We start from the raw sequence: 101449 nt of genomic DNA, 5'->3' as shown, positions 1-101449 counted from the left end.
GAAATTTTCACAAATTTCACTATTAATAATCTATTTAATTCCATAATTTTTTTATCCTTATTTGCTTTATCAAAAAGGGGCAGATCAAGATAATTGTATGAATTTTATTGTAAGACTGTCCCGTGGACATCGATTGATACACAACCAATACTGATGTAATGGAAAGTGCGGTTCATTTTGAAACTGTTTTTGATGACCTTCTAAAGCGAGATATTATATTTAAAAGATGATAGGGGAAAAGCATATTTACAATTCTTTACATTTCTAGTGAAAGAAACTATTAGGCTTTACTACAATAAAACTTTCAATTTTTCCACCGCACTTTGGGCAAGGTTTATCTATTGCGCTATCCTGTGGCATGATTTGCATTGAACCAGATATACCTAAATGCCCAATGATATAGCCTTTTTCCGTGTGAATAATCAAATATTTTGCTCGATAAGTGAGATCGACAATTTTTACCTTTTCAAGCGTTATCAATTAAAATACATCTAATCTCAAAACCTTGTTACCTTGCATAGTTTTTTTTGATTGATTTGATAGATTTCAATCGTTAAAACCTTTTTGTATGATGTTTACGAAATTTATTTCAACCCTACTTATTTCATACATACAAGGAGTTAATAATGAGTTCTCAATGCCCTTTTTCGCATTTATCTTCTACTAACCTAACTATGGGAAATGGCGCCCCTGTGGCGGACAATCAAAACAGTTTAACTGCTGGTCCGCGTGGTCCATTACTTTCACAAGATTTATGGCTTAACGAAAAATTAGCTGATTTCGTACGCGAAGTTATTCCAGAGCGTCGTATGCACGCGAAAGGTTCTGGTGCATTTGGTACCTTTACTGTCACACACGATATTACTAAATATACTCGCGCAAAAATTTTCAGTGAAGTTGGCAAAAAAACAGAAATGTTCGCACGTTTTACCACTGTTGCAGGTGAACGTGGTGCAGCTGATGCTGAACGTGATATTCGCGGTTTCGCATTAAAATTCTATACCGAAGAAGGTAACTGGGACTTAGTGGGTAACAACACCCCAGTATTCTTCTTACGTGATCCACGTAAATTCCCAGACTTAAACAAAGCGGTAAAACGTGATCCTCGCACTAATATGCGTTCAGCAACGAACAACTGGGATTTCTGGACATTATTACCAGAAGCATTACACCAAGTAACCGTTGTAATGAGTGATCGTGGTATTCCTGCAAGCTATCGTCATATGCATGGTTATGGTTCACATACTTACAGTTTCTGGAATGAAGCTGGTGAACGTTTCTGGGTAAAATTCCATTTCCATACTCAACAAGGTATTAAAAACTTAACTGATGCAGAAGCGGCAGCAGTGATTGCAAACGACCGCGAAAGTCACCAACGTGATTTATATGAAGCAATCGAGCGTGGTGATTTCCCTAAATGGACATTATATGTACAAATTATGCCTGAAGCAGATGCGGAAAAAGTACCTTATCATCCATTCGACTTAACCAAAGTGTGGCCGAAAAAAGATTATCCATTGATTGAAGTGGGTGAATTTGAGTTAAACCGTAACCCAGAAAACTTCTTCGCTGATGTAGAACAATCTGCATTTGCACCAAGTAACTTGGTGCCGGGTATCGGTGCAAGTCCTGACAGAATGTTACAAGCTCGTTTATTCAACTATGCGGATGCACAACGTTACCGTTTAGGTGTGAACTACCGTCAAATTCCAGTAAACCGTCCACGTTGCCCTGTTCATAGCAACCAACGTGATGGCCAAGGTCGTGTAGATGGCAACTACGGTAGCCTACCGCACTACGAGCCAAACAGCTTTAGCCAATGGCAACAACAACCAGACTTTGCGGAACCACCACTTCGTATCAATGGAGATGCAGCACACTGGGATTTCCGTAATGATGATAATGATTACTTCAGCCAACCGCGTGCATTATTTAACCTAATGAATCCAGAGCAAAAACAAGCATTGTTCAACAATACTGCGGCTGCAATGGGCGATGCACCTGAGTTCATCAAATACCGTCATATTCGTAACTGTCACTGGTGTGATCCTGCATATGGTGAAGGCGTTGCAAAAGCATTGGGTTTAACCGTTGAAGATGCATTAAAAGCACGTGAAACTGACCCAGCCTTAGGTCAAGGTGGATTGTTATAATCTCTAGGCTACAGCCAAACAAAAAAACGGTAGGAATTTTCCTACCGTTTTACTTTTCAACATTTACTAACAAATAGTGGTGCCTTCTTCGGTACCAGTCACTACTTGACGTAATGCACCAGGTTTACCCATATTGAACACTCGGACCGGCATTCCATGATCGCGAGCTAAAGTAAACGCAGCTAAGTCCATCACTTGTAATTCTTTATCAATCACTTCTGCATAACTTAAATTTTTATAAAGTTTTGCATCAGGATTTTTCGCTGGATCACAATCATATACACCATCAACTTTAGTCGCTTTCAACACAACATCAGCTTCAATTTCAATACCACGCAAACAAGCAGCAGAATCAGTCGTAAAGAATGGACTTCCAGTTCCCGCAGAGAAAATGACTACGCGTTTCTCGCGTAACATTTTGATTGCTTCAGACCAGTTATAAGTATCGCAAATACCATTTAATTGGAAAGCGGACATTAATTTTGCATTCACATCAGCACGGAATAAAGAATCACGCATTGCCAAGCCATTCATCACCGTAGCAAGCATTCCCATATGGTCGCCCACCACGCGATTCATCCCTGCTTTTGCTAGTTTTGCGCCACGGAATAAGTTGCCACCACCAAGAACGACGCCGACTTCCACGCCCATCTCCACTAATTCTTTAATTTCAACAGCCATACGATCGAGAATCGCAGGATCGATACCAAAACCATCTTCTCCTTGTAATGCTTCACCGCTTAATTTCAATAAAATACGTTTATAAATTGGTTGGCTCATTGTTTTTTCCCTCTGGCTTAAAAAATTGGCTTATTCTATAAAATAACCGCTCAAGAGTGAAGAAGTTAAATATGGAAATTCTGAGTGAAAGGTGGATAATAGCGACATTTTCTTTTCAAGGAAGACAATGATGAACACGAAAAAAACAAGCCAAATTTTGCCCGCACTTTTTGCGGTGATTTGTGCCGCATTCGCGGGTTATTTTATTTTAATCGGTTCTGGAATGTTTACAGAACCAAGTGTGGCTCTCATTCTACTTGCGACAACAACTATTCTCTTATTAAGCAGCAGTAAAAAATCCTTCTATTTTATTTTGCTACCTCTTACATTACTGCATGCTTTTTATACGCCTACAGGGTTAAATTTTGGCCCTCCAAGCTACCAATATATCGCCTCGCTTTTCGCGACAGATATGTTAGAAACGAAGGAATTTCTATTGCAAATCCCAGTGAGTAGTTACTTAATTGCTTTCGCCATTCCTATTTTGATTTTTCTTCAGTACAAAAGTGCGGTGAAATTTGGCATAAAATTTTATCGTAATAAAACATTTATTGCCTTAGCGACACTGCTTTTTGCTTACAACATGCCGCTTGCTGAACCGATTAAAGAAACGGTAAGTTCCACATTAAAAATTGTGGATGAAGTACAAAAACTCAAACAAATGTCCCAATCTGATAACTGGGGAAAATCAACATTAGAAAATTCACGCTATGATGATTATGTGATTGTTCTTGGTGAAAGTGCACGGAAAGATTATCACCATGCCTACGGCTATCCAATTGAAAACACGCCGTTTATGTCTAGCACTAAAGGTACATTAATTGATGGTTTCCGTTCAGCAGGAACAAATACCGTTGCCTCACTTCGTCTAATGCTAACCCTTCCTAACAAAGAAAAATGGGAACCCAATTACAGCTTGAGTTTAGTGGATCTCATCAAATCTGCAGGCGTGAAAACTTATTGGCTTTCCAATCAAGGTATGCTCGGCGAATTTGATACGCCAGTTTCATCCCTTGCATCAAAATCTGATGAAACCTTTTTCTTGAAAAAAGGCGGGAGCTTTAATTCAACTAACTTTAGTGATTTTGATTTATTACCAAAATTCGCCCAAGTATTAGAAGATCCTGTTCAAGGAAAACGTTTTATTGTGTTGCATATTTATGGTTCACATCCAATGGCTTGCGACCGTGTCGAAGATTATCCAAAAATCTTTGATGATAAAGACCTTAATCCGAAATATGGTTATTTAAATTGCTATGTGTCGTCTATTAAGAAAACTGATGAATTTTTAAAACGTGTATATGAAGAGCTTGAAGAAAATACTAAGAAAAATCACCGCACTTTCTCAATGATTTATTTCTCAGATCACGGTTTATGCCACCAACAAGATGAAAAAAACAATATACTTTTGTTCAATCAAAACTGTTTCAGCCGAGAACATCATAATATTCCGCTATTCAAAATTTCATCAGATGACACCGAACGCAAAGAATATAAGGTGTTTAAATCAGGTTTAAACTTCTTAGAAGGGATCGCAAATTGGATAGGAATTAAAAATCCTCAATTAACACAAACAGAAGATTTATTTTCTAACGAGTCGGATAAAAATGACTTTGGATTGCAAAAACGAATTGATGAAAAATATCGTAAAGATGACGATCCTGCCATTGATATTCGACCTAAACACTAGGCTATATTGAGTGCGTTTTATTTTTATACAGAAATATCGTATAATCTCAATCTTATTATTATTTATTTTAAAGGTATTAGACGTGTCAGAGAATCAAGTAAGTAAAGTGATTGAAGCAAAAGAAATTATGACCTTATTGCCACATCGTTATCCATTTTTATTAGTGGATCGCGTGTTGGACTACAAAGAAGGTGAGTGGTTAAAAGCGATTAAAAATATTAGCGTCAATGAGCCTTGTTTCACAGGTCACTTCCCTGGCGAACCTATTTTACCGGGCGTTTTAATTTTAGAAGCTTTGGCACAAGCAATGGGCATTTTAGCCTTTAAAACTCACGAATTAAAAGGCGGTGAATTATTCTATTTCGCAGGTATTGATGAAGCGCGCTTTAAACGCCCAGTGTTACCTGGAGATCAGATGGAATTAAACGTTCAAGTGATTAAAGAACGCCGTGGCATCACTGCATTTACTGGCGTAGCAACCGTAAATGGTGAAATTGCTTGTGAAGCAAAACTAATGTGCGCTCGTCGTTAATTAAGGGGATAAATATGATCCACCCAAATGCAAAAATCCATCCTACAGCCTTAGTTGAAGAAGGCGCAGTTATTGGTGAAGGTGCTGTTATCGGACCTTTCTGTATTGTTGAAGGCACTGTTGAAATTAAGGCTCGCACTGTATTGAAATCTCACGTTGTCGTACGTGGTGATACTGTTATTGGCGAAGATAACGAAATCTATCAATTCGCTAGCATTGGTGAAGTGAACCAAGATTTAAAATATAACGGCGAAGCAACTAAAACTATTATTGGTAATAGCAACCGAATCCGTGAACACGTGACAATCCATCGTGGCACTATCCAAGGCGGTGGCGTAACCTCTATTGGCAATAACAATTTATTAATGGTGAATGTTCACGTTGCACATGATTGCCAAATTAAAAACAACTGTATTTTGGCAAACAATGCAACACTTGCAGGTCACGTAGAATTAGATGATTTCGTGATTGTTGGTGGCATGTCAGCAATTCACCAATTTGTAATCGTTGGTGCGCATGTCATGTTAGGCGGCGGTTCTATGGTAAGCCAAGATGTACCTCCTTACGTTATGGCACAAGGCAACCACGCCCGTCCATTTGGCGTAAACTTAGAAGGTTTAAAACGTCGTGGTTTTGATAAACCAACCATGCACGCAATCCGTAACGTTTATAAAATGCTCTACCGTAGCGGTAAAACACTTGAAGAAGTGTTACCAGAAATTGAGCAAATTGCGGAAACCGATTCAGCTATCAGTTTCTTTGTTGAATTTTTCAAACGTTCAACTCGCGGAATTATTCGTTAATAAAACTTCTTTATTTTCAACCGCACTTTGCACACCAAAGTGCGGTTATTTTTTAGGATAAATTTGATGAACAAAACAAATCCAACCATTGCTCTTGTTGCAGGCGAGGTATCTGGCGATATTCTCGGAGCGGGGTTAATACGCCAACTAAAAGCACATTATCCTAATGCTCGCTTTATTGGCATTGCAGGCCCAAGAATGTTGGCTGAAGGCTGTGAGACGCTCGTCGATATGGAAGAGCTTTCTGTTATGGGTTTGACTGAAATCTTGAAACATCTTCCTCGTCTGTTAAAAATTCGCAAAAATGTCATTCAAACCATGTTGCACGAAAAACCTGATGTTTACATCGGCATTGATGCGCCTGATTTTAATTTGGATGTAGAACTCAAGCTCAAAGCTAACGGAATTAAAACTATTCATTACGTGAGCCCCTCTGTATGGGCATGGCGTCAAAATCGTATCCATAAAATTGCCAAAGCAACTCATCAAGTTCTTGCCTTTTTGCCTTTTGAGAAAGCCTTTTACGATAAATTTAACGTTCCTTGCCGTTTTATTGGTCACACAATGGCAGATGCTATTCCGCTCAAACCAAACCGTGCTGAAGCCTGTCAAATGCTACAGATTGATCCCACACAACGCTATTTAGCAATCCTAGTTGGAAGTCGTGGTTCAGAAGTGGAATTTCTGGCTGAGCCTTTCTTGAAAACGGCTTTATTATTAAAAGAACAATTCCCAGATTTGCAATTCCTCGTTCCTTTGGTGAACGAAAAACGACGAATTCAATTTGAAGCTATTAAAGCTAAAATTGCGCCAAATCTAGATCTGCATTTAATTGATGGCAATGCACGACAAGCAATGATCGCCGCTGATGCAACACTTCTTGCTTCAGGAACAGCTGCGCTTGAAGCAATGCTTTGTAAATCACCCATGGTGGTTGGCTATCGAATGAAACCACTGACCTATTTCTTAGCAAAACGTTTAGTGAAAACTGATTATATTTCTTTACCAAACTTGCTTGCGAATGCAATGCTCGTTCCTGAAATGATTCAAGAAGAATGCACGCCAGAATTGCTCGCTGAAAAACTATCTGCTTATCTTTCTGATGATGAAAGTGCGGTAAAAAATCGTCATATTTTAATTCAGCACTTCACGGATTTACACCAAAAAATTCAATGCAATGCCGATAAGCAAGCGGCTCAAGCAGTCATTGATTTATTAGAAGGAACAGAAAATGTTTGAATATCCACAAAGCTATGAATTGATCGCTGGCGTTGATGAAGTTGGGCGAGGCCCTCTAGTTGGGGCTGTTGTAACGGCTGCCGTTATTTTAGATCCTCATAATCCAATTGAAGGATTAGCTGATTCTAAAAAACTTTCAGAAAAAAAACGTTTAGCCCTTGCTGAAGAAATCAAAGAAAAAGCCCTTGCTTGGGCATTAGGTCGAGCTGAAGCTAACGAAATTGACGAGATAAATATCCTGCAAGCCTCCTTATTAGCCATGACTCGAGCAGTAAAATCTTTAAAAATTCAACCGCACTTTGTGTTGGTTGATGGCAATAAGATCCCAAAAGATTTAGATATTCCAGCGCAAGCCGTCGTAAAAGGCGATAGCCTTGTGGCGGAAATCAGTGCAGCCTCTATTTTGGCGAAAGTGGCACGAGACCAAGAAATGGAAGAATTAGACAAGCAATATCCAGAATACGCTTTTGCCCAACATAAAGGCTATCCAACCAAATTACATTTGGAAAAATTAGCTGAACTTGGCGCGTTACCGCAACATCGTCGTAGCTTTGCTCCAGTGAAAAAAGCACTGGAAAATCGTTAGAATTTTAATCGCAAAATGCTTTTATTTTATTAGACAGTGAAATATTGATAAAACAAAGGGAGTATTAAAAATACTCCCTTTTCTTTAATCAACTTAACTCTATGGAATGACAGGTAATTAACCTTTCTGTACGTTATATGCTTCCAATGCACGTAAAGAATAAGTATAAGCAGCGCCTGCATTTAATGCGATAGACATTGCTAATGCTGCAGCCACTTCAGCTTCGCTTGCACCAGCTTTTACAGCTTCTTCTGCGTGTACGCTAATGCAGCTCTCGCAACGAGTTGTTACAGCAACGGCTAATGCGATAAGTTCACGAGTTTTAGCGTCAAGTACGTTACCTTCTGCCGCTGCTGCGCCTAATGCTTGGTAAGCTTGTAACATTTTTGGATATTGTTTACCTAACGCACCAAATGATTTTTTAACGTGTGATGTTTCTTCTTTCCAATCTGCAAACATAATGTTCTCCTAAATATATTGAATTAATAACCAACTGGTGTGGCAAATTATAGGCAGATTGGATTATGATACTTGCTTATTTATCTCAATTTTTATCGCTAACATCTCATTATGGATTATTTAGATAAACTCACCCATTTAGCACAAGTACGTGGGGAAATTAATATTCGCTGTGAATTTCAAGGTGAATGGCAAGTTGCCCACCAAGAAAAAGATGCGGGAAAAGGTGTATTTCATCTTATTGAACAAGGCGAATGTTGGCTTACACTCGGACAAAAGCAATTTCATTTAAAGGAAGGCGATATCTTTTTCCTTCCCCAAAATCAACCGCACTTTATGCGTCATTCATCCACCAAAACAAAGGACGCATCATTGAAAAAAAGCTGGCAAGGTGCGTTTGAATTGTATCAAGTCGGACAAGGAACGCCTGATTTAAAAATGTTCTGCGGGGCGTTTTATTATCAGCAAGATGCTATCCTCACAGCTTCTATGCCTGAATATTTGCATCTCAATTTATGTGATACACCGATTCATCCTTTGGTTCAGCTTTTTCTACAAGAAGCACAAAAAAACGATGCAGGCACAAAATCAGTCGTCGATGCACTTTCGAATGTACTTTTAATTTATATTTTACGCCATGCGATTCAAGAGAACTTAATTACAGGCGGTGTGTTACTCGCGTTGCAAGACAAGCGATTAAATGCTGTGCTAGGTGCGATATTACAACGCCCTCAAGAAGATTGGCGAATTGAACAATTAGCTGATCTTTCTGCAATGTCTCGTGCAAACTTTATTCGTGTTTTTCAACAACAACTTGGTATGTCGCCAGGGCGTTTTCTCACGAAAGTGCGGTTACAATCTGCGGCGTTTTTATTAAAACAATCACAACAATCTGTGCTTGCCATTGCTTTAGAAGTGGGGTATCAATCAGAAGCTCATTTTTGTAAAGTTTTTAAAAATTACTACCAACTTTCTCCAAGCCAATACAGAAAATCTGTCAGCCTATAAATTGGTGTGTTTTTACGCTATAATAATATGCACTTCTAAAAGGCAACCTGCGTTGCCTTTTCTTTTTAAGGAAAAGATATGTTTAACAAAATTTTTTCGTGGTTTGAAAACCGTTTAAATCCCTATCCAGAAAGCAATCCAACAACACCTAAAAAAGGTTTGTTCCGTTTTATTTGGTCTAGTATTGCAGGAATGAAAGGTTGGATTCTTTTGCTCGCGATTTTAACCGTTGGTACTGGTGTAATGGAAGCAGTATTATTCCAATTTATGGGGACACTTGTAGATTGGTTAGGTACATTTACACCTGAAAAATTATGGCAAGAAAAAGGTCATTTATTAATTGGAATGGCAGCCCTATTACTTATTAGCATCGTGTGGGGATTTTTAGCCTCCACCGTACGTTTACAAACCTTACAAGGCGTATTTCCAATGCGATTACGTTGGAATTTCCATCGTTTAATGCTTGGACAAAGTTTGAGTTTTTATCAAGACGAATTTGCAGGTAGAGTATCCGCAAAAGTGATGCAAACTGCCCTTGCTGTGCGTGACACAGTACTTACACTTGCAGATATGTTCGTTTATGTATTGGTATATTTTATTACCTCTGGCGTAGTTCTAGTGGCATTAGATTCTTGGTTCTTATTACCATTCATTACTTGGATTATACTCTTCGGTTTGATCCTACGAACCCTCATTCCTAAACTATCAAAAACTGCACAACGACAAGCTGATGCTCGTTCTTTAATGACGGGACGTATTACAGATGCTTATTCCAATATTGCTACAGTAAAATTATTTTCTCACGGCTCGCGTGAAGCCACTTATGCCAAGCGTTCGATGCAAGATTTTATGGTAACAGTACACGCTCAAATGCGTTTAGCAACATCACTGGACACGCTCACTTACGCTACAAATATTCTACTTACATTAAGCACCGCAATACTTGGCATTATTTTATGGAAAAATGGTCAAGTTGGCGTGGGGGCAATAGCAACGGCAACTGCAATGGCATTACGCGTAAACGGGCTTTCTCGTTGGATTATGTGGGAATCAGCCCGATTATTTGAGAATATCGGCACCGTAAACGACGGAATGAATACTTTAACTAAACCTCACACCATTGTAGATAAACCACAAGCATCGCCGTTACAAGTGAAACAAGGGGAAATTAAGTTTAACGATATTACCTTTGCTTATGATCCAACAAAACCATTACTCAATCATTTCAATCTCACTATCAAACCAGGGGAAAAGGTTGGGTTAATCGGTCGTTCTGGTGCAGGAAAATCTACGATTGTGAACTTATTGCTTCGCTTTTATGAAGCACAACAAGGCGAAATTACCATTGATGGACAAAATGTACTCAATGTGCAACAAGAAAGCTTACGTCGCCAAATCGGTTTAGTCACTCAAGACACTTCGTTGCTGCATCGTTCTGTACGTGACAATATTATTTATGGTCGCCCGAATGCTACTGATGAAGAAATGGTTTTAGCTGCTGAACGAGCGGAAGCCGCTGATTTCATCCCATTTCTCAGTGATGCCCAAGGTAGAAAAGGCTATGACGCCCATGTGGGAGAACGCGGGGTAAAACTTTCGGGTGGTCAGCGTCAGCGTATTGCTATTGCTCGTGTCATGTTAAAAGATGCGCCAATTCTATTGTTAGATGAAGCCACAAGTGCGCTGGATTCAGAAGTGGAAGTGGCGATACAAGAAAGTCTCGATAAGATGATGGAAAATAAAACTGTGATTGCCATTGCCCATCGTTTATCCACCATCGCAGCGATGGATCGCCTGATTGTGCTTGATAAAGGACAAATTGTTGAACAAGGTACCCATGCTGAATTACTGGAGCGCAATGGTCTGTACGCTAAACTATGGAATCATCAAAGTGGCGGATTTTTAAGTGAACATGCTGAATAATATTACTTTTCCGCTATAGATAAAATCCATATAAAAAGGCACGCATATAAAAAATATGCGTGCCTTTTATCATCATACGTTCAACTAAGCTTATAACTTACTTTTTAATACCTTAAGCGCTCTTGCTCGATGAGAAATTTTTTTCTTCTCAACTGTTTCTAATTCAGCAAATGTGCAACCTTGTTCTGGGCTAAAGAATAAACTGTCATAACCAAAACCATTTTCGCCTTTTTCTTCAAAACCAATCACACCGTGACACTCACCTTCGGCAATAATTGGCGATGGATCCGTTGGATGCTGTAAAAACACGATACAACTCACAAATTTGGCTTGGCGTTTATCTTGTGTAACATGAGCAAGCTCTGCCAATAATTTCTCACGGTTTTTAGCATCATTGCCCTCTTCTCCAGCATAACGTGCAGAATACAGACCTGGCGCGCCATTAAGTGCGGAAACCACTAAGCCAGAATCATCTGCAATAGCAGGTAAACCTGATTTTTCTGAGGCATAGCGCGCTTTTAATAACGCATTCTCAACGAAAGTTAATCCTGTTTCTTCTGGGCTTTCAATACCTAAATCTGTTTGTGCAATCACTTCAAAACCAAAATCAGATAAAACATCAGCCATTTCTTTCACTTTGCCTTTATTGCCTGTAGCAAGTACGATTTTTTGTTTCATAATCAATCCTTTTATTGATGATAAGCTGCCGTTAAATCAGCCCAGTTTTGCTCGGTAAATTGAATATTCATTCGTCCAACTTCTTTTTCAAAGGAACGTTTTAAACGATTCAGATTTTGCACTTTCCAAAAATCTCCAGATTTTTCACCGCACTTATCAAAGTCAATCAACCAACATTTTTTCCCTTGTTCAGTCTGTTGAATCAAAATATTGTGTGCATTCAAGTCCGTATGGCAAATTTGTAAATCATGTAATTTTCGAATCAAACGACCAATTTGCATCCAAGTTTCTTTTGGCAATGTTTGTGTTTGTAAAAGCGCGGTTAAATCCTGCGCATTTTCGATTTTTTCCGTCAAAATATCCGCTTGATAGCAAATACCTAACTTGCCTTTTTGAATACGTGCAGCAATCGGTTTAGGCACAGGTAAACCCGCTTCATACAAACGTTGCAACAAATGAAACTCAGAAAAGCTACGGGTAGTTTCAAGAGCAGAAAAACGATAACGATCTTTGTTCAGTTTACCCCAAAGTCCACCTCGATAATAATGACGCAACGCACAATTTACGCCAAACCAATCTTCAGTTTGCAAGAAATAAGTGATACCTCGACCTTTTGCACTTCCTATCAGTCGGCCTTGTTTTTGCCAAAATTCCGCTTGGAAAAACTCGGTTGCTTGCTCAAAAGTGCGGTCAAAATTAAAGATAAAATATTGGTTATCTTGTTGGAATTGCTGCATTGGAATGTTGTTATGAATAGAAAATGGGGTCATTCTACTTTAAAATAGGCACAAATTAAATGAGAAAGGAACGTCAATGCCACTTTTTACCGAAGCTCCAAAATCCCTTTGTATTCTCCGATTGTCAGCTGTGGGCGATGTCTGTCATGCCTTAGCTGTGGTTCAGCACATTCAGGCATGTTATCCCCAAACAGAAATTACGTGGATTGTAGGTAAAACCGAAATGGGTTTGCTTTCGGGCATTCCTCATATCACACTCATTCCTTACGATAAAAAGGCGGGATGGAAAGGCGTTTTATCACTCTGGACACAACTAAAAAATAAACATTTTGATGCGCTATTAAATATGCAAACAGCATTTCGTGCATCAATCCTTTCTTTAGGAATTAAAGCAAAATTCAAAATTGGATTTGGAGAAAAACGTTCTCGCGAAGGGCAATGGCTATTTGTAAATCGTCGTATCACTGATCCCTCATCGCCCCATGTATTAGATGGATTTATGGCTTTCGCTGAATATATTGGCGTACCGAAATCAGAACCGAAATGGGAATTAGCTATCTCAGAAGATGATTATAAATTTGCCGATCAATTTATTGATTTCTCTCGTAAAAATTTATTAATTTCCCCTTGTTCTAGTAAAGCCGAAAAAGATTGGCTAATCGAACGTTATGCAGAGGTTGCCAATATTGCCCATCAGAATAATGTCAATGTAATTTTCTGCAGTTCGCCAGCCAAACGTGAATTAGAAATAGTCGAAAAAATTACCGCACTTTGCCATTTCACGCCAACCAATATTGCAGGAAAAACAAACCTAAAACAGCTTACCGCTTTAATTTCTAAGGTTGATTTGGTGCTTTCGCCAGATTCTGGCCCTGCCCATATTGCGACAACACAAGGTACACCCGTTATTGGCTTGTATGCCTATCACAATCCTTTGCGGACTGCACCTTATAATAATTTAGATAACGTGGTATCAGTATATGAAGAAAATTCCCAAAAAGAATTTGGCAAACCGTCTTCTGAACTACCTTGGGCAACCAAACTAAAAGGGAAAAATTTAATGGCAGAGATTCAAGTCGAACCCGTCATTGAACAAATAAAAAAATTAGGATTATTCTAAAGAAAAAAGCTCAGCTAATGCTGAGCTTTTATTTATCTTGCAATCAAGTTACTAATTGCTTGGTAAATTCTCGCGGCTGAATCGCCAGACAATGCCTTGCCTTTTTCATCAGAAATGACAACGGAGCTTTGTCTACCATGATCAGATATTTGCATTTGGTAAGTGCCGTTTTCAAGTTCTGGAAGCTCAGTTCCCATGCGCAACCAATCTTCTTTTTTTAATGCTGAATATTTTAATTCACGATAACCTTTACCCGCAGTTTCAGATTTGATCGCAAAACCCACTTTAGGTAAAGCTCCACCTAATTTTTCCCATGCTTGACCAAAATTAACATTCATCGCTAATGCAGTTTGACCATTCAAATCCTGAATAATTTGCGAAGCTACCGCTCCCACAGAAGCACTAGATAAATCTTGTTGCTGTTTGTTGTAAGCAGAAGTTAATGCAGACACAATGCGGTTTAAGCGTTCAGACGTATAACGTTGCTTATCGGATACACTTGGAGTGAAAATCACGCCATCACGACGCATTTGTAAAACAGATACTGCTAGTGCACTCGCATCTTGAGCCATAACTTGTTCTACTTGATATTTAATCTCAGTGCCCGATTTATCACCAATTCTTCCTGTTGGCGCCCAGTCCGTCGTTAAAATCGCACCATTCGTCGTTGATGAAATACCGTCTTCTTTTAATAAGCGTTCAACTTGTTGAAGGTTATACACACTTGCTTGCTGTTCTGGATACACGATTAATGCACGTTCACCATCGAATTGTGTTAATGAATTTTCAATAATCGCTAATGGTGTTGATGGAGGACGAATATCAATATTTTCTCCCTTTTTCACAGCAATATTAGGCAACGCATAAGTATCGTCTGCTTTTGGTAGCATTACGCCACCACTCGCCAATGGTGAAAATCCAGGGATAGAAGCCTCTGATTTTTGGAAAGAATCATTAGCAGTCTTTAATGCTTCAGGATCAGACGAACAGCCAGCCAATACGATAACCGCTGCTAAACTCAACATTATTTTTTTCATATTTGAACCTTAACTAAATTGAAAACTTTATGAATTTTGACCGCACTTCGACAGCCTATAATGCAAAAAGTTTAGGGGTAATGACTTACCCCTGATTTTTATAATAATCCTGCGATTTTCAGTGCTTCTTCTACTTTTGGTTGAACTTCTTCGCTTAACACCGTCAATGGCAAGCGTAAATGTGCTGACTTAATTAAACCTAAACGATAAGCCGCCCATTTCACAGGAATTGGATTCGATTCAATAAAAAGATCATGGTGTAAACGCATTAAGCGAGCATTAATTTCTTCTGCTTTAGCAAAATTTCCCGCAAGCGCATAGCGACACATATCAGCCATATCTTTTGGTGCTAAGTTATTCGTTACAGAAATCACGCCTTCTGCGCCGAGTTTCATCGCATCCAAACTCGTTGCATCATCACCACTTAAAACGATGAAATCCTTGCCTGCGAGTTCTTTAATTTTAGTTACACGACTAATATCTCCAGTTGCTTCTTTAATACCAACAATGTTGTTGATTTTTGCTAAACGAGCAACAGTTTCTGGCTTCATATCGCTACCGGTACGACCTGGTACGTTATAAAGAATTTGCGGTAAATCTGTACATTCAGCAATGGCTTTAAAATGCTGGAAGATTCCTTCTTGGGTTGGTTTATTGTAGTAAGGTACAACGGATAGACAACCCGCAACGCCACTATCGCGTAATAATTTTGTCATTGTAATTGCTTCGCTGGTGGCATTGGCTCCAGCACCTGCGATAACAGGAATGCGACCTTTGGCTAACTCCACCGTTTTTTTAATTACTTTAACATTTTCTTCAATACTTAGCGTTGCAGATTCACCGGTTGTTCCGACAGAAACAATGGCATTAGTACCTGCTTTGATATGATGTTCTACCAAATTTTCTAAACACGAGAAATCAATTTCACCGTCATTGTTCATTGGTGTGACAAGAGCAACAATACTGCCTGAAAATAAAGGATTTTGTGCTGACATAGAACCTCCGTTGGTTTTTTAATTTTATTATTTGGTATGGCTCGTTATAGTCGCTAAAATGACTTGAATTTGCAAATATTTTTTCATCAAAGGAGCTTTTTATGAATCCATTATCCGTTGGTAGCCAAGCACCCATTTTTACGTTATTAAATCAGCAGGAACAACTCGTTTCTTTAAATGATTTTCGCGGTAAAAAAGTATTAGTCTATTTTTACCCGAAAGCACTTACGCCAGGCTGCACAACGCAAGCATGCGGATTGCGTGATAGTAAATCAGAATTAGATGCATTAGGTTTAGTTGTACTTGGCATTAGCCCCGATACACCGAAAAAATTAGCTCAATTTATTGAGAAAAAAGCCCTTAATTTCACACTACTTTCCGATCCTGATCACAAAATTGCAGAACAATTTGGCGTATGGGGTGAGAAAAAATTCATGGGGAAAACTTACGATGGTATTCACCGAATTAGTTTTTTAATTGATGAAAACGGAAAAATTATTCACGTATTTGATAAATTCAAAACAACAGAACATCATCAAGTTATCGTTGATTATCTTCGTTCCCTATAACCCTTCAAAAATTACCGCACTTTTCTATATAAAGTGCGGTAAAAATTCATTATTTTTTTAGTTCGATATTTACGCATTATTCCGCCTTTGCTAGAATTTATTCTTGATTGAAATTCATTCTCAATTATATTCCCAAGATATTTCTCAAATAATAAGGACAGAAAAAATGATTCAGCTTTTTGATTTTTTACAACAGTATAGTGACTACTTTATCATCGGTTTATTATTACTGATGAGCATTATTATGCTAGCCATGGTAATTGAACGTTATCTTTTCTTAAGAAAGGTAAACGTGGCGCATTATTCCACCATTCATGAATTAGATATTGATTTAAACCGTAATATGACGGTGATTTCTACTGTTGGTGCCAACGCTCCTTATGTTGGTTTGCTTGGTACGGTTATCGGGATTTTATTAACGTTCTATCAAATCGGTCATGGCGGTGGCGACATTGATCCAAGCGTAATTATGATGCATTTATCTTTGGCATTAAAAGCGACTGCATTAGGTATTCTTGTGGCTATTCCATCTATGGTGTTTTATAACGGTTTAGGTCGTAAAGTGGAAGTTAATCGTTTGAAATGGAAAGTATTAAACGAACAAAAAGATAAGGAATAGTCCGTGAAAAAATTCGATGAAATCAACATTATCCCTTTCATTGATATTATGTTGGTGTTGCTTGCTGTGGTACTTATCACTGCGTCTTTTATCTCTCAAGGTAAAATTCAAGTTAACGTACCTAAAGCCAGTACAGCCGTTGCATTTAAAGCTGATGAGCTTGCTAAATTATTGACTGTAACAGCGGATAAACAACTCTATTTCAATGATAGACCTATTACGCAAGACGCCCTAGAAGCAGAAATTGCCCAATGGAATAAAGATCAAAAAGTCACATTAAAAATTGATGCTGAAGCTTCTTTCCAAGACTTTGTTACCATTACAGATATGCTCTCTAAAAATGAGATCAAAAATGTAGCTATTGTTTCTATGAAAGATAAGGGTAAAAGTGCGGGTAAAAATCCTCAAGAATCTGCACCCGCTCAATCTGTGCCAACTACGCCTTAAGGAATAATTATGCAGCAAACAAAACGTTCGCTATTAGGTTTGCTTATTTCTTTGATCGTGCACAGCATTGTTGTAGGGTTAATCTTATGGAGTTGGAATAAGCCTAGTGATAGCGCCAATAGCGCACCAGGCGACATATCCACAAGTATTTCCATGGAAATGGTGCAAGGCATGGTGATGGAAGAACCAGCACCTGAGCCAGAAAATGTACAAAAAGAGCCAGAACCAGAAAAACAAGAGGTTGTGGAAGATCCAACGGTAAAACCTGAACCACAAAAAATCAAAGAACCGGAAAAAGAAAAGCCAAAACCAAAAGAAAAACCTAAAGAAAAGCCAAAGGATAAACCGAAAAAAGACGTTAAACCACAGGAAAAACCAATCAATAAAGATCTACCAAAAGGTGATAAAAATATTGATTCAAGTGCGAACGTGAATGCTAAAGCGACCACAACTGGCGCCACCAATAGCAATGCACAAGTAGCTGGTAGTGGAACAGACACAAGCGAAATGGCAGCCTATCGCTCCGCAATTCGTCGTGAAATTGAACGTCATAAACGTTATCCTACACGCGCAAAAATGATGCGTAAGCAAGGTAAAGTCAGCGTATCCTTCAATGTAGGTCCTGATGGCTCACTAAGTGGTGCTCGCGTTACTCAATCATCAGGTGATGAAAGCCTAGATAATGCAGCATTAGAAGCAGTTAACAGCGCAAGACCTGTCGGTGCAAGACCTTCAGGATTCCCTTCAGGGTTAAATGTGCCAATTAGTTTCACACTTCAATAAAAAAAGTGCGGTTAATTCTCTTTGAGTTTAACCGCACTTTTCTTTGGCTAGATTTAATTAAGCTACTTGATTACCTAAGGTACCATCATCAATCGCTTCTTTCGGAGTACCTACCACTTCAGCAATTTTGTCCCCGTTCTTAAAAAATACAAATCCACCATTTTCCATTTTTGTCCAATTTTCATCTTTGGTTAATGGAAAGGTTGTAATGATATTCACTTTATCGCCTTCCTTTGCATAATCACTAAAATCAATGACTCCATCATCATCAATTCTGTGCGCTTTACCAAAAGGCGCTTGTCGCATGACATAATGTAAATTCGTTGAACAATGGGCTATCATCCATTCGCCATTAGAGAGAATAAAATTGAATGTTCCGTGTTGAGCAAGCTCTTTTGTTACTTTTTGAATAGCCTCAAAAATTTCCATTTCACTCGGTTTTTTACGAAAAGTATTTTTAAGATATTCCGCCATATAACAAAAAGCAGCTTCAGAATCTGTAGAACCTATTGGCTGCAAAAAATGTTCTGTCATGTCTGGTAAGTTTTTCAAATTACCATTATGCGCAAAAACCCAGTTTTGCCCCCAGATTTCACGAATAAACGGATGAGTATTTTCAATATTCACTTCCCCCTGAGTCGCCTTACGAATATGCGCAATAACATTCAAAGACTTGATTTTATATTGCTTCACACAATCAGCGATGGGGGAAAGGCTAGCAGCTTGATTATCGCGAAAAATACGCACTCCACGCCCTTCAAAAAAAGCGATTCCAAAGCCATCTGAATGACAATCAGTTAAACCAGCACGACGACGAAAACCTTCAAAAGAAAAGACGATATCCGTCGGCGTATTACAATTCATTCCGAGTAATTGACACATAATTTAAATAAGATATAACCTCACAATATGTGAGTGATTTAACACCATTATGAAGGTAATATCAAGAGAGATTCTATAGATTTTTCATGTTATGTCGGTATTAGGTCTATCAGAAATAATGCTTTTAGTTAACACACCATTTTCTAGAAATCGTTACTGATTATTTCTAATGAGAGTTATTCAAAGAAATAGGATTTGAAAATTAAAGTAATAAATATTAATAAAAGAAATTAATCTGAGGAAATTTAAAGGGTATAGGAAAGAGAAAATGGTCCCCCCTGCCGGACTTGAACCAGCGACCAAGCGATTATGAGTCGCCTGCTCTAACCGACTGAGCTAAGGGGGGAAAGTGCGGTGATTATAGAGAAATAATCACTTGAAGTCTATAATAGAAGGGATGATTGATGAAAAATCAATCATTCCTTTTTACATTATTGAAGCACTGAAATATCAGCTACTTGTAAGAATAACCCTTGTAACGTATTTAAAATCGCTAAGCGGTTTTGGCGTAATGCTGGTTCTTCAGCATTTACCATCACGTTATCAAAGAAACTGTCTACCGGCGCGCGTAAGTTCGCTAATTTATCTAGTACTGCCGTGTAATCGCCTTGTGCGATAAGTGGTTGTACTTCAGTGCGTAATGCGAGTACCGCTTCAGCAAGGGCTTTTTCTGCTGGCTCTACGCAAGCGGTCAAATTGATCTCACCAATTGCAGCATCCGCTTTTGCTAAGATGTTGCTTACACGTTTGTTTGCTGCTGCTAACGCTTCCGCTGAATCTAAAGTACGGAAGTGTGAAACCGCACGCACGCGCGCATCAAAATCAGCAGGGCGAGTTGGACGACGCGCCAATACCGCTTGAATCACATCCACTGCAATGCCTTCATCTTGATACCATGCACGGAAACGACCAAGCATGAAGTCCACCACATTAGCAACCACGTTTTGATTCGTGAGTTTATCACCGAAAAGCGCGGCTGATTTTTTCACTAAATCTTCTAAATCAAGCGGTAAGTTTTTCTCTACGATAATACGTAACGCACCTAATGCCGCACGACGCAATGCAAATGGGTCTGCACTACCTTTAGGTGCTTGGCCGATGCCGAAGATACCCGTTAAGGTGTCAAATTTATCCGCTAAAGCAACCGCACTTGCCACCAAAGATTTAGGTAATTCATCCCCCGCAAAGCGTGGCATATATTGTTCGTTTAATGCCACTGCCACTTCTTCGTCTTCACCATCATGACGAGCATAGTGCATCCCCATTACGCCTTGTGTATCAGTGAATTCAAACACCATGTTGGTCATCAAGTCACATTTTGACAGTAAGCCAGCACGTTTTGCTTTCGCTTCGTCTGCACCGATTTGTTTTGCAATTTCGCCTGCAAGTTGCTCAATGCGGTCTGTTTTATCTTTCAATGTACCCAATTGTTGTTGGAACAATACGGTTTCTAAACGAGGTAAACGATCAACCAGTTTTTGTTTTAAGTCGGTTTTGAAGAAGAATTCCGCATCGGTTAAACGAGGGCGAACCACTTTTTCGTTCCCTTCGATAATCGCGGTTGGATCTTCTGGATTGATGTTCGATACAAAAATAAAGTGCGGTAATAATTTGCCGTCTTTGTCATAAATCGGGAAATATTTTTGGTCGCCTTTCATAGTGTAAACTAAGGCTTCCGCAGGCACGGCTAAGAAGCGCTCTTCGAATTTCGCCGCTAATACATTTGGATATTCCACCAACGAGGTCACTTCTTCAAGCAAGCTTTCTTCAATGTCAGCCACGCCACCAAGTGCGGTTGCTTTTGCTTGAGATTTTGCCAAAATTTCTGCTTTACGCTCATTGAAGTCCGCTACTACAGAACCTTTTTCACGCAATAATTGCGGATATTGGTCTGCATGTTGAATTTCAAATTCTTTCTCACCTAAGAAACGGTGACCGCGAATAGTGCGTGCACTTGCCACACCTAAAATTTCGCCTTCGATTAACTCATCACCTAACAACATAGTCACAGTATGAACCGGGCGGATAAACTGCACGGTTTTGTCAGCCCAACGCATTGGTTTTGGAATTGGCAATTTTGCTAAGGCATTTGCCACAATGTCGTTAAGTAAGTTTTTGGTCGGCTGACCTTCAATTTTCGCACGATGAACTAACCATTCACCTTTATCAGTTGCAATGCGTTCTGCTTGCTCAACGGTAATCCCACAACCACGCGCCCAGCCTTCTGCCGCTTTAGTTGGTTTGCCTTCCGCATCAAAGGCTGCAGACACTGCTGGCCCGCGTTTTTCGATTTCTTTGCTTGGCTGTTGCGTGGCTAAGTTCAACACTTTTACCGCCAAACGACGCGGCGCCGCAAACCATTCGATTTTGTCGAAAGTTAAACCTGCTTGGTTCAATTCCGCCTCAACGTTATCCGCAAAAGAGGTCGCTAATATTTTGAGAGCTTTTGGTGGCAGCTCTTCTGTGCCGATTTCTACTAGGAAGTTTTGGGTTGTCATTTTGTTTTCTCTGGTAAGGTGCAACTTGCGCACCGTTTTATTTTAATTTAATCTTTTTCAATCAGTGCTTCACATTTCACAGGGAAATTAAGTGAGTTTGCGATAAAACATGCCTGATGCGCATTTTCATGTAATGCCAATGCCTTAACGGCATCCGACTCGCTTGAAATTCTCACACGAGGTTTTAATGTTGCCGAAATAAAGCGCCCTGCATGCTCTGAACTGCCTTCATCCATAATCGCTATTGCTTCATCACGGTATTCTTGCACAATAATGTTATTAACGGCACAAAAATGTAAATACCATAATTTATGACAGGCAGAAATGGAGGCTAATAACATATCTTCTGGGTTCCAACGTGTTTTATCACCACGAAAAGCTGGATCAGCAGAACCTAAAATATTGGGTTTATTCAATGCCGAAGCAATAAAATCCCGCTCATACGCAGTATAAGAAGAAGTTCCCCGCCCTAAATTTCCAACCCACTCTACGGTAGTTTGATAAATATGTTGCTTCATTATATTTTCCGTTATCTCTTATAGCGTATGTAAATTAAGAAATTCATGTCTTATTTGATTATTTTCTTCGTTTTCACTTCTGCCAAATCTCCCCTCCCCCTCTTTGCTAAAGAGGGGATTGGTTCTTTGGAGAGTTAAATATTTATGTTCTACTTTAACGTTTTTTGAAAGCAGATAATTTAATTTCTATTGAAATTAAAATGTAAATAAGTCAGTTACTATCAATTAACTCAAGAATTCCCCTCTTTAGCAAAGAGGGGTAGGGGAGATTTGGCAGAAGTTAATCCAACCTCATACTCAATCAGCCCTCACATTCTCTAAAAACAAATAAATCTGCTTTACTACACTTTCAATTTCACGCATTACTTCATCATTGCTAAACCGCATCACCGTGAAACCAAGTGAATTTAATTCTGCATCTCGCAATGCATCTTTTTCCTGATAATCAGGTTCATAGTGCTGACTACCATCTAACTCAATAATCAGCCTTGCTTTCGCACAATAAAAATCAACGATATAACTTAAAAGTGGCTTTTGTCGATTAAATCGAAATCCTAATAATTGATCTCGATTGATACGTCGCCATAATTTTCTTTCCGCATCCGTTTGATCCACTCGCAATTTCTGCGAATTCTCTTTTAAATATTTTTCATAGGGTTGCATGAAAGCTACTTCTTCCTGTTCTCAATCCCCTCACTCAACACCTCTTGGAAACGCTCGTAATCACAAAAGCCATTTTCATCTTTCTTACAGCCTTTAAGGGTTAATGCTGTTTGGTTTGGAGGTGTCGCTAAACTTAGTGGTGTGATGTTAATCAGCTGTTCGGTAGTTTGATACACATAATCCAACTTAAATTTGAGCTTACCGCTCGGTTTATGCTTCCATACTTCAAATAGCAACTTGCCACCGATTGGGATATTTTCCAATGAATCATCTAATTCATAAGGTTCAACACCTAGTGCTGCAAGCAGAGCAACAATATTAGAATCGTGTCCAACCAATAAGTTAATTTTGTTTTCACTATTTAGCTGTTGCTGAATAAATGCTAACAACGGATATGAGGCATTTTGTGCTAACGCTTCATTGTTTTTAAATAACGTGCGGTAATATTCGTTTTTAATTTCGTTAATTGCACGCCATTTTTCTTGGCTATCCACGCGGCCGTTTGCGATTTCAGAATCAGGCTTGCCCACATAATGCGCAAGTAATAATGCACTGACAATTTTCTTTCCAGTGCTGATAGAGCCAGTAATTTTGACTGACTTGCCGTCTTTAATACTGTATTCACCGACTTTTCCACCTAAATCACACTCGCCTTTTTGCAAACAGTTTGGTGAGTTTTTGTAATCGATGATTTCACTTAATAGCGCATAATTTGGTGCTAATTTTTGCTGTAAAGCGGTTAAATCAACGTTATTTTTTGCAGATTCAATCAAGGCTTTACTTGGATTATGCGCCTGTGTATTAAAAATCGGATCTTTTTCTGAACCAATTTTACCATGATGTTGCAGTTGTACATTACAGCCCGCAAATGCACCAGAAACAATCGCCTGACCTGTTGCAATGGTGCGTTGCACACCATTCGCATAAGCGAAAATGCCTTCGCCTGATGCACAACGTTCTGTTGTTAATAACCCTTTATCCGAAAGCCACTGACCTAAATACTGTCCGAAATAGGTTTCTAGCACCGTCCCTTTTGCAGTGAGATAGCCAGATGGTACATTCCATTTTGCCCATTTATAAGGGGAATATTTCGCCATTTCTTGCGGATCTTTTTCCACTGGTGAACGCAATCCGTGTCGGCTGAAAATAAATACTTTCTCTAATTCATAATCAGAACTTGAAGAATTTTGGCTATTTTCTGTTGCCAACACGCTACTTGCTAAAGCTGAGCTAAGCAAAAGTGCGGTGAATTTTAGGGTTATTTTTTTCATATTCGAGACCTAATCATTTAATGTTGAAATTGAGCTATAAAAATTCAAGGCATATTTGGTGCCGTAAGCTAACACCATAAATACTGCAACAATATTGACTACCGCAAAAAAGATTAGTTGTTTACTGTCGCTCTCCACCCAGAGCATTTTAAATAATGCGAGCGTACCAATATTTTCATCAAGTTCACTCTCTCCGCTTAGTGTTCTTAAGGTTTTCAGCATCTCGCGTACAAAAGCAACAGTATTTATTGCCATGACGCTGAGTGCAATAAATCCTGAAGCCAAACTTAAAAACAGCACTAGCACATTACTCCACGCCCAATGTGCCCAATTCAGCTCAGAATACATAAATAACGCGAGTGATAAAAACAACACAGCGGGTGTTAAATTTCGAAAAAACATTAAATAGTCATCACCAATTCTAAATAAAAATTGTAAAAAACTGACCTTCTTCATTACTTACGAATCTCCCAACTTGTCTTGGTTTTCATTAAACGCACTTTACCATCTTTGGAGACATATCCGCTTTTTACCACATCTAAAATCGTATTTTCAGGCAAATCAGAAGCAAACACTTCAACCTGTTGCTTATCTTCCGAAAGAATGCCATAAACCGCTTGGGTTTTATTCGCAGGATCGTCTAGCTTAATATCCGCCACATCAAACACTTGTACACAGGCTTTTCTCACATAAGAATAAGACTGCCCCGCATTTGGTAAGCAACCGTGAGCATCGGTTTGACCGCCCACAGTTGGCATTTCAGCTTGTGATTGCGCATTGCTACAAGCGGTCAAAATCATCGCTGAAGTTGCAAGAGCTAACGTTTTTTTTATCACTTTAGAAAATCTCTTTTAATTTGGATTCATCTAAAATAACATCGCCATTTGGTAATAACAACGCAGGAATACCTAAATAGCCATTTGCTTTCGAGTTATCAAATTCTGCACTACTATCGCGTAAACGAGTAAATTGTTTGAGATTAGGTAATGAAGTCATAATTTCTACTTCATCGTAATCCACGCCTAAGCGATCCAACTCCGCGACAAATGGTGCGGTATCTGGGCATGTTTCTGCATAAAAAAGAATGGGTTTACTCATTTTGCTCTCCTGAAGTGCGGTCAAATTTCACCGCACTTTTGTGAATTTGTTTAAGCCTTATTTTTTACAACCAGGGAAACCTAAGGCTTCACGGCTTGCATAATAGGCTTCCGCCACCCCTTTGGTTAAGGCACGAATCCGTAAAATATAGCGTTGGCGTTCTGTTACCGAAATTGCTTTACGTGCATCTAACAAGTTAAAGCTGTGTGCTGCTTTCAAAATACGCTCATAAGCAGGCAATGGTAACGGTTTTTCTAAGGCTAATAACTCTTGTGCTTCTTTTTCATATTGATCAAAGCAGTAGAATAAGAAATCTGTGTTTGCGTGTTCAAAGTTATAGGTTGATTGCTCAACTTCATTTTGATGGAAAACATCGCCATAAGTGGTTTTGCCTAATGGGCCGTCAGACCAAACTAGGTCATACACAGAATCTACGCCTTGAATGTACATGGCCAAACGCTCTAAACCGTAAGTCACCTCGCCCGTTACAGGTTTACATTCTAAGCCACCCACTTGTTGGAAATAGGTAAACTGGGTCACTTCCATCCCGTTTAACCATACTTCCCAGCCTAAGCCCCATGCACCTAAGGTTGGGTTTTCCCAGTTATCTTCTACGAAACGGATGTCGTTTTTGGTCGGATCGAAACCAAGCATTTCAAGGGAACCTAAATAGAGTTCTTGAATGTTATCTGGAGAAGGTTTGATCACTACTTGGAATTGATAGTAATGTTGTAAACGGTTTGGGTTTTCACCGTAGCGACCATCGGTCGGGCGGCGTGAAGGTTGCACATAAGCAAATGCCATCGGCTCTGGACCTAATGCACGTAATGCGGTCATTGGGTGAGAGGTACCTGCGCCCACTTCCATATCAAAAGGTTGCACAATGGTGCAGCCTTGGTTTGCCCAATATTCTTGCAGGGCTAAAATCATACCTTGGAATGTTTTTACGTTAAATTTTGTGCTCATAATCGTTGATCTAATGTGATTAAAAATGCCCGCATTATACTTGAAAGCGCAAGGCGGATAAAGGTGAAAAAGTGCGGTCAAAAAACGAATTTTTTTACAAAATGAACAGAATTTTTAAAGTAAATGAAAATTCTCAACTAGGAAATGAATGTCTATTGTGCCAAAATAGCGCACTTTTTAAAAAGAGGAACCAACTTAATGAAAACTAACTTAATTACTACCGCACTTTTATTGAGTGCATCGGCTTTTGTACAAGCTGAAACTAAAACCGAGCTTGAGCCGATCAATGTGTATTCAGCTTACGCAACGCCAGTAAACCAAGATCAAACTGCATCATCAGTCACCGTATTAACAGAAAAAGATTTTGCAGAGCGTAATGCGACTTATGTGAGTGATGTATTGAAGACTGTGCCAGGTGTGGCAATGGGGGCTAATGGGGGGCGTGGTGCATTAACCAGCTTATTCTTACGTGGTGCAAATTCAAACCAAACAGCAGTTATTATTGATGGTGTAAAAATGAAACCAGCTAATAACTTGGGTTATGATTTTGGTGGTTTAACACTTAGCAATATTGAACGTATTGAAGTATTACGTGGGGAACAATCTGCTCTTTGGGGAAGCGATGCAATGGGTGGGGTGATCTATATCACAACCAAAAGTGGCTTATACAAAGATAAACCATTTAATGTAGATTTTGATTTTGGTACAGGTTCACATAGAACTCGTGATGCTTCGGTGACAATTTCTGGTCATAATGATGGACTCTATTATTCTTTGCACGGCGATAGCCATCGTACAAGTGGAATATCATCTCTAAGTTCAAATAAATTTAATTACACTACATTAGATGGTCAACATTTTTCAGTAGGAGATCGTTCAGAAAAAGATCGTTTTCATCGCGATAATGCTTCTTTACGTGTAGGTTATGATGATACTCATAAAGGAGTGGAATTATTAGCATCTCACTCATCACAAACCGCACATTACGACAATGATAATCGCTCAATTGCACAAGAACGAGATTATGATGATCGAGCTCGCACACGTGAAACATTATTTAAATTAAGTAGTTATCTAGGTAGTGATGAAGAACTTTTTAAACATAAGGTAAGCGTTAGTCATATTAAAACAGATAGTGACAGATTTGATTTATATCCATTTCCAAACTCAAATCCGTTTTCTGCCTATGACGCTAAAAAACTAAACACCAATTATCAATTAGATATTAATCTTGATCACAAGGGTTACATCAAGCAAGGTGTAAGTATTTTAGCAGAATATCAACGAACAACTTATGACTCAACAACATTTACGCCACGAGATAAGAAAAAGCTAACAGAAAAAAGTGTTGCAACCGAATATCGCTTATTCACTGAAGATGAGCATAGTTTCTCTGTAAGTGGTCGATTTACTGAAAACTCACAATTTGAAAATGCCTTTACAGGACGTGTAGCTGGAGCTTATCGCTTATCGCCCAATTTCCGTGCTCACGCAAGTTTTGGTTCAGCTATTCAAAATCCAAGTTTAGTTGATTACTATGGTTATAATGGAAACTATCGTGGAAATCCAAATTTAAAACCAGCAAAAAGTCTTGGTGGAGAAATTGGGTTATTGATGGAAACAGTGGATAAAGCTCATAGTCTTGATATCACTTATTTTGCTCGTAATGTGAAAAATCTGATCAATGGTTTGACAAACCCAGCTTCAAATATTGAGGGAACCTCGAAAATTAAGGGTGTAGAAATTGCGTATAGTGGCAAATTAACAAAAGATTTAACCGCTTATGCAAACTATACTTATATGCGAGCTAAAGAAAAGACTGGGGCAGATTTAATTCGTCGTCCAAAACATACAGCTAATACTGGTTTAGCTTATCAAATAACTGAGAAATTTGGCACAGATGCTAATATCAGTTATGTAGGCAAACGCATAGACAACTACTACAGGATTTACCCAGCAAAACCTACAAAAATGCCATCTTACACTTTGGTAAATTTAGGTGTGAATTATCAATTAATTCCAAATCTAAACATATATGCGAACTTGAACAACGTATTTAATAAAAAATACGAAAATGCTATCGAATATGGTCAAGACGGACGTAATGTTTACGTTGGGTTAAAAGGATCGTTCTAATTATTATCCACCTATAAGGGCGTGCTAAGCACGCCTTTTTACATTCTTGATGGCGTAGCGTATCATTATCTATATGCAAAAAACTCGTTTAATTTTAACCGCACTTTTCTTGCCCTTGACTTCGCATGCGTCGGAGAAATTTGTCTCGCTTACACTTTGTAGCGATCGTCTTTTGTCGGAAATTTCGCGTCCTGAGCAAATTGCTGCGCAGTCACCTTATTCTAAAAATCCCTTGATGATGTTGGATAAACTCAATGTGGATAAGCCAACCCTTGAGCCACAACTCACCGCATTATTGCCCTATCTCGATAAAACGTTTCTTATCAATGAAACCTTTTATCCACAACTTGTGGCAGATTTGAAAAAACTCGGGGCAAAAATTGAACCAATTAATGACACGCCACAAACGGCAGAAGAATTATTTGGGCTAATATTGCACTTGGGCAAACTCACGAGTAACGAAACGCATGCGGAATCTTTGGTTAAAAAACTTAAATTACAAGATTCTCGCCTCAATCTATCTCTCACCGACACATTAATACTTTCAGATACAGGCATTGTAGAAACTTATACGCCACAGTATCCCACTTTACTTAACTTGCTAGGCTTAACCCCGCTAAAAATACCACTTACGGCACAAAATTTTTCTCTTGAAAAAGTGTTACGAGCAGAACCAAACGTGTTAATTGAAATCAGCGATCAACAAAGTTATAACGAGCAAGCAGAATTGCTTAAACATCCGCTTTTGCAAAATCTTTTTAAAAATCGACCGCACTTTCGTATTCCAATGAAATATACTTATTGCTTTGATCACGGCGTATGGCAAGGGGCAGAGAAGATTTATCAACAGTTAAAATAATGTAGCAGACAAATCTCCCCTAACCCCTCTTTGCCAAAGAGGGGAATTTCATGATTACATTAATCAAAGATGACGTATTTACAGTCTTTATATACAAATGATTAGAATAAAATATCAGAATTATACATCCCAACACTATAATCCCCCTCTTTGGCAAAGAGGGGTTAGGGGAGATTTAATAAAATCAAATTAACAAATGATATTTGGATTACATAGGAAATTGATCATTGACCAAAACACTAAAATTAAATACCGCACTTTTCTTAGCGTTGCTGTTGATTAGCGGATTTGCAATTTATCATCAGCTCGGCGACTTTGCCCATCTCAAAAATGCAGATGGTGTGCTCACGGATATGCGCTCGCTCGTATTGCTTGATATTCGCCTACCACGCCTCGGACTAGCCATTTTAACTGGTGCAAGCCTTGCTTTAGCAGGCAATGCAATGCAGGGGATATTTCAAAATCCACTGGCTAGTCCCGGCTTATTGGGCAGTAGTGCCGGTGCAACCAGCACCAGTGTCTTTTTGCTTTACTATTTTTCCGTACCCTTAAGTCTATTGCTTATTGGCGGCGTAACTGGTGCATTATCTAGTTTTTTATTAGTTTATTTAATCGCTAAAAACCACGGTACAACAGCGATGATCTTAAGTGGTTTAGCCATCAATATGTTGCTCTCCGCTGCTGTTGCATTGCTACTTTCGAATGCAGAAAGCCCGTGGGCATTAGCTGAACTCTACCGCTGGCTACAAGGTTCTCTTGTATGGGCAAAACTTGATACACTACTTATTTCACTTCCAATCGCATTATTGGGATTGTTCTGTTTATATCGAGAACGCCGCTATATTGACTTGCTCACCTTCGGTGAAGAAACCGCGAGCACAATGGGCGTGAATCCTAAACGTAGCTTTTTCGTCACGACCTTTGGCGTGGCATTATTAGTGGGTGCAACGATTCCGCAAACAGGCACTATCGGTTTTGTTGGCTTAATCGCACCGCACTTTGCTCGCCTTCTGCTAAAAAAACGCCCTTCACAGCTTTACATCACCAGTGCATTACTTGGCGCATTATTACTACTTATTGCGGATCTTTGCGTTCAATACATTCCAATCTTCTCACATATTTATATTGGCACGCTCATCGCAATCATTGGCGCACCTTGCTTAATTTGGATTTTAATTACGGAGCAACGCAAGTTGGCAAGATAATGATTAGAATCGAAAACCTTTCTCAGCCTTATGGCTTAAACAACATCAGCTGCACACTTCCTAAAGGAAAACTGATCGGCATTATGGGCGCAAACGGTGCGGGCAAATCAACTTTGCTTAAAACGATTGCAGGAATTTTACCTATTGCAAAAGGTGAAATTTATTTTGGAAACAGCCCGTTAAGCAAAATGAGTACAGCTGAAAAAAGCCAGCAACTCGCTTATCTGGCGCAAGATACCAATATCCATTGGGATTTATCGGTTTATGATGTCATTGCTCTCGGCTTAAATTCGCCATTATCATCGGTAAAAGAGCGGTCAAATATTACGGAGATTTCACAAAAATTTTCGATAAAACATTTGCTTAATAAATCCTTTCAAAAACTGTCAGGCGGAGAAAAAGCCCGTGTGCAACTCGCTCGTTGTTGTATCAAAAATGCGCCGCTATTGCTTGCCGATGAACCTATCGCACCACTCGATCCCTATTACCAAATAGACATGATGGAACAATTAAAATCGCTCACACCACAGCATACTTGTGTTGTAGCGATCCATCATTTATCTCTTGCATACAAATACTGTGATGAAGTGATTTTGCTCGACAAGGGCAAAATCATTGCAACTGGCAAAACACAAGCGGTGCTAAATTCAGCGAATCTTGCAAAAGCCTTTGATATAAGCGTGAAATTTGATGCAGAAAGAAGAGAGATTTATGGAATAGAGAAATTGGAAAACTAATTCCAATTTCTCATTTTTCTGAAAGTAAAAGTTATTTTCGAGAAAAATCAACCGCCCTTACAAATCAACCAAGGAACTTGCTTGCCTTGTTGATTCTTGTAGTAAATTGAACTTTGAGATCGCGCGATTAAATCCACATAACTTCCTTGAATCGGATCATACGAACGATAAACCACTTCAAATTTTGTACCGCGCGCATTCAGTGTCAGTGTGTATGAATGATCAAAAGGCTCCGCCTTGCCATTATCTAGCTGGAAATAAAACCCGAAGTTATCTTTCATACGGCTTTCACGCGACAGAGGAAAATAAGTCGTTAAATGAGAAATCCCCCCAGTTTCTTTATTATTACAACGATAATGATATGGCTTGTAATTAACAGAATTATTTAACTCAGCTTGGCTAATATTATTCTTTAAAAATCGAGATTTAACCGTCTTCTTTGGCTGATGTGTTGTGGTACAAGCAAATAAACTCACAAGGACCCCTACAAACAATGCTATCTTTAATTTATTCATAAATACAAAATTCCGAAAAATAAGAAAGCGCGTATGATAACGGAAATTGGGGATTGTGCAACTAGGCTTTAAAGTTATAGAGAAGATGCATGTACATGCAATATCTCGCATATTCAAAGCTACTGAAAGGGAAATATTACGAATAAACAGAGATTGATAGGATTGAGCTGATTTACGTGGTAGATTGGTTGTTGCAATAAATCTAAAAACGTTGAAAGTTTTAACCGCACTTTTAACTGATAGGCACAAGCGAGAAGGCTTGCGCCATCCTAGGGATATTACTATTTTTCGTAATTCCACGCCTTAGAAAATGAAGCGCTTCTAGATTGAGGAGGTGATTCAGGCTGTTTAATTTTAACTTTCATTGGGAATGGAAAATCAACGCCAAGTAAAAGAGCTTCACCTTGACCAAGGACAGGTAAAAAGGATGCTGAGCGATTATCAATTGATCCAACAGCTTTTTTTACAATTTCCTGATCTTTTTCATTAGTTAATCGATGAACAATCAAAGTACCAATTTGACTTAATACATCTTCAGGGATATCTCTTGCTCTTTGTGTTGCCATAACTATATTTAACCCATATTTTCTGCCTTCTTTTGCGATATCTCCAAAAGCTGTTAGATTCATTTTGCTAATTTCATCTCCAATAGATTTATTTAAAAATTGGTGGGATTCATCGATGAAAACAAGCAATGGATTTTCATAATTAATATCACCTTTACGAGCGCAATCTAGTAATTTTCTGCCAATAGTATTGACTAGAATTTCTCTAGCATTAGCCTCAAAAGGGACAAAAGATAAATCAAGTCGGATTAGTGAACTTTGTGTATTGCTACATAGATTGTCTATTATATTAGGTATTTGCTTTAGAGAAGGTTCATAATCCAACATCCATTTTAAGTGGAGATTATTTTGCATTGCTTTAATTCGTGAAATTAGGTTTAAGCAATATCCAATATCATTATCAACTTTTTTCCCCCATTTGCTTCCATCTCCATATCCTGGATGTACACATTCTTCAATGATTTGATCAGCTAATGCTGAAAAATCCCAAGAAATCTCAGAGAAAGGCATGTTTATTGATTTTATTGCATCTTCAAAATTTTGTTTAGTTTCCTCAGCTTTTTTTAAATTTTTACCATTAATTATGGTTAAACTGTGATGTTGGTTTGAGTAAAATGACAACACCTTTAAACTACGAATTGCTTCTTCTAACTTAGGTGCTTGACTTCCTGCTGATGGTCTTAATAAAGCTCTTATATCTGAATCAGTAAACATCCAATGAGGATAAGTAACTTTATTCTGATCATTTGCACGAGGGTTTTTCCCAACATAATAACTTTCACAAGGTAAATTTTCATATTCACCAGTTGCATCCAGTAATAGTATTTTCCCTCCATGTTTTTTTACATTGTTGATAAGATTTGCCATGGTATAGCTTTTACCACCACCAGTTGAACCTAGAATGGCACAGTGGCGGGCAAACAATTTTTCTGGTGTTAAGTGAATTGTGACGGATGGATTATTGGGTATTTCAGCAATTGGAAGTTGTAATTCCTCTTCAACATTAGCTAATTTTCCTTCAGCCAGAAGAGACACTAGTTTAGGATGGGCGGAATAAATTTGAGTGCCTAATTTAGGATATTGTCTAATACCTCTATGATTAAAACCCGTTTCTACATCAACACTAATCAATAGCTGAACTAAACCAATAGGATTATTATTTGGATAATGTTCGTCTAAATTATCGACACTTAAGCGTTCACCATTTTCAAGCCATACTTTAACCATTCTGCCAAGAATAGATGTTTGTCCACAATCAATAAAAATAAATTCATTGACTTCACCAATAGGAATTCTATTTCCTAATAACCAAACTTGTTCTCCAGTTCCTGCTTTGGTTAAATTAATTTTAGCCTCAGTAGCTGATATTTCAATTAAACTTCCGATACGTCTTTTTAAATCATGTGGTGAAAACCATTCATTATTCATCTGTGTTCCCCCCTACATTAAATTTTTGGAATAATTGAAAAATTTCTTCTTCTGGAGTAGGTTTATTTCTTTCTGGTAGTTTGTTTACGAGCGTAGCAAAATCACTATCTATTAGTGAAATTCGAGAATCGCCTGATTTAACAGCTTCCATTAGTAGTCTCTTAATATCCTCATTAAAAGAGCTTTTTTCAGCAAAAAGAGAACGGGTCCCAACCATTAGTAATAGTTCTGGATTGGTACGTAATGCCATTATAATAGCATTATTAATATGCTTATCATTAAAACCAAACCCAAGACATAAAATAGCTGTTTTTGGTTTTTGTACTGCCTCTAAAAAACTTGCCATCATATCTAAATATGGGGATTCATAGGAACTTTGGTATTTTGTACTACTAGGATAAATAATTACTGGTTCACCTTTTTGAGAATCGGATATTCTTTTTTGAACACCTTGTTCTGTTTTTATCCAATCCACAGAACCATGAATTTTATAAAGATGAAAAACATTAGGAAGATAAGAGTTTGCCTTATCTGAAGTTTGAATTTTATGAACAATATCATAATGAAACCATGCCGGATTAAAACGATATGGTCTTCCATATTCAAAACCGTCAATTACAATCATTCCCGTATTAGATGCTGCTGTTTCAAATGCTAAATCATAATTAGTAGTAAATAGCTTTAAACGTTTTTGTTTAGGTTGTCTTTTTCCTAGAACTCTTAAGAGTTTTTCATGATGTTTCCAACGTTCTTCTAAACCAGTAAGCTTTCCAATAAAATTTGTTTCTTCTAAAATTTTATTCTTTGCATCTACAACAAATTTACCTAATTTTTGTAATTCATCTTCAGCCAGGGTTTGTAATGAAATAAAAGTATCGCAACGAGATAATAATAGTTCGATATTAGATTCTTTTTCTGGTTTGCCATCTTTATTAATTTTAACTGCAGCAAATTGGTCATATTTTGTAATATTTTTTATATCATCAAAGTTGAATGGATTCATATGTTGGCAGGATTCCCAAAGGTTTCCCATGCTTGGGGCAATATATTTTTCCCCTTCTTTGTTAAATGCTAATGAAGTTCCAGAACCAGCTAAAATAATAATATTCTCAGCGTCCAATATTTGATTAAATGATTGCTGTAGTAAATGTTCATAATGTTTTATTTTTTCCTGGTCTTTTATTTTACTAAAATCAATAGGTTCTTCTCCAGAAATGCTAGATGAAAAAAATTTCATATCCATTATGGCTCCTTGAAATTAATTATTTTAAATATTTATCAATATTAAATTTGGGTATTGAAAAAGTTCTATCAAAAAAAGCTATTGTAAGGTTCCTATTACTAGATTTTCTACTTCATCGCCACACCCAACCATTTCATCATCTCTCTCTCATCCCAACCTTTACGTTTGGCATAATCCTGAGCTTGGTCTTCATCGATTCGACCTAAAGTGAAATAGTTACTTGCCGGGTGGGTGAAGTACCAACCGCAGACGGAAGCCGCCGGCCACATGGCGTAGCTTTCGGTGAGTTTCATGCCAATGCGTTGTTCCACTTCTAATAAATCCCAAATTAAGGCTTTTTCGGTATGCTCTGGGCAGCTTGGATAACCCGGTGCAGGGCGGATGCCGACATAGTTTTCATTGATTAAACCTTGATTGTCAAATTCTTCTTGCGTGTAGCCCCAAATGCGGGTGCGTAGCTCAAAGTGTAGGTATTCTGCCATGGCTTCGGCGAGGCGATCGCCCACGGCTTGTAGCAAGATTGCGTTGTAATCGTCGCCGGCGGCTTTATAGCCTTCTACTAAATCCATTTCTTCAATACCGGCGCACACGGCGAACATGCCGAACCAGTCTTTTTTACCGCTTTCGCGATCGGCGATAAAGTCACTTAAGCAGAAGTTAAATGGGCTTTTGCTGTTTTTGCCACGTTCCGTTTGTTGGCGTAATCCGTAAGCGGTGCCAATGGTTTGCGTACGTTCTTCATCAGAGAATAGAACCACATCATCGCCCACACGTTCGGCTGGGAAAATGCCTAAAATGCCGCTTGGGTTGAGCTTGTGGTTTTGTTCTAATTCATCCAATACCACTTGTGCATCGTTCCACACTCTGCGTGCTTCTTCGCCGCCTTCCGGATAATCAAAGGCATCCGGATAGCCACCCATCAATCCCCAAATACGGAAGAATGGTGACCAATCGATGAATTTGCGCAGCTCGGCAATCGGCACGTTTTTAAATTCCACAATGCCGGTTTGTTTTGGTGTTGGCGGCACATAATCTGCCCATTCAGCACTAAAGCCATCAAAGCGGTTTGCTCGTGCTTCTTCAATGCTAAGCTGTTTACGCAGTGGTTTACGGTTAGAGAAAGATTGCTGAATTTTCTCGTAATCTTTCTTGAATTGTTCCCACAATGCTACACGGCCTTCTGGGTTCATTAAAGTTGCACAAACCGTTACCGCTCTTGATGCATTTGAGGTATAGAACACACCGTGTTGTTTATATTTTGGATACAGTTTAATGGCTGTATGTTCTTTGGAGGTGGTTGCGCCGCCAATTAAAACAGGCAAGTTCAGACCTAAACGCGTCATTTCACCGAGGAAGTATTCCATTTCGTCTAAAGATGGCGTAATCAAACCGCTTAAGCCGATAATATCGGCTTTTTCATCAATCGCCGTTTGAATGATTTTGTCCGCCGGCACCATGACGCCTAAGTCAATCACTTCAAAATTATTACATTGCAACACCACGCTCACGATGTTTTTACCGATGTCATGTACATCACCTTTCACAGTGGCAATCACCACTTTACCGTTACTAGAGCCTTTTTGTTTGGTGGCGTTGATAAACGGCTCTAAATACGCCACTGATTGTTTCATCACGCGTGCGGATTTCACCACTTGCGGCAGGAACATTTTGCCGTCGCCAAACAAATCGCCCACCACGTCCATACCAGCCATGAGTGGGCCTTCGATCACCTCTAACGGTGTTGGCAATTTTTGGCGGGCTTCTTCGGTGTCTTCGATGATGTGCGTAGTAATCCCTTTCACAAGGGCGTGTTTCAAGCGTTCTTCCACCGGCCACGTGCGCCATTCGGCCACAGAATCCACTGCACTTTCATCGTTGCCTTGGTTGCGATATTTTTCCGCAATATCCAGTAAACGTTCGGTGCCATCTGGCGTGCGGTTTAATACGGCATCTTCGATTACATTACGCAATTCAGGATCAAGATCATCATAAATGGCAAGTTGCCCCGCATTCACGATCCCCATATCCATGCCTTGTTTGATAGCATGATAGAGGAAGACCGCGTGAATGGCTTCACGCATTACGTTATTGCCGCGGAAGGAGAAGGACACGTTTGAAACACCGCCGGAAATCTTGGCGTGTGGCAAGCTGCGTTTAATACGACCAGTGGCGTTGATGAAATCCACGCCGTAGTTATTGTGTTCTTCAATCCCAGTACCAATCGCAAAAATGTTCGGGTCAAAAATGATGTCTTCCGGCGGGAAGCCTACTTGGTTGACTAAGATGTTATAGGCTCGAGTACAGATTTCCACTTTACGCTCTTCGGTATCAGCCTGCCCCACTTCATCAAATGCCATTACCACAACGGCAGCGCCGTATTTACGCACTAATTTAGCCTGATGGATAAATTTTTCCTCGCCTTCTTTTAAGGAAATAGAGTTCACAATCGGTTTACCTTGCACTGACTGTAAACCTGCCTCAATCACTTCCCATTTGGAGGAGTCAATCATCACTGGCACTTTGGCCGCATCGGGTTCCGTTGCCATAATGTTGAGGAAACGAGTCATACATTTTTTGCCGTCGAGCAAGGCTTCATCCATGTTCACGTCGATGACTTGTGCGCCGTTTTCTACTTGATCGATAGCAATTTCAATGGCTTCTGCAAATTTGTCTTCTTTAATTAAGCGTTTGAATTTTGCCGAACCTGTTACGTTATTGCGTTCGCCGACGTTCACGAACAGGCTTTCATCGTCAATATTGAGTGGTTCTAAACCCGATAAACGCATGGCGGTTTTGATTTGTGGCAATTTGCGTGGTGGAATATTTTCTACCGCCTCAGCAAAGGCTTTGATGTGTTCCGGTGTGGTACCACAACAACCGCCGATAATGTTCACAAAACCACTTTCTGCCCACTCTTTTAAGTGAGCTGCCATCTCTTCTGCCCCTAAATCATAACCACCAAAAGCATTTGGCAAGCCCGCATTCGGATGCACAGAAACATAGGTTTCACTGATTTTTGAAAGCTGTTCCACATATTGGCGTAGTTCTTTCGGGCCTAGCGCACAGTTCAAACCGAACGTCAGTGGTTTAGCGTGACGAAGCGAGTTGTAGAACGCTTCAGTGGTTTGCCCTGAAAGGGTACGGCCTGAAGCATCGGTAATGGTACCGGAAATCATAATCGGCAATTCTACGCCTAATTCTTCGAATACACTTTCAATGGCAAAAACAGCCGCTTTGGCGTTAAGCGTGTCGAAAATAGTTTCGATCATAATTAAATCCGCCCCACCTTCGATTAAGCCTTTTGTTGCTTGGGCATAAGCATCCACTAATTCCATAAAAGTAACATTGCGGAAACCAGGATCATTTACATCGGGTGAAATGGAAGCTGTACGGTTTGTTGGCCCTAACACGCCCGCGACAAAGCGAGGTTTTTCTGGCGTACTATATTTATCTGCAGCCAAACGAGCTAATTTTGCGCCAACAAAATTGAGTTCATAAGCGATAGATTGCAAGTCGTAATCCGCTTGAGCAATCGTAGTTGAACTAAAAGTATTGGTTTCAATAATATCTGCACCCGCTGCCAAATATTTCTCATGAATAGCGGAAATTAGCAGTGGTTGAGTCAATGTCAGTAAATCATTATTACCGCGTAAATCGACCGCACTTTCCTTAAACTTCTCGCCTCTAAAATCAGCTTCCGTCAGTTTATATTTTTGGATCATCGTCCCCATCGCACCGTCTAAAATGAGAATACGATTTTCTAGAGCTTGTTTAAGTTGAGCGGTTTTATTCACCATAATTATTTTGTTCCGTAAATCTTAAATAAATAACTACGGAATAATAGGTGTAAGGGCTAGGGGTGTCAAATGTTAGAAGGAAAGTGCGGTGGAAAATAAAGTTTTTTTATTTAAGTGTAATGGCTGCGACAAAACAGGTAATTTTACATTCTCCGCATCCGTTGCAACGTTCATTATCAATCTCTAACATGCTGGAAATCGCTTGTTGTGGGCAAGCGGTTTGGCAGTCTGGACAGGTTTGATTTTGTAGGATTAAACAGGCTGAAGAAAATTGCGGTCGAAGTAATGTATCTGCCGGAAAATTAGAATGAAGCGCGTTGGAGGAACAAACTTCGGCGCATTTTCCACATAAATCACAAGGTGCGTAGTCGATTTCAAGAATGGCTTGATTTTGTTCTAATCGAATTAATCCATTCGGGCAGGCAGCAACGCAATTGCCACAGCCATTGCAGACAGCGGTAAATAAATCTTCTCGAGCAGCAAAAGGTGGGCGGGGAAGGTGTTTTTCGCTCACAACGGCAGATTCTCCCGTAGCGAAGAGACTACGGAATAGCCCGCGACGGGAAATCTGGTTGTGGCTTAGATAAGCCTGATAATAGGCTTCGTTTTTCATTATCGATAGAATCTAACGTTTGGCACATCAATATGCAAATCAGCTTGCCACTGCTGCAAGGTTTGTGCGGTGAGTAAGGCAAGCCCTTGATAGAACGGCGTATTTTCAGCGTTCGCTAGCTGCATTAAAAAATGGTTTGCCCAAGTCAGGAAGTGCTCACGCAGAAATTCTACCACTAAGTGCGGTCGATTTTCGGCAAGATAAGCGGCCAGCATTAGCATTAATCCGATATGATCTTCCGGTTCATCTTGTTCGGCTTGAAAAGAAATTTGATGATAACGGAGAAAATCACGCAATGCCAGTAAAGAATTACCAAAAATTACACATTCAGGATCTAAATAAACAGAACCCCAAGGCGGTGCAGGCAATTCGTTTGGGCCGATAAATAGGCGTTGGTATTGATCGTTCAGATCTTGATTTAAGCCTTGCGCAATAAGTGCGGTTGTTTTTTCACGAGTTTTTTCATCCCATTCAATTTCCCATTCTTGCGCCCAAGTGGATTGCCGAAAAAAATCAAAAATACCGGCAAGACGTGAATCGCTCGGTTCATAATAAAAAGCCGCGCCGAGCAAGCGCCCGTAAAGGGAAATCTGTTGAAAGGTGTTTTGCATAAAATCTCCGAAAAAAATCACCGCACTTTGGTATTTATTAATTTAGTGGATTGGTTTCAGCGTAGGGGCGTATCGCATACGCCCATACATATAATTTACCCTGCAATGGCCATTCCATAAGTCATATGTAATCCATAAAACAACACACGACCGATGCCTTCTGCGGCTAAGGTTAAAATGACTGCGCAAGCTAATAATCCTGCATTTTTCGCACGGAATAAAAGGAAGGCAGTAATGGCTAATAAGCATAAACGAGCAGCCGTCATCATAGCGTAACCCGGCACAAGTGCGGCGGCATTTTGGATGGAACTATGAATGCCTTGCAAGCTAAAGCCTTGATATACTGCAACCACGGCTGCGAATAATACAGCAAGGGCAAAGAGGCTTGGCACGAGATTAAGTTGATAATCGCGTTGTTTGTTCGGCATTAATAATGCATAAGATAACGCCAAACCGCCTAATGCAACAGTGAGATAGAACGCCCAAGATGTTAATGGCGTGTTCCATGTTGGTACGCTGGCGATGTGATAAACCTGATTCATCACATACATAAATACCACGCCCACAAATGCGGTTAAAATTCTCCATAAATTACCAAGCGCCGACGGCATTTTACCTGTGATAGCAATTAGCCAATAGAAACCGGCAAGCGCAAAGAAAATGGCACCTGCGGCAATTTCGTTACTCATCATGGATTCGCCTACGCGATTTAATGAATTAAACGCACGAGCCGGCGTACCAAGGTGCATAATTGAGGCGATAAAACCTAAACCTAAACACGCTAACACCACAAACATGGCTTTGTGGATGTAAGCGCAGCTTTTCTCATTTTTTTCGCCAAGTAGCACAAAAGTAAAAACAAGCCACGCACCGACCGCACTTTGTGCCAAAACTGTAAAAAATACTAGTGGCAGTTCATATAATCCTGTATTCATCTTACACCTCTCTTGGGTTTCCTAAGAACCCACTTGTATCGCCACTTAAACGAGCGTGTTTATTGGGTTTTACCACTAAATTTGGTTGAGTGATATCAGCCGGTGGTAGTGGTGCGATGGAGGCTTGTGTGCCATATTTTGCTCGAAGTTCATCAATAGGAGCGAAATCCAATGCACGTAGTGGGCAGGCATCAACACAAATCGGTTTTTGACCTGATTTTACGCGAGAATAACATCCATCACATTTTGTCATATGACCTTTTTGTGCATCATATTGCGGTGCATCATAAGGACATGCCATATGGCAATAACGACAACCGATACAAATTTCTTCATTGACGATCACGAAACCATCTGCATTTTTGTGCATTGCACCAGTTGGGCAAACTTTTGTACAAGCAGGATCTGCACAATGATTACAAGAAATAGACATGTAATAAGCAAATATATTTTGATGCCAGCATCCATCTGCTTGTTGATTCCACTGACCACCTGTATATTCATAAATACGACGAAAATTGACTTCTGTGCTAAGATCTTTGTAATCCTTACAGGCTAATTCACAAGTTTTACAGCCTGTGCAGCGTTCAGAATCAAAATAAAAACCATATTGTTCCATAATTATCCCCCTACAAACGTTCCACTTGAACTAAATTAGAATGTTGCGGATTACCTTTCGCAAGCGGTGATGGGCGTTGTGTCGTAAGTACATTAATGCAACCTGAATGATCGATACGATCTTTATCTGGTGCATACCAAGCCCCCTCGCTTAATGCCACAACCCCCGGAATAATACGGGGTGTAATTTTTACATTAATACGTACTTCGCCTCGATCATTAAAGATACGAATCATATCGCCATTTTTAATATTACGAGGTTCTGCATCAATAGGATTCATCCAAACTTCTTGTGGATTAGCTGCTTTTAATACATCCACATTGCCATAAGTTGAATGGGTTCTCGCTTTATAGTGAAAACCACTTAGTTGTAACGGATATTTTTCCATTAATGGATCACCGTAATGTTCAAAACTTTGGGCGTGAATTGGTAAAGGATGAATTACTTCATCTTCTGCTAATTTCCAAGTTTTTGCTATTTCAGCTAGACGAGAAGAATAAATTTCAATTTTGCCAGATGGCGTTTTAAGTGGATGGGCTTCTGGATTATCACGGAAATCTTTGTATGCAACTTTAAAGCCATTAGGATCAACCTTTTTAAAAATACCTTGTTGTCTAAATTCTTCAAAAGTAGGTAATTCAGGTAATTTTTCTCGAGATTGCTCATAAATATGGCGTAACCATTCTTCTTGTGTTCTTCCTTCAGTAAATTTTTCTTTTACGCCCATTTTCTCAGCTAAATCACTCAACATATCGTAAATAGGTCTGCATTCAAAAGATGGTTTGATCACTTGATCTGCAAAAATGACATATGCCATATTGGATACAAAGGCATCTAAAGCGAAATCCATTTGTTCTGAAGCTGTACAATCTGGTAATAAAATATCACTGTATTTGGCAGTAGATGTCATATGATTATCAATAGTAATGATCATTTCACATTGGGTATCATCTTGTAAAATATCGTGAGTACGATTGATTTGTGCGTGTTGATTAATCAAGCAGTTACTTGCGTAATTCCAAATTACTTTAATTGGGGACGATAATTTATCAACACCACGAATACCATCTGTAAGTGCGGTCATTTCCGTGCCACGAATAATTGCATCTGTCCATAAAAACATTGGAATGCTTGCTTTCACAGGATTTTTCAGCGTTGGCATCCGCACAAATGGAATGCTATACGCACTTTCACGTGCACCAGTGTTACCACCGTGAATTCCAACATTACCCGTTAAGATTGGTAACATCGCAATGGCACGAGAGATTAATTCTCCATTACTACGACGTTGAGGCCCCCAGCCTTGGGAAATAAAGGCAGGTTTTGTACTACCAATTTCACGTGCGAGTTTAATAATTCTCTCCGCTGGAATACCCGTGATTTTAGCCGCCCATTCAGGGGTTTTAGCGATACCATCATCACCATAACCTAAAATATAGGCTTTATAATGACCATTTTTAGGGGCGTCAGCGGGTAATGTTTTTTCATCATAACCAACACAATATTTATCTAAGAAAGGTTGATCCACGAGATTTTCTTGAATCATTACATAAGCAAGAGCCGAAACGAGGGCTGCATCAGTGCCTGGACGAATTGGAATCCACTCATCTTCACGCCCTGCACCAGTATCATTATAACGAGGATCGATAATAATCATTTTGGCATTGGAACGCGCTTTGGCTTGTTCAATACAATAAGTTAAACCACCTCCACTCATACGAGTTTCTGCAGGATTATTACCGAATAACACTATTAATTTGGTGTTTTCAATATCAGCCATTCCATTTCCCAATGCCCAACCACCACCATAGGTATAATCTAAACCGACTGCAATTTGTGCGGTGCTGTAATCACCATAATGGTTTAAATATCCACCAATACAATTCATAAAACGAGCTATCATAGTGGATGCAGGTGGCCAAGATTTCGCCATTGTTCCACCTAACGTACCTGTACCATAGTTTAAATAAATTGATTCATTACCATATTTTTCGATATTGCGTTTCAATGCGTCTGCAATTTCAGTTAAAGCCTCATCCCAACTGATTCGTTTGAATTTACCTTCTCCGCGTTTACCTATACGTTTCATTGGGTATTTCAAACGGTCTGGGTTATACACCCGACGACGCATAGAACGTCCACGTAGACAAGCACGAACCTGATGATCAAGATTATATGTTTCTGTCCCCGTATTATCGGTTTCCACATAAGTGATTCGGTTATCTTTTACGTGCATTCGTAATGGACAACGGCTACCACAGTTTACTGTACAAGCACTCCAAACAATACGTTCCTGACTATTTTCATTGAGGTATTGTGTCTCTTTAGCCATTACATTGAAAGGTAAAGTAAGATTTGAAACTGCCAGTGCAGCTCCCGCAGATGACGCCTTAACAAAATCTCGGCGACTTATTTGATTAAAGTTACTCATTATATCGTTCCCCCACAGTCAGATTGAGTAATCATTGAAATGAGTTAATTAATAACATCTTTCATGTACAAAAATGTTAACTCAGATCACATAATTAAAAATAGGTATACAAAAAACAATCAAAAAATGATTAAAATCAATATGAAATAATGATAATTATTATTAAATGTTTTCTATTTGTACTAAATTAGAATGTTGCGGATTGCCTTTCGCCAGTGGGGAAGAGCGGTGCGTGGTGAGGGTATTAATACAAGCTCCATGGTCGATTTGATCCCCATTCATATTCGCTTTATGCCATGCTCCTTGTGGCATTGCTAACACACCAGGCATAATGCGAGGCGTAACTTTAGCGGCAATACGGACTTCGCCATTTTCATTAAATACACGAATCATTGCACCATCTTGGATATTTTTAGCTTGCGCATCAATCGGGTTAATCCAAATTTCTTGTCGGTTTGCGGCTTCTAAAATATCCACATTACCATAAGAAGAATGAGTACGAGCTTTGTAATGGAAACCAATCATTTGGAATGGATAATCTTTGCGTTTCGGATCATCTACACCGTTGAAACCTGCATGATAAATTGGTAATGGATGAATCACCTCATCCTCTTCCAATTCCCACGTTTGCGCAATTTGGGCTAAAGCTTCTGAGTAGATTTCAATTTTGCCAGATGGGGTTTTCAATGGATTTTTTTCAGGATCATCTCGGAAAGCTTTGTACGCAACAAAATGCCCTTTGGGATCACGTTTTTTGAAGATACCTATTTTCTTCATATTTTCATAATCAGGTAAGTCCTTATCTTTTTTCATCATTTCTGAATATAAGAACTTAATCCAATCTTCTTGTGTTTTGCCTTCTGTGAATTTGTTATACACATCTTGCCCAAGTCGTTTTGCTATCTCACTGGCGATTTCATAAATAGGCTTCCGTTCAAATTTAGCTGTAGTAGCAGGTTGCCCAAAAATTAAATACCCCATATTTCCAGCATATTCATTTGGCGTGAGATCGGCTTGTTCAGTGATCATTAAATCTGGTAATAAAATATCGGCATATTTGGCTGAATCTGTCATAAAATTTTCAACCACAACAATCATTTCACATTTGCTTTCGTCTTGTAGAATGTGATGCGTTTTATTGATGTTAGAATGTTGATTGGTAATGGTATTACCCGCATAGTTCCAAATAAACTTAATAGGTACATCCAATTTATCCTTGCCTTTAACACCATCTCGAAGTGCGGTCATTTCAGGACCTCTTTCAATGGCATCCGTCCACATAAACACAGAAATTTTAGTTTTCACTGGATTTTTTAAGGTTGGAAATTTGACATTAGTAATCTTGTAAGTGTCTTCACGTGCACCTGAATTACCGCCATGAATGCCCACATTACCCGTTAAAATAGCTAACATTGCGACCGCTCTTACCGCGAGCTCGCCATTGGATTGTCGCTGAATCCCCCACCCTTGAACAATACAACAAGGTTTTGTCATAGCAATTTCACGTGCAAGTCGAATAATCGTTTCTTCTGGAATACCAGTAATTTTGGCAGCCCAGTTTGGTGTTTTAGCGACACCATCTTCACCATAGCCGAGAATATAAGCTTTATAATGAGCATTCTTTGGTGCGCTTGGTGGCAACGTTTTTTCATCATACCCTACGCAATATTTATCTAAAAATGCTTGATCGATTAAATTTTCACTAATCATCACATATGCCATTCCCGCAACTAATGCAGCATCGGTACCAGGACGAATTGGCACCCATTCATCTTCACGCCCTGCGGCAGTATCAGTATAACGAGGATCGATTACGATCATTTTCGCTTTCGAAATTTCACGAGCTTGCTCCAGATGATATGTAATTCCCCCGCCGCTCATACGTGTTTCCATCGGATTATTACCGAAATACACGACCAGTTTGCTATTGATAATATCTGATGTTGCGTTCCCTTCATTCGAGCCGTAAGTGTAAGGCATAGCCATAGAAACTTGTGCACGACTGTAAGTGCCGTAATAGCTTAAATAACCGCCATAACAATTCATCAAACGAGCAAAGGGCGAAGTGGGAGCGGCAGAACGAAGTATATTTCCTGCACTTACACCGGAGCTATAATTAATATACACGGCTTCATTACCGTATTCCTTTACAATATGTTTAAGGTTATCTGCAATCGTGTCATAAGCCTCTTCCCAACTGATACGTTTAAATTTCCCTTCTCCTCGTTTGCCAATTCGTTTCATGGGGTATTTTAGACGGTCAGGATGATTCATAACTCTTCGAATAGAGCGTCCACGCAAACAAGCACGAACTTGGTGATTGCCATAAATATCGTCGCCGGTATTATCTGTTTCGACTTGATAGACTTCGTTATCTTTCACATGTAAACGAAGCGCACAACGACTGTGGCAGTTACCAGGACAAGTATTCCACACGACTTTTTCTGTGGATTCTACAATCGGTTTAGTTTCAGCTTTGGAAGTGAAAGGAAGGGGTAATTGAGAAACTGTAGCCAGAGCGGCACTGGTTTTAAGAAGTTGTCTGCGATTAAACGCAAAAAAGTTTGGATTATTTTTATCCATAATCATATTCTCCCGGAATAATGAAGTGATGCTTTTCAGTGTAAAGAAAAAAGGTTCTGATAGTTGTTGATAAAAATCAAAAAAATGATAAATCACCAATCTGGTCGGATCAGTATTACATTTTATTTATTTTATTTATTTTATTTATTTTATTTATTTTATTTATTTTATTTATTTATTTTATTTATTTCATATTGCTCAATTGACGAGCACCTGAAAAATCCGTTAGCATATCGCCATCCACAATTAGTTTATCTAATGTGTTAAGTTTTAACTGTTAACTAACTAGAAGGATCTTTTCATGAAGAAACTTATCGCCACTGCGGTGCTCTCCGCATGTTCCATGGCTTACGCCAATACTGACATTCCAAACTACAATACTGATTCTCATCTGTATGAATTCACGCAAACCTACGATTTAGTTGCGCCAAAAGGCTCGCAAGGACAAACCAATTTATGGGTTCCATTGCCATTTAATGGAGAATACCAACAAGTGAAATCGATTCACTTTGAAGGTAATTACATGAATGCCTATGTAACAGAAAACAATAAATACGGTGCGAAAACCTTATTTGCCACTTGGGATAAAGATGCACAAAAGCGTGATTTAAAAGTCACTATGGTCATTGAAACAAAAGACCGTGAGCCAATGGTGAAAGGTGCTTTAGAGAATTATACTCCGCCAAAAGATATTCAGTATTCGGTAGATGTACAAGAATACTTAAAAGCTACTCCACATATTAAAACTGATGGCATTGTGAAAGAATTTGCTGACAAAATCGTAGGTAAAGAAACCAATCCATTGAAAAAAGCTGAGTTGATTCACCAATGGATCGTCAACAATATGGAACGTGATAATTCTGTATTAGGTTGTGGTGACGGCGATGTAGAAAAAATTCTTACCACTGGCGTATTAAAAGGTAAATGTACCGATATTAACTCTGTATTTGTGGCGCTTGCTCGTGCGGCAGGCATCCCAGCCCGTGAAATTTTTGGTATTCGCTTAGGTGCGGCAGAGAAAATGGGTAAATATTCCAAAGGTGCTTTCGGTAGTGCGAATGAACAAGGCATCGCAAACGTAAGTGGTGGTCAGCACTGCCGTGCTGAATTCTACCTTGCAGGGTTTGGATGGGTACCAGTTGATTCCGCAGACGTTGCAAAAATGCGTTTAGCAGAGAAAAAATCTGTTGAAGATAAAGATACACAAGCCGTAGCAAAATATTTGTTTGGTAACTGGGAAGCAAACTGGGTCGGATTTAATCATGCCCGTGATTTCGATTTATATCCACAACCAGAACTGGCTCCAATCAATAACTTCGGTTATCCGTATGCTGAAGTGGGTGGCGATCCGTTAAATTCCTTTGATCCAAAAGAATTTAAATATGACTACGTCTCTAAAAAACTCTAATAAATCCTTTTGGGTTGCCATAGCCACCGCACTTAGTGCCGCGGTGGCGTCAACTTTGTGCTGCATCGCACCATTAATCTATTTAGTGTTCGGCGTATCGTCTACTTGGTTGATTGGCTTAGGCGAATATGATTATTTGCGTATTCCTATGCTTATTATTTCATTATGCGCCTTCGCCTATGGATTTTGGCTGTTGATGTTTTCCAAAAAAATCATTTGTAGCAAATATATTTCCCGTAAAAAACTTATCGTTTTATATTGGATTGTATTTATCGTGATGATTTTTTTCTTAACCTATCCAACAATTTTGCCTTGGATTTTAGAATTAGCTAATTAGGAATAAAAATGAAGAAATTATGTACCGCACTTTTGCTTTCGCTGTTTGCCATTTCTTTCGCTCATGCGAATGAAACCAAACAAATTATGCTAAAAGTAAAAGAAATGAATTGCCAGCTTTGCGCTTACTTAGTCAATAAAGAACTGCGTAATATCGATGGCGTTATTTCAACAAAAGCATCTATTAAAGATGGTTTAGTGACAGTTGTGGAAGATCCCAAAGTTACAAACCAACAATTATTCGAGGCGATTCACAAGCTGAAATATACTGCTGAAGTCGTGAATTAAACGCTAAATATCTAGCAAAAAAAGTGCGGTGAAAGTTGATCTGCCCCCAAAAAGTTAGACTGTTATTTAAAGGATTGTTTTCGGTATTGTATTGGACTCAGTCCTTTTAATTTTAGTTGGAGCCGTCGGTGATTATAGTAATCCAAATAATCTCTGACGGTATCAACTATCTCCTTTCTACTGTTAATTCCCAACCATAAAAACATTCCGTTTTTAATCGCCCAAAGAAACTTTCCATCGCAGCGTTGTCCAAGCAATTCCCTTTTCTCGACATACTTTAAATGATGCCATGTTCAGCTAAAATTCGACGATAAGCCACAATTTGATACTGCCATCCCTGGTCTGAATGTAAAATGACACCATAAGCTTTGTTTAACCCTTTGACGGCTTGCATTAACATCTCTTCTACTAGCCTCCAGTTTGGTGAATAGCTGAGATTATATGAGATTATCTCATTGTTAAATAAGTCTAAAATCGCGTTCAAGATGATTCAGGGCAATCACCCCTATCGTGCCTCGATAGGGGGTAAATTTCTTGCTTTTTCTTGACTGCACTTGAAGCCCAAGTGTCTGTATTAAGCGTTGGACTTTTTTATGATTCACGCCTGGTAAGTAGGCATGAACGCATCGGTAGCCATAATCAGGATGTTTCGCTTTAAGGTCTTTAATGGCCGCTTTAAGCGCGTTGTCTTTATCTTGCTTAATTTCAAACCGTTTCAACCACGTCCTGACTAAGGCGTTGGAAGGAATATTGTAAAAACGTGCAACTTCTTTAATACTCATTTTCCCATTCAAAATAGGTTGGAGAATCTGTGATTTAAAGTCGATTATGTAGTGTTTACCCATAAAAAATCTGCACCTTAATCAGTTGGTTGTTTAGTCCAACTTTTGGGGTGCAGATCATAACCGCCCTTTTTTATTATTTAATCACCGTAATTGACCATTTTGCATCATCAATTTGTTCGAAGTTAGTTACTTCATAACCTTCTTCAGCAGCCCAGTTAGGCAAATTCTCTGTTGCTTGTGCACAGTCAAAATTAATGGTTAATGAATCACCTTTATTTAATTTAGCCATCGCTTTTTTCCCTTCAATTAATGGGAATGGACAAAGGTGCCCTACGGTTTCTAATACAACATTCATTATATTCTCCTTGTGTTGATAAAATTAATTTCGCATATAAAGATAATGAGCAGATGCCCAAGTGCCGAGCACCATTAATGGCAGAGCAACCCAACCTTGCCAAGAGAAGAGGGCAGTTTCAACTAGACCATTACCAATAGAACAACCACCTGCAAGGCTTGCGCCAATTCCCATGAGAGCACCGCCCATCACGTTATGCACCACGTCTTGGCTTGTTGGTACACGAAGTTTGAATTCGTTACTGAATTTGGCTGCAATAAATCCACCAATTAAAATACCTAAAATTAATAGGGTTCCCCAGTTGATAAATTTGCTATCGCCAGTTGTAACATATTGTAAAGCTTGTACTGTTGGACCTGTAATACCCAAACCACCATTACGGCCAGTTTGAACACTTGTTACCCAAGCTAGAACAGCAATCACACCAATTAATGATGCGCTTACAAAAGGATGCCAGCGTTTTTCAAATAAGATATGGGCAAGCCCCGTTTTCTTTGGTTTTAATTGTGCAACATTGTGTTTACTTTTTGCTTGAGAGCGGAAGGCTAAAAATGCTGTTACCAATACCAAAATAACCACCAATACCCAAGGTGATACGCCAAAGGTGTTGTAGATGGTTTGTTGTTCTACAGTAATGCTTCGAAGAGATTTCGTAAAATCTTGCATTGGTCCTGCACGGAAAATAGCACTGAAGATCATATAGACAAAAAAGGCTATCCAACTACTCACTAAGCCTTCACCAGCTCGATATAGGCTCCCTGCAGAACAACCGCCAGCTAACACAATTCCGACACCAAACAGGAAGGCTCCAATTAGCGTCGCAATTAAGGCGAAGTTCTTCACTTTAGGGGCTAAAATACCCGCTTCTTGAAGACTTAAAACACCCGCTGCTTGAACTGCAATGATGATGAGGAAAGCAATAAACATCTTACTGTTTTTGGTGAGATAGATATCGCGGAATGCACCTGTGATACAAAATCGTCCTCTTTGCATCACAAAACCAAGCAAAATACCGCATAAAAGACCACTAATGATCATTCTTTGCTCCTTGTATTGAAAATTAATGACAAAAAATCAAACACCAATACGAGTAAAACCCGATTGTGCAAACTTCTACATGGAACAGAAGAAAAAGATCTGTAGTTGAGTGGAATGTAGAACATAGATTAAACCTTAATACTGATGTTTTGATGAAGCGATTAAAGCATAATTTGAAACTGAAGAAGTTGACTTAGATCATGATAACTTAAAAGTGAAGTCAAATTTTCTATATTTTTCTGACTATACTTTGTTATCAATATAAGTGTCGCTAAGTATAATGACACTATTGTATAGTATTCTCTGGTCCTTTAATAATTTGATATGTTTCTTAATAATTAACCCCACTCAAAAGAGCGGGGTTAATTGTTTTATATGCGCCAGAAATTTGGTTTATGCAGGAACGCGTTCTGCTACGAGCAGTTGTAGTTTTCGTAAAATAACATTTAATACTACGCCATAGGCTGGGACGAACAAGATAATTCCTATAAATAATTTAAATAGATAATCTACAAAGCCGAGTTGTGCCCAGTGTTCAGCCATGAAAGGATCTGCACTTTGGTAGAAGGCTACACTGAAGAAAACAAACGTATCTGCCATTGAGCCGAATGTCATTGAGCTAGTTGGCGCCACCCACCATGTTTTTAACTGGCGTAAGTGGTTAAATACGATCACATCAAGTAATTGTCCTACGACGTAAGCGGCAAAGCTCGCAATAGCAATACGGAATACAAATAGATCAAAATGCGTTAATGATTCGAAACCTTGGAATTTGCTTTCAGAGAATAAAACAGATATGACGTAACTTACAATCAGTGCAGGAAACATCACCACGAAGATAATTTTTCTCGCATCTTCCGCACCGAAAATGCGTACAGTTAAATCGGTAGCTAAAAAGATAAATGGGAATGTGAGCGTTCCCCAAGTGCTGTGGAAAGAAAAATCGTTTGCTGCACCAAGTGCGGTTAATTTCAGTGTAATTTCAAAAGGGATTTGAACAAAGTAATTGCTCGCTGCAATGATGAATATGTGGAAAAAGCTGAGCCAGATGATTGCACGACGTTTTTGTTGATCATTAAAGATCGGAGAGTTTAATTTCATGTTGTACCTTTTTAGTTTAAATGAATCGGGGTTAGGGAACCCGAGATTGAATATAGGGGGCTAGATGATACGCATATTTCTAATAATTGCAAGGATCGATTGCATTTGAGTTTTATTTTATGAAAATTGACGAATGATTTTACAGCCTTTATGCTATTTGCGCTTTTCATCAAATTTAAAAGGAGAGAAAATGGAGTTACACAATATTCGCGATGAATATACTAAACGAGTGCTTTCACAACATGATTGCCATGAAAATCCAATCTCGCAATTTGAACAGTGGCAGAAAGAGGCTATTCATGCTCAAGTCAATGAGCCAACTGCAATGAATATTGCGACTGTTGATGAACAAGGTCGCCCAAATAGCCGAATGGTATTGCTAAAAGAAGTCAATGAGCAAGGTTTTGTCTTTTTTACTAATTATCTTAGCCGAAAGGGCTGCTGTATTGAGCGCAATCCTTATGTCGCACTGACTTTCTTTTGGCCTGAGTTGGAGCGTCAAGTGAGAATTGAAGGTAAGGCGGTTAAAATCCCAGCAGAACAATCCGATAAATATTTTGCTACCCGCCCTTACACCAGTCGCATAGGAGCTTGGGCAAGTGAGCAAAGTGCGGTGATTTCTAATTATAAATCTTTGTTAGCAAAAGCAGCATTGGTTGCTGCTAAACATCCGTTAAACGTGCCTCGACCAGATTATTGGGGCGGCTATTTAGTTGTTCCAGAAACCGTGGAATTTTGGCAAGGTCGCCCAAGCCGTTTACATGATCGCATTCGTTATCGTAAAGTAAGTGATAATTGGATTAGAGAAAGATTGTCTCCTTAGTAAATTGAGCATAAAAATGACCGCACTTTGGTTGTATCCCCAAAGTGCGGTTAATTTTTTTACAAATTTTCGTGCTAGCGTTGTTTATTAATGAGTGCTAGTACTTGTCGTTGTACGATTTGCACGTTTACGATCGTTTTCCGTTAAAAGTTTTTTACGGATACGAATCGATTCAGGTGTTACTTCCACTAATTCATCATCATCGATAAATTCAATGGCTTGTTCAAGACTGAATTTTACAGGCGTAGTCAGCACAATCGCATCGTCTTTACCTGACGCACGCATATTAGTTAGTTTTTTACCTTGCAAGCAGTTTACTGTTAAGTCATTTGAGCGGCTATGAATGCCGATAATTTGACCTTCATAAACTTCTACGTTTGCATCAATCATTAACTTACCACGTTCTTGTAAGCCAAATAATGCGTAACCCAGTGCTTTACCTGTTGCATTAGAAATTAATACGCCGTTTTTACGTTGGCCAATATCTCCACCTTTGATTTCATCATAGTGGCTAAAGCTTGAGTAAAGTAGGCCTGTACCAGAAGTCATGGTCATAAAGTCACCACGGAAGCCAATTAATCCACGGCTAGGAATGATATATTCTAAGCGAACACGGCCTTTACCATCTGGTAACATATCACGAACTTCACCTTTACGGATACCTAATGCTTCCATCACAGAACCTTGATGTTGTTCTTCTACATCAATAGTTACTTGTTCGTATGGCTCTTGTTTTTTACCATCAATATCACGATAGATTACTTTAGGGCGAGAAACCGCAAGCTCATAACCTTCACGACGCATATTTTCGATTAACACAGAAAGATGTAATTCTCCACGACCAGAAACACGGAATTCATCTGGGTTTGGGGTTTCTTCTACGCGTAATGCCACGTTGTGAACCAATTCTTTATTTAAACGTTCAAGAATTTGACGCGATGTGACGTATTTTCCTTCTTGGCCTGCAAACGGAGAGGTATTTACACAGAAGAACATGGTTACGGTTGGTTCATCAACAGTTAATGATGGCAATGCTTCAACTGCGTTAATATCACAAATCGTATCTGAAATGTTTAATTCTCCTAAACCAGTGATCGCAACAATATCGCCTGCATAAGCAACGTCTTCTTCATAACGTTGTAAACCAAGATGACCAAGTACTTGACCGATACGACCTTGACGAGTTTTTCCTTCACTATTGATGATAGTAACAGGTTGATTTGGTTTAATCGCACCGCGCTTAATACGACCAATGCCGATGACACCTACATAGTTGTTATAGTCTAATTGTGAAATTTGCATTTGGAATGGCGCATCAAGTTCTACTTTTGGCGGCTCTACATATTTCACAATAGCTTCAAATAATGGCGTCATATCTTCTGCTAATTCTTCGTGCTCAAGACCTGCAACACCATTTAATGCTGAAGCATAAATAATAGGGAAGTCTAATTGTTCATCTGTTGCACCAAGATTGACAAATAAATCAAATACTTGATCTACAACCCAGTCAGGACGCGCACCAGGACGATCAACTTTATTGATGACCACGATTGGTTTTAATCCGTGAGCAAATGCTTTTTGAGTCACGAAACGCGTTTGTGGCATTGGGCCATCAAACGCATCAACAACTAATAGAACAGAATCTACCATAGAAAGCACACGTTCAACTTCGCCACCGAAGTCGGCGTGTCCTGGAGTATCCACGATGTTAATACGGTAGTCATTCCAGTTAATCGCGGTATTTTTTGCAAGAATGGTAATGCCACGTTCTTTTTCAAGATCATTTGAGTCCATAACGCGTTCATCTACATCGCCACGAGCAGATTCAAAAGTACCAGATTGTTGCAGAAGTTTATCTACAAGGGTGGTTTTACCATGGTCTACGTGGGCAATAATGGCGATGTTACGGAGTTTTTTAATATCGATTTCGTTTTTCATTATCTAATGCTTCGAGTAAGGTGCAATTTTGCACGGTATATGATTTTATAAAAAAGGTGCAATTTACTGCACCTAATCCTAATATAGGTTGTTGTCTTATGTTGAAGAAAACGAGGCATTATACCTCAGGTTTATTTGCGTAGTCTCATTTTCTTTGCTTTCAAAGCTTTTTTATATCATTAGGTAAACGTAATATATCCCAGATCAACCGAAAAACCAGATTTTGGTAAATTCTTGGTTTGGAATATATACCAATTTTTTTATACACTGACTCTGGCGGAATTAAAATATCTTGTGTGTAATTTTTCTTTTCTTCGGGAATAAAAGTAAATGGGTTATTCAGTGGTGATAAAGGAAAATAATTACATAGAGGACTTTCTGGCGAAATACAGTAAATATTTACACCATAATGTTTTTGTAAGAAATAAAGTGCATTTAAATCATATTCCATAGAATGGATATCATTTTGACTTTTCTTTTGTGAAAAAGAAGGTAATAATTTAATAATATTTTCTTTTTGATGATGAAATGCGTAAGGATTCCCTTTTTCTTGATAAAAATCAATGCCTGTCAAATAAAGATCTTTATAACCCATTGCAGTTGCCACTGCACACATATAAACGCCTGATGTAATCCTCTTATTCTCATATAGTTCGTGATATTGTAAATGAGCATCAAAAGCTCGTAGTTTTTTTAAATAGTTATGACCAAGATCGATTTGTGGTAGTAATTTTTCTAAACGCTGGATTTTCTTTAATTCTGAATCCCCTAAATTCAGAAAAGATGATAGAATAATATCAGCATATTCATATTCATTATTTTTAATTAATTGCATAAACGTATAGTATTGTTCAAAAATTACAGAACAATTAAAAAATACCTTTTTTATTTTCTTACCAAGAAAATAATGATCTTCAAAATAAAATTGATTGCAACGGAAAACATCATAATCTTTAGGTAATAAACTATAGTCAATTGATTTTAAACTTGTTCCATTACCTGCAATAATGACAGACTTTGATTGATTGATTGATTGATTGATTGATTGATTGATTGATTGATTGATTGGGCATATTGTACCGTTCATTGAATAAAATATAACTTATTTTTAATAGCAGCTATTATACAGGCTTTCCGTGCTTTTTACTATAACGCCACAACAAATCTAATGAAAGTCAGATTTGATTAGACTATAATGCTTATTTAATTTTTATATAGAAAGAGGATCTACTATGTCAAATGCCATTGCTTCCGTGTTTAAATTGATCGAAGAGAATGATATTAGGTTTGTATTGCTTCGTTTTACTGACATTAAAGGTAAAGAACATGGTGTTTCTATCCCAGTTAGCCTTGTTGATGAAGATATGTTTGAAGACGGCAAGATGTTTGATGGTTCCTCTGTAGAAGGATGGAAGACAATTAATAAAGCCGATATGTTGCTTATGCCAATGGCAGAAACAGCCGTGGTCGATCCATTTGCGCAAATTCCAACGCTTTCTATTCGTTGCAGTGTTTATGAACCAACGACAATGCAAAGCTATGATCGCGATCCACGCTCTATTGCAATTCGTGCAGAAAATTATATGCGTTCAACTGGTATCGCAGATCAAGCTTTTTTCGGCCCAGAGCCTGAATTCTTCTTATTTGATGATGTACGTTTTAATGTATCAATGAACAAAGCATCTTTTTCTATTGATGATATAGAAGCTGCTTGGAACACGAATAAAAAATATGAAGAAGGTAATAACGCTTATCGTCCATTGAAAAAAGGCGGATATTGTGCCGTTGCACCAATTGATACGGCACACGATATTCGTTCTGAAATGTGCTTGATTTTAGAAGAAATGGGATTAGTCATCGAAGCACATCATCATGAAGTGGCGACTGCAGGGCAGAATGAAATTGCGACTAAATTTAATACGCTAACTTTAAAAGCCGATGAAACCCAAATCTATAAATATGTTGTGCAAAATGTGGCGTTAGAGCACGGTAAAACAGCGTGTTTTATGCCAAAACCAATTACTGGAGATAATGGTTCGGGTATGCACTGTAATATGTCGTTAAGTAAAGACGGAAAAAATATTTTCCAAGGCGATAAATATGCTGGCCTTTCAGAAACCGCGCTTTATTATATCGGCGGTATTATTAAGCACGCTAAAGCATTAAATGCGTTCACTAACCCAAGTACGAACTCATATAAACGTTTAGTGCCAGGTTTTGAAGCGCCAGTATTATTGGCTTATTCCGCAAGTAACCGTTCTGCCTCAATTCGTATCCCTGCTGTAACCAATCCGAAAGCGATTCGTATTGAGGCTCGTTTCCCAGATCCATTGGCAAACCCATACCTTGCATTTGCTGCATTATTAATGGCAGGTCTTGATGGTGTAGTAAACAAAATCCACCCAGGCGATGCAATGGATAAAAATCTTTATGATCTTCCACCAGAAGAATTAAAAGATATTCCAGCGGTAGCAAGCTCACTAGAAGAAGCATTGAATTCATTAGAAAAAGACTATGAATTTTTAACCCAAGGTGGCGTATTTGCTAAAGATTTTATTGATGCGTTTATCAGCATCAAACGTAAAGAAGTGGAACGTTTAAATATGGCACCACATCCAGTTGAGTTTGAGATGTATTATGTGTAATCATTATTGATGAAATCATTTTTAAAAGTGCGGTAAAATTTACCGCACTTTTCGTTTGAAATTGTTTATAACGAGACTCGGGTAAAATGTCGAATACAAATAGAACAATTCTAGTTACTGGTGGAGCGGGTTTTATTGGTTCTGCGCTTGTCCGTTATCTTCTTGAAAAGACACATAATAAGATCGTCAATGTTGATAAGCTGACTTATGCAGGAAATTTAGCTTCACTTAAAACCGTAGAAAATCATCCACGTTATGCTTTTGTACAAGCAGATATTTGTGATACTAAAGCGTTGTCTTATATTTTTGCACAATATCAACCTGATGCCGTTATCCATCTTGCCGCTGAAAGCCACGTTGATCGTTCTATAAACGCTTCTTCGGAGTTTATACAAACTAACATTGTAGGCACTTACAGCCTACTTGAATCGACTCTAGATTACTGGCATTGTTTAGATAATCAAAAAAAATCCAGCTTCCGATTCTTACATATTTCCACCGATGAAGTTTATGGCGATTTAAAAAGTAACAAAGGTTTATTTACTGAAACATCAGCTTATAAACCTAGTAGCCCTTATTCTGCTTCAAAGGCAGCAAGCGATCATCTTGTGCAGGCTTGGTATAGAACATACGGGTTACCGACAATCATTACACATAGTTCAAATAATTATGGTCCGTATCAGTATCCTGAAAAATTAATTCCTTTAATGATTTTAAATGCGATAAAGGGAAAAACACTGCCTATTTATGGCGATGGTTTGCAAATTAGAGATTGGTTATTTGTTGAAGATCATATTACTGCATTGTATAGCGTTTTGACGAAAGGAAATATTGGGGAAACCTATAATATTGGCGGAAATAATGAAAAGTCCAACATTGAAGTGGTGCGTTCTATTTGTTCTTTACTGGAAGAATTTTTACCTAATAAACCAAAACATATTGATAAATATGAAAATTTAATTTGTTATGTGCAAGATAGACCAGGTCACGATCTTCGTTATGCGCTTGATACAAGTAAAATCAATGATGAGTTAGGCTGGGTGCCTAAAGAGACTTTTGAATCTGGATTAAGAAAAACGGTAATTTGGTATCTGAACCATCAAGAATGGTGTCAAAAAGTGAGTGAATAATGTCAAATAATTAACTATCAGAAATAAAGCTGGTATAGTTTCTAAATTTATTTTGTTTATATATGGGGGAATAATATGCAAATTACACTTTCAAATAGCTTAGCGAATGACGCTTGGGGAAAAAATGCGATTTTGAGCTTTGACTCTAATAAAGCTATGATTCATTTAAAAAATAATGGAAAAACTGACCGCACTTTAGTTCAACAAGCTGCTCGTAAATTGCGTGGGCAAGGGATTAAAGAGGTGGAATTGGTCGGTGAAGAATGGGATTTGGAATTTTGTTGGGCGTTTTATCAAGGTTTTTATACCGCAAAACAAGACTATGCGATTGAGTTTCCACATTTAGATGATGAGCCACAAGATGAATTGTTAGCGCGTATTGAATGTGGTGATTTTGTGCGTGGAATTATTAATGAACCAGCACAAAGTTTAACGCCAGTTAAATTAGCGGAGCGTGCGGCTGAATTTATCTTAAACCAAGCTGATATTTATAATAAAAAAAGTGCGGTAAGTTTTAAGATTATTTCTGGTGAGGAACTTGAGCAACAAGGTTATCATGGAATTTGGACGGTGGGTAAAGGCTCTGCTAACTTGCCCGCTATGTTGCAACTTGATTTCAATCCAACACAAGATCCGAATGCGCCAGTGTTAGCTTGTTTAGTTGGCAAGGGGATTACCTTTGACAGTGGCGGCTACAGCATTAAACCAAGTGATGGAATGAGTACAATGCGAACCGATATGGGTGGGGCTGCATTATTAACCGGGGCTTTAGGTTTCGCGATCGCTCATGGATTAAATCAACGCGTTAAACTGTATTTATGTTGTGCAGAAAATTTGGTAAGCAATAATGCATTTAAACTGGGTGATATTATTACTTATAAAAATGGCGTGACAGCAGAAGTGCTGAATACTGACGCTGAAGGGCGTTTGGTGTTAGCTGATGGATTGATTGAGGCTGATAACCAAAATCCGGACTTTATTATTGATTGTGCGACTTTAACTGGCGCAGCAAAAGTGGCTGTAGGAAATGACTATCATTCTGTATTGTCTATGGATGATGATCTCGTGAAGAATCTTTTCCAATCAGCACAAGAAGAAAATGAACCCTTCTGGCGTTTACCATTTGAAGATTTTCATCGCTCACAAATTAATTCATCCTTTGCCGATATTGCTAATATTGGTTCGGTTTCAGTTGGAGCGGGTGCAAGTACTGCAACTGCATTTTTATCATATTTTATAAAAAATTATCAGCAAAATTGGTTGCATATTGATTGTTCCGCGACTTATCGTAAATCTGGTAGTGATTTATGGGCTGTTGGGGCAACTGGGATTGGTGTGCAAACTTTAGCAAATTTAATGTTATCAAAATCATTGAAGTAAGGAGGTATGATGACAGAAAGAACTTTTTCGATTATTAAACCTGATGCGGTAAAGCGCAATCTAATTGGGGCGATTTTAACTCGTTTTGAGCAAAATGGCTTTAAAATCATAGCCTCTAAAATGGTACGCTTAACTCGTGAGCAGGCTGAAGGCTTTTATGCAGAACATCAAGGCAAAGAATTTTTTGCTCCTTTGGTCGATTATATGATGTCTTCACCGATAGTGGTTTCTGTTCTTGAAAAAGAAAATGCAGTGAAAGATTACCGCACTTTGATTGGTACAACGAACCCAGAAACTGCAGCAGAAGGTACAATCCGTAAAGATTTTGCATTGAGTCAACGTGAAAACTCAGTTCACGGATCAGATAGTATAGAAAGTGCAAATCGTGAAATTGCTTATTTCTTTACTGATTCTGAAATTTTTGAGCGTTGATTGATAGCAAAAAGCACCTAAAAGTTTCAGGTGCTTTTAAATTTTTAATGCTTACAAAATTAGACTTTCTTAAGGTTTATAGATGAATTCAATTCCCTCGTCATCTTCTTCTGTCCAATCATCATCCCAATCTTCGTCATCATCAAATTGATGCTCTGCTAGTTTTTCTTGATGATAATCTTCCCATTTGAATTTTACTTCTTCAGGTGCAACTTGTTGTGTTTCAGCTTCGCGTGGATTCGCGATGATAAAGTCCATAATATCACGACAAAGTGGTGGAACATTTTTCCCTGTTGCAGCTGAAATCAGGTAATAGTCTTCTTCCCAACCTAATTGTTCAGTGATTTCTCGAACCCGCTCTTCAGCTTCTTCATCGCTCATCGTATCAATTTTATTGAATACTAACCAACGTGGTTTTTCTGATAATTTTTCACTGTATTGGAAAAGTTCAGATTCAATAATAGCGACATTATCTGCTGGATTAGATCCATCAATTGGAGCAATATCGACTAAATGAATAAGCACTCTACAACGTTCTAGATGTTTTAAAAAGCGAATTCCTAGTCCTGCGCCATCTGCTGCGCCCTCAATTAATCCTGGAATATCGGCGACGACGAAACTATGTGAGTCGTCTACTTTCACAACACCGAGACTTGGCACTAAGGTAGTAAATGGATAATCTGCAACTTTTGGTTTGGCTGCTGAAACTGCACGAATAAAAGTGGATTTACCAGCATTAGGTAAACCGAGCATTCCCACATCAGCAAGTAGCATTAATTCCAATAATAAATCGCGTTTTTCGCCCGGTGTTCCCATTGTTTTTTGACGCGGAGCACGGTTTACCGATGATTTGAAACGGGTATTTCCTAAACCATGATAACCGCCTTTGGCTACTAACATTTTTTGACCGTGTTGGGTTAAATCTCCCAAGGTTTCTTTGGTGTCATTATCAATAGCGCGAGTTCCTACTGGAACAGGTAAAATAATATCTTTACCGCGACGTCCTGTACAATCTGAACTCCGTCCATTCTCTCCGCGCTCTGCCGCAAAGCGTTTATTAAAGCGGTAGTCAATTAAGGTATTGAGGTTTTCATCTGCTTGTAAATATACATCGCCACCGTCGCCACCGTCGCCACCATCAGGACCGCCTTTCGGAATAAATTTCTCTCGACGGAAACTTACGCAACCGTTGCCACCATCCCCAGCCTCAATTCGAATAAGGGATTCATCAATAAATTTCATTAAAACTTCTCCAAAATAAACCGCACTTTAATGAGTTTTATGCGGTAATAATTTATGTCCAATTGCGGATAAAATTGCCCCGCATACTACAACAAATGCACCAATATAGCTAATATTATTCAATTCTGGTGCCGCGAAATCTGCTGGACTAAAATAATGCGCAATATGTGAAAATAGGATTGTGAAAAGAGGTACAAGTGTGATAACAACACTGACTTTTGATACATCCCAACGATTAAGCGCTTCCGCATAAGAGCCGTATCCAATTAAGGTATTTAAACAGCAGTAAATAAAACAAATCAGAGCTAACGGTGTGAGTTCTTGTACTTGCGAGAATTCAGCCATCGGCATAAAAGTTATGGCACAACCTAAATACATCATTAGCAAGATTTGTTGTGAATTAAATTTACGCAACATTAATTTTTGTGCCATTCCATAAGTGACCCAAATAAGGGATCCTGCTACGCTTAAGATGACACCTGTTGAATACTGATTTAGTCCAGCAAATACATCAAAACGATCATTAAAGAATAAGCCTAAACCAATTAACAATAAGAAAAGTCCGATCTTTTGGTGTAGTCCTAATTTTTCTTTGAAGATCAGGACACCACAGATAAGCATTCCAAAAGAGGATAAATGAATAAAAATTTGTGCAACTGAAGGTTCAATATAATTCAGCGAACTACTAAATAATAGAAAATTGCCGGTAAGGCCAATTACCCCAATAAGAGCAAGCCAAGCATATTGGCCGACTTTCATTAGTTCGGGTAATTTCTTTTTATAAGCAAGTAGGACTAATAATGAGATTGTGGCTACAACAAAACGATACCATACGATAGTTTGCGCGTTCATTACAGACAAAGCTTGTTTGAGAGCGATAGGTAAGGATCCCCAAGCCATAGCGGTAATAAGCGCAAAGGTAAATCCTAATAAAGGTTGTTGTTTCATTGCTTGCTCGCTTATGTGAAATTAAAAAAGACAAAACGCCCCACAAAATTGTAGGGCGTTTCAATCGAATAGATTTTAAATTATTCAGTAACAATACTTACGTATTTACGGCTTTTCTCGCCTTTTACTTCAAATTTAACTTTGCCATCTGCAGTTGCGAATAAGGTGTGGTCTTTACCCATACCTACGTTGCTACCCGCGTGGAACTTAGTACCACGTTGACGAACAATGATGCTACCTGCTAATACAGATTCGCCACCGAAACGTTTAACACCAAGGCGTTTAGCTTCAGAATCGCGACCGTTACGAGTTGAACCACCAGCTTTTTTAGTTGCCATCTACTTGATCTCCTCTGAAATTATGCTTGAATCCCAGTGATTTTCACTTCTGTGAACCACTGACGATGACCTTGTTGTTTACGGCTGTGTTTGCGACGACGGAATTTAACGATTTTAACTTTCTCGCCACGACCTTGTGCAACTACTTCAGCCACTACTTTTGCGCCAGCAACTACTGGTGCACCGATTTTAACATCTTCACCATTAACGATCATCAACACAGAATCGAACTCAACTGTTGCGCCAGTTGCAAGTTCAAGTTTTTCTAAACGAACAACTTGACCTTCGCTCACACGGTGTTGTTTACCGCCACTTTGGAAAACTGCGTACATAAATACTCCGCTTAATTGTGTTTCCCTGCTTTTTAGCAGTCCACACTTAAAAATTCATATAAATAGGTCGCAAATTCTACGGAAAAATCCTACCTATGGCAAGAATTTATTTATAATAAAATAAAAAAATTCCCTTCATTTGCGGATTGATTTCAGAAAGTCTGAAAATTCGGGTAAAATGCACCGCACTTTTGACTGATAAATGATGAAAAATGAAGAAACAAGATCTTATGAGCATAGACGAGATCCAGAAACTTGCAGATCCAGATATGCAAAAAGTTAATCAAAATATTCTTGCTCAGCTTAATTCAGATGTACCGCTAATAGGACAGTTAGGTTTTTATATTGTTCAAGGTGGTGGTAAGCGGATCCGCCCGTTGATCGCAGTTCTCGCAGCACGATCTTTAGGGTTTGAAGGTTCTAATTCAATTACTTGTGCTACTTTTGTTGAATTTATTCATACTGCCTCTTTATTACATGATGATGTGGTGGATGAGTCCGATATGCGTCGTGGGCGCGCTACGGCGAACTCAGAATTTGGGAATGCTGCAAGTGTACTGGTAGGAGACTTTATTTATACGCGTGCATTTCAATTAGTTGCACGATTAGAGTCATTGAAGATTTTGGGAATTATGGCTGATGCGACTAACGTTTTAGCGGAAGGAGAAGTTCAGCAGTTAATGAATGTTAATGATCCTGAAACGAGCGAAGCTAATTATATGCGTGTAATTTATAGCAAAACTGCACGTTTGTTTGAGGTGGCTGGTCAGGCTGCGGCAATTGTTGCGGGTGGAACAGAAGTGCAAGAAAAGGCTTTACAAGATTATGGGCGTTATCTTGGAACTGCATTTCAGCTTGTGGATGATGTATTGGATTATAGTGCAAATGCACAAGCTCTAGGTAAAAATGTAGGCGATGATTTAGCTGAAGGAAAACCAACCCTTCCTCTGCTACACGCTATGCGTCATGGTAATACTCAACAGGCGGCTCTAATTCGCGAAGCGATTGAACAAGGCGGTAAACGTGAAGCTATTGATGAAGTATTAGCTATTATGGCTGAGCATAAGTCTTTAGATTATGCGATGAATCGTGCAAAAGAAGAAGCTAAAAAAGCAGTAGATGCAATTGCAATGTTGCCAGACAGTGATTATAAGAAGGCATTGATTTCTTTGGCTTATTTGTCAGTTGATAGAAATTATTAGCCCTTGATTTAGCTTATATACTTAATACCCATTAATTTTAATTAAACTTTATGAATACAGAACTTCAATCTAAACCCGAGCAAAGCGCGGTTAATTTTCAAGGTAAAACTCGTAAACAAAAGGTACGCAAAGATCCTAATGCACCTTTTATTCGTGAAAAACTTGAGTTGCCGGATGGGCATAATAAACTCCTTTTACATTCATGCTGTGCACCTTGTTCGGGTGAAGTGATGGAAGCAATCCTTGCATCTGGCATTGAGTTTACGATTTATTTTTACAATCCGAACATTCATCCACTCAAAGAATATTTAATTCGTAAAGAAGAAAATATTCGTTTTGCTCAAAAATTTGGCATTCCATTTATTGATGCAGATTACGATCGTCAAAATTGGTTTGATCGTGCCAAAGGAATGGAATGGGAGCCAGAGAGGGGTATCCGTTGTACTATATGTTTTGATATGCGTTTTGAAAAAACTGCTGAATATGCTCATGAACACGGTTTTCCTGTGTTTACTAGTTGTCTTGGTATTTCTCGCTGGAAGGATATGAATCAAATCAATGGCTGTGGACATCGTGCAGCGGAAAAATATGATGATGTTGTTTATTGGGATTATAATTGGCGCAAGGAAGGTGGTTCACAGCGTATGATTGAGATTAGTAAGCGTGAACGATTCTATCAACAAGAATATTGCGGTTGCGTGTATTCTTTACGTGATAGCAATAAATGGCGTGAAGAGACTGGTCGGCAAAAAATTGAAATCGGAAAATTGTATTATAGTGCTGATTAATATGATGAATGCAAAAAAAAGGCTTGGAATTCCAAGCCTTTTTCTTTGCGAAATTATTCGCCCAAACGCTCTTTAATACGAGCAGATTTACCTGAACGTTCACGTAAGTAGTAAAGTTTAGCTTTACGCACCGCACCTTTACGTTTAACTGCGATGGAATCTACAGCTGGAGAGTGAGTTTGGAATACACGCTCAACGCCTACGCCGTTAGATACTTTACGTAGAGTAAATGCGGAGTGCAAGCCACGGTTACGAATTGCAATAACCACGCCTTCGAATGCTTGCAAACGACGTTTGCTACCTTCAACTACCCATACTTTAACTTCTAAAGTATCACCTGGGCGGAAGCTAGGTACGTTTTGTTTTAATTGTTCTTGTTCAAGTTGTTTGATAATGTTAGACATTGTTTGATCCTTTATTGATCCTAGATGTAACTGAAACTAACTGTTATGCTCGGCTTGTGCCTCTTTTAACAGTTTACGTTGTTCGTCAGTCAGAGCTAGGCCTTCTAAGAGCTCAGGGCGTCGGAGCCACGTTCTTTGTAGCGATTGTTTTAATCGCCATTTCCGAATTTCTTCGTGATGTCCTGACATCAGCACGGGTGGTACGGTTAAGCCTTCTAACACTTCCGGTCTAGTGTAATGTGGACAATCTAACAATCCATCAGCAAAAGAATCTTCTTCTGCAGAAGCTTGTTTGCCCAATACGCCGGGAACAAACCGTGCAACAGCATCAATCAATGTCATTGCTGGCAATTCCCCACCGGTCAGAACGTAATCGCCAATTGACCATTCTTCATCAATTTCAGTTTGAATCAATCGTTCATCAATCCCTTCGTAACGTCCACATACCAAAATCAATTTCTGATTTTGAGCAAGCTCGGTTACGCCGCCTTGATCGAGTTTACGTCCTTGTGGCGAAAGGTAAATCACCTTTGCGCCTTCTCCTGCCGCTGCTTTCGCAGCATGAATCGCATCCCGTAAAGGTTGCACCATCATCAGCATTCCTGGACCACCACCATAAGGACGGTCATCCACAGTTTTATGCTTGTCGAATGTAAAATCTCTTGGATTCCAACATTCTACTTGCAGAAGATTATGTTTTACGGCTCTTCCTGTAACCCCAAATTCCGTAATCGCTTTAAACATTTCGGGGAATAATGAAATCACCCCTATCCACATAAAAAGCCTACTACATTACGTTTGTGCATACTTGAGATTAGAAACCAGCGTCCCAATCCACTTCAATTATTTTCGTGGTGAGATCGACTCTTTTAACTACTTGTTCATACAAGAACGGAATTAACCGCTCTTGTTTTCCAAAAGCATCCTTGGTATTGGCTTTCACCACTAACACATCGTTAGAACCGGTTTCCATCATCTCTGTTACCGTTCCCATTGTATAACCTTCTAGGTTGACGACTGAACAACCGATTAAATCGTGCCAGTAATAATCGCCCTCTTCCAGTTCTGGGAAAACAGATAAATCCACACCAATTTCAACATTCGCTAAAATTTGTGCGGCTTCACGATCATCAACGCCTTTTAATTTAACGATGATTTCGTGATTATGATGGCGCCAGTTTTCTAATTCAGTTGGCTGCCATTCACCTTTGATTTTTAAAAACCAAGGTTGATAATCAAAAATGCTTTCAGCTTGTTCTGTTGATGAATAAATACGTAACCACCCACGAATACCGTAGGTTGAGCCTAATTTGCCCACAACTTCAATACGTTGTTGTTCCATATTTCTCACCTATCTTCTTAGTTTAAGAACTAAATCAAAAAGCAAAATTATGCTGCTTTTTGTGCTTCTTTTACCAAGCTCGCAACACGATCAGAAAGTGATGCACCTTGACCAACCCAGTGGTTAACACGGTCTAGGTTGATACGAACACGTTCTGCGTTACCTTGTGCGATTGGGTTGAAGAAACCTACACGCTCAATGAAACGACCGTCACGTGGTGAACGGCTGTCAGCTACTACGATTTGATAAAATGGGCGTTTTTTAGCTCCGCCACGAGATAAACGAATGGTTACCATAACCTTCCTCTAAATGTTTAATTACTAAAAGAATATTCCCAAACTCGAAAGCGATTTAAGAATATAGCTTACTTTTTTCTCTGTATATATAGACAAAAAGCCTGCGAATTTTATACTTTTTGAGCAAAATTGCAAGTTTTGGATGAGCATTCTAATAAGTACGTTATATTATCTTGAAAAGGTAAACATTATCATTCACAAGCTATTTTGTTTTACGTATAATCTTGAAAATACTCAAGCCGTTTTAAGTCAAGTTTACGCGTATAGCGGTATTTTAGCTTGATAAAATATCAGTTAAATGAGGTTTATTATGAAAATTGGTTTTCATTCTGTGTTAATTGGATTAGCATCATCTATTGGTGTTCAACAAGGTGTAATAGCTAGTCCATCTTCTCATCAATCAATATCCACTAAATCAGCTGAGGCTTTGAAGCAACAATTTTCAATGGCTTTGGCTAAACAAGACAAACAACAAATTACAAATTTACAAAAAAAACTGACCGCTCTTTTTTCTTTACCTCCCCAATTTCTTGATAATCAGATTCAAATAAGCGAAAAAATCCTCACTCGCATTTTTAAAACAGATAAAAATCTCACTCCTAAATTTCTTGATTATTTATATTTTGAGCCGATAAATACTGGCGATGCTAATTTAATTCAGGAAATGAAGAAAAACTTACTGGTGTCTTTTTTAGCAAATGAGCAGGCAAAAATTTATATTCGTCAAACAGGTAATTCAGAGCAATTTGTTCAGGCTTTAATGGAGCGGGGAGCAAAAGCAGATCAAATTATATTATTGTCTTTGAATGCCAAAGGTATATTTCAAAAAATTATTGAACAAATACGTCAAGATTTTCCGAATCAGACTATTTTTCCGATTACTGAAAATCGTGTCAGTTTGATTACTCCTTCTTCTGAAATTAAGCCACGCCTTGCTTTAGCAAATATGATGTTCAATCGCCAATTTAAAGGTGTGGAAGTTGATGATTTTTCGTATTTAGATCAACCTCGAGAAAATTTACAGCACAATAATGATGCAATTCGTTACAAAACCTTTCAAGCAATGCTAGAAGGTTTAAATTAATCCCTTACCAACAGGAGTTTTTATGCTTTTATCCAAAAAATCAGCTACCTTTGCACTCAGTGCATTCGCGATGCTTTTCACTAGTGCAGCTCTTGCCAAAGAGGCACCACAAGCTCACAAAGCTGTGGAATTAAGTATTTTGCACATCAATGATCACCATTCTTATTTAGAACCGCACGAAACACGGATTAATTTAAATGGTCAGCAAACTAAAGTGGATATTGGTGGTTTTTCTGCTGTCAATGCAAAACTTAACGAATTGCGTAAAAAATACAAAAATCCATTAGTACTGCATGCAGGCGATGCCATTACTGGTACGCTTTACTTTACGCTATTTGGCGGTTCTGCAGATGCAGCTGTGATGAATGCAGGTAATTTCCATTATTTTACTTTAGGTAATCATGAATTTGACGCAGGCAATGAAGGGTTATTAAAACTGCTTGAGCCATTAAAAATCCCTGTGCTTTCAGCTAATGTGATTCCTGATAAAAGTTCAATTTTGTATAACAAATGGAAACCTTACGATATTTTCACAGTGGATGGAGAAAAAATTGCCATTATCGGTTTAGATACCGTGAATAAAACGGTGAATTCCTCTTCTCCTGGTAAGGATGTGAAGTTCTATGATGAAATTGCTACCGCACAAATTATGGCAAATGCGCTAAAACAACAAGGTATTAATAAAATCATTTTACTTTCACACGCTGGAAGTGAAAAAAATATCGAAATTGCTCAAAAAGTGAATGATATTGATGTGATCGTTACTGGCGATTCACATTATTTATACGGAAATGATGAATTACGTGGTTTAAAATTGCCAGTAATCTATGAATATCCACTTGAATTTAAAAATCCGAATGGAGAACCAGTATTTGTAATGGAAGGCTGGGCTTATTCTGCTGTGGTGGGTGACTTAGGTGTTAAATTCAGTCCTGAAGGTATTGCGTCTATTACTCGTAAAATTCCTCACGTATTAATGAGTTCTCATAAACTTCAAGTGAAAAATTCGGAAGGTAAATGGGCTGAATTAGCTGGCGATGAACGTAAAAAAGCACTTGATACTTTAAAATCAATGAAAAGTATTTCACTTGATGATCACGATGCAAAAACCGATAAGATTATTGCTAAATATAAAAGTGAAAAAGATCGTTTAGCACAAGAAATTGTGGGTGTCATCACTGGTTCTACAATGCCTGGTGGTTCAGCAAATCGTATCCCAAATAAAGCAGGTTCAAATCCAGAGGGTTCTATTGCAACACGTTTTATTGCAGAAACAATGTATAACGAACTCAAAACAGTGGATTTAACTATTCAAAATGCGGGCGGTGTACGCGCAGATATTTTACCGGGCAACGTGACCTTTAATGATGCTTATACTTTCTTGCCTTTCGGGAATACCTTATATACCTATAAAATGGAAGGTTCGTTAGTGAAACAAGTGCTTGAAGATGCAATGCAGTTTGCTTTAGTTGATGGTTCAACTGGTGCATTCCCTTATGGTGCGGGTATTCGCTATGAAGCGAATGAAACACCAAATGCGGAGGGTAAACGTTTAGTGAGTGTGGAAGTATTGAATAAACAAACCCAACAATGGGAACCAATTGATGATAACAAACGTTATCTTGTCGGAACGAATGCTTATGTTGCAGGCGGTAAAGACGGTTACAAAACCTTTGGTAAATTATTTAACGATCCAAAATATGAGGGCGTTGATACCTACTTACCTGATGCAGAAAGTTTCATAAAATTTATGAAAAAACATCCGCACTTTGAGGCTTACACTTCATCAAACGTGAAATTTAATGCTTCGACTGATGCGTTACCTAAAAAATAAAATTGAAAAATAGACTAAAAATAGCGCGTATTTAACGCGCTATTTTTGTTATGAGTTTGCTGCTTTAAGATGCCATAGATGATTGAGAATCTTGATTATTCCACACCTTAATGCTTTCTCGTGGAAAATAAATTCCCTAGAAAGGTTGAAAAATAGGGTGGTTTATTGCGATAATCTAGGCCATTTTTGGGGGGATCTTTCAAGTAGTCAAATTTGTTTTAGACTGTGTATTTTTGTTAGAAAGATCAAATTTTTATTTCACCTTTAATTTAATTAGAAAAGAACAATGGCGGAAAAACGTAATATTTTTTTAGTGGGGCCAATGGGTGCAGGTAAAAGCACTATCGGTCGTCAATTAGCACAACAGCTCAATATGGATTTTATTGATTCCGATGCCGTGATTGAAGAGCGTACGGGCGCGGACATTAGCTGGATTTTTGATTTGGAAGGTGAAGAAGGCTTCCGTAAGCGTGAAGAACGCATTATTAATGAGCTTACTCAAATGCAAGGCATTGTACTTTCAACTGGTGGTGGCGCAGTGCTTTCTAAAGAGAGTCGTAATTATTTATCTGCACGCGGTATCGTGATTTATTTAGAAACAACGGTGGAAAAACAATTCCAACGTACTCAACGTGATAAAAAACGTCCATTGCTCCAAGATGCAGAGAATCCTCGTCAAGTATTGGAAGATTTAGCAAAAATTCGCAATCCGCTTTATGAAGAAATTGCGGACATCACTTTGCCAACCGATGAGCAAAATGCCAAAGTAATGGTAAATCAAATTGTTGATTTAATTGATAATATGAATGGATTGAATGGTGCACTTTAAACACACCTAAGGATAAATTATGCTGTGCGTCAACGTGGAATTGCAAGAGCGTCGCTATCCTATTTTAATTGGTAGCGGATTGTTACAAGATGAACGTAGTTACCCGATTAAACGTGGGGATCGCGTGATGATTGTAACGAATCCCACGGTCGCACAGTTTTATCTTGATACAGTCATCTATGCGTTAGAAAAACGTGGCTGTGTGGTCGATCATGTTTTATTGCCAGATGGCGAAAAATACAAAACGCTTGAATCTTTAAACTTAATTTTCACCGCACTTTTACAAGGTAATCATGGACGAGATACCACGATTATTGCATTGGGCGGTGGCGTAATTGGCGATGTTGCAGGGTTTGCTGCAGCAAGTTATCAACGTGGCGTGCGTTTAATTCAAATTCCAACAACATTACTTTCCCAAGTGGATTCTTCAGTGGGCGGTAAAACGGCGGTCAATCATGAATTAGGCAAAAATATGATTGGCGCGTTCTATCAGCCATCAATGGTTATTATTGATACGCTCACGCTTAATACGCTTCCTAAACGTGAAGTAAACGCGGGTCTTGCCGAGGTTATCAAATACGGTGCCATTTTAGATTACGAATTTTTTCAATGGCTAGAACAACATATTGATGAACTTGTTGCTTTGCATCCTGAAGCACTTCAACATTGTATTTCGCGTTGTTGCCAAATTAAAGCAGATGTAGTCGCAAGAGATGAAACAGAAAAGGGCGATCGTGCATTGCTTAATCTTGGGCATACTTTTGGTCATGCCATTGAAACTCACTTAGGTTATGGAAACTGGCTTCATGGTGAAGCTGTTTCGACAGGAATGATGATGGCAGCGGCGCTTTCGGAAGAACTTGGAGATATTTCTATTGCAGATGTGTCTCGCCTTGAAAAATTACTTGCTCGTGCCAATTTGCCCACCGTATCACCGGATACGATACAGTCGGAGGACTATTTACCGCATATGATGCGTGATAAAAAAGTTCTAGCGGGTAAATTGCGTCTGGTGCTACTCAAATCTCTAGGTCAAGCTTATGTGGCAAATGATACCGATCATACCCTCATATTAAACGCAATTCGTCGTTGTACTCAAACGGATTAAGATGTTACGTCCGAAAAAACAATCTTTAAAACCTAAGTTAAAACACCGTCCATTCTTAAAATGGGCGGGGGGAAAATTTCGCTTAACGGACGATATAAACAAAGCCTTTCCAAACAAAAAAAGCTGCTTAATTGAGCCATTTGTGGGCGCTGGAGCAGTATTTCTTAATTCTAATTTTGAACGCTATATTTTGGCAGATATCAACCCAGATTTAATCAATCTATTCAATATTGTTAAAGAAAATGTAGATGGTTATATTGAAGCTTGTAAGCCGATTTTCTTTGCTGATGATGCAAATACACCCGATTATTACTATGCTAAACGTCGTCAATTCAATACATCTATGGATCCTTTTGAACGTTCGATTATTTTTTTGTATCTGAACCGTTTTGGTTTTAACGGATTATGCCGTTACAACAGCAAGAATGAATTTAATGTGCCTTTTGGGGCTTACAAAACTCATTATTTTCCAGAAGATGAATTACGTTATTTCGCTCATAAAGCGCAAAGTGCGGTGTTTTTATGCTGTGATTTTCAAAAGACTTTTGAATTTGCCGATAAGGATTCGGTGATTTATTGTGATCCTCCTTATGCTCCGCTACAACAGGATACTAATTTTACTGGTTATGCGGGCAATGAGTTTGGTCTGATGCAGCAACGCGCTTTGGCTGATTTAGTCAAATCTATACAAAAAGAAAAACAAATTCCGATATTGATCTCTAATCACGATACTAAATTTACGCGTGAAATTTATAACGGTGCAAAATTTAAACGGGTAAAAGTCCAACGTTCTATTAGTCAGAATTCAGAAAAACGCGTAAAAGTGAAAGAATTGATTGCGATATTTGGAGCCCGTAAATAATAAAAATAAACCACACTTTTGCTAGTTATCAATTAGATTACTGTTTTCTTTAAATCATCCAGCGTATTAAAATTCTCAAAGTTGCCTTCTTCTTTCGTAAATTTTACAGAAATCCCACTATTTTCTTGCATAAACTGTAAAAGGCGTCGTTCACCCGATGCTAAATAGTGTCGTAATTTTTCTTTTAGCTGAATGGACATCAAACAAAAAACGGGATGTTCACGTTCTTCATCGCAAGCATACGCAATTAAAGTGCGGTGATTTTTAACCGCACTTTTGAGTTTATCTAAAAGATTCGTAGGGAAAAAAGGCGTATCACAAGGTGTAAAAAGGATGAAGTCACTTTTTGTCTTTTCTAGGGCTGTTAGCATGCCGCTCAATGGCCCTTGAAAATCGGATAGTTCATCGGAAAAAACAGGAAAGCCAAATTTTGCATATTCTGTTTGATTTCGGTTAGCGTTAATCGAAATATCATGAGCTTGTAGTTGCAAGCGATGAATAACATGTTGAATTAAAGATTGTTTACCTAAAATCTGTAATCCTTTATCTTGCCCGCCCATTCTGCGTGCTTTGCCACCTGCCAAAATTACCGCGCTTATTGTAATTGTCATATTTTAATCTATCGTTATTTCAAGTATCATTTGCCTATTTTTTACGATTAAAAAGGAAATAGCAATGAAATGTAAGCGTTTAAATGAAGTTTTGGAACTTTTACAGCCTTATTGGTCTAAAGACCCAGATTTGAGCTTAATGGAAATTTTGCAAAAAATTGCCAATGAATCAGGTTTCCAAAAGCCATTAAATGAATTAACTGATGAAGTGATTATTTATCAGTTAAAAATGGATGGTACAGATAAACATGAGCCAATTCCAGGTCTCAAAAAAGATTACGAAGAAGATTTTAAAACCGCATTGCTCCGTGCTCGCGGTATCATTAAATAAGAAGGAAAGCAAATGAAAAAAGTATTACTTGCGTTAGGTTTAGGTGTTAGCACGCTTATGTCTGTAAATAGTTTTGCCACAGATTTACAAGAAGGCAAACAATATGTTCAAGTGAGCCAACAGGCTTCACAACAAAAAGAAGTGATTGAGTTTTTCTCATTCTACTGCCCGCATTGTTACGCCTTTGAAATGGAATACAAAATTCCACAGCAAGTCGAAGATGCTTTACCAAAAGATGTGAAATTTAAACAATATCATGTAAATTTCTTAGGTCGTCAATCTGAAAACTTAACGCGCGCTTGGGCGTTAGCAATGGCATTAGGCGCAGAAGGTAAAGTAAAGGCACCATTATTTGAAGCGGCTCAAAAAGATGCTTTGAAATCAATGGATGATATTCGAGCTATTTTCTTATCGAATGGTGTAACTGCCGAGCAATTTGATGGTGGCATTAATAGTTTTGCAGTAAATGGTTTAGTTAATAAACAAGTAAATGCCGCAGAACAATTTAAAGTGCATGGCGTACCTGATTTTTATGTCAATGGTAAATTCCGTGTAAACCCTGAAGGTTTAAATTATGATGATTTCGTGAAAGATTATGTGCAAACCGTAAAAGGTTTATTGCAAAAATAACGAAAAATTGGTTTAATGCCTGCCCTATTTTGTAAATATTAATGAAAGAAGAGAGAATATTATGGCTGCAAGTTTTAGCGTAACGCGTCGTTTCTTTGACGACAAAAACTACCCACGTGGTTTTTCCCGTCACGGTGATTACACAATCAAAGAATCACAGGTGCTTGAGCAATATGGTCAAGCGTTCAAAGCATTGGATTTAGGGGAACGTGAGCCATCGACTAAAGAAGAAAAAGATTTCGTCGCTTTTTGCCGTGGCGAGCGTGCAGCAGAAACTTTCTTTGAAAAAACTTGGAATAAATATCGCTCTCGTATTAACACTAAAAAACGTGTTTACACCTTATCTGGTGATGTGAGTGAAGCTGCTTCTAGCGGAGATGATTATTCCGGCGAATAAGATACATTAAATAAGGCAGGCGGAAGTCTGCCTTTTGTTTTTGAATAGCTTGTGAAATCATGCGTAATTCACGGCTGATAACTTTATTCTCCTATCTTTGTATGAAAGATCCGTCTTCATACATCCTATGAATACTAATTTCTATGCAATTACCGATTTCTCAATACAACGAACTGCTACAAAAAAAATTTGAAAAATTAACCGCACTTTTACGCCCTTTCAATGCGTCTAATATTCAAGTTTTTGACTCTCCAACAAGTCATTATCGCATGCGTGCGGAATTTCGTATTTGGCACGAGCAAGATGATTTTTACCATATTATGTTTGATCAAGCGACGCTACAGCGTTATCGCGTAGATGAATTTCCAATCGCTAGCACGCTGATTAATCAAATGATGCAAACCTTATTACCTTTGTTAAAACAACAAGAGGTGCTACATAAAAAATTATTCCAAATTGATTACCTTAGCACTTTGAGTAATAAGATTATTGTGAGCTTGCTTTATCATAAAACACTCACTGAAGAATGGGAAAGTGCTGCTAAAAATCTGAAAGATTTACTCGAAAAGCAAGGTTTTGATGTGCAAATAATCGGGCGTGCAAGTAAACAAAAAATTTGTTTTGAGCAAGATTATGTGGATGAAATTTTACCTGTGAATGGTAGAAATTATGTCTATCGCCAAGTCGAGAATAGTTTTACCCAGCCAAACGCAACGGTAAACTGCAAAATGCTTGAATGGGCAATTGATTGTACTCAAAATAGCGAAGGGGATTTGTTAGAACTTTACTGCGGTAATGGTAATTTTTCTATCGCACTTGCTCAAAATTTCCGTAAAGTATTGGCAACAGAAATTGCTAAACCATCGGTGGCAGCCGCACAGTTTAATATCACTGAAAATAAAGTCGATAATTTACAAATTATCCGCATGTCGGCAGAGGAATTTACACAGGCAATGAATGGGGTTAGAGCCTTTAACCGCTTGAAAGGGATTGATTTGAAATCTTACGAATGTAATACCATTTTTGTCGATCCACCTCGCGCAGGGCTTGATCCTGATACAGTGAAACTTGTACAAAATTACGATCGCATTTTGTATATTTCCTGTAATCCACATACGCTGTGCGATAATCTTGTTGAACTGTCAAAAACACATAGCATTAAAAAAGCGGCGTTATTTGACCAATTCCCTTACACTAACCACATGGAAAGCGGCGTATGGCTCATTCGCAAGTAGGTATTCAGCTGATTTCTGAATCTTCAGAAAAAACATTAGCAGAATTGACCGCACTTTGTGCTGAACATCATATTATTCATAATGAACAAAGCCCACTTGCACTTGTTCAAACCGATGAACGTTTAGAACTTCGTAAACTAGACGAACCTAAACTCGGGGCGGTTTATGTTGATTTTGTAGGAGGCACAATGGCTCACCGTCGTAAATTTGGTGGTGGTCGCGGTGAAGCTGTAGCGAAAGCGGTAGGGATTAAAGGTTCGGAATTGCCAACGGTTATTGATGCAACAGCAGGTTTAGGGCGTGATGCCTTTGTGCTAGCCTCTATTGGCTGCCAAGTGCGTTTAGTGGAACGTCATCCTGTTGTTTTTTTACTTCTACAAGATGGTTTAAATCGTGCTTATCAAGATGAAGAAATCGGCGAAATGTTGCAACAAAATTTGCGCTTGCTGAATGTTCAGCATATTAATAAACTTGATCCTAATACCGATTATGCCGATGTGGTTTATCTAGATCCAATGTACCCGCATAAACAAAAATCTGCACTAGTAAAAAAAGAAATGCGTGTATTCCAGCATTTAGTCGGGGCTGATTTAGATGCCGATGAATTGCTTTTACCTGCATTACAACTTGCTAAAAAACGTGTGGTCGTGAAGCGTCCTGACTATGCGGAATTTCTTTGTGGAAAACAACCGCACTTTAGCCGTGAAACGAAAAATCATCGCTTTGATATTTATATGGGAGCATCATAATGCTAAGAGAAAGCGCGGTTGTTATTAGCTATGAAAATGGCATTGCCAAAGTGAAATGCCAATCTCAAAGTGCCTGTGGCCAATGCGCGGCTAAAAACAGTTGTGGAACATCAAGTCTTTCCGAATTAAACGGCAAACGTGGCGAGCATATTTTTAATGTGGAAACATTAATGCCATTACGCGAAGGTCAAATTGTTGAAATTGGATTAGAAGAAAAGTCGATGTTGTTGTCGGCATTATTGATGTATGTTGTACCGCTTTTGACCCTATTGATTGCGACTATGTTATCTGATTACATCAGCGATAATGAAATCCTGCGTGCAATTTTAATCTTTGGATTAACCGCACTTTCTTTCATTTTTGTAAAATCTTATAGTAGAAAATTAGGACAACAAACAGAATTTCAGCCTGTTTTATTGCGCGTATTATCTTGAGTTTTTTACTTGCTTTTTATTATTGCTGCGATCTAGATCGCAAACTATAAAGCGAGTTGGGAAATTCCCTTTCTATTTCAGCAAAATTTCTCTTTTATTCATCGGAGAAACTATGCTGAATTTATTTAAATTACCCATTGAGAAAAGCTCTTTAGAGGCTTGGTCAAAACTTAGTGATGATGTGGCAAAAGTTGCTATTCTAGCAATGCCTGTTATACTTTACGGAGAAACGGTTTTTTTATTGAAAGTATTGAATATTGCTTCCTTACTTGTTGTCACTTACTTTTGCCTAGCTGTTGGGCGTATTTTTCGTCAACTATCGGAGAAGAAATAATATGTGGTTTACAATTGGTCTTGGCATTCTTGCTCTCATATCCATTGCTGCTTTTATTTTTGCAACTTACGCAGCAAAACATTCTTAATTTATTAACCCCGATCTTTCGGGGTTTTCCGTATCTAAAGTGCGGTGATTTTTAAGGTTATTTTTATGAACAATCAGATTCCTTTACTTGGAATTACCGGTTATAGCGGTAGTGGTAAAACAACATTATTAGAAAAACTTATCCCAGAACTTATTGCTCGTCACATTCGCGTTTCAGTGATTAAACATAGCCATCACAATATGCAAGTTGATAAAGAAGGAAAAGATAGTTGGCGTATGAAAGAGGCAGGTTCCTCTCAAGTCATTTTAGCGAATGATGAACGCTGGGCGATTATGACGGAAACGCTAAAACCTGTTTCATTGGATTATTTAGCACAACAATTTGATCGCACTTTAACGGATTTAGTGTTGGTAGAAGGCTTTAAACAAGAGCCAATTCCAAAAATTTTGCTCCATCGTCAGGAAATGACAAAACCTTTACCCGAAATTGACGAATATGTGCTCGCAGTTGCAACGAATTATCCCCTTGAAATTGACCGCACTTTGTTTGATATTAACCGCATTCCGCAAATTGCCGATTTTATTGAAAATTGGTTGCACCATTTTCACGGAGCACGATGACTGAATCCAATGCCTATCGCGGTTTAGCTTGGGTAGCGGCAATGGCGCTTTTTATGCAAAGCCTCGATGCCACCATTCTAAATACAGCTTTACCTGCGATATCTTCCGATTTACATAAACCCGCCTTTGAAATGCAACTGGCGATTATTGCTTATTCTTTAGCCGTTGCATTATTTATTCCTCTTACCGCTTGGGCGGCTGCAAAATTTGGGACATTGAGCGTTTTTCGTAGTGCAGTTTTTACGTTTATTTTAGGATCTATCGCTTGTGCTGCTGCGCCTAATTTAGAAAGTTTAATCTTAGCCCGAGTAATTCAGGGGCTAGGCGGTGCCTTTATGATGCCGGTGGCGCGTTTAGCTATTATTCAAGCTGTCCCGAAACAACAATTAGTGAATGCTTGGAATTTAATGGCAACTGCAGGTTTGATTGGGCCAATACTAGGGCCTATTTTAGGTGGATGGTTAGTCATTCACGCCAGTTGGCACTGGATTTTTTTAATCAATATTCCAATTGGTGCACTAGGGATTTTGGCATCGGGCAGCGTGATGAGTAACATCAAAGGAGAAGCAGAGAAACTAGATTGGACAGGTTTTTTACTCTTTGCATTGGGGTTAGTTGGCATCACGCTTGGTTTGGATTTGCTCGGTGAAAGCCAGCATAGTGCAATTACAACCTATAGCGTGTTAGTTGTTGGTGTTCTGTTACTCGGGGCTTATTATAGTTATGCCAAAAACAATGAAGATACCATTTTACCTTTATCCCTTTTCCGCACTCGTACATTTAGATTAGGCATTATTGCCAATATTTTTATCCGATTATCTGCATCTGGTGTTCCTTTTTTATTGCCTTTGATGTTCCAATTATCTTTTGGTTACAGTGCTGAAATGTCAGGCTGGCTATTAGCTCCGATTGCGCTCATTTCTGTGATTTTGAAAATATTAATTGGACGAATTTTAAATCGTTGGGGCTATAAAACAACGTTAATTTCATCCGCACTTTTGATGGCGGGATCTGTGATTTCCATGGCTTGGTTGGATAAACAAAGTTCTCTGACTTGGATTATTTGTAATCTTATGTGGTACGGTGCTTGTATGTCGATAATTTTCACTTCAATCAATACGTTGACTGTAGGCGATCTTTCAAAACAACAGGCAGGCACAGGTTCTACAGTATTAAGTATTGTGCAGCAAGTTGGGATTGGATTTGGTATTGCTATTTCATCGATAATTCTAAATCTTTATAGACATTTCTTTAGCGTAAGTGATGGTTTACAACAGGCATTTAGCTATACTTTCTTAACCTCATCAGTTTTTGTAATCGCTTTAGTTTGGTCACTTATGAAATTACATAAAAATGATGGCGATCATTTACGGAAGAATCCTTAGATTAATTTGTTATAATCCATAGAATTTTTTTATTTAAAAAAAACGACATTTGCTTATATCTTATTAAACATTTATTTTAGATAGGATTTATCTAGCATATTGGTTATATCACTATGCTCGCATAAATTTCTGCCAACAAAGTGAGGAACTATCATGAAGCTAAAAGCAACACTAACTCTTGCAGCTGCGACGCTTGTATTAGCAGCTTGCGATCAATCAGGCTCAGCAAATAAACCGACCGCACAAGCCGAAACTAAATCAGCATCTAACAACACTTTCGTTTACTGTACAGCAAAAGCACCTTTAGGATTTAGCCCTGCGCTTGTAATGGAGGGGACATCTTATAATGCAAGCTCGCAACAAGTGTATAACCGCTTAGTTGAATTTAAAAAAGGCTCAACAGATATTGAACCAGCCTTAGCTGAAAGCTGGGAAATTAGCGATGATGGTTTAACTTACACATTTCATCTAAGAAAAGGTGTTAAATTCCATACAACAAAAGAATTTACCCCAACACGTGATTTTAATGCAGATGATGTTGTATTTTCATTCCAACGTCAGTTAGATCCAAATCATCCATATCACAATGTATCTAAGGGGACTTATCCATATTTCAAAGCAATGAAATTCCCTGAATTGTTAAAATCAGTGGAAAAACTAGATGACAATACAATTCGTATTACCTTGAACAAGAAAGATGCGACTTTCTTGGCTAGTCTTGGTATGGATTTTATTTCTATTTATTCCGCAGAATATGCGGATGCAATGCTGAAAGCAGGTAAGCCAGAAACAATTGATAATCGCCCAGTGGGAACGGGGCCGTTTGTTTTTGTTGATTATAAAACGGATCAAGCTGCTCAATATGTAGCAAACGAAAACTATTGGAAGGGTAGAACGCCATTGGATCGTTTAGTTATCAATATTGTGCCAGATGCGACAACACGTTATGCAAAATTACAGGCGGGATCTTGTGATTTAATTTTATTCCCGAATGTAGCGGATTTAGCAAAAATGAAAACAGATCCAAAAGTACAACTTTTGGAACAAAAAGGTTTGAACGTGGCGTATATCGCATTCAATACCGAAAAAGCACCATTTGATAATGTCAAAGTTCGTCAGGCGTTGAATTATGCAGTGGATAAAAAATCGATTATTGAAGCGGTTTACCAAGGAGCAGGTACACCAGCTAAAAATCCACTTCCTCCAACAATTTGGAGTTACAACGATGAAGTTCAAGATTATCCGTATGATCCAGAAAAAGCAAAACAACTTTTAGCTGAAGCAGGTTACCCAAATGGTTTTGAAACTGATTTTTGGATTCAACCTGTTGTTCGTGCCTCTAACCCAAATCCAAAACGTATGGCTGAACTTATCATGGCGGACTGGGCTAAAGTTGGTGTAAAAACTAACCCAGTTACCTATGAATGGGCGGATTACCAAAAACGTGCGAAAGCGGGTGAATTAACTGCTGGTATCTTTGGTTGGTCTGGTGATAATGGTGATCCTGATAACTTCTTATCTCCATTATTGGCAAGTTCAAACGCGGGTAATTCCAATATGGCTCGTTTTAAAAATCCAGAATTTGATGCATTACTAGATAAAGCAATCGGATTAACAAATAAGGAAGAACGCACCGCACTTTATAAACAAGCGCAAGTTATCATTCATAATCAAGCACCTTGGATTCCGGTGGCACATTCTGTTGGTTTTGCACCACTTAGTCCACGCGTAAAAGGCTATGTTCAAAGCCCATTTGGCTATGATGCTTTCTATGGCGTGAGTGTTGATGGTAAATAATTAATACTATTTCAGTTCTTTTGGGCCCTTATTTCGTAAGGGCCTTTTTCTTTGAAATATTATTATTTTGTGAAAAATATGTTAAATATATTTTACTTGAGTATAATGCTCAATATTATTCCTCACGGAAGATAATTCGTAGAATAATGAGATTAATCGTAAATATAAGGAACAAAAATGGATTTCAATAGAATTATCACTCACATGAATGATCATCACCAAGATGATATGGCTGCCCTTTGTAAAAAATTTGGTGGTGAAAATGAAATTACGGATGTGACGCTAGTTAATGTAGATTTTGGTGGTTTAGATTTTAAATATAATGGCAGCAAAACATTACGCGTGGAATTTCCGCAACAAGCTGACGCTGGTTCAATTAAACAAGCGATCATCAATCTTTGTGTAGAAAATAAACCAGTTGCAAATTACGATCGTATCAAAGCTAAAATTGATGAATTTCGTCAAGAGTTTAAAAGCTGTGTGCTTGCTACTTTAGATAAAGATGGCTTACCGATGTCTTCTTATGCACCAATTATTTCGCTTGATGGAAAATATTATATTTATATCAGTGCTATTGCAGAGCATTATGACAATTTAAAACGTAATCCGAATCAAGCGGAAGTGATGTTTTTAGAGGATGAAAGCAAAGCGAAATCAATTATTGTACGTACTCGTTTACGTTACAAGGCTAGTGCACGTTTTATTCCTCGTGAAGATCAAATTGTTGAAAAAGTCTTAGATAAATTAGCAGAAACTATGAATGATGTGGGCGGAATTAAAACGATTCGTGAATTTACTGATTTTGATTTAGTTGAACTTACATTTGGAACAGGTCGTTTTGTAAGAGGTTTTGGCCAAGCTTATTTGATTGATTCTAATGGGGAAATTTCTCATATTGGTGTTAAAGGCAATCCACACGAAAAAGAAAGCGATAAATAATATTGTCTCTAAAGGGTTGAGTGTAAATTTATACTCAACCCTTTTGTTTACGATAAATTCGAGTGAAATTGAAATTTCTTTATTTTTTACCGCACTTTATTTTTATTAAGGACAAGGCTTGCTCACCATAATTTCAATAACTTGTCTGTCGATATGTTGCATACTTTTTGATGCAATAGCGCAGAGATTATCAATAGTTCGATCAAGATCATGTTCGACAATACCTTCATTACCAGTAACATGGGTCTCATCCATTGCCATAAGTACCGATTTATAGCCTGAAGCAACGCTGGTGGAGACTTTCATTGCACAGCTATTGGCTGCGCCATCACAGATGATGCCACTAATATCGCCAATCATACTGCAAATGCCCATACTCGCTGTTTCAAATTTGCCTGTGAGTAAATAAGCAATGCCTGCACAGCTTCCCATTGATGCCGTAGTTACAGCACAAAGTGCGGAGAGTTTTGGCAATTTACTATGAATATAAATGGCCATTAAGTGAGATAAGAAAAGTGCACGTATTCTTTTTTCCTCATTCACCTTGAGATAATCTGCAACAACGACAACAGGCATCGTTGCAGCAATTCCTTGATTGCCCGAACCAGAATTACTCATCGCTGGTAAGGTTGCCCCGCCCATTCTTGCATCTGATGCGGCGGTGGTTTCAATCATAATTTTGCTTAGTAAATCATCAGAAATTAAACCGCTTCCCACTTGTTTTCGCAAGATTCTGCCAATATGCAAGCCATAATTTTCTCGCAAACCTTCATCTGAAAGCGCTCGATTAAGCTCTGCAGCTTGACTGATAAAACGAATTTTTTCTAATTCAACCGCATTGGAAAATTCAAAAATCTCTCGTGCAGTCATTTGTTTGAAGACTTCATAGGGATCGCAATTAGCACATTCATCCTCTATTTTTTGAAAAAGTATTTCACCATTTTTTTCGATCAAAATAACATTGGTATGTTGATCTTGAATGGCTACTTTCACGTAATCATTATCGGCAAATAATGTTGATTCTGAATATAAAATATGTTCAGTTTGATGAATATCTACACTCACTAATTTTTGTTCAAGCATAGTTTTAGCGGCACTAACTTGCTCTGGCGTAATATGTTTTAATACTTCTAAACCGCCATCTGGATTACCGCCTAATGCACCAATTGCCGCAGCAATGGGCAATCCAACCATGCCAGTTCCGGGTACTGCAACACCTAATCCATTTTTCATAAGATTAGGCGAAACTTTTGCTTCAATGCGTTCAGGTGTTTTGCCTAAATATTTCGCAGCTGTAGCAGATGCAAGAGCAAGAGAAATTGGTTCGGTACAGCCTAGGGCTGGCACAACATCATGTTTAACGATGTGGAGTAATGGTTTTTCAATTTCGTTAAGTCTTTTTAAATTCATTATTACCTATCCAATTAATGCGCTTCATCCCAATTTTGTCCAACACCCACTTCCACAATCAATGGAACAACTAATTCAGCTGCGGCTTCCATGTGTTGTTTAATTTGTTCACGGAAAAATTCAACTTTTTCTGACTGCACTTCAAATACTAATTCATCGTGTACTTGCATAATCATTTCAATATCTGGATTGTGGCGGATTACTTCGTCAAGTTTAATCATCGCTCGTTTAATAATATCCGCAGCCGTGCCTTGCATTGGTGCATTGATCGCTACTCGTTCTGCACCTTTACGACGCATGGCATTGCTAGAATTAATATCTGGTAAATATAAACGGCGACCAAATAACGTTTCCACATAGCCTTGTGCTTTCGCTTTTTCACGGATATCGGTCATAAATTTCTGTACACTCGGATAGCGTTGGAAATATAAATCCATGTATTTTTGTGCATCTGGACGGGAAATACCAAGTTGGCGTGAAAGTCCAAAGGCGGACATTCCATAAATTAAGCCGAAATTAATCGCTTTAGCATTGCGACGTTGCTCGCTGGTGACTTCATCTAATGACATGCCAAAGATTTCAGCTGCCGTGGAGCGATGAATATCCTTGCCTTGCGAGAACGCATTAATTAAGCCTTGATCGCCTGACAGGTGCGCCATAATACGTAACTCAATTTGAGAATAGTCAGCGGCGACAATCGAATAACCTTCACGCGCGATAAATGCTTGTCGAATACGACGACCTTCTTCATTCCGAATTGGGATATTTTGTAGGTTTGGATCACTTGATGATAAACGCCCTGTTGCCGTGACCGCTTGATGATAAGAGGTATGCACTCGGCCTGTTTGTGAATTGACCATTTGAGGCAGTTTATCCGTATAAGTGGATTTGAGTTTACTCAAGCCACGATGTTCGACCAAAATTTTTGGTAATTCGTGGCTATAGGCTAATTCTTCCAATACTTCTTCATTCGTTGATGGCGCACCTTTTGGCGTTTTTTGTAAAATAGGTAGTCCAAGTTTATCGAACAAAATTTCTTGTAATTGTTTGGTGGAGGCCAAATTAAATGGCTGACCCGCTAATGCGTAAGCTTGTTCCTCAAGTGCGGTTAATCTTGTGGCAATTTCGTTAGATTGTATAAAGAGGGCATCACTATCAATCAAAACGCCTGTACGTTCCATATGAGAAAGCACATGGAGTAATGGTAATTCCATTGTTTTATACAATTCAACAAGCGTTGGTTCTTCTTGCAGTTTCAACCACAGTGCTTGTTGTAATTTCATTGTCACATCAGCATCTTCTGCTGCGTATTCAGTGGCTTGTTCTAATGGAATTTGATTAAACGTAAGCTGGCTTTTTCCTTTTCCTGCAATACTTTCAAATGCGATAGTTTCATGACCTAAATAACGTTTGGCTAAATCGTCCATATTATGACGACCAGTACTATTTAGCGTATAGGAAAGCAACATCGTATCAAATTCAACACCTTGTAATTCAATGCCATGACGAGCAAAAATACTTTCATCAAATTTAATATTTTGTCCAATTTTGTGAATATTAGGATTTTCTAAAATGGGTTTGATAGCCACAAGTGCGGTTGATTTTTCGAGTGTTTTTGGCGCATTCAAATAATCCAATTGCAATGGTAAATAAGCGGCTTCTCCATTTTCAAGAGCAAAAGAGATACCCACTAAATTAGTAGACATATAATCAAGACTGTCTGTTTCAGTATCCACTGCAATGAGTTTTGCTGTATTGAGTTTTTCAATCCAGCGCGTTAAATCAGCTTGAGTGAGTAAGGTTTCATATTTTGTACGATCGATTTGAATTTTAGGCGTATTTTCTACCGCACTTTGATCTAGTGAGGTCGCCTGATACTGATTGATTTTCACTGGCTGTTCAGTGGTTTGGGTAATAGAATCTGAGCCATTCATTACTTCATTAAGCCAGCGTTTAAATTCGTAGCGAGCAAAATATTCAATGAGCTGATCCTTTTGGCTTTCTCCAAGCAACAATTCATCTGTTGTCACGTTAAGTTCAACATCCGTTTTGATGGTTGCCAATGTATAAGAAAGATCAGCGTTAGTTTTTTCAGCCAATAATTTTTCGCCTAGTTTTTTCGCCCCTCGAATTGGCAATTCTGCTACTTTTTCAAGATTGGCATAAATTTCAGCCATACTCCCGATGCCTTGCAGTAAAGCAAGTGCGGTTTTTTCGCCAACGCCAGCAACACCCGGAATGTTATCTGCACTATCGCCCATAAGTGCCAGATAATCAATGATGAGTTCAGGTGGAATACCGTATTTTTCAATCACACCCTCACGATCCAATAAGCTATTATTCATGGTGTTAATGAGCATAATGTTGTCATCCACCAACTGTGCCATATCTTTATCGCCAGTACTAATAAGCACTTTTTTACCCAAACGAGAGGCTTGTAGTGCGAGTGTGCCGATCACATCATCTGCCTCAACCCCTTCCACCACTAAAAGCGGAATTCCCAATGCGCGAATCATATCGTGCAAAGGTTGAATTTGTTTGCGTAAATCATCGGGCATTGGGGGGCGATGAGATTTATATTGTTCAAACATTTCATCACGAAATGTTTTCCCTTTTGCATCAAAAACAACGGCTATATGAGTGGGTTGTACTTGTGAGATGAGGCTTTTTAACATATTTAAAACGCCATACATCGCACCCGTTGGCTCACCTGCTGCATTGGTTAAAGGAGGAAAGGCATGAAATGCACGATATAAATAAGAAGAACCATCCACTAGCACAAGTGGATTTGCTGCAATTTGGGCCATAAAAATCTCGTTTTAAACTGAAAAATACGGGCATTATAGCGTAATTTATGGTAATGAGCGAACGGCGGATTCAATGTAAAATTTGTGACGAACGTTTTTTGCTATGGCATAATACCAGTCACTCAAATATTTAATTTAAGGAAATCAAATGTCGTTAAAATTGGTCGAAATTTTAGTTTTGGGGCAGGTCTTGCGTTTAAACGTGCCCGTTGAACAAGAAGAATTATTGCGCCAAGCTGCCCGTAATTTAGATATATTGGTTTCCGAAATGAAAGAAAAAACAGGCCTTATTCAGCTTGATCGCGTGCTTTCTATTGTGGCTCTTAATTTGAGTTTTGAATTAAGCCAAGAAAAAAATAAAACCGCTCAAATTGAAAATGTATTGAGAACTCGAATTCAACAATTAGATCATTCATTAGAAAATATTCGCGTTACAAAAGAACCGCGTTAAATTAATGATCAAACTAGAGTCGTTTTGTCGTTTTATAAGCAACTCGTTAAAATTGATAAATAAATGCTAGTCAATACTGAGAATTTGGGCTAGTATAAACCTATAAGAATTACCTGGAGTGTTCGTCAGTAGGCTATGTCCCTGAGCCGATACTTTAAATCTTATAAATTGGTTTCCTATCGTTGGTGTGTAGGCTTAACCTTTGACTCGTTCATTGGGCTAAGAAACCTGAAAACGGTATCAACTGATTTCCTTGAACCGTCGGGTTCAAGGACTACTGCCCGCAGCGGCACTCTGGGTCCTATCTTCTCCTTTCATTTCTATGAATACTCAAAAACGCCAGCAAATCCGCGCTGAAATTCGAAAAATACGAGCAAATTTAACCGTACTTCAGCAGGAAAAAGCAGCACAATCGGTTACCCAACAGGCGTTAAATCTTATTGAGCAACGACAAGCCAAAAATATTGCATTATATTTTTCTTTTGATGGCGAAATTTCTACGAAAGCCTTAATCCAATCCCTTTGGGCGCAAAACAAAAATGTGTATTTGCCTGTTTTACATCCTTTTACTAAACATCATTTATTGTTCTTACGCTATTTGTCTGATACGCCAATGAAACCAAATCAGTTTGGTATTTGGGAGCCAAAGCTGAATGTTCAAAATGTTTTGCCATTAAATGAACTGGATATTTTATTTACGCCATTGGTGGCTTTTGATAAACAGGGAAACAGACTTGGCATGGGCGGTGGATTTTATGATCGCACGTTGCAGAATTGGCAAAATAAATCTTTTATTCCAGTTGGTTTAGCGCATCAATGTCAGCAATTAGAAAATCTTCCTACTGAGCATTGGGATGTGCCACTATTCGATATTTTGGTAGGTTGAAACCTATCATCAAGATTTTATTGATAGATAAAATCAAAAATATTTCATTTCTTCTCTTGAAATCCATTCAAACGATCTTACTTAATTTGGGCAAACGGCGAAAGCCGAAACCAAATTGAGGAAATCGTATGAACATTGAAAAATTTACAACAAAATTCCAAGAAGCTTTAAGCGAAGCACAATCACTTGCTATCGGAAAAGACAATCAATTTATTGAACCCGTGCATTTATTAACCGCACTTTTAAATCAACAGGGCGGCTCCATTGCGCCAATTTTAACTGCAAGTGGAGTAAATGTGGCGTTATTGCGTAATGAATTGAAGACTGAGTTAAATAAATTGCCACAAGTGATTGGCAATGGCGGTGATGTTCAACTTTCACGTCAGCTCATTAATTTACTTAATCTATGCGATAAATACGCACAGCAAAACCAAGATAAATTTATTTCAAGCGAATTATTTTTGCTTGCAGCTTTAGAAGAACGAGGAACGATCAGCGATATTCTGAAAAAGTGCGGCGCAAAAAAAGAACAAATTTCGCAAGCCATCCAGCAAATTAGAGGAGGACAAAACGTGAATGATCAAAATGCAGAAGAAAGCAGACAAGCATTAGAAAAATATACGATTGATTTAACTGCTCGTGCAGAAAGTGGCAAACTTGATCCTGTCATTGGGCGTGATGAAGAAATTCGTCGAGCGATTCAAGTATTACAACGTCGTACCAAAAATAACCCTGTGTTAATTGGTGAACCTGGTGTAGGTAAAACCGCTATAGTGGAAGGTTTGGCACAACGTATTGTAAATGGTGAAGTGCCTGAAGGTTTGAAAAATAAACGCGTCCTTTCATTAGATATGGGTGCGTTGATTGCTGGTGCGAAATATCGTGGTGAATTTGAAGAGCGTTTAAAAGCCGTTTTAAATGAGTTATCAAAAGAAGAAGGTCGCGTTATCCTCTTTATTGATGAAATTCATACTATGGTTGGCGCAGGTAAAACCGATGGTGCGATGGATGCGGGTAACTTGTTAAAACCAAGTTTAGCGCGCGGTGAATTACATTGCGTGGGGGCAACCACTTTAGATGAATATCGTCAATATATCGAAAAAGATGCCGCACTTGAACGTCGTTTCCAAAAAGTCTTTGTGGACGAACCAAGTGTAGAAGATACCATTGCAATTTTACGTGGTTTGAAAGAACGTTATGAAATTCATCACCACGTGGATATTACTGACCCTGCGATTGTCGCAGCAGCAACGCTTTCACATCGTTATATTTCTGATCGTCAATTGCCGGATAAAGCGATTGATTTGATCGATGAAGCAGCGTCTAGCATTCGTATGGAAATTGACTCTAAACCTGAACCGCTTGATCGTCTTGAACGTCGTATTATCCAACTAAAATTGGAACAACAGGCGTTACAAAAAGAAGAAGACGAAGCCAGTCGCAAACGTTTAGAAATGTTAGAGAAAGAATTGGCTGAAAAAGAACGTGAATATGCTGAACTTGAAGAAGTGTGGAAATCTGAAAAAGCAACGCTTTCTGGCTCGCAACATATTAAACAAGAATTAGATACTGCAAAAACCGAACTAGAACAAGCTCGTCGCGCGGGTGATTTAGCTAAAATGTCAGAGTTGCAATATGGCCGCATCCCTGCTCTTGAAAAGCAACTCGAGCAAGCTGAAACCAGCGAAGGAAAAGAAATGACACTTTTGCGCTATCGCGTCACAGATGAAGAAATCGCTGAAGTGCTTTCTAAAGCCACAGGCATTCCAGTATCAAAAATGATGGAAGGCGAGAAAGAAAAACTCTTGCGCATGGAAGATGAACTACATAAACGAGTGATTGGCCAAGAAGAAGCTGTTGATGCGGTAGCAAACGCGATTCGTCGTAGCCGTGCCGGTCTTTCCGATCCTAACCGCCCAATTGGTTCATTCTTGTTCCTAGGGCCAACAGGTGTTGGTAAAACTGAGCTTTGCAAAACTTTGGCGAAATTCTTGTTTGATAGTGAAGATGCGATGGTACGTATTGATATGTCAGAGTTTATGGAAAAACACAGTGTCTCTCGCTTAGTCGGAGCTCCTCCAGGCTATGTCGGCTATGAAGAAGGTGGTTATTTAACTGAAGCTGTTCGCCGTCGTCCATATTCGGTGATTTTGCTCGATGAAGTTGAAAAAGCCCATACGGATGTATTTAACATCTTATTACAAGTATTGGATGATGGTCGTTTGACTGATGGGCAAGGTCGTACTGTGGATTTTCGTAATACGGTGGTGATCATGACCTCTAACTTAGGTTCTGATTTAATCCAAGGTAACAAAGACGAAAGCTATAGCGAAATGAAAGCCTTAGTGATGTCAGTGGTAAGCCAACATTTCCGTCCGGAATTTATCAACCGTATTGACGAGACAGTGGTATTCCATCCGCTTGGTAAAGAAAATATCCGTGCAATAGCCAATATTCAATTAGAACGCTTAGCAAAACGTATGGAAACTCGTGGCTACGAATTAGTATTTACCGACGCTTTATTAGATTTCATTGGTGAAGTGGGTTACGACCCAATTTATGGCGCACGTCCATTGAAACGTGCAATTCAACAAGAGATCGAAAACAGCTTGGCACAACAAATTCTATCTGGTGCGTTATTACCTGGTAAGGTTGTTACCATTGATTACGCCAACGCAGAAGTTCAAGCTCGACAATAGGTGTTAAAAAGTGCGGTAAATTTGATCTGAGTTCAAAAAACTGGGCTATTTATTTAAGGACTGATGATATTGTATTGGACTCAGTCCTTTTAATTTCAGTTAAACTCCGACCATAAAAACATTCCGTTTTTAATCGACCAAAGAAACTTTCCATTTCCGCATTGTCTAGATAGTTTTCTTTTCTTGACATACTTTGTATGTCATCGGTCGCTTATTTAGTCCAACTTTTAGAGGGCTGATCAATTTACCGCACTTTGTGTATGATTAGTTTAGTTTTGTCGTTTGTTTTAAGAATAAATACCCAAGCGTTGCTGAAATGGTTGAACCAAGTAAAATGCCTAAACGAGAAAGCGTATTGACACTTTCTCCAGCATCCGCATCAAAAGCAAGGCTTGCTAAGAACATTGACATTGTAAAGCCGATACCACATAAAACTGCGACGGCAAAAATTTGTTTAAAATTGATTCCATCCGGTAATTTAGCTAATCCCAACTTAACGGAAATATAACTAAACCCAAAAACACCGACTGGTTTACCAATAATTAAACCACACGCGATAGCCAATAATAATGGCGATGAAATCATACTCACATCAATACCGTCAAAACTAACGCCCGCATTAGCAAAAGCAAAGAGCGGTAAAATAACGAAGGATGACCAAGGTGCTAAAATGTGCTCAAAATCACGTAATGGTCGTTCACCTTTTTTACCTTTTAATGGAATGCAAAAACCAATAATCACGCCGGCCAAAGTTGCGTGAACACCAGATTTTAAAACAGATGCCCATAAAATTGCTCCAACCACCATATAGGCGCAAAGCGTGCTAACTCTAAAGCGGTTTAATAAAACCAAAGTCAAAATAGAAATACCTGAGAAAATTAGAGCCTGTACACTTAATTCGTGAGAGAAGAAAAGAGCAATTACAACAATCGCGCCTAAGTCATCAATAATAGCGAGTGCGAGTAAAAAAATCTTTAGAGGCAATGGCACTTGCTTGCTCAATAATGCCATGATGCCAAGCGCAAAAGCGATATCTGTCGCCATAGGAATAGCCCAGCCGTTTGCAAGGCTAGGATCCTGTTTTGCAATAAACCAATAAACTAACGCAGGCACGATCATTCCGCCTACAGCAGCAATAGCAGGGAAAATAGCTTGTTGATAGGTAGAAAGCGCGCCTTCAAATAATTCTTTTTTTACTTCCATTCCAACTAGCACAAAAAACACTGCCATAAAACCATCGTTAATCCAGTGGATTAAGGTTTTATTAATAGAAAAACTACCAATTTGCAAACTGACTGGCAAATTCAAAAAATCATTATATTGATTGCTTAATGGCGAATTAGCCAGCAATATCGCTACTGCAGCAGAAAAAAGCAACAAAATACCACCAGCGGATTCTAATTTTAAAAAGCGTTGAATCAGTTGTACCACGCAAACTCCTTCCAAAAATAAATAACAAAAAATTAACAAAGACTGAATCCTAGCATATTTTCGCTCTCAAAGGGAAAAGTGCGGTAGATTTTGCAGGTATTTTTAGCGAATTGTCGATAAAATTCTTCATATTGTGACAAAATTCACATTTTTAATTTTACGCAATAGGGATTTTATCTACTTTGTAGTAGAATGCAGGTCTTTTTATTTTTAGAGCCAAAATTTATGTTTTCACGCAAAGATATTATTATTTTAGGAATGATGATCTTCGCCTTATTTTTAGGTGCAGGTAATATCATTTTTCCTCCAATGGAAGGATTCTCAGCTGGACAACATTGGATGAGTGCGTCCTTAGGATTTGTCTTAACTGGTGTTTTAATGCCATTTATCACGCTTGTTGTGGTGGCAATTTTAGGTCGTGGCGAAGAACTTACTAAAGATTTACCAAAATGGGCGGGCACAGGTTTTCTCGTTATACTTTATTTAACCATTGGCTCTACCTTTGCTATGCCACGCATCACAAATGTTGCTTATGAAATGGCGTGGTTGCCATTAGGATTAGCAGAAGATAATGCTAGTGTTCGTTTCCTCTTTTCACTCATTTTCAACTTAATCGCGATGGTCTTTATGATTCGCCCAAATACGATCATTTCAAGCGTGGGTAAATTTATGACACCAGCATTGCTTGTGTTATTAGTTGCTGTAGCCGTCACTGTCTTCATTTCACCTTTATCTGAAATTCAAACACCCAGTAAAGCTTATGAAAATGGCCACTCTTTATTAATCGGCTTAACCAGTGGTTATCAAACTATGGACGTACTCGCAGCTATTGCTTTCGGTGGAATCGTCGCTCGCGCACTTGCAGCAAAAAATGTAACTCAACCCAAAGATATCGTGAAATACACTATCTCAGCTGGATTTGTTTCAGTCATTTTACTTGCGGGTTTATATTTTTCTCTTTTCTATCTAGGTGCGACTAGTGCTGCAGTTGCAGAAGGTGCAACTAATGGCGGACAAATTTTCTCTCGTTATGTAAATGTCTTATTCGGTTCTGCTGGGACTTGGATTATGGCTGGTATTATTGTATTAGCGAGCTTAACAACTCTTGTTGGTGTAACGAGTGCTGCCGCTGACTATTTTTCAAAATTCTCTGTGCGTTTTTCTTACCCATTCTGGGCCGCACTTTTTACCGCAATGACAATCACTGTTTCACAATACGGTTTAACGGATCTACTTCGTATAACGATCCCTGCTTTGTTATTAATTTATCCGGTGGCTATTGTGCTTGTATTATTGCAATTCTTACGCAAAAACCTTCCATCAATAAAATTTACACATAACAGCACATTAATCGTAACTGTTTGTTTTAGTTTATGTGACAGCTTAAATAACGTTAAAATGTTACCAGAAAGCATTAATTCATTATTGGAGCACTTCCCTCTTTCATCTGAAGGAATGGCTTGGTTGGTTCCGACTTTAGTGATGTTAGTTGTAAGCATTTTAATTGGAAAAGCATTGCGTAAAACCCATTCTTAATATCACAAGGTGTTTTATTTATCCTTCAACACTCTCAATGGTTGCATATCACTATTGCCTACAATCACACGACTTGAATCAGAACGTAGGCAAGTGCCACCATAATGCCCTCCAACAGTAAAAGTACAAACTTGCAAATATTGTTCTTCTACTTGTGGTAAGCACCAAAGTTGTTGATAAATACTATCTTGCTGACCAAACTGTCCATCGGTTGTGTCTAACATGGAATTATTTTCACTAATCAATTTAACGTTATCACCTCGACGACCTGCAATTGGTTTTTGTGCGTAGCCGTTTTGGATTAAGTTTGGTGTGAGATGAAAACTTGCCTCTAACAAATAACGATGATTAGGGAATAAAGACCAAAGCACAGGCAAAATCGCTTTGTTGCTTGGAATTGCTGTCCAAAGCGGTTCATAAACCAACACTTCTGGGCGAAGTAGTACATCAATTAACCGCACTTTATCTTCTGGATAACCTGTGCGAATAGGCGGAGCAACTTCCATTCCTGTTGCATCTTCACGAAGTTGTTCCAGCATGGTTTCCCACGCCCAGGTTTTCCAAACAGTTTGAACTTGGTTATTTTCATCATCAATCAGGCGGCCACGATTATCCCAATGTAAGCCTTCAGTTCCGTGAATAATTTTAGCTTGAAAGCCAGCCTGCACTAATGCCTGTTGCATAAACATGGCATGATAATCTTCTTCATCATCGTGATCTTGCAGAATATGGACTAATTTTGAGGCTTGGCTATGTTGCCAACAATCAGCTAACGCATTACGCAGGCCATCGGACGGATTTTCCCCCAATACGCCACCAGCTTGTTTTGCCCAACGATTCATAATATCGCCTGCTTCTGCATGGCAAGAAGCTGAGTCAGCATTATATTCATAGACTTTCAAACCTCGTTCACTCATACAGAAATCTAGACGACCAGTAATCGTCTGATAACGGCGATTTTGCCAAGAAAGTCTTAAGCGTGGCCAAAGGAGCTTCGGAATATTGAAATACTGCAACAGATTATCATCTTTGAGTACTTTGTCTGTTGCATGCAGATACATTAAATGCAGTTCGTTTGTGGCGTGAATTAATTCCTGTTGAGCGCTTTCAGACATAGCAAAATAGCGATATTGATCAGAATGGCTCACTTTATGCCCGCCCATCGCCTTGATATAAGCCATATCAAATGGTTCATTTTCATTTAACCATTTCCCACTAAATTGACCGTGATTGTCAACATGATGAGCTTGTAACCTAAGTGCGGTTGATTTTGGGAAAGGTTGGGGTTCTGAAAATTCAGTATCGTTTGTTTGAATCATCCAACCAAGAATTTTAGTATCATCAAAAGTATCTTGTAGAAAATAACCTTTTTCTGAAACAATCATCGGCAATTCACGCGTCCATTGCTGGCCACTTGGCAAGCGAGAATGAATCACATTTTGCTCAGCGATTCGAACTCTATCAGCCAATACTTCGGTAATAATTGCCACATGCCCCGTATGTTTAAATTCGCCTCCTTCTTGCCAAATTAATAAGGAACCTGCTTGAGGTTTACGCTTACAACCATTAGCAAATGCCTGCAAGGGCAACAAAGCATCATTTACTACTTGGCGTAAAAAACGTAAAGAAAAGATCTCGTACGCCATACCAACATCGGCAAATACAACACCGTGATTGAGATATAAATAACGACGCGCAAATTCCACACACTGCCATTTATAGCCCATATATTCTCGCCCTAGATAACTCCGAAATGCCGCATCATTCGGGAACTCTTTATCATCTGCAGTATTGTAATCTGAGGAATAAATTGCCACGCCACCAGGCGCATATCCAAGCAAGCTACCAAAAGGATCGTGGGTAATGATATTAGCTGAACGTTCTGTCATAGTATCTTCCGAGTAAAAAATGAATGAGGTTAGTATAGATCTTTTATTTTTATTACGGAAATCAATAAAATTTTTACCGCACTTTTTTCGTAGCAAATTTTTGATTTATCTCATCTTTTCATCAAATCATTCTTTACCATTTAACTTCTTAGATTAAAATGAACGTGCTTTTCGAGTATTCGAGAGTACACAATTTAGTTTAACTTTAGATATCACAAGGGTTTCATTATGAAAGGATCAAAATGGCCTGTGGTTGCAGGTGCTGCACTTGGTATCATCGCTCCACTACTTACTTATAGCGGAAATCCTGGCAACATGGGATTCTGCGCAGCCTGTTTCTTACGCGATACAGCAGGTTCCATTGGCTTACATCAAGCCGCTCCACTTCAATACATCCGCCCCGAACTCATCGGATTAATTTTCGGTGCGTTAGCGAGTGCGTTATTTGCAAAAGAATTCCGTGCTCGTGGTGGCTCATCGCCATTCATTCGCTTAATTTTAGGGGCATTTGCTATGATTGGTGCCCTAACATTCTTAGGCTGTCCATGGCGCGCATATCTGCGTCTAGGAGGCGGCGATTTATCTGCGATTGCAGGGATTGTCGGTTTATTTGTCGGCGTACTAGGTGGAATTTTCTTTAGCAATCGAGGGTTTTCGCTCGGCAAAGCAAAAGAACAAGCTCCTGTTACAGGCTGGATTTCTGTCATTATTGCGGGATTATTACTTATTGGCGTTATCACCCAATTTAGTTTTGGCGAAGGTTTACCGCTTTATTTCTCACAAAAAGGCCCTGGCACACAACATGCATTTTGGGCGTTATCTTTAGTAGGTGGGCTAATCGTAGGTGTATTAATGCAAAAATCACGTTTCTGCTCAATTGGCGCATTCCGTAATTTTATTTTATTCCGTGATTCTTCGTTATTGAACGGTGTCATCGCTCTAGTGGTATTTGCTGCTATTACCAATGCTTTACTTGGCCAATTCCATTTAGGGTTTGAACAACAACCTGGTGCACATAATCAGTATCTTTGGAACTTCCTCGGCATGGCACTTTGCGGCTTATGCTTCGCCCTTGGCGGTGGTTGTCCTGGCAAACATTTAGTTCATCTTGGTGAAGGCGATAATGACTCCGCTATTTTTGTACTTGGTATGCTTTTAGGTGCCGCTGCTGCGCATCGTTTAAGCCTTGCAGCTTCAGGCTCTGGCATTGGTGAATTCACGCCTTACGCTTTAGTTCTTGGATTTATATTCTGTGCCTATATTGGCTTTACCAAAAAATCAGCTTAATTCACTTTCTATCTGCACTCATCACGAGTGCAGATTTTCTTTTCCTTGCATTATCCCCCTTACAGTGTCAAACTCTCCGAACTTTTTAAAACTGTAAAAAATAATGACAAAAAAACGTAAAAACTTAATCAACCAAGATCCTCATTACAAACGAGAATTGGAAAAATACGGCAATCCAATCCCGAGCCGTGAGTTCATTTTAAGTGTTATTCGAGACAATAATGCACCGATGAATCGGGATGAAATTTTGACCGCACTTTCCATTCGAAATGAAGATCAAATAGAAGCGATGCGTCGCCGATTACGCGCGATGGAAAATGACGGCCAATTAGTGTTCACCAAACGTAAACGCTATGCCTTACCAGAAAAATTAGATTTATTTAAAGGTACGGTAATTGGTCATCGCGAAGGTTTCGGTTTTTTACAAGTAGATGGCAAAAAGGATGATTTATTCATCCCAAACCATCAAATGCAAAGAGTCATGCATGGAGATTTTGTCTTAGCTCAGCCTGCTGGATTAGATCGTCGTGGTCGCCGTGAAGTGCGAATTGTGCGCGTATTAGAAAGCCGTAAAAAACAAATTGTGGGTCGCTTTTTCTTAGAAAACGGTTTTAGCTATGTGGTGCCTGATGACAGCAGAATTGGTCGTGATATTCTCGTGCCTAATGAACATCGTAATGGCGCACGAATGGGGCAAGTTGTGGTTGTCGAATTGCAAGAACGCTCTGCTAGTTTTAACCAGCCAATTGGCGTGATTACTGAAATCCTAGGCGATAATATGGCGAAAGGAATGGAAGTGGAAATCGCCTTGCGTAACCACGATATTCCCCATAAGTTTCCAAGTGCGGTGGAAAAATACGTAAAAAAATTCACTGAAGAAGTGCCTGAAGAAGCAAAAAAAGGTCGTGTGGATTTACGCAATTTACCGCTTGTGACCATTGATGGCGAAGATGCGCGAGATTTTGACGATGCCGTTTATTGTGAAAAACACAGCAAGGGCTGGAAACTTTGGGTAGCGATTGCGGATGTCAGTTATTACGTACGTTTGCGTTCTGCTTTGGATGTAGAAGCACATAATCGTGGTAACTCGGTCTATTTTCCGAATCGAGTTGTACCAATGCTACCTGAAATTTTATCAAACGGCTTATGCTCTCTTAACCCTCAAGTGGATCGTTTGTGTATGGTGTGTGAGATGCAAATTTCTGCCAAAGGTAAGCTCACAGATTATCGCTTTTATGAAGCAGTGATGAATTCTCACGCCCGCCTTACTTATACCAAAGTAGCAAAAATGCTTGAAGGCGATGAAGAATTACGCACTCGTTATCAAAGACTTATTCCACATTTAGAAGAATTACATCATCTCTATCAAGCATTACTCAATGCCCGAAAACAACGTGGTGCCATCGATTTTGAAACCATTGAAACTAAGTTTATTTTCAATGCAATGGGGAGAATTGAACGCATTGAACCTGTTGTTCGTAACGATGCCCACAAAATCATTGAGGAATGTATGATTCTTGCGAATATCGCAGCAGCCAATTTTATGGAAAAACATAAAGAGCCTGCGTTATATCGTATTCATGCCACCCCTAGCGAAGAAAAATTAACATCGTTCCGCACTTTTTTAAGTGAGTTTGCTTTAACTCTAGAAGGTAGCTTAAAACCAACTACAAAAGACTATGCTGCTCTGTTAGAAAAAGTTAAAGAACGACCAGATCATGAACTTATTCAAACAATGTTGCTACGTTCATTAAGCCAAGCGGTCTATCACGCTGATAATATTGGACACTTTGGTTTGGCTTTGGAAGAGTATGCTCACTTTACTTCGCCAATTCGCCGTTATCCAGACTTAACACTTCATCGAGGTATCAAATATTTACTCGCTAAAGAACAAGGCGCAAAACGTAAAACAACGGATACTGGCGGTTATCATTACTCTTTTGATGAAATGGATTTACTTGGCAATCATTGTTCAATGACGGAACGCCGTGCTGACGACGCCACTCGTGAAGTGGCAGATTGGCTGAAATGTGAATATATGCAAGATCATATTGGCGAAGAATTTAACGGTGTTATTTCATCTGTGACGGGATTTGGTTTATTTGTACGCTTAGATGATTTATTCATCGATGGTTTAGTCCATATTTCCACCTTAGAAAACGATTATTACCAATTCGATGCAGCAAAACAGCGTTTAATTGGCGAAAATAGCGGAATGCAATATCGATTAGGCGATAAAGTTCGCATCAAAGTTGAAGCAGTACATTTAGAAAATAAAATGGTCGATTTCTCGCTGATGGGAAGTGAACGTAAACCTCGTCGAGCCGGAAAAACCGTGAAAGAAAAAGCCAAGAAAGTCTTTAAAGAATTACCCTCTAAAACATCCCAGAAACGAAAAAGTGCGGTAAAAAAGAAAGAAGTTTCGAAGAAAACATCTAGAAAACGAAAATAATTCACTTCCTATTTTTAGAATGAATTAAAAATTCAAATAAGAAAAAGAGAAATTTATGTCAGAACAAATCTACGGCATTCATGCTGTTAATAGTATTTTAACTCATTCACCAGAACGTTTAATTGAAGTCTTCGTCCTTAAAGGACGTGAAGATAAACGTCTACAGCCACTCTTAAACGAGCTTTATTCCCTAGGAATTGGCGTGCAATTTGTTAATCGACAAACGCTTGATAAAAAAGCTGATGGCGAAGTTCATCAAGGTGTCATTGCTCGAGTACAAGCGGCAAAAGAACTTAATGAAAATGATCTTGATGAAGTTCTTGCGAATAAACAAAATCCGCTTTTATTAGTTTTAGATGGCGTGACGGATCCACACAACTTGGGAGCATGTTTGCGAACAGCTGATGCAGCGGGCGCAGCAGCCGTGATCGTACCGAAAGATAAATCGGCACAATTAACATCTATCGCGCGTAAAGTGGCTTGTGGTGCAGCAGAAACCGTGCCGTTAATTCGTGTAACCAATCTTTCTCGCACACTACGCGATTTACAGCAAAACCATAACATTTGGGTGGTTGGCACTGCTGGCGAAGCCACTGAAACCATTTATCAAAGCAAACTGACAGGGCCACTAGCACTTGTTATGGGAGCAGAAGGCGAAGGGATGCGTCGTTTAACGCGTGAACATTGCGATCAACTGATTAGCATTCCAATGGCTGGTTCAGTTTCATCATTAAATGTATCTGTCGCAACAGGGGTATGTTTATTTGAAATTGTACGCCAGCGTTTAGGTTCATAAGAAAAGTTCGGTAAATTTTGAGCTGCCCCAAAAAGTTAGACTGTTATTTAAAGGATTGTTTTCGATATTGTATCGGACTCAGCCTTTTTAATTTTAGTTAAATTTATCAGTAATTATTGAGTCCCACTTTATGGGGGAAGAGCAAAATTTATTGCGCTGTGCTATAAGATAATTCCACTATCTGCTTTAGTAAAATTCATTATAAATAAACTTTTATAAGTTCTTACATGAAATTCGCCAGTCAATACTCGACGTGTGAATGCGTGATAGCTTTCCATATCTTTTGCATGGAGTAGCAACATAAAATCATAGTCCCCTGAAATTTCGTAACAGCTCACCACTTCGTCTTCTTGGCGCATTTTTCGTTCAAATTGCTCTTGATAATAAGAGTGTTGATTATCCATTTCGACCATGACAAACACACTAATCGTACGCCCAACCGCTTTTGGGGAAACTACTGCAACACGTTTTGTAATAACGCCTGAATCAGTTAATGCTTGTACACGTCGTTGACAGGTTGCAACGGAACTATTCACTTTCTCTGACAGTTCTTTTAACGGAATCATGGCATCTTGTTGTAATACATTCAAAATATTACGATCTAATTTATCCAGTGTTTGCATAAGATAATTTCTCAAAAATGTAACTATTGAGAAAAATATTATCACAATAAAAATAAAGTTGAGATTTTTTATTGTCTTGGGATTTTATAATAATCATATTGATGAGATGAGGTCTAAGATGAAAGTAGTCACTCAAGGCGTATTATTGTGCATTTTTTCACAATGTTTATTTGGCATATTATATTTATTTAGCATATGGCTCCAACCACTTAGCGGAACGGATGTTTTTGCGTGGCGTATGTTAACCATGATCTTTGGACTACTTTTACTTTTATTCCCGACTATTGGTTGCCGCTCTCTTTTGTCTCTTATCACGACAACTTTAGGAAAAAGTTGGACGCGTTGGGTTTTATTTTTACTGGGGACATTAGATGCGGGAAGTCAATTCTGGCTCTTTATGTGGGCACCGCTAAATGGTGAAGGGGTAAATATTGCGATGGGATATTTCCTTTTCCCACTGATCATGGCTGTTTTAGGCTGGGCTTGGTTAAAAGAACGCTTATCATTTGTTCAGAAAATTGCGCTTTTACTGGCTGCCTGCGGTGTTGCACATGAATTATGGCACACTCAAAGTTTTTCATGGACAAGCTTGTGGGTTTGTACGGTTTATCCATTTTATTATCTAAGCCGTAAATTGATGAAAATCCCTGCTCTACAAGGGATTACATTGGATATTATTTTAATTTCGATTCCTTGTTTTATTTATATTCTTTCTCAAAGCGATACACTTTCTTTGGTTACGCAAGAATATCGTTATTGGTTATTATTGCCTGCACTTGGTATTGTGAGTGCGATTTCGCTTTCAGCCAACTTAAAATCTAGCCAACAAATTCCAGTCAGTATTTTTGCAGTGTTGAGTTATATCGAACCCATATTGCTTTTTTTAATAGCTGTCTTTGTGCTAGATAATCAAATAACCACAAGCGACTATTTTACTTATGTGCCTATTTGGTTAAGTCTCATTGTGATTGGCATAGAAGGGCTTTTAAATAAAAATAAAGTGCGGTGAAAATTGATCTGACCCCAAAAAGTTAGACTGTTATTTAAAGGATTGTTTTCGATATTGTATCG

General features: G+C 38.7%; 98 protein-coding genes, 1 tRNA gene, 1 other RNA gene and 2 pseudogenes. 53 read left to right on the top strand and 49 right to left on the bottom strand.

What is annotated here, in order from left to right; translation table 11 throughout:
• Positions 1 to 333 precede the first annotated feature (333 nt).
• A pseudogene (locus tag ABW51_RS09765) lies at positions 334 to 480 on the bottom strand (DNA-formamidopyrimidine glycosylase family protein); the annotation flags it as partial.
• Positions 481 to 626: 146 nt separating this feature from the next.
• Between ABW51_RS09765 and ABW51_RS03950 the strand changes: the two are divergent.
• The gene (locus ABW51_RS03950; protein WP_053465659.1) at positions 627 to 2153 is read left to right on the top strand and encodes a catalase; all 1527 of its coding nucleotides are present in this window, start codon (positions 627 to 629) and stop codon (positions 2151 to 2153) included.
• A gap of 66 nt (positions 2154 to 2219) precedes the next feature.
• Here ABW51_RS03950 and pyrH read toward each other — a convergent pair whose 3' ends face one another.
• Positions 2220 to 2933 carry a UMP kinase gene (pyrH, locus tag ABW51_RS03945; RefSeq protein ID WP_053465658.1) on the bottom strand — a complete coding sequence of 238 codons (714 nt, stop codon included), beginning with the start codon at positions 2931 to 2933 and terminating at the stop codon, positions 2220 to 2222.
• 130 nt (positions 2934 to 3063) lie between these two features.
• Between pyrH and ABW51_RS03940 the strand changes: the two genes are divergently transcribed.
• From ABW51_RS03940 to rnhB, 5 genes are all read left to right on the top strand, one after another.
• Positions 3064 to 4623, top strand: coding sequence for a phosphoethanolamine transferase (locus tag ABW51_RS03940; RefSeq protein ID WP_053465657.1), 1560 nt, complete (start codon positions 3064 to 3066; stop codon positions 4621 to 4623).
• A gap of 82 nt (positions 4624 to 4705) precedes the next feature.
• Complete coding sequence (fabZ, locus tag ABW51_RS03935) at positions 4706 to 5155, top strand: 3-hydroxyacyl-ACP dehydratase FabZ (RefSeq protein WP_082318381.1); 450 nt, start codon at positions 4706 to 4708, stop codon at positions 5153 to 5155.
• Positions 5156 to 5169: 14 nt separating this feature from the next.
• Positions 5170 to 5958: an acyl-ACP--UDP-N-acetylglucosamine O-acyltransferase gene (gene lpxA, locus ABW51_RS03930; protein ID WP_053465656.1), complete on the top strand. Its 789-nt coding sequence runs from the start codon at positions 5170 to 5172 to the stop codon at positions 5956 to 5958.
• A 66-nt stretch (positions 5959 to 6024) separates the two neighbouring features.
• Positions 6025 to 7197, top strand: a complete 1173-nt coding sequence (gene lpxB, locus ABW51_RS03925; RefSeq protein WP_053465655.1) for a lipid-A-disaccharide synthase — start codon at positions 6025 to 6027, stop codon at positions 7195 to 7197.
• A complete protein-coding gene (gene rnhB / locus ABW51_RS03920; protein ID WP_053465654.1) occupies positions 7190 to 7783 on the top strand; it encodes a ribonuclease HII in 594 nt (197 codons plus the stop codon). Before lpxB ends, rnhB begins: the two co-directional genes overlap by 8 nt.
• Positions 7784 to 7900: 117 nt before the next feature.
• Here the strand turns inward: rnhB and ABW51_RS03915 are convergent, their stop codons facing one another.
• Positions 7901 to 8242 carry a carboxymuconolactone decarboxylase family protein gene (locus ABW51_RS03915; RefSeq protein WP_005627672.1) on the bottom strand — a complete coding sequence of 114 codons (342 nt, stop codon included), beginning with the start codon at positions 8240 to 8242 and terminating at the stop codon, positions 7901 to 7903.
• A gap of 111 nt (positions 8243 to 8353) precedes the next feature.
• Here ABW51_RS03915 and ABW51_RS03910 point away from each other — a divergent pair, with 111 nt between their 5' ends.
• A complete protein-coding gene (locus ABW51_RS03910) occupies positions 8354 to 9250 on the top strand; it encodes a cupin domain-containing protein (RefSeq protein WP_053465653.1) in 897 nt (298 codons plus the stop codon).
• A gap of 78 nt (positions 9251 to 9328) precedes the next feature.
• Positions 9329 to 11173 (top strand): ABC transporter ATP-binding protein, encoded by a 1845-nt coding sequence (locus ABW51_RS03905; RefSeq protein WP_053465652.1) that lies wholly within the window; start codon positions 9329 to 9331, stop codon positions 11171 to 11173.
• A 90-nt stretch (positions 11174 to 11263) separates the two neighbouring features.
• On the opposite strand, the gene rdgB is transcribed toward ABW51_RS03905, so the two are convergent.
• Positions 11264 to 11851, bottom strand: coding sequence for an RdgB/HAM1 family non-canonical purine NTP pyrophosphatase (gene rdgB / locus ABW51_RS03900; RefSeq protein ID WP_053465651.1), 588 nt, complete (start codon positions 11849 to 11851; stop codon positions 11264 to 11266).
• Between the two features lie 11 nt (positions 11852 to 11862).
• Positions 11863 to 12588 carry a 3-deoxy-D-manno-octulosonic acid kinase gene (locus ABW51_RS03895; RefSeq protein WP_053465663.1) on the bottom strand — a complete coding sequence of 242 codons (726 nt, stop codon included), beginning with the start codon at positions 12586 to 12588 and terminating at the stop codon, positions 11863 to 11865.
• A 76-nt stretch (positions 12589 to 12664) separates the two neighbouring features.
• Between ABW51_RS03895 and ABW51_RS03890 the strand changes: the two genes are divergently transcribed.
• A complete protein-coding gene (locus ABW51_RS03890) occupies positions 12665 to 13708 on the top strand; it encodes a glycosyltransferase family 9 protein (protein ID WP_053465650.1) in 1044 nt (347 codons plus the stop codon).
• A 32-nt stretch (positions 13709 to 13740) separates the two neighbouring features.
• Here the strand turns inward: ABW51_RS03890 and bamC are convergent, their stop codons facing one another.
• Entirely contained in the window at positions 13741 to 14745 is a 1005-nt protein-coding gene (bamC, locus tag ABW51_RS03885; protein ID WP_053465649.1) for an outer membrane protein assembly factor BamC, read from the bottom strand.
• 98 nt (positions 14746 to 14843) lie between these two features.
• Positions 14844 to 15740: a 4-hydroxy-tetrahydrodipicolinate synthase gene (dapA, locus tag ABW51_RS03880; RefSeq protein WP_053465648.1), complete on the bottom strand. Its 897-nt coding sequence runs from the start codon at positions 15738 to 15740 to the stop codon at positions 14844 to 14846.
• 101 nt (positions 15741 to 15841) lie between these two features.
• Here dapA and bcp point away from each other — a divergent pair, with 101 nt between their 5' ends.
• From bcp to ABW51_RS03860, 4 genes are all read left to right on the top strand, one after another.
• Complete coding sequence (gene bcp, locus ABW51_RS03875; protein ID WP_053465647.1) at positions 15842 to 16309, top strand: thioredoxin-dependent thiol peroxidase; 468 nt, start codon at positions 15842 to 15844, stop codon at positions 16307 to 16309.
• Positions 16310 to 16475: 166 nt separating this feature from the next.
• Positions 16476 to 16928 carry a TonB-system energizer ExbB gene (gene exbB, locus ABW51_RS03870; RefSeq protein ID WP_053465646.1) on the top strand — a complete coding sequence of 151 codons (453 nt, stop codon included), beginning with the start codon at positions 16476 to 16478 and terminating at the stop codon, positions 16926 to 16928.
• Between the two features lie 3 nt (positions 16929 to 16931).
• The gene (exbD, locus tag ABW51_RS03865) at positions 16932 to 17375 is read left to right on the top strand and encodes a TonB system transport protein ExbD (RefSeq protein WP_053465645.1); all 444 of its coding nucleotides are present in this window, start codon (positions 16932 to 16934) and stop codon (positions 17373 to 17375) included.
• Between the two features lie 9 nt (positions 17376 to 17384).
• On the top strand, positions 17385 to 18158 hold the full coding sequence (locus ABW51_RS03860) for an energy transducer TonB (protein WP_005635060.1): 774 nt from the start codon (positions 17385 to 17387) through the stop codon (positions 18156 to 18158).
• Between the two features lie 57 nt (positions 18159 to 18215).
• On the opposite strand, the gene ABW51_RS03855 is transcribed toward ABW51_RS03860, so the two are convergent.
• The 10 genes from ABW51_RS03855 to glyQ all read right to left on the bottom strand — a co-directional run bounded on the left by ABW51_RS03855 (position 18216) and on the right by glyQ (position 26054).
• Entirely contained in the window at positions 18216 to 19040 is an 825-nt protein-coding gene (locus tag ABW51_RS03855; RefSeq protein WP_053465644.1) for a class II glutamine amidotransferase, read from the bottom strand.
• A 269-nt stretch (positions 19041 to 19309) separates the two neighbouring features.
• Positions 19310 to 19386, bottom strand: a tRNA-Ile gene (locus ABW51_RS03850).
• A gap of 85 nt (positions 19387 to 19471) precedes the next feature.
• On the bottom strand, positions 19472 to 21538 hold the full coding sequence (gene glyS / locus ABW51_RS03845) for a glycine--tRNA ligase subunit beta (RefSeq protein WP_053465643.1): 2067 nt from the start codon (positions 21536 to 21538) through the stop codon (positions 19472 to 19474).
• 47 nt (positions 21539 to 21585) lie between these two features.
• Positions 21586 to 22056, bottom strand: a complete 471-nt coding sequence (locus ABW51_RS03840; protein ID WP_053465642.1) for an OsmC family protein — start codon at positions 22054 to 22056, stop codon at positions 21586 to 21588.
• Positions 22057 to 22353: 297 nt separating this feature from the next.
• Entirely contained in the window at positions 22354 to 22719 is a 366-nt protein-coding gene (locus tag ABW51_RS03835) for an endonuclease domain-containing protein (RefSeq protein ID WP_053465641.1), read from the bottom strand.
• A 5-nt stretch (positions 22720 to 22724) separates the two neighbouring features.
• Positions 22725 to 23990, bottom strand: a complete 1266-nt coding sequence (locus ABW51_RS03830; protein WP_053465640.1) for a histidine-type phosphatase — start codon at positions 23988 to 23990, stop codon at positions 22725 to 22727.
• A gap of 9 nt (positions 23991 to 23999) precedes the next feature.
• Positions 24000 to 24446: a hypothetical protein gene (locus ABW51_RS03825; protein WP_053465639.1), complete on the bottom strand. Its 447-nt coding sequence runs from the start codon at positions 24444 to 24446 to the stop codon at positions 24000 to 24002.
• A complete protein-coding gene (locus tag ABW51_RS03820; protein WP_082318380.1) occupies positions 24446 to 24826 on the bottom strand; it encodes a hypothetical protein in 381 nt (126 codons plus the stop codon). Before ABW51_RS03820 ends, ABW51_RS03825 begins: the two co-directional genes overlap by 1 nt.
• 1 nt (position 24827) lies before the next feature.
• Positions 24828 to 25088, bottom strand: coding sequence for a hypothetical protein (locus tag ABW51_RS03815; RefSeq protein WP_053465638.1), 261 nt, complete (start codon positions 25086 to 25088; stop codon positions 24828 to 24830).
• A gap of 57 nt (positions 25089 to 25145) precedes the next feature.
• Complete coding sequence (gene glyQ / locus ABW51_RS03810) at positions 25146 to 26054, bottom strand: glycine--tRNA ligase subunit alpha (protein ID WP_005628151.1); 909 nt, start codon at positions 26052 to 26054, stop codon at positions 25146 to 25148.
• 198 nt (positions 26055 to 26252) lie between these two features.
• Here glyQ and ABW51_RS03805 point away from each other — a divergent pair, with 198 nt between their 5' ends.
• The 4 genes from ABW51_RS03805 to ABW51_RS03790 all read left to right on the top strand — a co-directional run bounded on the left by ABW51_RS03805 (position 26253) and on the right by ABW51_RS03790 (position 30991).
• Positions 26253 to 28190, top strand: a complete 1938-nt coding sequence (locus ABW51_RS03805; RefSeq protein WP_053465637.1) for a TonB-dependent receptor plug domain-containing protein — start codon at positions 26253 to 26255, stop codon at positions 28188 to 28190.
• A 73-nt stretch (positions 28191 to 28263) separates the two neighbouring features.
• Entirely contained in the window at positions 28264 to 29049 is a 786-nt protein-coding gene (locus ABW51_RS03800) for a helical backbone metal receptor (RefSeq protein ID WP_053465636.1), read from the top strand.
• Positions 29050 to 29276: 227 nt separating this feature from the next.
• Positions 29277 to 30254, top strand: a complete 978-nt coding sequence (locus ABW51_RS03795; RefSeq protein WP_053465635.1) for a FecCD family ABC transporter permease — start codon at positions 29277 to 29279, stop codon at positions 30252 to 30254.
• Complete coding sequence (locus tag ABW51_RS03790; RefSeq protein WP_053465634.1) at positions 30254 to 30991, top strand: ABC transporter ATP-binding protein; 738 nt, start codon at positions 30254 to 30256, stop codon at positions 30989 to 30991. The genes ABW51_RS03795 and ABW51_RS03790 overlap by 1 nt, the downstream gene beginning before the upstream one ends.
• A gap of 47 nt (positions 30992 to 31038) precedes the next feature.
• Here the strand turns inward: ABW51_RS03790 and ABW51_RS03785 are convergent, their stop codons facing one another.
• Positions 31039 to 31506 carry a hypothetical protein gene (locus ABW51_RS03785; protein WP_053465633.1) on the bottom strand — a complete coding sequence of 156 codons (468 nt, stop codon included), beginning with the start codon at positions 31504 to 31506 and terminating at the stop codon, positions 31039 to 31041.
• Between the two features lie 119 nt (positions 31507 to 31625).
• Here ABW51_RS03785 and ABW51_RS10485 point away from each other — a divergent pair.
• Positions 31626 to 31706 (top strand): annotated as a pseudogene (locus ABW51_RS10485) (ATP-binding protein); the annotation flags it as partial.
• An 81-nt stretch (positions 31707 to 31787) separates the two neighbouring features.
• On the opposite strand, the gene ABW51_RS03780 reads toward ABW51_RS10485, so the two are convergent.
• From ABW51_RS03780 to ABW51_RS03740, 9 genes are all read right to left on the bottom strand, one after another.
• Positions 31788 to 33500, bottom strand: a complete 1713-nt coding sequence (locus tag ABW51_RS03780; RefSeq protein ID WP_053465632.1) for an ATP-binding protein — start codon at positions 33498 to 33500, stop codon at positions 31788 to 31790.
• Positions 33493 to 34743, bottom strand: coding sequence for an SIR2 family protein (locus ABW51_RS03775; protein WP_053465631.1), 1251 nt, complete (start codon positions 34741 to 34743; stop codon positions 33493 to 33495). The genes ABW51_RS03780 and ABW51_RS03775 overlap by 8 nt, the downstream gene beginning before the upstream one ends.
• 107 nt (positions 34744 to 34850) lie before the next feature.
• On the bottom strand, positions 34851 to 38540 hold the full coding sequence (gene metH, locus ABW51_RS03770) for a methionine synthase (RefSeq protein WP_053465630.1): 3690 nt from the start codon (positions 38538 to 38540) through the stop codon (positions 34851 to 34853).
• Positions 38541 to 38646: 106 nt separating this feature from the next.
• Entirely contained in the window at positions 38647 to 39153 is a 507-nt protein-coding gene (gene napF, locus ABW51_RS03765; RefSeq protein WP_053465629.1) for a ferredoxin-type protein NapF, read from the bottom strand.
• Positions 39153 to 39764, bottom strand: coding sequence for a Tat proofreading chaperone DmsD (gene dmsD, locus ABW51_RS03760; RefSeq protein WP_053465628.1), 612 nt, complete (start codon positions 39762 to 39764; stop codon positions 39153 to 39155). The genes napF and dmsD overlap by 1 nt, the downstream gene beginning before the upstream one ends.
• A gap of 95 nt (positions 39765 to 39859) precedes the next feature.
• Positions 39860 to 40699: a dimethyl sulfoxide reductase anchor subunit family protein gene (locus ABW51_RS03755; protein ID WP_053465627.1), complete on the bottom strand. Its 840-nt coding sequence runs from the start codon at positions 40697 to 40699 to the stop codon at positions 39860 to 39862.
• Position 40700: 1 nt separating this feature from the next.
• Positions 40701 to 41318 carry a DMSO/selenate family reductase complex B subunit gene (locus tag ABW51_RS03750; RefSeq protein WP_053465626.1) on the bottom strand — a complete coding sequence of 206 codons (618 nt, stop codon included), beginning with the start codon at positions 41316 to 41318 and terminating at the stop codon, positions 40701 to 40703.
• 10 nt (positions 41319 to 41328) lie between these two features.
• Positions 41329 to 43749 carry a DMSO/selenate family reductase complex A subunit gene (locus ABW51_RS03745; RefSeq protein ID WP_053465625.1) on the bottom strand — a complete coding sequence of 807 codons (2421 nt, stop codon included), beginning with the start codon at positions 43747 to 43749 and terminating at the stop codon, positions 41329 to 41331.
• Between the two features lie 162 nt (positions 43750 to 43911).
• The gene (locus tag ABW51_RS03740; RefSeq protein ID WP_053465661.1) at positions 43912 to 46332 is read right to left on the bottom strand and encodes a DmsA/YnfE/YnfF family dimethyl sulfoxide reductase; all 2421 of its coding nucleotides are present in this window, start codon (positions 46330 to 46332) and stop codon (positions 43912 to 43914) included.
• A gap of 301 nt (positions 46333 to 46633) precedes the next feature.
• On the opposite strand from ABW51_RS03740, the gene ABW51_RS03735 reads away from it, so the two are divergent.
• From ABW51_RS03735 to ABW51_RS03725, 3 genes are read left to right on the top strand one after another with little or no spacing between them, the layout of a single operon-like run.
• The gene (locus ABW51_RS03735) at positions 46634 to 47740 is read left to right on the top strand and encodes a transglutaminase-like domain-containing protein (RefSeq protein WP_053465624.1); all 1107 of its coding nucleotides are present in this window, start codon (positions 46634 to 46636) and stop codon (positions 47738 to 47740) included.
• A complete protein-coding gene (locus ABW51_RS03730; RefSeq protein ID WP_005635782.1) occupies positions 47715 to 48077 on the top strand; it encodes a mercuric transporter MerT family protein in 363 nt (120 codons plus the stop codon). The genes ABW51_RS03735 and ABW51_RS03730 overlap by 26 nt, the downstream gene beginning before the upstream one ends.
• 8 nt (positions 48078 to 48085) lie before the next feature.
• Entirely contained in the window at positions 48086 to 48364 is a 279-nt protein-coding gene (locus ABW51_RS03725) for a heavy-metal-associated domain-containing protein (protein WP_053465623.1), read from the top strand.
• A gap of 62 nt (positions 48365 to 48426) precedes the next feature.
• Here the strand turns inward: ABW51_RS03725 and ABW51_RS10535 are convergent, their stop codons facing one another.
• From ABW51_RS10535 to ABW51_RS03700, 6 genes are all read right to left on the bottom strand, one after another.
• Positions 48427 to 48570, bottom strand: coding sequence for an IS3 family transposase (locus ABW51_RS10535; RefSeq protein ID WP_442902635.1), 144 nt, complete (start codon positions 48568 to 48570; stop codon positions 48427 to 48429).
• 71 nt (positions 48571 to 48641) lie between these two features.
• Positions 48642 to 48848, bottom strand: coding sequence for a DDE-type integrase/transposase/recombinase (locus ABW51_RS10480; protein ID WP_331436989.1), 207 nt, complete (start codon positions 48846 to 48848; stop codon positions 48642 to 48644).
• Complete coding sequence (locus ABW51_RS09755; RefSeq protein WP_156262542.1) at positions 48823 to 49209, bottom strand: IS3 family transposase; 387 nt, start codon at positions 49207 to 49209, stop codon at positions 48823 to 48825. The genes ABW51_RS10480 and ABW51_RS09755 overlap by 26 nt, the downstream gene beginning before the upstream one ends.
• A gap of 73 nt (positions 49210 to 49282) precedes the next feature.
• Positions 49283 to 49504: a sulfurtransferase TusA family protein gene (locus ABW51_RS03710; protein WP_053465622.1), complete on the bottom strand. Its 222-nt coding sequence runs from the start codon at positions 49502 to 49504 to the stop codon at positions 49283 to 49285.
• Between the two features lie 24 nt (positions 49505 to 49528).
• Positions 49529 to 50542: a YeeE/YedE family protein gene (locus ABW51_RS03705; RefSeq protein WP_053465621.1), complete on the bottom strand. Its 1014-nt coding sequence runs from the start codon at positions 50540 to 50542 to the stop codon at positions 49529 to 49531.
• A gap of 393 nt (positions 50543 to 50935) precedes the next feature.
• Positions 50936 to 51643 carry a 7-cyano-7-deazaguanine/7-aminomethyl-7-deazaguanine transporter gene (locus tag ABW51_RS03700; RefSeq protein WP_053465620.1) on the bottom strand — a complete coding sequence of 236 codons (708 nt, stop codon included), beginning with the start codon at positions 51641 to 51643 and terminating at the stop codon, positions 50936 to 50938.
• A 190-nt stretch (positions 51644 to 51833) separates the two neighbouring features.
• On the opposite strand from ABW51_RS03700, the gene pdxH reads away from it, so the two are divergent.
• The gene (gene pdxH / locus ABW51_RS03695; protein ID WP_053465619.1) at positions 51834 to 52466 is read left to right on the top strand and encodes a pyridoxamine 5'-phosphate oxidase; all 633 of its coding nucleotides are present in this window, start codon (positions 51834 to 51836) and stop codon (positions 52464 to 52466) included.
• An 87-nt stretch (positions 52467 to 52553) separates the two neighbouring features.
• Here pdxH and typA read toward each other — a convergent pair whose 3' ends face one another.
• Both typA and ABW51_RS03685 read right to left on the bottom strand, forming a co-directional pair.
• On the bottom strand, positions 52554 to 54404 hold the full coding sequence (gene typA, locus ABW51_RS03690; RefSeq protein WP_005631087.1) for a translational GTPase TypA: 1851 nt from the start codon (positions 54402 to 54404) through the stop codon (positions 52554 to 52556).
• A gap of 160 nt (positions 54405 to 54564) precedes the next feature.
• Positions 54565 to 55491 carry an alpha-2,3-sialyltransferase gene (locus ABW51_RS03685; protein WP_053465618.1) on the bottom strand — a complete coding sequence of 309 codons (927 nt, stop codon included), beginning with the start codon at positions 55489 to 55491 and terminating at the stop codon, positions 54565 to 54567.
• A gap of 145 nt (positions 55492 to 55636) precedes the next feature.
• Here ABW51_RS03685 and glnA point away from each other — a divergent pair, with 145 nt between their 5' ends.
• From glnA to ndk, 4 genes are all read left to right on the top strand, one after another.
• Complete coding sequence (glnA, locus tag ABW51_RS03680; protein ID WP_053465617.1) at positions 55637 to 57049, top strand: glutamate--ammonia ligase; 1413 nt, start codon at positions 55637 to 55639, stop codon at positions 57047 to 57049.
• Between the two features lie 86 nt (positions 57050 to 57135).
• Positions 57136 to 58179 (top strand): dTDP-glucose 4,6-dehydratase, encoded by a 1044-nt coding sequence (rfbB, locus tag ABW51_RS03675; protein WP_053465616.1) that lies wholly within the window; start codon positions 57136 to 57138, stop codon positions 58177 to 58179.
• Positions 58180 to 58254: 75 nt separating this feature from the next.
• Positions 58255 to 59559, top strand: a complete 1305-nt coding sequence (gene pepB / locus ABW51_RS03670; protein ID WP_053465615.1) for an aminopeptidase PepB — start codon at positions 58255 to 58257, stop codon at positions 59557 to 59559.
• Between the two features lie 9 nt (positions 59560 to 59568).
• Complete coding sequence (gene ndk / locus ABW51_RS03665; protein WP_053465614.1) at positions 59569 to 59991, top strand: nucleoside-diphosphate kinase; 423 nt, start codon at positions 59569 to 59571, stop codon at positions 59989 to 59991.
• Positions 59992 to 60060: 69 nt separating this feature from the next.
• Here ndk and cgtA read toward each other — a convergent pair whose 3' ends face one another.
• From cgtA to rplU, 4 genes are all read right to left on the bottom strand, one after another.
• Positions 60061 to 61233, bottom strand: a complete 1173-nt coding sequence (gene cgtA, locus ABW51_RS03660) for an Obg family GTPase CgtA (RefSeq protein WP_053465613.1) — start codon at positions 61231 to 61233, stop codon at positions 60061 to 60063.
• A gap of 27 nt (positions 61234 to 61260) precedes the next feature.
• Positions 61261 to 62181: a DMT family transporter gene (locus ABW51_RS03655; RefSeq protein WP_053465612.1), complete on the bottom strand. Its 921-nt coding sequence runs from the start codon at positions 62179 to 62181 to the stop codon at positions 61261 to 61263.
• A gap of 80 nt (positions 62182 to 62261) precedes the next feature.
• Positions 62262 to 62519, bottom strand: a complete 258-nt coding sequence (rpmA, locus tag ABW51_RS03650; RefSeq protein ID WP_005626413.1) for a 50S ribosomal protein L27 — start codon at positions 62517 to 62519, stop codon at positions 62262 to 62264.
• A gap of 20 nt (positions 62520 to 62539) precedes the next feature.
• Positions 62540 to 62851: a 50S ribosomal protein L21 gene (gene rplU, locus ABW51_RS03645; protein ID WP_006995540.1), complete on the bottom strand. Its 312-nt coding sequence runs from the start codon at positions 62849 to 62851 to the stop codon at positions 62540 to 62542.
• A 212-nt stretch (positions 62852 to 63063) separates the two neighbouring features.
• On the opposite strand from rplU, the gene ispB reads away from it, so the two are divergent.
• Both ispB and ABW51_RS03635 read left to right on the top strand, forming a co-directional pair.
• Positions 63064 to 64053 carry an octaprenyl diphosphate synthase gene (gene ispB / locus ABW51_RS03640; RefSeq protein ID WP_053465611.1) on the top strand — a complete coding sequence of 330 codons (990 nt, stop codon included), beginning with the start codon at positions 63064 to 63066 and terminating at the stop codon, positions 64051 to 64053.
• Between the two features lie 50 nt (positions 64054 to 64103).
• A complete protein-coding gene (locus ABW51_RS03635; protein ID WP_053465610.1) occupies positions 64104 to 64841 on the top strand; it encodes an epoxyqueuosine reductase QueH in 738 nt (245 codons plus the stop codon).
• A gap of 53 nt (positions 64842 to 64894) precedes the next feature.
• On the opposite strand, the gene rplS is transcribed toward ABW51_RS03635, so the two are convergent.
• The 4 genes from rplS to rpsP are packed head-to-tail and all read right to left on the bottom strand — an operon-like array spanning position 64895 to position 66883.
• The gene (gene rplS, locus ABW51_RS03630) at positions 64895 to 65245 is read right to left on the bottom strand and encodes a 50S ribosomal protein L19 (protein ID WP_005626422.1); all 351 of its coding nucleotides are present in this window, start codon (positions 65243 to 65245) and stop codon (positions 64895 to 64897) included.
• Positions 65246 to 65281: 36 nt separating this feature from the next.
• A complete protein-coding gene (gene trmD / locus ABW51_RS03625; RefSeq protein WP_053465609.1) occupies positions 65282 to 66022 on the bottom strand; it encodes a tRNA (guanosine(37)-N1)-methyltransferase TrmD in 741 nt (246 codons plus the stop codon).
• Between the two features lie 37 nt (positions 66023 to 66059).
• Entirely contained in the window at positions 66060 to 66587 is a 528-nt protein-coding gene (rimM, locus tag ABW51_RS03620) for a ribosome maturation factor RimM (protein ID WP_053465608.1), read from the bottom strand.
• Positions 66588 to 66634: 47 nt separating this feature from the next.
• On the bottom strand, positions 66635 to 66883 hold the full coding sequence (gene rpsP, locus ABW51_RS03615) for a 30S ribosomal protein S16 (protein WP_053465607.1): 249 nt from the start codon (positions 66881 to 66883) through the stop codon (positions 66635 to 66637).
• 310 nt (positions 66884 to 67193) lie between these two features.
• Here rpsP and ABW51_RS03610 point away from each other — a divergent pair, with 310 nt between their 5' ends.
• From ABW51_RS03610 to ABW51_RS03590, 5 genes are all read left to right on the top strand, one after another.
• Positions 67194 to 67967: a hypothetical protein gene (locus tag ABW51_RS03610; protein WP_053465606.1), complete on the top strand. Its 774-nt coding sequence runs from the start codon at positions 67194 to 67196 to the stop codon at positions 67965 to 67967.
• 22 nt (positions 67968 to 67989) lie between these two features.
• Positions 67990 to 69801: an NAD nucleotidase gene (nadN, locus tag ABW51_RS03605; protein ID WP_053465605.1), complete on the top strand. Its 1812-nt coding sequence runs from the start codon at positions 67990 to 67992 to the stop codon at positions 69799 to 69801.
• Between the two features lie 286 nt (positions 69802 to 70087).
• Positions 70088 to 70630, top strand: coding sequence for a shikimate kinase AroK (gene aroK / locus ABW51_RS03600; protein ID WP_005626436.1), 543 nt, complete (start codon positions 70088 to 70090; stop codon positions 70628 to 70630).
• Positions 70631 to 70649: 19 nt separating this feature from the next.
• The gene (aroB, locus tag ABW51_RS03595; protein ID WP_053465604.1) at positions 70650 to 71738 is read left to right on the top strand and encodes a 3-dehydroquinate synthase; all 1089 of its coding nucleotides are present in this window, start codon (positions 70650 to 70652) and stop codon (positions 71736 to 71738) included.
• Between the two features lies 1 nt (position 71739).
• Entirely contained in the window at positions 71740 to 72600 is an 861-nt protein-coding gene (locus ABW51_RS03590) for a Dam family site-specific DNA-(adenine-N6)-methyltransferase (RefSeq protein WP_053465603.1), read from the top strand.
• A 32-nt stretch (positions 72601 to 72632) separates the two neighbouring features.
• On the opposite strand, the gene mobA is transcribed toward ABW51_RS03590, so the two are convergent.
• On the bottom strand, positions 72633 to 73211 hold the full coding sequence (gene mobA, locus ABW51_RS03585; protein ID WP_053465602.1) for a molybdenum cofactor guanylyltransferase MobA: 579 nt from the start codon (positions 73209 to 73211) through the stop codon (positions 72633 to 72635).
• 64 nt (positions 73212 to 73275) lie between these two features.
• Between mobA and ABW51_RS03580 the strand changes: the two genes are divergently transcribed.
• The 11 genes from ABW51_RS03580 (at position 73276) to ABW51_RS03530 (ending at position 82111) form a co-directional block, all read left to right on the top strand.
• Complete coding sequence (locus ABW51_RS03580; RefSeq protein WP_005631120.1) at positions 73276 to 73542, top strand: YihD family protein; 267 nt, start codon at positions 73276 to 73278, stop codon at positions 73540 to 73542.
• A 12-nt stretch (positions 73543 to 73554) separates the two neighbouring features.
• Positions 73555 to 74172, top strand: coding sequence for a thiol:disulfide interchange protein DsbA (gene dsbA, locus ABW51_RS03575; RefSeq protein WP_053465601.1), 618 nt, complete (start codon positions 73555 to 73557; stop codon positions 74170 to 74172).
• Positions 74173 to 74233: 61 nt separating this feature from the next.
• On the top strand, positions 74234 to 74569 hold the full coding sequence (locus ABW51_RS03570) for a DUF413 domain-containing protein (RefSeq protein ID WP_053465600.1): 336 nt from the start codon (positions 74234 to 74236) through the stop codon (positions 74567 to 74569).
• A gap of 143 nt (positions 74570 to 74712) precedes the next feature.
• Positions 74713 to 75804 (top strand): tRNA (uridine(54)-C5)-methyltransferase TrmA, encoded by a 1092-nt coding sequence (trmA, locus tag ABW51_RS03565; RefSeq protein ID WP_053465599.1) that lies wholly within the window; start codon positions 74713 to 74715, stop codon positions 75802 to 75804.
• Positions 75786 to 76553, top strand: a complete 768-nt coding sequence (locus ABW51_RS03560) for a class I SAM-dependent methyltransferase (RefSeq protein WP_053465598.1) — start codon at positions 75786 to 75788, stop codon at positions 76551 to 76553. Before trmA ends, ABW51_RS03560 begins: the two co-directional genes overlap by 19 nt.
• Complete coding sequence (locus ABW51_RS03555) at positions 76553 to 76987, top strand: SoxR reducing system RseC family protein (RefSeq protein ID WP_053465597.1); 435 nt, start codon at positions 76553 to 76555, stop codon at positions 76985 to 76987. Before ABW51_RS03560 ends, ABW51_RS03555 begins: the two co-directional genes overlap by 1 nt.
• A gap of 112 nt (positions 76988 to 77099) precedes the next feature.
• Positions 77100 to 77321 carry a hypothetical protein gene (locus tag ABW51_RS03550; protein WP_053465596.1) on the top strand — a complete coding sequence of 74 codons (222 nt, stop codon included), beginning with the start codon at positions 77100 to 77102 and terminating at the stop codon, positions 77319 to 77321.
• A 153-nt stretch (positions 77322 to 77474) separates the two neighbouring features.
• Positions 77475 to 77990 carry a molybdopterin-guanine dinucleotide biosynthesis protein MobB gene (gene mobB / locus ABW51_RS03545; RefSeq protein WP_053465595.1) on the top strand — a complete coding sequence of 172 codons (516 nt, stop codon included), beginning with the start codon at positions 77475 to 77477 and terminating at the stop codon, positions 77988 to 77990.
• On the top strand, positions 77987 to 79375 hold the full coding sequence (locus ABW51_RS03540) for an MDR family MFS transporter (protein WP_053465594.1): 1389 nt from the start codon (positions 77987 to 77989) through the stop codon (positions 79373 to 79375). Before mobB ends, ABW51_RS03540 begins: the two co-directional genes overlap by 4 nt.
• Positions 79376 to 79528: 153 nt before the next feature.
• Positions 79529 to 81172, top strand: a complete 1644-nt coding sequence (locus tag ABW51_RS03535; protein ID WP_053465593.1) for an ABC transporter substrate-binding protein — start codon at positions 79529 to 79531, stop codon at positions 81170 to 81172.
• 177 nt (positions 81173 to 81349) lie between these two features.
• On the top strand, positions 81350 to 82111 hold the full coding sequence (locus ABW51_RS03530) for a HugZ family heme oxygenase (protein ID WP_053465592.1): 762 nt from the start codon (positions 81350 to 81352) through the stop codon (positions 82109 to 82111).
• Positions 82112 to 82216: 105 nt separating this feature from the next.
• Here the strand turns inward: ABW51_RS03530 and ABW51_RS03525 are convergent, their stop codons facing one another.
• Positions 82217 to 83521 (bottom strand): L-cysteine desulfidase family protein, encoded by a 1305-nt coding sequence (locus tag ABW51_RS03525; protein ID WP_053465591.1) that lies wholly within the window; start codon positions 83519 to 83521, stop codon positions 82217 to 82219.
• Positions 83522 to 83535: 14 nt separating this feature from the next.
• Positions 83536 to 86328 carry a DNA polymerase I gene (polA, locus tag ABW51_RS03520; protein ID WP_053465590.1) on the bottom strand — a complete coding sequence of 931 codons (2793 nt, stop codon included), beginning with the start codon at positions 86326 to 86328 and terminating at the stop codon, positions 83536 to 83538.
• A gap of 148 nt (positions 86329 to 86476) precedes the next feature.
• Between polA and ABW51_RS03515 the strand changes: the two genes are divergently transcribed.
• The 4 genes from ABW51_RS03515 (at position 86477) to clpB (ending at position 90364) form a co-directional block, all read left to right on the top strand.
• Positions 86477 to 86779, top strand: coding sequence for a cell division protein ZapA (locus ABW51_RS03515; RefSeq protein ID WP_021035596.1), 303 nt, complete (start codon positions 86477 to 86479; stop codon positions 86777 to 86779).
• 107 nt (positions 86780 to 86886) lie between these two features.
• A non-coding RNA gene (gene ssrS / locus ABW51_RS09750) (6S RNA) lies at positions 86887 to 87084 on the top strand.
• 17 nt (positions 87085 to 87101) lie between these two features.
• Entirely contained in the window at positions 87102 to 87665 is a 564-nt protein-coding gene (locus ABW51_RS03510; RefSeq protein WP_053465589.1) for a 5-formyltetrahydrofolate cyclo-ligase, read from the top strand.
• Between the two features lie 128 nt (positions 87666 to 87793).
• Positions 87794 to 90364: an ATP-dependent chaperone ClpB gene (clpB, locus tag ABW51_RS03505; protein WP_053465588.1), complete on the top strand. Its 2571-nt coding sequence runs from the start codon at positions 87794 to 87796 to the stop codon at positions 90362 to 90364.
• 264 nt (positions 90365 to 90628) lie between these two features.
• On the opposite strand, the gene nhaA is transcribed toward clpB, so the two are convergent.
• A complete protein-coding gene (nhaA, locus tag ABW51_RS03500; RefSeq protein ID WP_053465587.1) occupies positions 90629 to 91795 on the bottom strand; it encodes a Na+/H+ antiporter NhaA in 1167 nt (388 codons plus the stop codon).
• A gap of 225 nt (positions 91796 to 92020) precedes the next feature.
• On the opposite strand from nhaA, the gene brnQ reads away from it, so the two are divergent.
• Positions 92021 to 93331 carry a branched-chain amino acid transport system II carrier protein gene (gene brnQ / locus ABW51_RS03495; RefSeq protein WP_053465660.1) on the top strand — a complete coding sequence of 437 codons (1311 nt, stop codon included), beginning with the start codon at positions 92021 to 92023 and terminating at the stop codon, positions 93329 to 93331.
• A 14-nt stretch (positions 93332 to 93345) separates the two neighbouring features.
• On the opposite strand, the gene gss is transcribed toward brnQ, so the two are convergent.
• The gene (gene gss, locus ABW51_RS03490) at positions 93346 to 95220 is read right to left on the bottom strand and encodes a bifunctional glutathionylspermidine amidase/synthase (protein WP_053465586.1); all 1875 of its coding nucleotides are present in this window, start codon (positions 95218 to 95220) and stop codon (positions 93346 to 93348) included.
• A 228-nt stretch (positions 95221 to 95448) separates the two neighbouring features.
• Here gss and yedE point away from each other — a divergent pair, with 228 nt between their 5' ends.
• The 3 genes from yedE to rlmB all read left to right on the top strand — a co-directional run bounded on the left by yedE (position 95449) and on the right by rlmB (position 99755).
• Positions 95449 to 96507 carry a YedE family putative selenium transporter gene (gene yedE, locus ABW51_RS03485; RefSeq protein WP_053465585.1) on the top strand — a complete coding sequence of 353 codons (1059 nt, stop codon included), beginning with the start codon at positions 95449 to 95451 and terminating at the stop codon, positions 96505 to 96507.
• 103 nt (positions 96508 to 96610) lie between these two features.
• A complete protein-coding gene (rnr, locus tag ABW51_RS03480; protein ID WP_053465584.1) occupies positions 96611 to 98959 on the top strand; it encodes a ribonuclease R in 2349 nt (782 codons plus the stop codon).
• A 55-nt stretch (positions 98960 to 99014) separates the two neighbouring features.
• A complete protein-coding gene (gene rlmB / locus ABW51_RS03475) occupies positions 99015 to 99755 on the top strand; it encodes a 23S rRNA (guanosine(2251)-2'-O)-methyltransferase RlmB (protein ID WP_053465583.1) in 741 nt (246 codons plus the stop codon).
• A gap of 161 nt (positions 99756 to 99916) precedes the next feature.
• Here rlmB and ABW51_RS03470 read toward each other — a convergent pair whose 3' ends face one another.
• Complete coding sequence (locus ABW51_RS03470) at positions 99917 to 100378, bottom strand: Lrp/AsnC family transcriptional regulator (protein ID WP_046939028.1); 462 nt, start codon at positions 100376 to 100378, stop codon at positions 99917 to 99919.
• A 118-nt stretch (positions 100379 to 100496) separates the two neighbouring features.
• Here ABW51_RS03470 and rarD point away from each other — a divergent pair, with 118 nt between their 5' ends.
• Positions 100497 to 101387, top strand: a complete 891-nt coding sequence (gene rarD, locus ABW51_RS03465; protein ID WP_053465582.1) for an EamA family transporter RarD — start codon at positions 100497 to 100499, stop codon at positions 101385 to 101387.
• Positions 101388 to 101449 lie beyond the last annotated feature (62 nt).

Source organism: Haemophilus sp. C1, from assembly GCF_001276515.1.
Taxonomy (GTDB): domain Bacteria; phylum Pseudomonadota; class Gammaproteobacteria; order Enterobacterales; family Pasteurellaceae; genus Haemophilus.
Note: the sequence above shows the minus strand (reverse complement) of the source record. Positions and strands in the feature narration are given on the sequence as shown.

What these genes read in the sequence shown, in the direction of transcription:
- ABW51_RS03950 (WP_053465659.1), top strand. Translation starts at nt 627, where the DNA reads ATGAGTTCTCAATGCCCTTTTTCGCATTTATCTTCTACTAACCTAACT.
- pyrH (WP_053465658.1), bottom strand. Translation starts at nt 2,933, where the DNA reads ATGAGCCAACCAATTTATAAACGTATTTTATTGAAATTAAGCGGTGAA.
- ABW51_RS03940 (WP_053465657.1), top strand. Translation starts at nt 3,064, where the DNA reads ATGAACACGAAAAAAACAAGCCAAATTTTGCCCGCACTTTTTGCGGTG.
- lpxA (WP_053465656.1), top strand. Translation starts at nt 5,170, where the DNA reads ATGATCCACCCAAATGCAAAAATCCATCCTACAGCCTTAGTTGAAGAA.
- lpxB (WP_053465655.1), top strand. Translation starts at nt 6,025, where the DNA reads ATGAACAAAACAAATCCAACCATTGCTCTTGTTGCAGGCGAGGTATCT.
- rnhB (WP_053465654.1), top strand. Translation starts at nt 7,190, where the DNA reads ATGTTTGAATATCCACAAAGCTATGAATTGATCGCTGGCGTTGATGAA.
- ABW51_RS03915 (WP_005627672.1), bottom strand. Translation starts at nt 8,242, where the DNA reads ATGTTTGCAGATTGGAAAGAAGAAACATCACACGTTAAAAAATCATTT.
- ABW51_RS03910 (WP_053465653.1), top strand. Translation starts at nt 8,354, where the DNA reads ATGGATTATTTAGATAAACTCACCCATTTAGCACAAGTACGTGGGGAA.
- ABW51_RS03905 (WP_053465652.1), top strand. Translation starts at nt 9,329, where the DNA reads ATGTTTAACAAAATTTTTTCGTGGTTTGAAAACCGTTTAAATCCCTAT.
- rdgB (WP_053465651.1), bottom strand. Translation starts at nt 11,851, where the DNA reads ATGAAACAAAAAATCGTACTTGCTACAGGCAATAAAGGCAAAGTGAAA.
- ABW51_RS03895 (WP_053465663.1), bottom strand. Translation starts at nt 12,588, where the DNA reads ATGCAGCAATTCCAACAAGATAACCAATATTTTATCTTTAATTTTGAC.
- ABW51_RS03890 (WP_053465650.1), top strand. Translation starts at nt 12,665, where the DNA reads ATGCCACTTTTTACCGAAGCTCCAAAATCCCTTTGTATTCTCCGATTG.
- bamC (WP_053465649.1), bottom strand. Translation starts at nt 14,745, where the DNA reads ATGAAAAAAATAATGTTGAGTTTAGCAGCGGTTATCGTATTGGCTGGC.
- dapA (WP_053465648.1), bottom strand. Translation starts at nt 15,740, where the DNA reads ATGTCAGCACAAAATCCTTTATTTTCAGGCAGTATTGTTGCTCTTGTC.
- bcp (WP_053465647.1), top strand. Translation starts at nt 15,842, where the DNA reads ATGAATCCATTATCCGTTGGTAGCCAAGCACCCATTTTTACGTTATTA.
- exbB (WP_053465646.1), top strand. Translation starts at nt 16,476, where the DNA reads ATGATTCAGCTTTTTGATTTTTTACAACAGTATAGTGACTACTTTATC.
- ABW51_RS03860 (WP_005635060.1), top strand. Translation starts at nt 17,385, where the DNA reads ATGCAGCAAACAAAACGTTCGCTATTAGGTTTGCTTATTTCTTTGATC.
- ABW51_RS03855 (WP_053465644.1), bottom strand. Translation starts at nt 19,040, where the DNA reads ATGTGTCAATTACTCGGAATGAATTGTAATACGCCGACGGATATCGTC.
- glyS (WP_053465643.1), bottom strand. Translation starts at nt 21,538, where the DNA reads ATGACAACCCAAAACTTCCTAGTAGAAATCGGCACAGAAGAGCTGCCA.
- ABW51_RS03840 (WP_053465642.1), bottom strand. Translation starts at nt 22,056, where the DNA reads ATGAAGCAACATATTTATCAAACTACCGTAGAGTGGGTTGGAAATTTA.
- ABW51_RS03835 (WP_053465641.1), bottom strand. Translation starts at nt 22,719, where the DNA reads ATGCAACCCTATGAAAAATATTTAAAAGAGAATTCGCAGAAATTGCGA.
- ABW51_RS03830 (WP_053465640.1), bottom strand. Translation starts at nt 23,990, where the DNA reads ATGAAAAAAATAACCCTAAAATTCACCGCACTTTTGCTTAGCTCAGCT.
- ABW51_RS03825 (WP_053465639.1), bottom strand. Translation starts at nt 24,446, where the DNA reads ATGAAGAAGGTCAGTTTTTTACAATTTTTATTTAGAATTGGTGATGAC.
- ABW51_RS03815 (WP_053465638.1), bottom strand. Translation starts at nt 25,088, where the DNA reads ATGAGTAAACCCATTCTTTTTTATGCAGAAACATGCCCAGATACCGCA.
- glyQ (WP_005628151.1), bottom strand. Translation starts at nt 26,054, where the DNA reads ATGAGCACAAAATTTAACGTAAAAACATTCCAAGGTATGATTTTAGCC.
- ABW51_RS03805 (WP_053465637.1), top strand. Translation starts at nt 26,253, where the DNA reads ATGAAAACTAACTTAATTACTACCGCACTTTTATTGAGTGCATCGGCT.
- ABW51_RS03800 (WP_053465636.1), top strand. Translation starts at nt 28,264, where the DNA reads ATGCAAAAAACTCGTTTAATTTTAACCGCACTTTTCTTGCCCTTGACT.
- ABW51_RS03790 (WP_053465634.1), top strand. Translation starts at nt 30,254, where the DNA reads ATGATTAGAATCGAAAACCTTTCTCAGCCTTATGGCTTAAACAACATC.
- ABW51_RS03785 (WP_053465633.1), bottom strand. Translation starts at nt 31,506, where the DNA reads ATGAATAAATTAAAGATAGCATTGTTTGTAGGGGTCCTTGTGAGTTTA.
- ABW51_RS03780 (WP_053465632.1), bottom strand. Translation starts at nt 33,500, where the DNA reads ATGAATAATGAATGGTTTTCACCACATGATTTAAAAAGACGTATCGGA.
- ABW51_RS03775 (WP_053465631.1), bottom strand. Translation starts at nt 34,743, where the DNA reads ATGGATATGAAATTTTTTTCATCTAGCATTTCTGGAGAAGAACCTATT.
- metH (WP_053465630.1), bottom strand. Translation starts at nt 38,540, where the DNA reads ATGGTGAATAAAACCGCTCAACTTAAACAAGCTCTAGAAAATCGTATT.
- napF (WP_053465629.1), bottom strand. Translation starts at nt 39,153, where the DNA reads ATGAAAAACGAAGCCTATTATCAGGCTTATCTAAGCCACAACCAGATT.
- dmsD (WP_053465628.1), bottom strand. Translation starts at nt 39,764, where the DNA reads ATGCAAAACACCTTTCAACAGATTTCCCTTTACGGGCGCTTGCTCGGC.
- ABW51_RS03755 (WP_053465627.1), bottom strand. Translation starts at nt 40,699, where the DNA reads ATGAATACAGGATTATATGAACTGCCACTAGTATTTTTTACAGTTTTG.
- ABW51_RS03750 (WP_053465626.1), bottom strand. Translation starts at nt 41,318, where the DNA reads ATGGAACAATATGGTTTTTATTTTGATTCTGAACGCTGCACAGGCTGT.
- ABW51_RS03745 (WP_053465625.1), bottom strand. Translation starts at nt 43,749, where the DNA reads ATGAGTAACTTTAATCAAATAAGTCGCCGAGATTTTGTTAAGGCGTCA.
- ABW51_RS03740 (WP_053465661.1), bottom strand. Translation starts at nt 46,332, where the DNA reads ATGGATAAAAATAATCCAAACTTTTTTGCGTTTAATCGCAGACAACTT.
- ABW51_RS03735 (WP_053465624.1), top strand. Translation starts at nt 46,634, where the DNA reads ATGAAGAAACTTATCGCCACTGCGGTGCTCTCCGCATGTTCCATGGCT.
- ABW51_RS03730 (WP_005635782.1), top strand. Translation starts at nt 47,715, where the DNA reads ATGACTACGTCTCTAAAAAACTCTAATAAATCCTTTTGGGTTGCCATA.
- ABW51_RS03725 (WP_053465623.1), top strand. Translation starts at nt 48,086, where the DNA reads ATGAAGAAATTATGTACCGCACTTTTGCTTTCGCTGTTTGCCATTTCT.
- ABW51_RS10535 (WP_442902635.1), bottom strand. Translation starts at nt 48,570, where the DNA reads ATGTTTTTATGGTTGGGAATTAACAGTAGAAAGGAGATAGTTGATACC.
- ABW51_RS09755 (WP_156262542.1), bottom strand. Translation starts at nt 49,209, where the DNA reads ATGGGTAAACACTACATAATCGACTTTAAATCACAGATTCTCCAACCT.
- ABW51_RS03710 (WP_053465622.1), bottom strand. Translation starts at nt 49,504, where the DNA reads ATGAATGTTGTATTAGAAACCGTAGGGCACCTTTGTCCATTCCCATTA.
- ABW51_RS03705 (WP_053465621.1), bottom strand. Translation starts at nt 50,542, where the DNA reads ATGATCATTAGTGGTCTTTTATGCGGTATTTTGCTTGGTTTTGTGATG.
- ABW51_RS03700 (WP_053465620.1), bottom strand. Translation starts at nt 51,643, where the DNA reads ATGAAATTAAACTCTCCGATCTTTAATGATCAACAAAAACGTCGTGCA.
- pdxH (WP_053465619.1), top strand. Translation starts at nt 51,834, where the DNA reads ATGGAGTTACACAATATTCGCGATGAATATACTAAACGAGTGCTTTCA.
- typA (WP_005631087.1), bottom strand. Translation starts at nt 54,404, where the DNA reads ATGAAAAACGAAATCGATATTAAAAAACTCCGTAACATCGCCATTATT.
- ABW51_RS03685 (WP_053465618.1), bottom strand. Translation starts at nt 55,491, where the DNA reads ATGAACGGTACAATATGCCCAATCAATCAATCAATCAATCAATCAATC.
- glnA (WP_053465617.1), top strand. Translation starts at nt 55,637, where the DNA reads ATGTCAAATGCCATTGCTTCCGTGTTTAAATTGATCGAAGAGAATGAT.
- rfbB (WP_053465616.1), top strand. Translation starts at nt 57,136, where the DNA reads ATGTCGAATACAAATAGAACAATTCTAGTTACTGGTGGAGCGGGTTTT.
- pepB (WP_053465615.1), top strand. Translation starts at nt 58,255, where the DNA reads ATGCAAATTACACTTTCAAATAGCTTAGCGAATGACGCTTGGGGAAAA.
- ndk (WP_053465614.1), top strand. Translation starts at nt 59,569, where the DNA reads ATGACAGAAAGAACTTTTTCGATTATTAAACCTGATGCGGTAAAGCGC.
- cgtA (WP_053465613.1), bottom strand. Translation starts at nt 61,233, where the DNA reads ATGAAATTTATTGATGAATCCCTTATTCGAATTGAGGCTGGGGATGGT.
- ABW51_RS03655 (WP_053465612.1), bottom strand. Translation starts at nt 62,181, where the DNA reads ATGAAACAACAACCTTTATTAGGATTTACCTTTGCGCTTATTACCGCT.
- rpmA (WP_005626413.1), bottom strand. Translation starts at nt 62,519, where the DNA reads ATGGCAACTAAAAAAGCTGGTGGTTCAACTCGTAACGGTCGCGATTCT.
- rplU (WP_006995540.1), bottom strand. Translation starts at nt 62,851, where the DNA reads ATGTACGCAGTTTTCCAAAGTGGCGGTAAACAACACCGTGTGAGCGAA.
- ispB (WP_053465611.1), top strand. Translation starts at nt 63,064, where the DNA reads ATGAAGAAACAAGATCTTATGAGCATAGACGAGATCCAGAAACTTGCA.
- ABW51_RS03635 (WP_053465610.1), top strand. Translation starts at nt 64,104, where the DNA reads ATGAATACAGAACTTCAATCTAAACCCGAGCAAAGCGCGGTTAATTTT.
- rplS (WP_005626422.1), bottom strand. Translation starts at nt 65,245, where the DNA reads ATGTCTAACATTATCAAACAACTTGAACAAGAACAATTAAAACAAAAC.
- trmD (WP_053465609.1), bottom strand. Translation starts at nt 66,022, where the DNA reads ATGTGGATAGGGGTGATTTCATTATTCCCCGAAATGTTTAAAGCGATT.
- rimM (WP_053465608.1), bottom strand. Translation starts at nt 66,587, where the DNA reads ATGGAACAACAACGTATTGAAGTTGTGGGCAAATTAGGCTCAACCTAC.
- rpsP (WP_053465607.1), bottom strand. Translation starts at nt 66,883, where the DNA reads ATGGTAACCATTCGTTTATCTCGTGGCGGAGCTAAAAAACGCCCATTT.
- ABW51_RS03610 (WP_053465606.1), top strand. Translation starts at nt 67,194, where the DNA reads ATGAAAATTGGTTTTCATTCTGTGTTAATTGGATTAGCATCATCTATT.
- nadN (WP_053465605.1), top strand. Translation starts at nt 67,990, where the DNA reads ATGCTTTTATCCAAAAAATCAGCTACCTTTGCACTCAGTGCATTCGCG.
- aroK (WP_005626436.1), top strand. Translation starts at nt 70,088, where the DNA reads ATGGCGGAAAAACGTAATATTTTTTTAGTGGGGCCAATGGGTGCAGGT.
- aroB (WP_053465604.1), top strand. Translation starts at nt 70,650, where the DNA reads ATGCTGTGCGTCAACGTGGAATTGCAAGAGCGTCGCTATCCTATTTTA.
- ABW51_RS03590 (WP_053465603.1), top strand. Translation starts at nt 71,740, where the DNA reads ATGTTACGTCCGAAAAAACAATCTTTAAAACCTAAGTTAAAACACCGT.
- mobA (WP_053465602.1), bottom strand. Translation starts at nt 73,211, where the DNA reads ATGACAATTACAATAAGCGCGGTAATTTTGGCAGGTGGCAAAGCACGC.
- ABW51_RS03580 (WP_005631120.1), top strand. Translation starts at nt 73,276, where the DNA reads ATGAAATGTAAGCGTTTAAATGAAGTTTTGGAACTTTTACAGCCTTAT.
- dsbA (WP_053465601.1), top strand. Translation starts at nt 73,555, where the DNA reads ATGAAAAAAGTATTACTTGCGTTAGGTTTAGGTGTTAGCACGCTTATG.
- ABW51_RS03570 (WP_053465600.1), top strand. Translation starts at nt 74,234, where the DNA reads ATGGCTGCAAGTTTTAGCGTAACGCGTCGTTTCTTTGACGACAAAAAC.
- trmA (WP_053465599.1), top strand. Translation starts at nt 74,713, where the DNA reads ATGCAATTACCGATTTCTCAATACAACGAACTGCTACAAAAAAAATTT.
- ABW51_RS03560 (WP_053465598.1), top strand. Translation starts at nt 75,786, where the DNA reads ATGGCTCATTCGCAAGTAGGTATTCAGCTGATTTCTGAATCTTCAGAA.
- ABW51_RS03555 (WP_053465597.1), top strand. Translation starts at nt 76,553, where the DNA reads ATGCTAAGAGAAAGCGCGGTTGTTATTAGCTATGAAAATGGCATTGCC.
- ABW51_RS03550 (WP_053465596.1), top strand. Translation starts at nt 77,100, where the DNA reads ATGCTGAATTTATTTAAATTACCCATTGAGAAAAGCTCTTTAGAGGCT.
- mobB (WP_053465595.1), top strand. Translation starts at nt 77,475, where the DNA reads ATGAACAATCAGATTCCTTTACTTGGAATTACCGGTTATAGCGGTAGT.
- ABW51_RS03540 (WP_053465594.1), top strand. Translation starts at nt 77,987, where the DNA reads ATGACTGAATCCAATGCCTATCGCGGTTTAGCTTGGGTAGCGGCAATG.
- ABW51_RS03535 (WP_053465593.1), top strand. Translation starts at nt 79,529, where the DNA reads ATGAAGCTAAAAGCAACACTAACTCTTGCAGCTGCGACGCTTGTATTA.
- ABW51_RS03530 (WP_053465592.1), top strand. Translation starts at nt 81,350, where the DNA reads ATGGATTTCAATAGAATTATCACTCACATGAATGATCATCACCAAGAT.
- ABW51_RS03525 (WP_053465591.1), bottom strand. Translation starts at nt 83,521, where the DNA reads ATGAATTTAAAAAGACTTAACGAAATTGAAAAACCATTACTCCACATC.
- polA (WP_053465590.1), bottom strand. Translation starts at nt 86,328, where the DNA reads ATGGCCCAAATTGCAGCAAATCCACTTGTGCTAGTGGATGGTTCTTCT.
- ABW51_RS03515 (WP_021035596.1), top strand. Translation starts at nt 86,477, where the DNA reads ATGTCGTTAAAATTGGTCGAAATTTTAGTTTTGGGGCAGGTCTTGCGT.
- ABW51_RS03510 (WP_053465589.1), top strand. Translation starts at nt 87,102, where the DNA reads ATGAATACTCAAAAACGCCAGCAAATCCGCGCTGAAATTCGAAAAATA.
- clpB (WP_053465588.1), top strand. Translation starts at nt 87,794, where the DNA reads ATGAACATTGAAAAATTTACAACAAAATTCCAAGAAGCTTTAAGCGAA.
- brnQ (WP_053465660.1), top strand. Translation starts at nt 92,021, where the DNA reads ATGTTTTCACGCAAAGATATTATTATTTTAGGAATGATGATCTTCGCC.
- gss (WP_053465586.1), bottom strand. Translation starts at nt 95,220, where the DNA reads ATGACAGAACGTTCAGCTAATATCATTACCCACGATCCTTTTGGTAGC.
- yedE (WP_053465585.1), top strand. Translation starts at nt 95,449, where the DNA reads ATGAAAGGATCAAAATGGCCTGTGGTTGCAGGTGCTGCACTTGGTATC.
- rnr (WP_053465584.1), top strand. Translation starts at nt 96,611, where the DNA reads ATGACAAAAAAACGTAAAAACTTAATCAACCAAGATCCTCATTACAAA.
- rlmB (WP_053465583.1), top strand. Translation starts at nt 99,015, where the DNA reads ATGTCAGAACAAATCTACGGCATTCATGCTGTTAATAGTATTTTAACT.
- ABW51_RS03470 (WP_046939028.1), bottom strand. Translation starts at nt 100,378, where the DNA reads ATGCAAACACTGGATAAATTAGATCGTAATATTTTGAATGTATTACAA.
- rarD (WP_053465582.1), top strand. Translation starts at nt 100,497, where the DNA reads ATGAAAGTAGTCACTCAAGGCGTATTATTGTGCATTTTTTCACAATGT.